General features: G+C 56.3%; 110 protein-coding genes, 9 pseudogenes and 1 other annotated feature (1 of these 120 running past the window's edge). Of the genes and pseudogenes, 77 read left to right on the top strand and 42 right to left on the bottom strand.

Annotation, left to right across the window (positions count from 1 at the left end; genetic code table 11):
* A protein-coding gene (locus tag B5G40_RS06315; RefSeq protein ID WP_087326507.1) for a Cof-type HAD-IIB family hydrolase crosses the window boundary here: on the top strand, positions 1-563 show its 3' portion. Its footprint begins 265 nt before the window's first position; the window shows 563 of its 828 coding nt (coding positions 266-828); the start codon falls outside the window, past its left edge; its stop codon occupies positions 561-563.
* Between the two features lie 50 nt (positions 564-613).
* Here the strand turns inward: B5G40_RS06315 and B5G40_RS06310 are convergent, their stop codons facing one another.
* The gene (locus tag B5G40_RS06310; protein ID WP_242959296.1) at positions 614-1960 is read right to left on the bottom strand and encodes an MATE family efflux transporter; all 1347 of its coding nucleotides are present in this window, start codon (positions 1958-1960) and stop codon (positions 614-616) included.
* 75 nt (positions 1961-2035) lie between these two features.
* Between B5G40_RS06310 and B5G40_RS06305 the strand changes: the two genes are divergently transcribed.
* From B5G40_RS06305 to B5G40_RS17320, 3 genes and pseudogenes are all read left to right on the top strand, one after another.
* The gene (locus B5G40_RS06305; RefSeq protein WP_087399089.1) at positions 2036-2842 is read left to right on the top strand and encodes a MerR family transcriptional regulator; all 807 of its coding nucleotides are present in this window, start codon (positions 2036-2038) and stop codon (positions 2840-2842) included.
* 114 nt (positions 2843-2956) lie between these two features.
* A complete protein-coding gene (locus B5G40_RS06300; protein ID WP_087399088.1) occupies positions 2957-4105 on the top strand; it encodes a transglutaminase domain-containing protein in 1149 nt (382 codons plus the stop codon).
* Positions 4106-4176: 71 nt separating this feature from the next.
* A pseudogene (locus tag B5G40_RS17320) lies at positions 4177-4386 on the top strand (RNA polymerase subunit sigma-70); the annotation flags it as partial.
* On the opposite strand, the gene B5G40_RS06290 reads toward B5G40_RS17320, so the two are convergent.
* The 3 genes from B5G40_RS06290 to B5G40_RS06280 form a co-directional block, all read right to left on the bottom strand.
* The gene (locus B5G40_RS06290; protein WP_242959294.1) at positions 4373-6001 is read right to left on the bottom strand and encodes a recombinase family protein; all 1629 of its coding nucleotides are present in this window, start codon (positions 5999-6001) and stop codon (positions 4373-4375) included. The pseudogene B5G40_RS17320 and the gene B5G40_RS06290 overlap by 14 nt on opposite strands.
* Entirely contained in the window at positions 5988-6176 is a 189-nt protein-coding gene (locus B5G40_RS06285) for a hypothetical protein (RefSeq protein WP_087399087.1), read from the bottom strand. The genes B5G40_RS06290 and B5G40_RS06285 overlap by 14 nt, the downstream gene beginning before the upstream one ends.
* 592 nt (positions 6177-6768) lie before the next feature.
* Positions 6769-7191: a sigma-70 family RNA polymerase sigma factor gene (locus B5G40_RS06280; RefSeq protein WP_087399086.1), complete on the bottom strand. Its 423-nt coding sequence runs from the start codon at positions 7189-7191 to the stop codon at positions 6769-6771.
* 502 nt (positions 7192-7693) lie between these two features.
* Here B5G40_RS06280 and B5G40_RS06275 point away from each other — a divergent pair.
* Positions 7694-7999, top strand: coding sequence for a carboxylate--amine ligase (locus B5G40_RS06275; RefSeq protein WP_087399085.1), 306 nt, complete (start codon positions 7694-7696; stop codon positions 7997-7999).
* Positions 8000-8063: 64 nt separating this feature from the next.
* Here the strand turns inward: B5G40_RS06275 and B5G40_RS06270 are convergent, their stop codons facing one another.
* From B5G40_RS06270 to B5G40_RS17315, 3 genes are read right to left on the bottom strand one after another with little or no spacing between them, the layout of a single operon-like run.
* Positions 8064-11192 carry a type III restriction-modification system endonuclease gene (locus B5G40_RS06270; protein WP_087399084.1) on the bottom strand — a complete coding sequence of 1043 codons (3129 nt, stop codon included), beginning with the start codon at positions 11190-11192 and terminating at the stop codon, positions 8064-8066.
* 6 nt (positions 11193-11198) lie between these two features.
* Complete coding sequence (locus B5G40_RS06265) at positions 11199-11717, bottom strand: hypothetical protein (protein ID WP_009860794.1); 519 nt, start codon at positions 11715-11717, stop codon at positions 11199-11201.
* Positions 11718-11724: 7 nt separating this feature from the next.
* Complete coding sequence (locus tag B5G40_RS17315; RefSeq protein ID WP_072850737.1) at positions 11725-12741, bottom strand: DNA methyltransferase; 1017 nt, start codon at positions 12739-12741, stop codon at positions 11725-11727.
* Positions 12742-12846: 105 nt separating this feature from the next.
* Between B5G40_RS17315 and B5G40_RS06255 the strand changes: the two are divergent.
* From B5G40_RS06255 to B5G40_RS06235, 4 genes and pseudogenes are all read left to right on the top strand, one after another.
* Positions 12847-13248: pseudogene (locus tag B5G40_RS06255) on the top strand (GNAT family N-acetyltransferase); the annotation flags it as partial.
* Positions 13249-13340: 92 nt separating this feature from the next.
* On the top strand, positions 13341-14135 hold the full coding sequence (gene aph(3')-IIIa / locus B5G40_RS06250; RefSeq protein WP_001096887.1) for an aminoglycoside O-phosphotransferase APH(3')-IIIa: 795 nt from the start codon (positions 13341-13343) through the stop codon (positions 14133-14135).
* A 54-nt stretch (positions 14136-14189) separates the two neighbouring features.
* Positions 14190-14300: pseudogene (locus tag B5G40_RS17310) on the top strand (riboflavin biosynthesis protein RibD); the annotation flags it as partial.
* Between the two features lie 323 nt (positions 14301-14623).
* A pseudogene (locus tag B5G40_RS06235) lies at positions 14624-15232 on the top strand (aminoglycoside 6-adenylyltransferase); the annotation flags it as partial.
* A 45-nt stretch (positions 15233-15277) separates the two neighbouring features.
* Here B5G40_RS06235 and B5G40_RS06230 read toward each other — a convergent pair.
* From B5G40_RS06230 to B5G40_RS06220, 3 genes are all read right to left on the bottom strand, one after another.
* The gene (locus B5G40_RS06230) at positions 15278-17866 is read right to left on the bottom strand and encodes an SNF2-related protein (RefSeq protein WP_087399083.1); all 2589 of its coding nucleotides are present in this window, start codon (positions 17864-17866) and stop codon (positions 15278-15280) included.
* A 169-nt stretch (positions 17867-18035) separates the two neighbouring features.
* Entirely contained in the window at positions 18036-19577 is a 1542-nt protein-coding gene (locus B5G40_RS06225; protein ID WP_087399082.1) for an endonuclease NucS domain-containing protein, read from the bottom strand.
* A 125-nt stretch (positions 19578-19702) separates the two neighbouring features.
* Positions 19703-20401, bottom strand: a complete 699-nt coding sequence (locus B5G40_RS06220; protein WP_242959292.1) for a hypothetical protein — start codon at positions 20399-20401, stop codon at positions 19703-19705.
* 169 nt (positions 20402-20570) lie between these two features.
* On the opposite strand from B5G40_RS06220, the gene B5G40_RS06215 reads away from it, so the two are divergent.
* A complete protein-coding gene (locus tag B5G40_RS06215; protein WP_087399097.1) occupies positions 20571-20903 on the top strand; it encodes a hypothetical protein in 333 nt (110 codons plus the stop codon).
* A gap of 52 nt (positions 20904-20955) precedes the next feature.
* Here B5G40_RS06215 and B5G40_RS06210 read toward each other — a convergent pair whose 3' ends face one another.
* Positions 20956-21417, bottom strand: a complete 462-nt coding sequence (locus tag B5G40_RS06210; protein WP_087399080.1) for an SLOG family protein — start codon at positions 21415-21417, stop codon at positions 20956-20958.
* A gap of 98 nt (positions 21418-21515) precedes the next feature.
* Between B5G40_RS06210 and B5G40_RS06205 the strand changes: the two genes are divergently transcribed.
* Complete coding sequence (locus B5G40_RS06205) at positions 21516-21728, top strand: helix-turn-helix domain-containing protein (RefSeq protein WP_087399079.1); 213 nt, start codon at positions 21516-21518, stop codon at positions 21726-21728.
* Positions 21729-21770: 42 nt separating this feature from the next.
* Here the strand turns inward: B5G40_RS06205 and B5G40_RS06200 are convergent, their stop codons facing one another.
* From B5G40_RS06200 to B5G40_RS06180, 5 genes are read right to left on the bottom strand one after another with little or no spacing between them, the layout of a single operon-like run.
* Complete coding sequence (locus B5G40_RS06200) at positions 21771-21980, bottom strand: hypothetical protein (protein ID WP_087399078.1); 210 nt, start codon at positions 21978-21980, stop codon at positions 21771-21773.
* On the bottom strand, positions 21980-24232 hold the full coding sequence (locus B5G40_RS17305) for an NlpC/P60 family protein (protein WP_242959290.1): 2253 nt from the start codon (positions 24230-24232) through the stop codon (positions 21980-21982). The genes B5G40_RS06200 and B5G40_RS17305 overlap by 1 nt, the downstream gene beginning before the upstream one ends.
* Before the next feature lie 4 nt (positions 24233-24236).
* On the bottom strand, positions 24237-26591 hold the full coding sequence (locus B5G40_RS06190) for a VirB4-like conjugal transfer ATPase, CD1110 family (RefSeq protein WP_087399077.1): 2355 nt from the start codon (positions 26589-26591) through the stop codon (positions 24237-24239).
* Complete coding sequence (locus B5G40_RS06185) at positions 26588-26929, bottom strand: PrgI family protein (RefSeq protein ID WP_087399076.1); 342 nt, start codon at positions 26927-26929, stop codon at positions 26588-26590. The genes B5G40_RS06190 and B5G40_RS06185 overlap by 4 nt, the downstream gene beginning before the upstream one ends.
* 3 nt (positions 26930-26932) lie before the next feature.
* Positions 26933-27772: a hypothetical protein gene (locus B5G40_RS06180; RefSeq protein ID WP_087399075.1), complete on the bottom strand. Its 840-nt coding sequence runs from the start codon at positions 27770-27772 to the stop codon at positions 26933-26935.
* Between the two features lie 107 nt (positions 27773-27879).
* On the opposite strand from B5G40_RS06180, the gene B5G40_RS06175 reads away from it, so the two are divergent.
* Both B5G40_RS06175 and B5G40_RS06170 read left to right on the top strand, forming a co-directional pair.
* Positions 27880-28149 carry a type II toxin-antitoxin system Phd/YefM family antitoxin gene (locus B5G40_RS06175; RefSeq protein ID WP_087399074.1) on the top strand — a complete coding sequence of 90 codons (270 nt, stop codon included), beginning with the start codon at positions 27880-27882 and terminating at the stop codon, positions 28147-28149.
* The gene (locus B5G40_RS06170; protein ID WP_087399073.1) at positions 28130-28444 is read left to right on the top strand and encodes a type II toxin-antitoxin system RelE/ParE family toxin; all 315 of its coding nucleotides are present in this window, start codon (positions 28130-28132) and stop codon (positions 28442-28444) included. Before B5G40_RS06175 ends, B5G40_RS06170 begins: the two co-directional genes overlap by 20 nt.
* Before the next feature lie 44 nt (positions 28445-28488).
* On the opposite strand, the gene B5G40_RS06165 is transcribed toward B5G40_RS06170, so the two are convergent.
* The 8 genes from B5G40_RS06165 to B5G40_RS06130 form a co-directional block, all read right to left on the bottom strand.
* Positions 28489-28833, bottom strand: a complete 345-nt coding sequence (locus B5G40_RS06165) for a TrbC/VirB2 family protein (protein WP_242959288.1) — start codon at positions 28831-28833, stop codon at positions 28489-28491.
* Positions 28808-30598 carry a VirD4-like conjugal transfer protein, CD1115 family gene (locus B5G40_RS06160; RefSeq protein WP_242959287.1) on the bottom strand — a complete coding sequence of 597 codons (1791 nt, stop codon included), beginning with the start codon at positions 30596-30598 and terminating at the stop codon, positions 28808-28810. Before B5G40_RS06160 ends, B5G40_RS06165 begins: the two co-directional genes overlap by 26 nt.
* A gap of 3 nt (positions 30599-30601) precedes the next feature.
* Positions 30602-36604 carry a SpaA isopeptide-forming pilin-related protein gene (locus tag B5G40_RS06155; protein WP_143383378.1) on the bottom strand — a complete coding sequence of 2001 codons (6003 nt, stop codon included), beginning with the start codon at positions 36602-36604 and terminating at the stop codon, positions 30602-30604.
* Between the two features lie 77 nt (positions 36605-36681).
* Entirely contained in the window at positions 36682-37533 is an 852-nt protein-coding gene (locus B5G40_RS06150; protein WP_087399071.1) for a stalk domain-containing protein, read from the bottom strand.
* Between the two features lie 74 nt (positions 37534-37607).
* Positions 37608-38408, bottom strand: a complete 801-nt coding sequence (locus B5G40_RS06145) for a class D sortase (RefSeq protein WP_087399070.1) — start codon at positions 38406-38408, stop codon at positions 37608-37610.
* A 2-nt stretch (positions 38409-38410) separates the two neighbouring features.
* The gene (locus B5G40_RS06140; protein WP_087399069.1) at positions 38411-39433 is read right to left on the bottom strand and encodes a hypothetical protein; all 1023 of its coding nucleotides are present in this window, start codon (positions 39431-39433) and stop codon (positions 38411-38413) included.
* Positions 39430-40071 (bottom strand): PcfB family protein, encoded by a 642-nt coding sequence (locus B5G40_RS06135; RefSeq protein ID WP_087399068.1) that lies wholly within the window; start codon positions 40069-40071, stop codon positions 39430-39432. Before B5G40_RS06135 ends, B5G40_RS06140 begins: the two co-directional genes overlap by 4 nt.
* Positions 40046-41293, bottom strand: coding sequence for a relaxase/mobilization nuclease domain-containing protein (locus tag B5G40_RS06130; RefSeq protein WP_087399067.1), 1248 nt, complete (start codon positions 41291-41293; stop codon positions 40046-40048). Before B5G40_RS06130 ends, B5G40_RS06135 begins: the two co-directional genes overlap by 26 nt.
* Positions 41294-41581: 288 nt before the next feature.
* On the opposite strand from B5G40_RS06130, the pseudogene B5G40_RS06125 reads away from it, so the two are divergent.
* The 23 genes and pseudogenes from B5G40_RS06125 to hisE all read left to right on the top strand — a co-directional run.
* Positions 41582-42067, top strand: a pseudogene (locus B5G40_RS06125) (sigma-70 family RNA polymerase sigma factor); the annotation flags it as partial.
* A gap of 135 nt (positions 42068-42202) precedes the next feature.
* A complete protein-coding gene (locus B5G40_RS06120; protein ID WP_087330531.1) occupies positions 42203-42784 on the top strand; it encodes an RNA polymerase sigma factor in 582 nt (193 codons plus the stop codon).
* The gene (locus B5G40_RS06115) at positions 42781-44028 is read left to right on the top strand and encodes an anti-sigma-I factor RsgI family protein (protein WP_087399066.1); all 1248 of its coding nucleotides are present in this window, start codon (positions 42781-42783) and stop codon (positions 44026-44028) included. The genes B5G40_RS06120 and B5G40_RS06115 overlap by 4 nt, the downstream gene beginning before the upstream one ends.
* 143 nt (positions 44029-44171) lie before the next feature.
* Positions 44172-46040, top strand: a complete 1869-nt coding sequence (locus B5G40_RS06110; protein WP_087399065.1) for a heavy metal translocating P-type ATPase — start codon at positions 44172-44174, stop codon at positions 46038-46040.
* 180 nt (positions 46041-46220) lie between these two features.
* Complete coding sequence (gene pyrH / locus B5G40_RS06105; protein ID WP_087187991.1) at positions 46221-46943, top strand: UMP kinase; 723 nt, start codon at positions 46221-46223, stop codon at positions 46941-46943.
* Position 46944: 1 nt separating this feature from the next.
* Positions 46945-47499, top strand: a complete 555-nt coding sequence (gene frr / locus B5G40_RS06100; protein ID WP_087187992.1) for a ribosome recycling factor — start codon at positions 46945-46947, stop codon at positions 47497-47499.
* 71 nt (positions 47500-47570) lie between these two features.
* Positions 47571-48314 carry an isoprenyl transferase gene (locus B5G40_RS06095; RefSeq protein WP_087399064.1) on the top strand — a complete coding sequence of 248 codons (744 nt, stop codon included), beginning with the start codon at positions 47571-47573 and terminating at the stop codon, positions 48312-48314.
* Positions 48315-49139: a phosphatidate cytidylyltransferase gene (locus tag B5G40_RS06090; RefSeq protein WP_242959281.1), complete on the top strand. Its 825-nt coding sequence runs from the start codon at positions 48315-48317 to the stop codon at positions 49137-49139.
* 4 nt (positions 49140-49143) lie between these two features.
* A complete protein-coding gene (locus tag B5G40_RS06085; RefSeq protein WP_087399063.1) occupies positions 49144-50283 on the top strand; it encodes a 1-deoxy-D-xylulose-5-phosphate reductoisomerase in 1140 nt (379 codons plus the stop codon).
* A gap of 18 nt (positions 50284-50301) precedes the next feature.
* Entirely contained in the window at positions 50302-51375 is a 1074-nt protein-coding gene (locus B5G40_RS06080; RefSeq protein ID WP_087399062.1) for a M50 family metallopeptidase, read from the top strand.
* A 14-nt stretch (positions 51376-51389) separates the two neighbouring features.
* Positions 51390-52427 (top strand): flavodoxin-dependent (E)-4-hydroxy-3-methylbut-2-enyl-diphosphate synthase, encoded by a 1038-nt coding sequence (gene ispG, locus B5G40_RS06075; protein WP_087399061.1) that lies wholly within the window; start codon positions 51390-51392, stop codon positions 52425-52427.
* Between the two features lie 16 nt (positions 52428-52443).
* Positions 52444-56628: a PolC-type DNA polymerase III gene (locus B5G40_RS06070; protein WP_087399060.1), complete on the top strand. Its 4185-nt coding sequence runs from the start codon at positions 52444-52446 to the stop codon at positions 56626-56628.
* Between the two features lie 93 nt (positions 56629-56721).
* The gene (locus B5G40_RS06065) at positions 56722-57234 is read left to right on the top strand and encodes a ferritin (RefSeq protein ID WP_087266525.1); all 513 of its coding nucleotides are present in this window, start codon (positions 56722-56724) and stop codon (positions 57232-57234) included.
* Between the two features lie 119 nt (positions 57235-57353).
* The gene (gene hisZ, locus B5G40_RS06060) at positions 57354-58523 is read left to right on the top strand and encodes an ATP phosphoribosyltransferase regulatory subunit (RefSeq protein WP_087187999.1); all 1170 of its coding nucleotides are present in this window, start codon (positions 57354-57356) and stop codon (positions 58521-58523) included.
* A complete protein-coding gene (hisG, locus tag B5G40_RS06055) occupies positions 58520-59161 on the top strand; it encodes an ATP phosphoribosyltransferase (RefSeq protein ID WP_087399059.1) in 642 nt (213 codons plus the stop codon). Before hisZ ends, hisG begins: the two co-directional genes overlap by 4 nt.
* Complete coding sequence (gene hisD / locus B5G40_RS06050; protein WP_087399058.1) at positions 59158-60432, top strand: histidinol dehydrogenase; 1275 nt, start codon at positions 59158-59160, stop codon at positions 60430-60432. Before hisG ends, hisD begins: the two co-directional genes overlap by 4 nt.
* Before the next feature lie 12 nt (positions 60433-60444).
* On the top strand, positions 60445-61020 hold the full coding sequence (gene hisB / locus B5G40_RS06045; RefSeq protein ID WP_087266523.1) for an imidazoleglycerol-phosphate dehydratase HisB: 576 nt from the start codon (positions 60445-60447) through the stop codon (positions 61018-61020).
* The gene (gene hisH, locus B5G40_RS06040) at positions 61020-61628 is read left to right on the top strand and encodes an imidazole glycerol phosphate synthase subunit HisH (protein ID WP_087330512.1); all 609 of its coding nucleotides are present in this window, start codon (positions 61020-61022) and stop codon (positions 61626-61628) included. The genes hisB and hisH overlap by 1 nt, the downstream gene beginning before the upstream one ends.
* A complete protein-coding gene (gene hisA / locus B5G40_RS06035) occupies positions 61625-62347 on the top strand; it encodes a 1-(5-phosphoribosyl)-5-[(5-phosphoribosylamino)methylideneamino]imidazole-4-carboxamide isomerase (RefSeq protein ID WP_087330510.1) in 723 nt (240 codons plus the stop codon). Before hisH ends, hisA begins: the two co-directional genes overlap by 4 nt.
* Positions 62341-63096, top strand: coding sequence for an imidazole glycerol phosphate synthase subunit HisF (gene hisF, locus B5G40_RS06030; protein WP_087188005.1), 756 nt, complete (start codon positions 62341-62343; stop codon positions 63094-63096). The genes hisA and hisF overlap by 7 nt, the downstream gene beginning before the upstream one ends.
* A 22-nt stretch (positions 63097-63118) precedes the next feature.
* Entirely contained in the window at positions 63119-63361 is a 243-nt protein-coding gene (locus B5G40_RS06025) for a hypothetical protein (protein ID WP_087330508.1), read from the top strand.
* A 9-nt stretch (positions 63362-63370) separates the two neighbouring features.
* Positions 63371-63700 (top strand): phosphoribosyl-AMP cyclohydrolase, encoded by a 330-nt coding sequence (hisI, locus tag B5G40_RS06020; RefSeq protein WP_087330507.1) that lies wholly within the window; start codon positions 63371-63373, stop codon positions 63698-63700.
* Positions 63697-64026, top strand: coding sequence for a phosphoribosyl-ATP diphosphatase (gene hisE, locus B5G40_RS06015; protein ID WP_087188008.1), 330 nt, complete (start codon positions 63697-63699; stop codon positions 64024-64026). Before hisI ends, hisE begins: the two co-directional genes overlap by 4 nt.
* A gap of 73 nt (positions 64027-64099) precedes the next feature.
* On the opposite strand, the gene B5G40_RS06010 is transcribed toward hisE, so the two are convergent.
* The 3 genes from B5G40_RS06010 to B5G40_RS06000 are packed head-to-tail and all read right to left on the bottom strand — an operon-like array spanning position 64100 to position 66252.
* Positions 64100-64633 (bottom strand): peptidoglycan-binding domain-containing protein, encoded by a 534-nt coding sequence (locus B5G40_RS06010; protein WP_242959279.1) that lies wholly within the window; start codon positions 64631-64633, stop codon positions 64100-64102.
* On the bottom strand, positions 64630-65850 hold the full coding sequence (locus B5G40_RS06005; RefSeq protein WP_087330505.1) for a peptidoglycan-binding protein: 1221 nt from the start codon (positions 65848-65850) through the stop codon (positions 64630-64632). Before B5G40_RS06005 ends, B5G40_RS06010 begins: the two co-directional genes overlap by 4 nt.
* A gap of 12 nt (positions 65851-65862) precedes the next feature.
* The gene (locus B5G40_RS06000) at positions 65863-66252 is read right to left on the bottom strand and encodes a spore cortex-lytic protein (RefSeq protein WP_087330503.1); all 390 of its coding nucleotides are present in this window, start codon (positions 66250-66252) and stop codon (positions 65863-65865) included.
* A 128-nt stretch (positions 66253-66380) separates the two neighbouring features.
* On the opposite strand from B5G40_RS06000, the gene B5G40_RS05995 reads away from it, so the two are divergent.
* Positions 66381-67013 carry a redox-sensing transcriptional repressor Rex gene (locus tag B5G40_RS05995; RefSeq protein WP_087188013.1) on the top strand — a complete coding sequence of 211 codons (633 nt, stop codon included), beginning with the start codon at positions 66381-66383 and terminating at the stop codon, positions 67011-67013.
* Positions 67010-68122 carry an S-layer homology domain-containing protein gene (locus tag B5G40_RS05990; RefSeq protein ID WP_087399057.1) on the top strand — a complete coding sequence of 371 codons (1113 nt, stop codon included), beginning with the start codon at positions 67010-67012 and terminating at the stop codon, positions 68120-68122. The genes B5G40_RS05995 and B5G40_RS05990 overlap by 4 nt, the downstream gene beginning before the upstream one ends.
* A gap of 44 nt (positions 68123-68166) precedes the next feature.
* On the opposite strand, the gene B5G40_RS05985 is transcribed toward B5G40_RS05990, so the two are convergent.
* The 3 genes from B5G40_RS05985 to B5G40_RS05975 are packed head-to-tail and all read right to left on the bottom strand — an operon-like array spanning position 68167 to position 70645.
* Complete coding sequence (locus tag B5G40_RS05985; RefSeq protein ID WP_087399056.1) at positions 68167-70017, bottom strand: heavy metal translocating P-type ATPase; 1851 nt, start codon at positions 70015-70017, stop codon at positions 68167-68169.
* A 33-nt stretch (positions 70018-70050) separates the two neighbouring features.
* On the bottom strand, positions 70051-70269 hold the full coding sequence (locus B5G40_RS05980; protein ID WP_087390245.1) for a cation transporter: 219 nt from the start codon (positions 70267-70269) through the stop codon (positions 70051-70053).
* A 13-nt stretch (positions 70270-70282) separates the two neighbouring features.
* Positions 70283-70645, bottom strand: a complete 363-nt coding sequence (locus tag B5G40_RS05975) for an ArsR/SmtB family transcription factor (RefSeq protein ID WP_087266504.1) — start codon at positions 70643-70645, stop codon at positions 70283-70285.
* A gap of 164 nt (positions 70646-70809) precedes the next feature.
* Between B5G40_RS05975 and B5G40_RS05970 the strand changes: the two genes are divergently transcribed.
* Positions 70810-71265, top strand: a complete 456-nt coding sequence (locus tag B5G40_RS05970) for a pyridoxamine 5'-phosphate oxidase family protein (protein WP_087266502.1) — start codon at positions 70810-70812, stop codon at positions 71263-71265.
* A gap of 48 nt (positions 71266-71313) precedes the next feature.
* On the opposite strand, the gene B5G40_RS05965 is transcribed toward B5G40_RS05970, so the two are convergent.
* From B5G40_RS05965 to pyrE, 7 genes are all read right to left on the bottom strand, one after another.
* Positions 71314-72258 (bottom strand): 3-hydroxyacyl-CoA dehydrogenase, encoded by a 945-nt coding sequence (locus tag B5G40_RS05965; protein WP_087328972.1) that lies wholly within the window; start codon positions 72256-72258, stop codon positions 71314-71316.
* A 189-nt stretch (positions 72259-72447) separates the two neighbouring features.
* Positions 72448-75273, bottom strand: coding sequence for an excinuclease ABC subunit UvrA (gene uvrA, locus B5G40_RS05960; RefSeq protein WP_087399055.1), 2826 nt, complete (start codon positions 75271-75273; stop codon positions 72448-72450).
* 29 nt (positions 75274-75302) lie between these two features.
* Positions 75303-76316, bottom strand: a complete 1014-nt coding sequence (locus B5G40_RS05955) for an aldo/keto reductase (protein WP_087399054.1) — start codon at positions 76314-76316, stop codon at positions 75303-75305.
* A 30-nt stretch (positions 76317-76346) separates the two neighbouring features.
* The gene (locus B5G40_RS05950) at positions 76347-77102 is read right to left on the bottom strand and encodes a hypothetical protein (protein WP_087399053.1); all 756 of its coding nucleotides are present in this window, start codon (positions 77100-77102) and stop codon (positions 76347-76349) included.
* A 24-nt stretch (positions 77103-77126) separates the two neighbouring features.
* Positions 77127-79088 carry an excinuclease ABC subunit UvrB gene (gene uvrB, locus B5G40_RS05945; RefSeq protein ID WP_087399052.1) on the bottom strand — a complete coding sequence of 654 codons (1962 nt, stop codon included), beginning with the start codon at positions 79086-79088 and terminating at the stop codon, positions 77127-77129.
* Between the two features lie 69 nt (positions 79089-79157).
* Positions 79158-79832: a JAB domain-containing protein gene (radC, locus tag B5G40_RS05940; RefSeq protein ID WP_087399051.1), complete on the bottom strand. Its 675-nt coding sequence runs from the start codon at positions 79830-79832 to the stop codon at positions 79158-79160.
* Between the two features lie 23 nt (positions 79833-79855).
* Positions 79856-80530 carry an orotate phosphoribosyltransferase gene (gene pyrE / locus B5G40_RS05935; RefSeq protein ID WP_087188024.1) on the bottom strand — a complete coding sequence of 225 codons (675 nt, stop codon included), beginning with the start codon at positions 80528-80530 and terminating at the stop codon, positions 79856-79858.
* 167 nt (positions 80531-80697) lie between these two features.
* On the opposite strand from pyrE, the gene B5G40_RS05930 reads away from it, so the two are divergent.
* The 3 genes from B5G40_RS05930 to B5G40_RS05920 all read left to right on the top strand — a co-directional run bounded on the left by B5G40_RS05930 (position 80698) and on the right by B5G40_RS05920 (position 83841).
* Complete coding sequence (locus B5G40_RS05930; protein ID WP_343212801.1) at positions 80698-81189, top strand: COG2426 family protein; 492 nt, start codon at positions 80698-80700, stop codon at positions 81187-81189.
* Between the two features lie 46 nt (positions 81190-81235).
* Complete coding sequence (locus B5G40_RS05925) at positions 81236-81571, top strand: hypothetical protein (protein ID WP_087188025.1); 336 nt, start codon at positions 81236-81238, stop codon at positions 81569-81571.
* A 62-nt stretch (positions 81572-81633) separates the two neighbouring features.
* Positions 81634-83841 carry an SF1B family DNA helicase RecD2 gene (locus tag B5G40_RS05920; RefSeq protein ID WP_087399050.1) on the top strand — a complete coding sequence of 736 codons (2208 nt, stop codon included), beginning with the start codon at positions 81634-81636 and terminating at the stop codon, positions 83839-83841.
* A gap of 50 nt (positions 83842-83891) precedes the next feature.
* Here the strand turns inward: B5G40_RS05920 and upp are convergent, their stop codons facing one another.
* Genes upp through tsaE form a run of 3 tightly spaced genes read right to left on the bottom strand, consistent with a single transcriptional unit; the run spans position 83892 to position 85667 of the window.
* Entirely contained in the window at positions 83892-84521 is a 630-nt protein-coding gene (gene upp, locus B5G40_RS05915) for a uracil phosphoribosyltransferase (protein WP_087188067.1), read from the bottom strand.
* Between the two features lie 10 nt (positions 84522-84531).
* Positions 84532-85242 carry a tRNA (adenosine(37)-N6)-threonylcarbamoyltransferase complex dimerization subunit type 1 TsaB gene (gene tsaB / locus B5G40_RS05910; protein ID WP_087399049.1) on the bottom strand — a complete coding sequence of 237 codons (711 nt, stop codon included), beginning with the start codon at positions 85240-85242 and terminating at the stop codon, positions 84532-84534.
* Positions 85239-85667, bottom strand: coding sequence for a tRNA (adenosine(37)-N6)-threonylcarbamoyltransferase complex ATPase subunit type 1 TsaE (gene tsaE, locus B5G40_RS05905; RefSeq protein ID WP_087266478.1), 429 nt, complete (start codon positions 85665-85667; stop codon positions 85239-85241). The genes tsaB and tsaE overlap by 4 nt, the downstream gene beginning before the upstream one ends.
* 130 nt (positions 85668-85797) lie before the next feature.
* Here tsaE and B5G40_RS05900 point away from each other — a divergent pair, with 130 nt between their 5' ends.
* The 29 genes and pseudogenes from B5G40_RS05900 to B5G40_RS05760 form a co-directional block, all read left to right on the top strand.
* Positions 85798-86988 (top strand): FtsW/RodA/SpoVE family cell cycle protein, encoded by a 1191-nt coding sequence (locus B5G40_RS05900; protein ID WP_087399048.1) that lies wholly within the window; start codon positions 85798-85800, stop codon positions 86986-86988.
* A 64-nt stretch (positions 86989-87052) separates the two neighbouring features.
* Positions 87053-88324, top strand: a complete 1272-nt coding sequence (locus B5G40_RS05895; RefSeq protein WP_087266475.1) for an EF-P 5-aminopentanol modification-associated protein YfmF — start codon at positions 87053-87055, stop codon at positions 88322-88324.
* A gap of 4 nt (positions 88325-88328) precedes the next feature.
* Positions 88329-89609, top strand: coding sequence for an EF-P 5-aminopentanol modification-associated protein YfmH (locus B5G40_RS05890; RefSeq protein ID WP_087399047.1), 1281 nt, complete (start codon positions 88329-88331; stop codon positions 89607-89609).
* Positions 89609-90676, top strand: coding sequence for a prolipoprotein diacylglyceryl transferase (gene lgt / locus B5G40_RS05885; RefSeq protein ID WP_087399046.1), 1068 nt, complete (start codon positions 89609-89611; stop codon positions 90674-90676). The genes B5G40_RS05890 and lgt overlap by 1 nt, the downstream gene beginning before the upstream one ends.
* A gap of 110 nt (positions 90677-90786) precedes the next feature.
* Positions 90787-91698 carry a stage III sporulation protein AB gene (locus tag B5G40_RS05880; protein WP_087399045.1) on the top strand — a complete coding sequence of 304 codons (912 nt, stop codon included), beginning with the start codon at positions 90787-90789 and terminating at the stop codon, positions 91696-91698.
* Positions 91695-92207 (top strand): stage III sporulation protein AB, encoded by a 513-nt coding sequence (locus tag B5G40_RS05875; RefSeq protein WP_087399044.1) that lies wholly within the window; start codon positions 91695-91697, stop codon positions 92205-92207. The genes B5G40_RS05880 and B5G40_RS05875 overlap by 4 nt, the downstream gene beginning before the upstream one ends.
* A 13-nt stretch (positions 92208-92220) precedes the next feature.
* Positions 92221-92415, top strand: coding sequence for a stage III sporulation protein AC (spoIIIAC, locus tag B5G40_RS05870; RefSeq protein ID WP_087188035.1), 195 nt, complete (start codon positions 92221-92223; stop codon positions 92413-92415).
* A gap of 2 nt (positions 92416-92417) precedes the next feature.
* The gene (locus B5G40_RS05865; protein ID WP_087399043.1) at positions 92418-92804 is read left to right on the top strand and encodes a SpoIIIAC/SpoIIIAD family protein; all 387 of its coding nucleotides are present in this window, start codon (positions 92418-92420) and stop codon (positions 92802-92804) included.
* Between the two features lie 30 nt (positions 92805-92834).
* Entirely contained in the window at positions 92835-93926 is a 1092-nt protein-coding gene (locus B5G40_RS05860) for a stage III sporulation protein AE (protein ID WP_087399042.1), read from the top strand.
* 4 nt (positions 93927-93930) lie between these two features.
* Positions 93931-94422, top strand: a complete 492-nt coding sequence (locus B5G40_RS05855) for a stage III sporulation protein AF (protein ID WP_087266461.1) — start codon at positions 93931-93933, stop codon at positions 94420-94422.
* Entirely contained in the window at positions 94419-94964 is a 546-nt protein-coding gene (locus B5G40_RS17460) for a hypothetical protein (protein WP_087399041.1), read from the top strand. Before B5G40_RS05855 ends, B5G40_RS17460 begins: the two co-directional genes overlap by 4 nt.
* A gap of 12 nt (positions 94965-94976) precedes the next feature.
* A complete protein-coding gene (locus B5G40_RS05845; protein WP_087399040.1) occupies positions 94977-95561 on the top strand; it encodes a SpoIIIAH-like family protein in 585 nt (194 codons plus the stop codon).
* Positions 95562-95648: 87 nt separating this feature from the next.
* Positions 95649-96029, top strand: coding sequence for an Asp23/Gls24 family envelope stress response protein (locus B5G40_RS05840; protein ID WP_087188041.1), 381 nt, complete (start codon positions 95649-95651; stop codon positions 96027-96029).
* A gap of 197 nt (positions 96030-96226) precedes the next feature.
* Positions 96227-96715: a transcription antitermination factor NusB gene (nusB, locus tag B5G40_RS05835; protein WP_087329012.1), complete on the top strand. Its 489-nt coding sequence runs from the start codon at positions 96227-96229 to the stop codon at positions 96713-96715.
* Positions 96715-97647: a DNA-binding protein gene (locus B5G40_RS05830; RefSeq protein WP_087329014.1), complete on the top strand. Its 933-nt coding sequence runs from the start codon at positions 96715-96717 to the stop codon at positions 97645-97647. The genes nusB and B5G40_RS05830 overlap by 1 nt, the downstream gene beginning before the upstream one ends.
* On the top strand, positions 97644-98831 hold the full coding sequence (gene xseA / locus B5G40_RS05825; RefSeq protein ID WP_087399039.1) for an exodeoxyribonuclease VII large subunit: 1188 nt from the start codon (positions 97644-97646) through the stop codon (positions 98829-98831). Before B5G40_RS05830 ends, xseA begins: the two co-directional genes overlap by 4 nt.
* 30 nt (positions 98832-98861) lie before the next feature.
* Entirely contained in the window at positions 98862-99098 is a 237-nt protein-coding gene (gene xseB, locus B5G40_RS05820; RefSeq protein ID WP_087329018.1) for an exodeoxyribonuclease VII small subunit, read from the top strand.
* On the top strand, positions 99095-99976 hold the full coding sequence (locus tag B5G40_RS05815) for a polyprenyl synthetase family protein (protein ID WP_087329020.1): 882 nt from the start codon (positions 99095-99097) through the stop codon (positions 99974-99976). Before xseB ends, B5G40_RS05815 begins: the two co-directional genes overlap by 4 nt.
* 8 nt (positions 99977-99984) lie before the next feature.
* Positions 99985-100446 (top strand): divergent PAP2 family protein, encoded by a 462-nt coding sequence (locus B5G40_RS05810; protein ID WP_087329022.1) that lies wholly within the window; start codon positions 99985-99987, stop codon positions 100444-100446.
* A gap of 56 nt (positions 100447-100502) precedes the next feature.
* Positions 100503-102347: a 1-deoxy-D-xylulose-5-phosphate synthase gene (dxs, locus tag B5G40_RS05805; RefSeq protein WP_087399038.1), complete on the top strand. Its 1845-nt coding sequence runs from the start codon at positions 100503-100505 to the stop codon at positions 102345-102347.
* Positions 102334-103155: a TlyA family RNA methyltransferase gene (locus tag B5G40_RS05800; RefSeq protein ID WP_087399037.1), complete on the top strand. Its 822-nt coding sequence runs from the start codon at positions 102334-102336 to the stop codon at positions 103153-103155. Before dxs ends, B5G40_RS05800 begins: the two co-directional genes overlap by 14 nt.
* Positions 103152-104015, top strand: a complete 864-nt coding sequence (locus tag B5G40_RS05795) for an NAD(+)/NADH kinase (protein ID WP_087399036.1) — start codon at positions 103152-103154, stop codon at positions 104013-104015. The genes B5G40_RS05800 and B5G40_RS05795 overlap by 4 nt, the downstream gene beginning before the upstream one ends.
* A 3-nt stretch (positions 104016-104018) precedes the next feature.
* On the top strand, positions 104019-104471 hold the full coding sequence (locus tag B5G40_RS05790; RefSeq protein WP_087188051.1) for an arginine repressor: 453 nt from the start codon (positions 104019-104021) through the stop codon (positions 104469-104471).
* Between the two features lie 227 nt (positions 104472-104698).
* On the top strand, positions 104699-106396 hold the full coding sequence (gene recN, locus B5G40_RS05785; protein ID WP_087329028.1) for a DNA repair protein RecN: 1698 nt from the start codon (positions 104699-104701) through the stop codon (positions 106394-106396).
* A gap of 66 nt (positions 106397-106462) precedes the next feature.
* Positions 106463-106705, top strand: a binding site (T-box leader).
* A gap of 372 nt (positions 106706-107077) precedes the next feature.
* Positions 107078-108307: a tyrosine--tRNA ligase gene (gene tyrS, locus B5G40_RS05780; protein WP_087266440.1), complete on the top strand. Its 1230-nt coding sequence runs from the start codon at positions 107078-107080 to the stop codon at positions 108305-108307.
* A gap of 149 nt (positions 108308-108456) precedes the next feature.
* Positions 108457-109650, top strand: coding sequence for an AI-2E family transporter (locus tag B5G40_RS05775; protein ID WP_242958856.1), 1194 nt, complete (start codon positions 108457-108459; stop codon positions 109648-109650).
* Positions 109651-109862: 212 nt separating this feature from the next.
* Positions 109863-110051, top strand: a pseudogene (locus B5G40_RS05770) (hypothetical protein); the annotation flags it as partial.
* A gap of 125 nt (positions 110052-110176) precedes the next feature.
* Positions 110177-110353, top strand: a pseudogene (locus tag B5G40_RS17535) (conjugal transfer protein); the annotation flags it as partial.
* 126 nt (positions 110354-110479) lie between these two features.
* Positions 110480-110986, top strand: a pseudogene (locus tag B5G40_RS05760) (antirestriction protein); the annotation flags it as partial.
* Here B5G40_RS05760 and B5G40_RS17295 read toward each other — a convergent pair.
* Positions 110985-111158, bottom strand: a pseudogene (locus tag B5G40_RS17295) (plasmid mobilization relaxosome protein MobC); the annotation flags it as partial. The pseudogenes B5G40_RS05760 and B5G40_RS17295 overlap by 2 nt on opposite strands.
* A 201-nt stretch (positions 111159-111359) precedes the next feature.
* The gene (locus B5G40_RS05750) at positions 111360-111716 is read right to left on the bottom strand and encodes a helix-turn-helix transcriptional regulator (protein WP_002584957.1); all 357 of its coding nucleotides are present in this window, start codon (positions 111714-111716) and stop codon (positions 111360-111362) included.
* A gap of 398 nt (positions 111717-112114) precedes the next feature.
* Here B5G40_RS05750 and B5G40_RS05745 point away from each other — a divergent pair, with 398 nt between their 5' ends.
* The 6 genes from B5G40_RS05745 (at position 112115) to B5G40_RS17455 (ending at position 115292) form a co-directional block, all read left to right on the top strand.
* Positions 112115-112300, top strand: coding sequence for a cysteine-rich KTR domain-containing protein (locus tag B5G40_RS05745; protein ID WP_003431289.1), 186 nt, complete (start codon positions 112115-112117; stop codon positions 112298-112300).
* A gap of 16 nt (positions 112301-112316) precedes the next feature.
* The gene (rlmN, locus tag B5G40_RS05740; protein WP_002584956.1) at positions 112317-113300 is read left to right on the top strand and encodes a 23S rRNA (adenine(2503)-C(2))-methyltransferase RlmN; all 984 of its coding nucleotides are present in this window, start codon (positions 112317-112319) and stop codon (positions 113298-113300) included.
* 473 nt (positions 113301-113773) lie between these two features.
* A complete protein-coding gene (locus tag B5G40_RS05735) occupies positions 113774-114211 on the top strand; it encodes a sigma-70 family RNA polymerase sigma factor (protein WP_002604474.1) in 438 nt (145 codons plus the stop codon).
* A complete protein-coding gene (locus tag B5G40_RS05730; RefSeq protein WP_002604473.1) occupies positions 114195-114437 on the top strand; it encodes a helix-turn-helix domain-containing protein in 243 nt (80 codons plus the stop codon). The genes B5G40_RS05735 and B5G40_RS05730 overlap by 17 nt, the downstream gene beginning before the upstream one ends.
* Positions 114438-114896: 459 nt before the next feature.
* The gene (locus tag B5G40_RS05720) at positions 114897-115070 is read left to right on the top strand and encodes a transposon-encoded TnpW family protein (protein ID WP_021639554.1); all 174 of its coding nucleotides are present in this window, start codon (positions 114897-114899) and stop codon (positions 115068-115070) included.
* Between the two features lie 93 nt (positions 115071-115163).
* A complete protein-coding gene (locus tag B5G40_RS17455; RefSeq protein WP_275533058.1) occupies positions 115164-115292 on the top strand; it encodes a hypothetical protein in 129 nt (42 codons plus the stop codon).
* Positions 115293-115343: the final 51 nt, after the last annotated feature.

Genomic DNA, 115343 nt, shown 5'->3' with positions numbered 1-115343 from the left:
CAAACGCCCGCCGTACCATTCTCACCCTGCTGTTGGACTGGGGCCTGCCCTTTGAGGTCTACTGCGAGGGGGAGAACTATATCCAGGCCGACCGCACCGAGCAGGTGGTGGGCAGCGCCTTGTCTCCGGAGTTTGCCCAAGTGCTGCGGACCTGCTCCCACTTTCCGGAGGACCTGAACGCCGCCCTGGAGGGCAAGGCGGTGGAGAAGATCCACATCTTCCATGTGCCTCCGGAGCGCCGGCAGGAGCTGCTGGACGCGGTGGAGGCCTGCGGCCCTCTGGCGGTGACCACCTCCTTTGGGGAGAACATGGAACTCACCGCCCCAGGCGTCAATAAAGGCTCGGCGGTTCAGGCCCTGTGTGCCCGGCTGGGGCTGGGGCCGGATCAGGTCATGGCCTTCGGTGATGCAGGCAACGACCTGGAGCTGCTGAGCTGGGCAAGCTGGTCCTTTGCCATGGCCAATGCCAGCGATGAGGCCAAGGCCGCCGCGCGCTATATCACCGGCACCAACCGGGAGGGCGGTGTCGGTATGGCTGTGGAACAGTATCTGCTGAATACATAATCAAACGGCGCATGACCATTGTCATGCGCCGTTTTTCCTCATAGTTGATTTTAGCGGGCGACGGAAGAGAAGTCGGGCTGCTGTTCCGGTTCGGTCTGACGGATTTTATGAAGGTATCGCAGCAGGAAGAACAGGGTGATAACCAGGCAGATTCCCTCGGAGAACAGGGGAGAGAGCCAGATGCCCGTATCGCCCAGCACTTTGGACAGGACCACCAGGCAGCCGGAGATGAGCACCAGGCCTCGGCCAAAGGAAATAGTGAGAGCAGGGAAGGGGTGCTCTATGGCGGTAAAGAAGCCGGAGATCAAGACGTTAAAGCCCATAAGCAGGAAGGCGGGAGCATAGAGCCGGAGCGCATTGACGGTGTATCCGAAGAGCGGATCGGCCGGCTCCAGAAAGAGGCCTACAATGGGACCGGCCAGCAGCTGGCAGATGATGAAGAAGCCTACTCCTGCCACTGCCACCAGCTTGATGCCGTAAGACAGGAATTTGTGGCACAGGGGCCGCTGTCCCGCGCCAAGATAGAAGCTGGACAGAGGCTGGACCCCGTGGGCAGTGCCGATCATGGTCATGAGCACCAGAGTGTTGACATAGCTGATGATGGTGTACGAGGTGAGGGCGGCCTCGCCGGACACCTGCAGGATAGTCTGATTGAACAGAAAAATGACCAGGCCGTTGGAGAACTCGCTGAGTCCGTCGGAGGTACCCAAGGGGATGATCCGGCGGTAAGCTCCAAAGTCGGGCTTGAAACGGCCAAAGCGCAGAGGGTTGGGGTGGCGCACGAAGTAGATGACAAAGATCACAGTGGAGGTGACCTGAGACAAGCCGGTGGCCAGAGCCGCACCCCACACGCCCCAGTGGAAGTGCATCACAAACACATAGTCCAGCACCACATTCATAATGGCACAGGACAGTACGCCGATGGTGCTGACGTGAGGGGCGCCGTCTGCCTTCACCTGAACCTCAAGGTTGTAAGACACGGTAAAAAAGACGGAGAAGCAGGCGATAATACCTACATATTCCTTTACCAGCGGCAGCAAATCCCCGGTGGCGCCCAGGAACAGGGCCACGCGCTCCAGGTTCAGCAGCACGACTGCCGTCAGGACCAGAGACAGAACAATGACCACTGCCAGGTTCTGATTAAAGTAGTTGCGGGCTTTCTCCTCGTCCCCTTGGCCCAGAGACAGGGACAGGACGGTGGAGGTGCCGGTGGCCAGCAGGATGCCGATGGTGAAGATGAGCGACACGAATGGCATGGACAGATTCACTGCCCCCAGAGCGTGGCTGCCCACGCCGTGAGCAACGAAAATGCCGTCCACCATGGTGTACAGGGAGAAGATCCACATGGAGACGATGGATGGAACGGTAAACTTGAAAAACTTAGCAACCAGATTCACAGGTAAAACCTCCTCTTACTGGGGATATCATAAACCCTCGTACCATCCGAAAGTCAAGAGCGGGAGGCAAAAAAGTTGAAAGAATTTTATCAGATCCATGAGTTGGCCAAATTGTTCGACCTGTGTCCCGATACTCTGCGCTATTATGAGGAGAAGGGACTGCTTCACCCGGTGCGGGGAGAGAACCGCTACCGGATGTACGGCATTCAAGATGTGTGTACTCTGAATATCATTCGCTCACTGCGGGAGCTGGATCTGCCCACCCGGGAGATCGGCGCTTATCTGAAGCGGCGGAGCGTGGGGGAGACCCTGGAGCTGCTGGACCGGGAGGAGGCGCTGCTCAAGCGCCGGATGGAGGAATTGGAGTCCGCCCGGAAGGAAGCGGCAGAACGTCGGGCACGGCTGGAGCACTACCGCACGGTAGAGGCCGAATGCGTAGAGTTGGTCCGGGAACCGGAGCGGCCCTACGTCTTTCTGGAGAAGGATTTTATCTTGGAGAAGGAAGTGGACTTCCAGCTCAAGCGGCTGGAACAGCGGCACCAGGACTACATCCAGGTCATTGGCAGCCAGTGTATGGGGGCCCAGGTGGATGAGGAAAGTCTGAAAAATGGGATCTTCAATCACTTTTCCCGGGTCTTTTTCCTCACCAGCTCTGGACTGCCCTACGATGATATACTGCCCGGAGGTGAATATGCCCGGCTGTACTATCGGGGCGAATATGACCGGATGGAAGAGCATCTGGGAACGCTGCTGACGGGAATCCAGGCGGCCGGGCGGATACCAGAGGGGGCGCCACTGGAACTCTACCGCATCGACGCCCACGACACCAACCGTCCGGAGGAGTACGTCACCGAACTTCAGGTGAGGGTCTGTGCCCTGTGACCCTGGATTTGATATGGTGCCTCAAGGCAGGACAAGAAACTTTTTACAGCAGCAGCACGTCTATGACATGACGGGACTCCCGTCAGATGCAGCGTTTGGCAGGAGGAGATACACATGAAAAGAATTGGTACGACTGCTGTTGTTCTGACGCTTTTATCTGCAATGTGCCTGAGCGGCTGTTCACAGGCTCAGTCCAATGCCGTGGATACCAACAGTCCCAGCATTGAGACACCATCCCCCACTCCGTTGCAAAGTGAAGTGCCAGCCTCGCCGGAGCCAATGGATGAGATCTATCCCGTGAGTACCCAGGAGGAGGCAGCTCAGATCCTGGAGCGGGCATATGAAGGATTTGTGCAGGAAGTGACCTTCCGCTTTACGCAGGAAGACCTGCCCTTTCAGGAGCGTTCCATTCTGCTCCAGAACGCGTCCAATGAGGGGTTGAGCGCCCGGCCGGAGCTGAAATATGCCTACGCCCTGGAATGTACGGAAGGAGTGGAGGGGACGGTCTGTAAGATTTCGTATATGCCGTATAAGCTGGGGTATCCGAACGGCGAACCGGAGGGAGCCGTGGAAATCAATACCCTTGTGGAATTGGTGAAGGCGGCGGACGCCGCTCTTAGTGAGGAAGAGATTCCTATTGTGATCCGGAACCCGGAACTGCTGGTAGATGATATGCAGCGTGCTCTGCAGTTGGCGGGGTATGGCTATATATTGTATACGCTCAACAGCGACGCCACGGCAATCCAAGCTTTTCCAAGCGATTCTGAAACGATTGAGCAGAGTGTTGGGAAGATACAGGAGATCCAGAGCATCGCAAAAGAGACTGCGGCGACAATCCTGACCGATACCATGGATGATGAGGAAAAGCTTAAGGCTATTTATCGCTTTATTGTGGAAAATACCACGTATGACTACCGATATTATCAGAGCCCGGACACGCTGCCCTATGAATCCAGGACAGCTTTTGGACCATTGCAGAACGGAACGGCCATCTGCGGCGGGTTTTCCTGGGCATTTCGTGTGCTTTGTGAAGAGGCCGGCATCCCCTGCTGGAACGTCACAGGTACCGGAGCAGGGGAGGAGCATATGTGGAATTGCGCTCTGCTGGATGGTGAATACCGCTACTTTGATACGACCTGGGACGCGGGACGCCCGGATGAGAGCCAGTGGAGGTATTTTGGACGAACGGAAGAGGAAATCTCCCAGGATCATTTCTGGGGAATCGGCCAGAAGGAGTTGATACAGGGGCTGACCCAATCATAAGATTGGGACAAGGCTTTGCTGTATAGGGACAAACATTGTCGGAATACAGTGGGACCATGGAGGTGTGACAAATGATTCCTGCATGGATCCTGCTGCTACTCAATCAGGTTTTCTTTACGCTTCGCCTGTCCGGCGGGGGAAACGGCTCCTTTCCCCGACCGTTGAAAGCGGAAGAGGAACGCCGGTATCTGGAACAGGCTGCTCAGGGCGATCTGGAGGCCCGCAACAAATTGATCGAGCACAATCTGCGCTTGGTGGCCCACATTGTTAAGAAGGACTATTGCAAACGACTAATTCGCCCCGTTGAAAATGGACTGAAGCCTGCTGCCCCAGTCTCAGATAGATCTCTAAATGGATTTGCTTGTCATTGCTTTGCTCCAGCACCACAATATGATCCAGAATCGTTGCCACAACTTCAGAGTGAATCCCGTTTGTAAAATCCAGTTCCTCCCAGAGTGCTTTTTCCAGCGCTTCGGCGTTTATCTCCGTTCCTTTTTGGACTTGCTCCTGCTGTTGCAGGGTCGCCTTTTGTTCCTCCAGGGCGGAGATCTGGCGGTTGAATCGGTCATTACGCACCTTGAACTCTGAAAGGGTAATGGCATCCGCCATACTCAGCTCCAGCAGCTTATCTTTCTTCTCCTCAATCTGACTGATCTGCACCTCGATTCGCCCGATCTGCGCAGAGTAGTCCACGCTGTTGTTGGTTTCCCCGATACTGTTCAGCACCAGCCGGATAATCTGTGCTTTCTCTGTTACCACTTTTTGAAACAGGTCTGCCAAAACGAGATCCACTTCATCGCTGCGAACAGACGGCAGGCTGCAGGCATCCTTCCCCTTTTGGCGGTACATTTTGCATCTCCAGAACTCCCGCACACCCTTTTGGGTTTTGAAGGACTGTCGTTGGAGGCTGGTGCCATGGATACCGCAGACGATTTTTCCACTATAAGCATAGCGGTTATGATAGCTGGTGGATTTTGTCCGAACCTCTCTGCTGCGCTGCTTGAAGATGGCATTGGCCCGATCCCACAATTCTTCTGACACAATGGCCGGGATATTGGGGTCTGGATACATGACCCATTCGCTTTCCTCCAAAAAGGCTTTCTTCTTGGTACGATAGTCCAGCGTCTGGGTTTTGTTCCCACAGTACCACCCCTTGTATTTGGGGTTGGTCAGCATGTGTTTGATGGTCAGCTGATTGAACTCATTGCCCAACAGACTGGTGTGTCCCCGCCGGGTCAGCTCCTGGGCGATTTTTCGGATTCCATACTTGCCGGTGGCATAAAGTTCAAAAACGAGCTTCACTGCCTCGGCCTGTTCCGGGATGATGGTCAGTTTGCAGTCCTTCTTGTCATAGCCCCACAGTCGGTTGTTGCCCAGCACATGGCCGTTCTTGATGGACTGCCGAAAGCCAAATTTCAGGCGTTCAGACAGCTTCCGCACCTCATCCTGGGCCACGCCTGCCATGACCACCAAACGAAACTCGCTGTCGGTATCCAGGGTGTTGATGTTGTCGTTCTGAAAGAGGACACCCACATTGGCATCCAGCAGCTCCTGTGTATACTGGATGCTGTCCAGCGTGCTTCTGGAAAAACGGGAAATCTCTTTGGTGATGATGAAGTCAAACAGCCCCCTGTGGGCATCGTCAATCATACGCAGAAAGCTCTCCCGCTTATAGGTACTGGTGCCGGAAATACCTTCATCCACATAGCCTTGCACGAACGTCCAGTTTGGGTTTTTCTGAATGAACTCCGTATAATACTGAACCTGGTTTTCCAGGCTTCCTTGCTGTTCCACCTTTTCCGTGGATACACGGGCATAATATGTAACCCGCAGGGGCAGGTCATAGATTGACCTGCCCATTCGCATTTGCTCTCGCAGCTTTCTAATAGTCATCATGCCGCTGATCCTCCTTTGGGTTTTGTAAAGGTTTATCCTCAGCATAATGGGTAAAATGCTTTCTGTCAAAAAACCGAGAGCAGCTGGCAGAGAGATAGAGATCCTCTGAGATCATATTCCGCTGCCACAATCGTTTCAAAAGAATCAGCCCAACCTCACGGTCAATCTCATTCATGGCCAAACCTCCTCTCGTTACCTTATGCAATCCGGGCAAACGCTATGATGTAATTGCTTTCAAAGTCACATGAACGCACTGGCAACTTGCGCTGCCAGTGCGTGGTATCTGACTTTGAATATGATTGTCATACTCGTCGCCACATTTATCGAACCCCTGGCGAAGTGGGAACATGGCAGGTTGTCCGTGGCGAGGACGATTCATAACTCCACAGCGTCGGTCGTACCGTGCGCCGCAGGGTTCCCCCTCTTACGTGGGAGGCCACCGTTTGGAAGTACCATTATATCTGTGCTGCACTCCTCCTGAATGTGCCATAGTCATCCAGGCGTATCGCTTATAGATCGCTCTTATCGGCATATCCGATGGTCATGGCGGTAAACGAAAGATTGCATTGGCACAGTGACGTACCTGCTCATGCTGCCGATATTCCATTATCAAGGTTCACCGAGAAGTAAAAACCCCTCTACTAACAAGGACATCTGGAGACCAAAAGTACACCCAAAACAGAAAAATTTCTCAATAAAATTTTCGACAAATTACGCACATTCGGCATTCTGTTTGACCGTAATGAAGTAATCTCATTGAGTGAATGTTAATCCTGCAACAGGATTTCTTTCAGCTTTTGTTTTCCAAGCATGATGCTTTTGCGAACCGCCGATTTATAAACCCCTTCTGCCTCGGCAATCTCGTCCAAAGTCATATCCATGAAGTAGTAAGCGTAAATCCGCTCTGCCTGCTTTCTGGGGATAGAGCGCAGGGCCTTATAAAGCGCCTCATTCTGAATGTGCTTTATCGTTTCATCCTCCGGCCCAGGCTGATGATCTGCGATATGCGCTTCGATACCAGGATCAGAATCCAAGGACACTACGTCCCCGTTACGAGTTCTGCGCTTTTCCAGCGCCTGCTCTGCCAATCGGTACTCCTCAAACACAGCGTCAATCTTATAGGAAACAGGATATTCGGAATATGTAGAATCCAGATGGGGATATTCTTTTCTCAAATCAATAAATTTCATAGTAGCAACTCCTTTGAAATGTTTTGGAAAATTCAAAGGAGCCGCTACGGATAAGCGGCTATGGAGGGATGCCAGTGCGATGTGAACCAATCAAATTGCGAATAAAAAAAGGCATATCGAATCTCATCGTTTTTACGACAAAATTCGATATGCCTGACACAGACAAGTTCCTGAGAGCCCGGTCTGTCAAATAAAAAAAGAAAAGAGGATTTTCTATTCCGTTTTGGGAGACGGCTTAGAAAATCCTTTTTACCATACCGCTGGTTATGCAGTTGTTTTACTTTAACAAGAACAGCGCACTGGCATCACTCTTTCTGTAAACTTTTAGTATATCATATAGTTGCGGTCGAAAGAATGATAACACAGTCGGAAGGTCGAAATTTGCTGATAAATGGAAAGAAAATGGTATTTTTACTGAAATTAGGTTTAATTCATATTGCGTTTCCTGCGCTCCCACGCTAAAATGGTGGCAGACAGAACAACAGGAGGAGGTTTGAGCGACATGAAATATCTTCTGTACCGATCCCCTGGAAGCATAGAGAAGGATGTGACAAAACACGAGCTGGTGGCCGTGGAATTTGGCACGGACATCTACGAAGTCACGGAGGTGCTGATTAAAGCAGCGGCCCAAGACCTGGCAGGAATGCCGGAATACGAAGGGTGCCAGACTGCTGCCTATGCTCCCGAACCGTTAAAGCCGTTCCGTAAGGTCAAACGCTACGACTACGAGATGATGGGTATTGTCTATCCTACTCATGGGGATGAAAATATCTTGATCGACTATGGAGTTGCAGAAAGACCTGAATAAAACGCAAAAAGGGAAACCCGGATTCAGTCCAGGTTTCCCTTTTGCATTGTGTCATAATTTCTATTTATAGCCGCCCTCGCAGCTCCGTCCAGCTGGTGGCAGTCTCCAGCTCCACACCGGCGTTAAGTGCTTTGAAATGCTCCTTGCCGCAGTGGATTTTCAACTGCTCGCTGGTTTTCAGGTGCATAAAGCTGGTGTCGCCCTTGGTTTCCAGGACAAAGTACAGCTTTTCCTCGCCGTTCTTGTTGAGATATACCGCCCAGTCGGGATTGTAGGTGCCGATGGGGGTTTCAATTTTGAAGCGGCTGGGAATCTTGAAGAACATCTTCACATCCGGGTCATTGTCTAGGGCCACGGCAACCGGCTTCTCCACTGTGGAGCTGTCGTAAACCACATAGTCATAGACGCTGTGTTCTACCTTGACTGCATTCCGATCCAGGTTGGCAAGCATCTCGGCGGTGTCGAAGATCTCTTGCACATAGTATTCCTGCCCGTCCAGCTTCACATATCGAATGCCATCAATGGCCAAAGCATGACGGTGGTTACGGATCAATTCTACAGCTTGCTCCAAAAATGCCTCCGGGTTGTTAAGAAAGTCACCGCACCGGCCACTTTCCACCAGAATCCGATTGACGGTAGCCGGGGTCAGCAGCGTCTCATCACTGATGGCGGTAATAATGTCCGGCAAGGTCTGATAGTCATTGGCAATATCCATCGTCCGCATTTCCCGTTCCATGTGACTGACACCGGACTGCTGGATGTGAATATCGGCAGTTTGGGACACCAGGCGGGTTTTGGGAATAAGGGGCATTTCCTGGAAGGCTTTGACGCAGTTTGTCACCAGCAGCTCCGTGTCAATGCTCACCCGGTAGGCCGTTTTCTGCTTGATCTTGCTCCACAGCTCCAGGAACTCCGGGGAGAGCATAACCTGTTTGTTGAGCCGTACCACCACATCACGGGAAGCATCCCGCACCGGGGGCTTCCGGTCAGCGTTGGCGATAATCTGCTCAAACCGCTCTCTGGCGGCTTCATATTTTTTCGGCAGGTCAAGAGTTCCGTTCTTCAAAGCGTTCTTCATGGTATCTTTGACCTTGCCGGTGCTGGTGATATATCCCTTCTGCTCAAAATGCTCCAACAGCTCCGTGGCTTCCTCGTGGGTGACGGTGTGTTCCTCTACCACGGTTTCCGTATAAGTGGTTCCGGCCAGGGATTCCACCGCCACCGGCTGAGCCTTTTCGATGATGTCCTGCACCACTTCCTTGATGGGTTCCAGGGCCTTGGGCAGTTCAATTTCTTTCGGCTTGACCACAGTTGCCACCTGACCGGCCTCGTTGACCACTCCAGCGGTTTTCAGGGCCTCCACCACCGCCTGGGCCTGTTCCGTCGTGACCTGCTTCTCCACGTCCCGACGGGCCTCATAGACCATGCCGGAAAACAGACTGAGCTGAAGCACACCAAACTTGACGCCAGTTTCGTCCTCAATCTCTTTCTGGAGGGTGGAAGCAAACTCGGAAAAGCTCTCGTTGGCCATGACGTGAAGGACGTTGATATTCTTGTCCTCGATGCGTTCGCCGTCCTGGTTGACGCACAGTCGCAGGCCACGGCCCACCTTCTGACGGCAGGTAAAGGTGGACTTCTGCTCGATCAGGGTGCAGACCTGAAACACGTTGGGGTTGTCCCAGCCTTCCCGCAGCGCCGAGTGGGAGAAAATAAACCGCAGCGGACACTCAAAGCTGAGAAGCCACTCCTTGTCCCGCATGATGGTGTTGTAGGTGTCATCGTCGGCCTGGGTGTCGCCCTTGGTGTCCTTCAGGCGTCCTTTCTTGTCCTGAGAGAAGTAGCCGTTATGTACCTTGCTCACATCTGTGGTGAATCGCTCTCGGAGGAGCGCATACTTGGGCTTTGCGATCAGCTCCTGATAGCACTCCTCAAACATAGTGGCGTAGATGCCGGGTGTGCCGTCCTCGTGGCGGTACTTGTCCACCTTATCGATGAAGAACAGGGACAGTACCTTGATCCCCTTGTCCAGATACCGCAGCTCTTTGTCAAGGTGGGTTTCGATGGTGCGCCGGATTTGCGCCTTCTTGACGATGTTCTCGTCCACGTCTCCAATGGCCTTGCCCAGCTTGACCTCCTGGGTATTGCCAAACTCGATATGTTCAAAATCGGGAGTGCAGTCAATTCCGGTAACGGTGTAGCCTTCGTACAGTTCCCGCCCGCCGGACAGCAGGAATAAATCGTCGCCCGGCTTGACAGTCATGGCCTTGCGGGTCACGGCTCCGGTCTTGCCCTTCACATCCAGTTCCACTCTGGCCTTAAAGCCCTTGTCGTTGCTGACGGAAAGCAGCCGCACATAGGCTTGATTGAAGCCACCGGCAACCTGATTGGAGGATACGGCGATCTGCTTGACCAGCCCCATCTGGTAGGCGTCTACCGGAGTCAGGCGGTAAAGCAGATTGATTTTTTCTCGGTGGGTGGCGGAGTACCGCAGCACACACAGGGGATTGAGCGTGGCAATGGCTTCCTTGGCCTTGGGGGTGTTGTCCACGCTCTGGGGTTCATCGATGATAACGATAGGGTGTGTGTTCTGAATAAAGCCCATAGCCGTTTCACCGTTGAGCCGATCCTGCGCTTGATTGATGATGTTCTCCGCTTTCTTGAAAGCGTCGATGTTAATAATCATCACTTCGATATTGGAACTGGTGGCAAATTGCCGCACGTCGGACAGCTTGGCAGAGTTGTAGATGAAGTACCGGCATGGCACGTTGTCGTATTGCAGGCCGAAATGCTCCTGCGTGACCTGAAAGGATTTGTAGACGCCCTCCCGGATGGCCACCGACGGCACCACGATAACAAACTTGGTGAATCCGTACTTGCGGTTCAGCTCAAAGATGGTCTTGGTGTAGACGTAGGTCTTGCCGGTGCCAGTTTCCATCTCAATACAGAACTGGCAGCCTTCCGCTGTGGGGGTCAGGGGCAGGTTATTCCGCTTCTGGACGGTGTGCATATTGGCGGTCAATGTTTCCTGGTCAATGTAGAGAGCATTGCCCTGGCCCAGCTCATTTAAGAAATTGGTCTGGGCTTCCTCCATGACGGAGAAGGTGCTCCGTGTTTTCTCCTGGCCGGCAAACAAATCCACCACAGCGTTGACTGCATCCATTTGGAAGGCTTGATTCTTGAATTTCAGTTTCATGCCTGTTCACCTCTTAAATAACCGCAGGAACAGGGTATAGTTCCATAAGAGATTATCTGCTTCAATGGAGTGCTGAATATTGATAATCTCATATTTGATTCCAACAATATTTTTGCTGTCCATGTAGAGCTTGAGATTTTTATAGCTCTGCACAACATCAAGTTGATTTAGTATCCCATTGTCAAGCACCTGATCTATTTTTGAAGTTAAGTTCCGATATATGTCTTGATTTCCTGTTTCACAATACAGGGCTGCTCGTTCGTAGGCGGTTTTTAGTGCTAATAGTGCATCTTTGCGTATGTCAATCTGCATTTTTCGCACACCAACAATAATTACTTCGTATATCGTAAAGCAAAAAGCAATCCGCTCAATCCAAAGCCACAAAGTATTACCGCTGGAGATAGGGGAAATGAATGTAGAAAGACAAGCAAGTAAAAATGGAATACCAATGTATTCGATTGTTCCAAGTAAGCAATGTACAATGGTTTTTGTGATTACATGAAACCATTTTAGAGTGTTATTCATATCTTTCTCACACCAGTTTCAGCTCAATCCCATGATCCCGCAGGATATAGTAGGCATTAGCCATAGCGGTATCGTCAGCAAAGCTGTCACGGGAGATGATGATTTTTGCCGGGGCATATTCGGTCATCTGCTCCACGTCCTCGGGCTGCACATCCTCGGCCAGACAGACCAGCAGCAGGCAGTCATCGCCCACGCCATAGACAGTCTTGTTATTGATGGAGAACGGTGTCACGGAGTAGGTCAGCGGCACACCCAGTTTGAGCATGATTTCATAAATCATATCCAGGTCGGTGCGCTCCGGCTTCACCCGATGAATCATGCTGTTCATCCGCCGATACAGCAGGTCGAGCTGCTCGTCCTCAATGGGGGTGGCGTCCCAGGTTTCCAGATTGGAGGTGTCCAGCTTGAAAACACGGAAGCCCACATCCAGTTTTGCTGCCATTTCTTTTTTTGCATTGATTACCTCTGGACTTTCTTCCCACTCCGCATAAGCAAATCCTTCAAGTGAATCATGCTGATCTTGATGGCGTTTCATTGCACGAACAAACAAACCGGAACTTTCAAGCGCATCTTTTAGCATTTTACCAGCCCGCCGGATTCGCTCCTTACCGATCTCGCAGATATTCTTGTACCCGGTCTTGTATGCCTCGCTCTTTTCGTCGCACAGTTCGGGAAGCTGTACCAGAATAAAGCGCCGATTTCCACCGTCCTCAGCGTTGAGCTGCATCACTGCATGGGCGGTAGTAGCAGAACCGGAGAAGAAGTCAAGGATGATGTCATCCGTGTTAGACACTTGGGAAACTAATTGCTTAATAACCTCGACTGGCTTTGGAAAATCAAATAAATACTTATTAAACAATCCTCCAATTTCCTTGGTTGCAGTATTTGTATAAACGCCAGTGCTGAAAACAGATGAAAAACCAGGAAGATTGTCTGACAGCTCGTTCAAAAATGATTTTTTGCGCGGCCGCCCATCTGGGTTGTCGGGCCAAATAATCCTGCCCTCTTGAATGAGCCGATTCATGGTATTTCGATCATATCGCCAGCCTTTTTCGGGGCATCCGTAGTTTCTTCCATCTGCCGGATTGATTAAATCATAGTGCAAATTTGGACGAGCATCGGCAGTAGCAAGTCCTACCAAGACGAAGAGGATGAAGAGGATGAGGAGGCAGATTGCCTTGAATATATTGACAATACTGATAAGATAATATATCTTTACTACCAAGACGATAAATGCGTCGGAAAAGTTAAACTGCGAAAAAATTGGAACCGGTACGCTTATATAGAAGATATCGCCGTATGTAAGGATTTCAGGGGGCAAGGCATAGGCAGCGCGCTTATCAATATATCTATAGAATGGGCAAAGCATAAAAACTTGCATGGACTAATGCTTGAAACCCAGGACAATAACCTTATAGCTTGTAAATTCTATCATAATTGTGGTTTCAAAATCGGCTCCGTCGATACTATGTTATACGCCAACTTTGAAAACAACTTTGAAAAAGCTGTTTTCTGGTATTTAAGGTTTTAGAATGCAAGGAACAGTGAATTGGAGTTCGTCTTGTTATAATTAGCTTCTTGGGGTATCTTTAAATACTGTAGAAAAGAGGAAGGAAATAATAAATGGCTAAAATGAGAATATCACCGGAATTGAAAAAACTGATCGAAAAATACCGCTGCGTAAAAGATACGGAAGGAATGTCTCCTGCTAAGGTATATAAGCTGGTGGGAGAAAATGAAAACCTATATTTAAAAATGACGGACAGCCGGTATAAAGGGACCACCTATGATGTGGAACGGGAAAAGGACATGATGCTATGGCTGGAAGGAAAGCTGCCTGTTCCAAAGGTCCTGCACTTTGAACGGCATGATGGCTGGAGCAATCTGCTCATGAGTGAGGCCGATGGCGTCCTTTGCTCGGAAGAGTATGAAGATGAACAAAGCCCTGAAAAGATTATCGAGCTGTATGCGGAGTGCATCAGGCTCTTTCACTCCATCGACATATCGGATTGTCCCTATACGAATAGCTTAGACAGCCGCTTAGCCGAATTGGATTACTTACTGAATAACGATCTGGCCGATGTGGATTGCGAAAACTGGGAAGAAGACACTCCATTTAAAGATCCGCGCGAGCTGTATGATTTTTTAAAGACGGAAAAGCCCGAAGAGGAACTTGTCTTTTCCCACGGCGACCTGGGAGACAGCAACATCTTTGTGAAAGATGGCAAAGTAAGTGGCTTTATTGATCTTGGGAGAAGCGGCAGGGCGGACAAGTGGTATGACATTGCCTTCTGCGTCCGGTCGATCAGGGAGGATATCGGGGAAGAACAGTATGTCGAGCTATTTTTTGACTTACTGGGGATCAAGCCTGATTGGGAGAAAATAAAATATTATATTTTACTGGATGAATTGTTTTAGTACCTAGATTTAGATGTCTAAAAAGCTTTAACTACAAGCTTTTTAGACATCTAACTATTTGATAACCTTCTGTTATCTGAAAAAGTTAATTTGGAATTGCAGGGAACAGAGAATGCAGAACATGGCTGTCTGTCATTGCGCTATGCTGTGAAAAATAAGGATTAGTGCAGCATACTTTAAAAAGTGTCTGTTGGGACAGTGTCCTAAAGGAAGCATAAGCTCATGGCTAGCGGCGGTGTTAAAGTAACGGCACTCGGCCCCAATATATAGTTGATATGCCCCTAAGCCTTTGAGGGCAAGGCGGTCAACCGCGCCTTTTCCGGTCCGCATACAGTCGTTCAATGAGGGTATCAAGCTCGGCAATGCGGCGGTGCTTCTCGGTGGTTCGTTTCTTCGCCGCCGTTTTCGGCTAATTCTAATTGATCCGAACTGTAAGGATAAGCAATTATCCGGGGCTAGTTAAGTATCTTAGAGAGGAAGATAAAGATACCTTATTGCCCTTGGAAGAGTTAGATAATTACCTAAAGGGCGATAAATTAATAAAGGTTCTAATTGATAAAGATTGTAGAATTAAAAGGGACATAGTTCCGACTGATATAGATTATCATGTAAGAAAGCCAAGCGCAAGGGAGTATGATGATTGCTGCAATGAATTTTGGAATGTAACACCTTATGTTATTAAAGGATTGTGCCGTAAGGAAATTTTATTTGCTATTGATCATTTTAATCAGATTGTTCGCCATGAGCTGCTGAGAATGATATCATGGAAGGTCGGCATCGAAACAGGCTTTAAATTAAGTGTAGGCAAGAACTATAAGTTTATTGAAAGGTATATATCCGAGGATTTGTGGGAGAAACTTTTGTCCACCTACCGGATGGATTCCTATGAAAACATATGGGAAGCATTATTTCTATGCCATCAATTGTTCAGGGCGGTATCCGGTGAGGTGGCGGAAAGGCTTCATTATGCCTATCCGGAGTATGATACCATGTTAGCACTTGTCCAAGGGCCACGGGGGTCATTGTCAGGATTCTTATATTGTTCTGTTTTTCTGTCGGTTCCACGGAATACCCGGTGTCCGAATTGCTTTGTATAACACACTACATACTCGTGGTCTATTGAAACACCGGTAATGTTTCGATTATCTTTTCATTTTTTCTTCCAGCTCCATATCCAGCCGCATGGCGTCAAAGAACTGGCTCTCCTGGTGCTTCATATATTCCTGCCGAAGCTGGTTGATTTTCTTCTGTGCAGCCAGACGTTTCAGCCGGTCGCCGGTGACGGCCTCCAGCTCCGCTTGCGCCTGCTGTACCTGGCTGTCCAGGGTGTTCAGTTCTCGGCTCAATGCCGCCTTATCAGCGGACACTTGCTGCTTCATCCGCTCCATTTCCTCGGCCTGGGCAGGCGAAAGGCGCTCCAGTTGCTCCGCCATCATCTTATCACTCGGCACCAGCCGATCCAGCGGGTGGGGGCGGCTGGTTCCTTTTAACCAGTGGGGGGATCTCCGCTCATCCTCCGTGCTGCTCTCCACCGGCAAGTCAAAGATGCTGCGGCAAGCTGCATCGTCCAGGGCCTTGCCGCTATCCGTCAAACCGCACAGTACGGCGTGTTCTGTGCGGCTGGAGCCTGAAACCAGGGTGACAGTATAAAGGGCTATCTGGCACGGCGCCTGCACCGTCGGGATGGTCAGCACTCCCTCGTTGGCACACTCCAGCTCGTGGAGAATCCCACGGCCTATGATACTGGACAGGGTAATCTGTCCGGCCTTGGGTTTGAAGTCTTTTGCCATGCCGTACATCTTCTGGCTGCGATAGGGCCGGTTCCGGCTCCCCGTCCAGTAGTAGAACAGCACCGGCAGTTCCCGGTACTCCGTGGCCGTGATCGTACGGTTGAATTCGTCAATCACAAAACGGCAATCATCGTTCTTTTCATTATAACGAGTAAAAAACCATTTGGTAATTTCCCAGAGGTCGTTGTTCAGCTCCTGTCCACGGCGATTCACATACTTGGGATTGATCTTCACCTTGTCGGCCAGTTCCTTGGTGAAGGTGGTAAACAGAATATCCTCCGCTGCGGAGACGGTCTGCCGGTTATCTTCCTCGTGGGTACTCAGGGTCTGGCGGTATGCCTGCTCAATCTGTGCCCTGGGCCGCAACCGCTGGGCAATGACCGGAAAGGCTGCTTTTACATCATCTGTAAAACCGCCCAGCACGTCATCGGTAATACCAAAGACACCGTCTGTCACCAACATCCGCTTGTTGACCAGCTCCAGCTTGCGAACATCGGCAAAGTTGTTCTTGTCGATGAAGGCCACTGACAGCACATCGTTTTCCTGACCCAGCCGGTGGCAGCGGTCGATACGCTGCTCCAGCTTTAAGGTGTTGTACGGCAGGTCGTAGTGGATGATGAAAGCAGCCTCCTCCAGATTGAAGCCCTTGGCACCGTTATCGGTGGAAATCAGCACCTCGCCATCCTCCTTGAACTGGCGGATCACGGAGTAATCGGCGCTGCCGTTGTAGGCCAGAGTGCGGTACCGGTCAGAAAGAAGATTCTGGAGCATCTTCTGGGTTTCCACGCTCTCGGTGAAGATAACCGCTTTCTGTTTGGCTCCCGTTTTCTTCATCAGGGAAAATCCCTGTTTGAGAACGGTCAGCAGCTCACCGGCCTTGGCATCCTGGGGAATGCTTTCGGCTGCGGTTTGAATCTCTTGCCATTGGCTTAGTTCGTCCGCTGCGTTTTCCAGCCCCTGGAGCCGCTTGACGATACCTTTGATGGTTTGCAAAATTGCCGCCGTAGAGGAACCCAACAGGCCCAGCAGCCGCAGAGCCAGGTCATATTGGTTCATTTCGGGAAAGGCTCGCTTTTCCGGCTGGTTGATGTAGGCGTACAGCAGCTCATAGAGCTGCCGCTCTGCCTTGCCGGGGGTGTACTCCACGGTCAGCAGCACACGTTCCGTCACCTTGGCGTAGTGCTTGGCCTGGGAACGGAGGGTACGGAAACAATAGCGGCTGACCTGTTCGCTGAGTTCCGGGTAGTTCTCTGGTCGGCGCAGATACCGGGCCAGAAACTCTTTTTCTCCCGGCAGCAGCGTTTCGTCGATGAACCAGATCAGACCGTATAAGTCCATGATGTTCTTTTCAATGGGAGTGCCGGTCAGCAGCAGCTTGAAGGAGTCTCCGGCGATCCGCTTGAGGGCCTTGGCCTGCTTGTTGTCCTCCCGGTAGACTGGAGAGAGGGCATTGGCTTCTTCAAATACCGTCAAGTCCCAGTTGACCACCTTTGCGGCCTCCTCGTTGTCGGCGGCAAAGTCATAGGTCGTGATGACAATGGCATCCTGGATAAAGGCATTAGGATGATCGGGAGCACTCAGGGCCTGCCATTCTTTGCGGCTGGTCAGCACCACATAGGGGACAGTATAGAATCGCTCCAGCATTTCCGTCCACTGGTGCAGCAAGTCGGCATTGGGAATGACCAGCAGAATCCGGCTGCATCCCTCCAGCCACTTTTGATTGATGACCAGCATGGCCTCGTGGCTCTTGCCCATACCAGCTTCATCACACAGGACAGCGCCCTTTTGATAGGGGGAGCGCAGGGCAAAGCTGGCCGCTGCAATCTGGAACGGATAGATTTCAATATCCGATGATGCAAAGACCGGGATGAACCGCTCATCCTCCGGTAGCTGCTCCAACAATCGAGCCTTGTAATAGGCATGAAACGGTGTTTGCAGCATGGCATTATCCCCTCCTTTGTCCCTGCATTCTTTTTGTCTATTATGTCAGATTTTAGGGGAAAAGGCAATGTATGAAACAGATAAACGGGAGCTGCCCAATAAGCAGCTCCCGTTTATCTGGGCAGTGCTATTCAGTGAAAAACTATGCGAAAAGAGGAGCTTTTAAGTTTCAAATTTCAGTATAGGAAATGCTATACTCAAAAAGACGCATTTGCGAATCCTGTTTGACTTTTCTTTTAAGTTCAGAAGTAGGACTGTTCAAACATATAAGGCCGTAAACGTGTTGTCCGGACTTTGCAATATCCGCTTCAACCCATTCGATATATGTTTTGGTTTGCGCATAAGCATCATCATAACCGGAATCTTTTTTTAGCTCAATCACATAAAGGTCGTTATTATTATCCGTTGCTAAAATATCAAGTCTACCTGTACGAAGAATAAATTGCCTGCCGTACACGCCCCTTTTTTGATAGACCTTTAGTGGAAGGCCAAAAACCGGAATGCCCTGTTCCATTCTCTGAATTAGTTCATCTTCAAGAAGTTTTTCACTGGTAAATTGATGCTTTTTTATTCCTATGTTGATCGTGGAAGTGTCTACTGTGCTATCTTGAGAATCTGTATCGACATCACACTTTTTTGTTGCCAGGGGACGTTCAATCCGAGCAATAAGTTGTTTTGACACTTTGTATCCGCTTTTCTGAACGAATTCTTTTGCCTTGTCTGGTTGAACTAATGCCAAATAAGTACGAACGAGATTGTTTGCTGCAAAGCGTATATCTCTTTTCTCAGATAAGCATTTACAAAATACATCTTCAGCATCATGGTATTTCTTCTGCTTAAACAGACAATAGCCCAGGTTATTCAAGGCGTTTTCTGCCCCTGGAAAAACTTCTAATGTTTTCCTGTAATATGCTTCTTCTAACTGATAGTTGCGCTTTTTCCCATAGCACCAAGCCATCCAAAAGTAAATGTTATCTGTATAGAATATTCCTACACGATCTTCTACGTCCTCATATTGTTCTAAATACGATAGAGCGTTGCTCCACATTTGCATATTGTAATAAGTGTATCCCAATAATTCTTTTGCCAAATATATATCGCTGTTAGTTTGCAACACTCGTAATAACGCATCTGCAATATCTTCATTTTTTGCCCCGTAATAAACGCTTTCCAATGCCTCACACATTTCTGGAATACCTATACATACGCCGGGTCTATCGAGCAGTTCTCGCAAATAACTCCACATTCCAGGAATGCCTTCTTTTAGCGGTAAGACCAGACAATAAATAAAGTCTGAGCATGACATTTCTTCATCTTCAGCCAAATAACGCTTTATCTTTGCAGGAACATACTGTGCGAGCCTTTCGTTAATTGCTCCAGATTTTCCGGTAAGTAAGTCAATTACTGCAAAATATATTTGCTTGATGGGATCACCATTCGATAATCTCATAACAGAATTTCGGTATTCGATAAAGCAGGGATCTTTCAGAACATCGTATTTCATTAGTTCTGAATATCTGAGATACCCCATTGTCAAGCTATCTAAAAGCAAGTCACAATATTTACTCTGCAAATCGTCATGTAATACAGGGGGGGCAGATATTATAACATTTCGGCATTTTTGAAAATTGGGTTCCTTAGAAAAATCAAGTTGGTCATATACCCGGAAAAGCTCGTTTTGATAATGAATAAGTTCCATAGAATCTGCCATATTTAAGTTCCTCCTGACAGCATTGTTGACTTTTATATTATAGCATATCATGTAGCTTTCAGGTGGGAAAATGTGAATATAGACCCCACGGAAATATAATTCCGTAGGGCCTAGTGAAGTAATACTTATTTTTTAAATGAAACATATCCAAAATGATATTGGGAATCTGAAATCGTTTGTTTCAAACTACGTCCCGTACTTGTTATTTTTAGCATTTCGGCGGTGATCTGCGTTTCAGGTTGAATGTGGGAGAGTTTTAACCAAATTCTTGCAAGTTCTCCGTGAAATTCATCAGGGTAGTTTGTACTATCTGGGCAGGACACAGGGGCCTTAGCTGAAAAAATCTCCTCAATATTTGCTGAAAAAGCAATGTCGTTGTCGTAATTTTCATTATTGATCGCAAAAAGAATTCGAACAGGTTTCCCGGATTTAATCTTATCGTTATACTGTTTTACTCGAGCATCACTCATCCCAAAAAAGAGAGATTGCGTAGAAAACCATGTATAACCTCGCTTCGCTTCATCTTGGATATACACCGCTATCGTTTCTTCACCATCTAGGAGATTTCCGCTAGATGAGGAGAGTCCCAATTTCATGAAGATAAAATCAGTATCGTTAATCTGGAGATCATCACGATCAGCAATCATAGTTTTCACCTCTTCTACATGAAGATATTTTTTCTTCAATTTTAGATAAAGATCCTCATCTTTTGCCAACATATACATTTCTAGGACATCGTTGAGAGCCGCAGTTTTAGTAATGCCCTTTTCTGCAACAAATTCACTAAAAATATCTTGGACGGTATCAGATACTGTGATTGTCATATAATTCTGTCTACCCATTAACATCCCCCTCATTTGTACCATATAGCCGATAGAGTATCTTATAAGGAGAATGTACCATATTCCCGGTAGAGTGTCAAGGGAGGAATTCGTACACTTATTGAAACAGGGGTCTTTATGTGATATATTGATTAAAAGGCAGGTGATTTACATGTCCGATACCGAAAAGAAAAGAGTGCGCCGGACAACCGAGGAGCGCATTGCTGAGGTCAATGCAAAAATCGAAGAACTCAACGGGCAAATCCAGAGTCTTGAGGAAAAAAAGCAAGAAGCTGTTACAGCCTACAATGATCGCATTGCCAAGGTGATGGACAGGATCAAGGGACTGGAAAAGCAGAAAGCGGCGATCCTGGCCCCTAAGCCCCCTCGCAAGCCGAGAAAGACCAAGAAGGAGAAAATCCAGGACTTAATGAAGCAGGCACAAAGGGCCGGTCTGAAGCCGGAGGAGATTGCTGAGCGCCTGGGACTTACCATCCAAGAGTAGTAAAAAATGGAGCCTGTTGCAGTTTGACCGCAACAGGCTCCATTTTACATTTTTATATTTTTATCAGCCGGACTTCCTTGCCGAGCGTATGTGCCTCACGCATGGTGAACAGTGTCCCTCCACGCTCCCGGCCATCATAGACAGCAATTACTCTATGGGCCTGCCCCGCCATATAACGGTTCCGCTGCATGAAGCAGGAAGGTATATAAGTCTGACATACCACCTTGATACCATCGCAGGCTCGTAGCAATTCATGGAATCTCGTGTCTCTGGTTTTCAGTCTGCCTGCATACGGGATTGCAGCTTCCAGGCTCAGCTCTGGATGGCGCTTCTTTTCTTCGGCTACAATCGCCGCAAATATTAAGTCAGTGCCATCGGCAAAGCCGGAAATAAAACGGGTATATCCATCGTCAATCGCCGTCTGGACTTCCCGCCGGAGTTCTTGCTCCACATAGGAAATACAAGCCGCAGAAATAATTCGGTGGCCCGTCACACAGCAAGTCTTTTCGGCCATAATATCCGCTCCTTTTTATTTTGATAACCGATTTTGGTTAATATGATTATACACCAGATTCGGTTAATATTCAAATAAGGAAGGAGGGCTTGTGCATTGTGATTTCCTATGATAGATTGTGGTTGACTATGAAGGAGCGTGGCGTCACGCAGTATTCGCTCATAAAAAACTTTGGCATAAGCCCAGCACAAATTACACGCTTAAAGCGGAATGAAAGTGTAAGTACACACACGATAGAAGTGTTTTGCAGAATTCTTGACTGCAATGTTGAGGATATTATGCAATATGTTAAGGAAAACGAACAAGAATAAAGCAGGGGCATTATGGCAGATCACCATAATGCCTCTGTTCGTTTATCCAATCAAAAGCCGCCGTGCCTGCTCGCCGCTCCTGCATCGGCGGTGCAGAAGATACCAGGCGGCTTCTTTCCACTCCCGCTCTGGATATGTGGAAAGGTCAACCGATTTCAAGTACGGAAAATGCAGCTGACTTTTCTGAAGGAACTTCAAATCAGAAATGTAGGTGCATTGCTTTTGTTTTGCCAGCAGCTCCAAAAGTTCCATTATTCACCTCCATAGTACGTTGGCCTGCCAATGGCAGTAAAACCTTCCTGGCCTGTAATGACAACATTGTTGTAGCCACTGGCACAGTGCAGGATCAGGATATTACCGCTCTCGTCCCAGCCGCACACAATTCCAACATGGGTATCCTCCGGGTAAAAGACCAGATCACCGATCTGCGCCTCGGCCCAGGTGATGCTGGTGCAGTAGCCATGCTGGGACATGGCTCCACCGCCGTGGCCGATGATGTACTCACCGCCTGTGGCATTGTAAAACACCCAGTCCACAAAGCCAGAACAATCCAGGCCGTAGGGTCGGTAGGTGCCGGTGGTGCTGCTGCCTGCCGCTGTGACCTCTGTGAGCCGTCCCCAGCGGCTGTCCCAGCCCAGGACAAGGCTTTTGCCACCCCAGAAGTAATTCACCTTACCTACCAAAGAACAGGCCGCACGGATGACTGCCTCACGCTCTGGAGACAAATCTTCCGGCAGGTTCAAAAGAACGTCCTTTGCATCGGCGGTCACATCCATCAGACTGCCGATCAAGTCCTCCAGCATTTCTCGCTCCTCCAGCAGTTCCTGAAGCATTTCGAGCTGCTGGTCTGTGAAGCCATATTCTGCCGCCATTTCCTCGGCGGTTTTGCCGGTGATGGTGATGTGCAGCACTCGCTCCGTGTACCCATCGTCAGCTCCTTCGCTGCTTTCCGGGTGTTCGGTTTCCTCTACCTCGTGGGAGATCGTGGTCATATCCCAAAAGACAGCTTCCAGGCGGTCAATACGGTTCTCATCCAGTGTGACCACATCCGTGGCATCTACCTCATTGCTGCCGGCAACCTTTACGGCAAAGACGGCAAGCACCTCTACCCAGTCCGCCCCGGCTCCTTCGATGACAACATCATCGTAAGTGTCGCCCGATTGCAGTTCCTCCAGGGTTGCGTTGTAAGCGTAGTTGACCTGGGCCACGGCAACAGACACCGGCACCCCCTCCTCGCTTCCACCACCCGCAAAGAAAATACCAAACGGGGATGCGGCAATGGCAGCGACGAGTATTAGACAAAGCATTACAATAAGAAGAACAATGCCGCCGCCAGCAGCTAGGATGCCTTGCACCGCTGCCGCCGCAGCTCGTCCAACGGCCATTGCAAACCGCATGGTAAGTTTTCCGGCCTTTTCCGCTGCCACCTTTGTCTGCTGGGCCGCTTTCCTGGCCATGGCCTTTTGCGCTTTCTGTCGGGCTTTCTTTTGGGCAAGGGCCTTGGCCCGTTGTGCCGGAGACACCTGCTTCTGGGCAACCTTACCGCCCTTGGCCATTGTTTTCCTCTTTTGAAGGACTGTCCCCGTTTTGGGCCGATTGCCGTCTGCTTTTACTGGGCGAATGGACTTGCTGCCGGTTTTCTTGCCCAGAACCCTGGAACTGCTTTCTTTGGCGGCTGGTAGATCGGGTACTGCTCCACCTCTGCGGCCCTGAGAAATCTGCGCTTCACCTCGCAAGGACTTTATCGTACCGCCTTTGCCGCCATCCACACCAGCAGAGGGCGCTTTGCCGTTCACACTGCCGTTTTGTTGGGCAGATTCTATCAAGTGCACCTGATCCCGTGTAAGGAACTTCTGCTGCTGCACCTGCTGTTCCTTCGTCTTTTTGGCATCCTGTATGGCCTTCTGCTTTCCTAACGCCTTTCCACGTTCCCCTGTATGTTGTGTTTCTGCATGGTTGTTTGCCCTATCGGTTGTGGAAAATCTGGTGGATTCTGTGGATGAATTTTGCCCATAGTATTGTGAGGGGGCTGCGGATTCACCCTGACTTTCGGGGATGACGGTATGCCCACTCCCACCGCCATCCACAGGCGATGCGTTGGATGAGTTGGGCGGGACAATTTGCTCAGCCGCTTCATTCGGTGCCGGTGCGCTGGATTCTGCCGGGGTAGTCTGCTCAGCAGGCGGGAACTGCGGTTCGTTTTGCGGCTGCGGCTCGTTTTGCGGTGGAGTATCTTTCTGTTCGGCTTTTTTGCGCTGCCGCTGCTTGATAAAATCTTGTTTGGCCTTCTGTTTGATGGCATCACCAGCAGTTCTCGCCACACGCTTGCCGCCGCCCTCTACTTTGTCAGTAGCATAACGCACCGGGTCTTTCTGGCCCGGTGCGTTGCGTTCTTTTTGCTCTTGGTATTTCTCCTTGATGACGGATGTGGCCTCCTTCGGAACAAAGCCGGAAGTTTTCACTTTCGGTTTTTCCAGGGAGCCTTTTTTCTTAATATCGGCCATGGCGTTATCCCTCGCCCGGACGGGTACTCATTAGACGGTACAGCTCCGTGTCCTTGGGAAAATCGTTGATGAAAGGAACGATGGCCCCGCCCACTTTAATCAACCCATGACCGGCAGGGGCATTGTTGACATGATCCATCTGCGTATCGGAAGTACCCAGCAGCTTTGCCAGCTCTATTCGGTCGGTCGCTGCCTGGTTGAACATCAGCAGAAACTCACTGTTTGCAAACATGAGCTTTGCCGTATCGGATCGCAGACATTCCTCCACATTCTGGGTGATTCCAGTCAACATAGCGCCATACTTCCTGAACCGTTTCCAACACTTATAGAGAAACTCGCCGCTGTACTGGTTGATATTGCTTTGCCCACTGCCGGAGCCGCTGGCAAAGAACAGATAGATTTCGTCAATGTAGACGTGGGTGTACCGGCCCCGCTGCCGATTGCGGATAACACGGTTGAAGATGGCATCCAGCATAACCAGCAGGCCGATGGGTTTCAAATTCTCGCCCAAGTCTTGAATATCGAAGCAGAGGAGCCGATTGTCCGAGTTGATGTTGGTCTGGTGGGAGAACACGTTGAGGGTGCCGGTAGTAAACAGCTCCAGCGCCAATGCGATGTCATGGGCTGCTGGCTCCTTCTGCATCATCAGGTCATGGTGCAAATCTTTCAGCGTAGGGGGCTGTCCCTTGAAGTCCTTGATGTATTCCCGGTAGATGTTGGCCGTACAGCGGTCAATAATGGACTTTTCCTTGGCTCCGATCTGCTGGTTACCCATGAGCTGCTCACACAGAGACATGATAAACTCGCTTTTCAGCACCAGCGGATTCTTACCGTCGCCATACTCTGCCGACAAATCCAGGGCATTGATGAAGCTGCACTGGTCACTGGAGGCCGAGATGGTAATAACCTCTCCGCCCAATGCACGGACAAGGGGGCCATACTCCCGTTCCGGGTCTACGACGATAATATCGTGGTCGGTTGCCAGGGCCAAAGAGGTCAACTCCTGCTTTGCTGCCATGGACTTACCAGAACCGGAAACACCGAGGATAAAGCCATTGCCATTGAGCAAATTCGCCCGATTACAGATGATGAGGTTATGAGACACAGCGTTGACGCCATAATAGACGCCGCCCTTGTCCTGAATCTCCTGGGCCTTGAACGGCATGAGAACTGCCGTGCTTTCAGTAGTCAGACTGCGCATAGCTTCCACACGCTGGAGGCCATAGGGCAGCACCGTGTTAAGGCCGTCCTCCTGCTGGTATTTGAGGGTGGAGATCTGGCACCCACGGCCCTGGCCGATGGAAACCAAGGTTTCCGTGTCCTGATCCAGCTGCTCCAGCGTGTCGGCAAGATGGGTGATGGTCACCTGCCCCAGCATCAGGCCCTGGTCACGGGTGGTCACATCGTCCATCAGCTCACGGGTCTGAAGGCGGCTCTGCTCCAGTTGGTACGGGATGGTGGCGTTAAAGTTGTTGAGGGAGTTCTGCCGCTGGGTAAACCGGCCCACATCCGATTCAATGGCCATGATGCGCCTCTGAATCTCCTTCACCACCTCGTCGGTGGGGATGGGCAGGAGATTGATGGAGATCATCATATTTCTGGGAAGATCACTCAGCTCCGTAATCATCTCATCCTTGATGAAGCTGGCATAATCCCGGAGGAACAGTACACGGCCCACCTGGTCGCCTACTTCATAGTGGTCTTTGTAGAAAGTCATACAGTCAGGTGCAATGGCATCCCGGAAGTCGTGGCCGCTGCGGACAATGCGGTTCAAATCGAACTGGAAGTCCGTATCATGGGGCCGGAAGAAGTCGTGGAACAGCCGCATACGCTCCACAATGTTGGTATCCCGAACGGTAACATCCATACGGGAGAGGTAAGTGCCGAGTTCTGTGCCCACACGGTTAAAAAAGGCACGGGCCTCCTCGATGTTCTTTCGCTCCACAGAAATGGTGATATACTTCTCCTGCGTGAGGTTATTGCTGTTTGCGGCATTGTTTGTCAGGTTGTCATTGTACTCTGCCCGAAGCCGGTTCCGGCCATCCTCCGCCATCTGCATCAGCAGATTGCGGCTAAACTCCCTCTGATTCATGGTACGGTTAAACAGGGTGATTTTTACTAAGGCCCGTACCGGCAGGGAGTTAAGAAAAGCACAATAACTGAGAAACAGTGCCTCTTTCTTTTCCGGCCCAGCAACGGCATAATTGACATCAAAAAAACGCCAGGTTTTGGAGTAAAAACCGGCGACTTCAAAAATGCCATCCTTATGCACTTTTTTGATGGGGATGGACTGCTGGACGCTGCGGGGAATAAAAAACTTCTCGTGGTTGGGGTTTTTCCCCTTAAAGGGTTTAATCATTTCTTCTTTCCCTCCTGTTTCATAGGTTTCGGGATATAGCTGTTTTCGGACTTCCAGACACGGTGATTGGACAGCAAAAAGCAGGATTTGAACCACACCCAGGCGAACTTTTCCAGCTTCATGCCGTTATACTGGAAAAAACCGGACACGGCAAAGGGAGCAGCGCCCAGAATACAAATCCAGCTCACCGATTCCCGGCCCATAAATCTGCTGAGCAAGGCATACAATCCAACCGCCGTGCCTACGGCCAATGCAGAGCAGACGAACTGCCGCATGGTCAAGCCAAAAAAAATGGTTTCCTGATAGGTCAGGATTTCTTTGTTGATCTTAATTTCCATGCGTCACACTCCAAACATTTCTTTTGCAATTCGGTCGGCAGCTTTTACCAAACCAACCAGCACCAAAAGATTAAAGATGGTTTCGCCCAGATAGCCCCAGACTTGCGTGATGACTGCTGCTTCGGCGTCGATCACAGGTGTACCGCTGGAGGCATAGGCGGTAAAGATGATGCAGGCCAGCACCACCACAGCCCCCTCCATGCAGACACCGATATAACTTTTGAGAAAGGACTTGCCGATAAAAGATGTGCTTTCTCCTGCAAAGGAGGATAGGGCTATGGGGGAAAGGGCCGCATACATATAGAGCTTAAAAAAGCGTCCATAAACTGTGAGAATCATAATAAAGGCCAGCACCGTTATAAAGAGACCGCCCAGCAGCGTGACAAGCCACAGCGGAATGCTCTCCAGGAAACCCAGGCTATTGATGGCATCTATCATTTCCGTTGGCATAGTAATGGATGCTCCATCGGCACCGCCGACGCTGCCTGCTGCGGTCGCCACAATACCGTTGCACACCGCAAAGATTTTCGTCAGAAAATCCATGCCGTAAGTAATGGCCACCTTTGCCAATACAAATTGGATCAGGTGGCGCACCACATATTCCGGTCGCTGAAAATCCCGGAAGCTGGCAGCACTCCGAAAGAGGCTAATGGCGAAAAATAGCACCAGCAAGCCATAGCCGATGGCCTGCATCCCGCCGTTGATGGTGACAATGGTACTCCAGATTGTGCCGCCTTTGAAGGTTTCCGGGGATTGTGTCAGCAAGCCCCATAGTTCCTCCATTTTGGTGTTCCATGTGGTAAAAGCGTTTTGAAGGTTGTCTACAACCCAGTTGTTGTCCAAATTGATTCACCTCCAGGTGAGTTTTAGGTGGGATCAGGTTATCCGCCGTCTTGATAAAATGGCGTAATTATGATAAAATATAGCCATATTAGAAAGGGGGCTTTTCTATGTTGGATATTCGTCCGGTTTCCGATCTACGCAACAAATTCAGCGAGATTGAGGAAACGGTCAAGGGTGGTCAGCCGGTTTATTTGACCAAAAATGGCTACGGCTCCATGGTGGTACTCAGTCTGGAACAGTATGCTGCTTTGACCGATGAAGTGGAGCTGCGCTTGGATGAAGCTGACCGGGCTGCGGCAGCAGATACCGTCCGCTATACAGAGGAAGAAGTGTTTGGCAGAGTGAGGAGTCGGCTGCATGAACGGAAAGCACTATAAGCTGCGATTCTTGCCGCTATTTGAAGAAGATTTGTCAGGCATTGTGGATTATATTGCCTATCGCCTGAAGAATCCCATAGCGGCTGACCAGTTGGTGGATGCCGTCCAGGAGGCCATTCGGGAGCGAACTACCTGTGCGGAAGCCTTTGAACCATACCACTCCGCCAAAGAACGCCAGTATCCGTACTATCGGATTTATGTGAAGAATTATGTGATTTTCTACGTTGTAATTGGCGATGTCATGGAAGTGCGCCGCATCCTCTACAATCGTCGGAATATCCCGGAGCATATCTAAAGGAGCAGCCGGTCTGTCGGATGGCAGACCGGCTGCTTTTTCTGTTAGACAGCGCCGATGGTGGTGAGAATCTCCTTGGCAAAGGCGATCATCAGCCCACCGAACAGGCAGAGGAAGCCCTGGGTACGCTGGCTGGCGTCATGGGACTGGATGCTCATGCCCACCTGGACAACACCCCAGCCCAGGATGATGACACCAATGGCCTTGATGATGTTGAAAATGAAGTCGGACAGGCTGTTGACAATGGTCAGAGGGTCAGAACCAGCGGCCATAGCAGGCACCGTGCAAAGGGTCATAGTCAGCATCGTCAAGGCTCCGGCGAAATAGTGCCGTCTAGCTCGGCGGTTCAGGGTGTTGGACTGTTCATTCTTCTTCATCAGCTTTTTCATGTTCGGATTCCTCCATTGTTTCAAATTGATAATCGTCCAGAGAACGAAAATCGTAGGGCAGATCGGATACCTCAAATTTGGTGGGCAGGCTCTTATGGACATAGGGCGCTGCGCCGCCGTCCTCCGTCAGCTTGATATTGGGGTGCTTCATGAGGTCGTATTTCTTGTCCAGCACAGGGCGCTCACCACGGATGAGCAGAATGGAATCGTTGGTATCCATTAAACGAATTTCCTCTTGCATCATCAGCTCACGGCCTGCCTGCTGATAGTTGGTAGAGCTGGAGCCGCTGTGTCCACGGGTCAGGCCACGGGTGCGGGTATCCAGTGTTTCTTTGCCCAGCAGCTTGCTCATAAACTCCAGGGAGGTCGGCTCATTGCCGCCACCTAAAAACAGGAGGGTATCACAGTTGCCGATGATACTCTCCCATTCCTTCTCGTAGATGTTTTTGATCTGAGCGATATTCTGGACAATGATGTTGAGACTGATATTGTAGCTGCGGCAGGTAGCCAGGATTTTAGGGTAGCTGTCCGGCTGGGCAACATTGGCCCATTCATCCTGAATGACACGCACCGGAATCGGCAGCTTACCTTTATACTTCTCATCCGCCACCCGGTACAGCTCCTGAAAGCATTGGGTATAGAGCATACCCACCAGGTAGTTCATGCTGCCATCCGCCACAGGGATGACACAAAAAATAGCCCTCTTGCGTTCGCCAAGAGAGCCGAAGTCCATATCATCCCGGAAGGTCATAGCTGCAAATTGGGGCATTGCCAGTGCCGCCAGACGAACAGCAGCAGAGACAAGGATGGTCTTTGCGGTCTTGCCTGCGGCCTGCTTGAAAATTTTGTACTGGTGGACTGCAATGTGGTCTGGTTTGTCATATTCCAGCTGCAAAAAGAGCCGGTCTAAGGGACTTTGGTATTCCTCGTCCTCCTCTCTTACCTGAGCGCAGGTCAGCAAATAGGTAATCATTTCAAGGTTTTGCTCATACGGCGGAGCCTCGTGGAGCAGGTAGAGCATCAGGGCAGAATCCAGTGCAATTTCCGCTTTTTCCCAGAACGGGTCAGAATTATTGGCGTTCTTGGGCGTGGTGTTGCGGATCAGATTGTCCATCAATTTCAGCACATCGGCCTCGTTGCGGATATAGGCAAAGGGGTTATAGCCGTCCGATTGGCTGGGGTCAATCAGATTAAACACCACGATTTCATACCCCATTTCTTTGAGTAGATTCCCAGAGGAACGCAGCAGCTCCCCCTTCGGATCAGTAATGATATAGGAACAATTTGCACTGTAAAGCCAGGGTTTTGCCACAAACCGGGTCTTACCGGAGCCGGAGCCACCCACCACAACAATATTGAGATTACGGCGGTGCTTGTAGCTGTTGAAGCTGATACTGACATTCTGCGTCAGGATGACATTAGATAAGGGGTCTTTTGCATCGGAGTACTTTTTGCAAAGGGCCTTGGGGTCGCCCCATTTGGCAGAGCCATACTCCTCCCCCGGTCTGCGGTTTTCCCTGGAGGTGTAATAGAGGCCAATACCACAGCCATAGCACACCAGACAGATCAGCACAACCTTCATGGAGTGCGGCTTCCAGTGGATGGAGAACGGATGGGCGAACTGCCCAGAAAGTCGTTCCGTCAGGGCAAACAGGTTCATGCCATCTTCATAGGCGGTGGCAATCAGTAAAGCGGCCCAAACCACCAGAATGGACAGTGCCGCCCACAAAGGGGCGGCACTGCGGAAATTCTGATTGCGCTTCACGGCTTAATACCCAGTCTTGGGCAGGGTCGTGATGGTCTTGGCGTAAACCTTGGTCACCCAACGGCTGACGGCCTGAATCCACTGACCATTATAGACACCGCCCACATCAGCCACATTGACGATGTTGGAGCCATTGGCAAGGCCACCCACCACGTTTCCGTGGATATAGGCGGTTTCCACCTGACCAAAGCCGCCCTTGACGGTGCCGAACACGAAAATAATCTCGGTGACACGCTCGTTAGAGGCAAGGCCCAGGGCCGCAGGGCTGGCTTCCAGAACATAGTTCTTTGTGGTGGAGAGGCTGTCAGCCAACGTCTGATAGCTGTCCTTCAGATTGGTCTTGTAGACGATCTTATAGGACAACTGCTGGTTATAGGTTCCAGTGACTACCTTGGACAGCGATACCTGACCGGGCAGCGTGTCCCGCCAATAGAAGGAGGACAGCGGCACAGTAGAGGTGTTGCCGATGCCGGTGATGGTGTACTGGATGGGCTGGTTGGGCATGACCTCGGCATAGCCAGTCTTTTTGATGGCTACGCCGGTGGATACGCTGTTGTCCTCCACTTCAAAGGTCACGATCTGGCCCTCGTAGTCCAGGTATGCGGTCAGGACAGTGGGGTTGATGGCGTAGTAATCGGGGGCCTGTACCTCACGGATGGTATAGCGGCCCAGAGGCAGGAGCTTGGATATCGCTCTGCCGTTGTAATCGGACACGATGGTGTCTACGACATTACCGGCCTTGTCGTAGATTTCAAATACGGCCCCTTCCAGCAAAGTTCCCGCAGGCAGGGCGTTGATGGGATTATCGTCCGCAGACTTCTTGATGATCTGGATCTGTCCCATGATGGGGGTGTTCTCCCACTCCACCTGGGTTGTCTCACCGGATTTTACATAGACCGTTTTGCGCTGCGTATCCAGGATGTAGCCCTCGTTTTCCAGCTCACGGAGATAGTATCGTCCGGTTTCCAGATTCTCGATGTAGACGTAACCCTGGTCATCGCTGGTGTACTGGCCTACGGGGTTGTTGCTGGCGTCATACAGCAGGAAGGTCACGCCGTAAATGCCCTTGCCGGTGCTGCTGTCGGTCTTGTGAATGAGAATACCGGAGAAGGCTTTATTGGTGACGGTCAGCTTGCTGGTCTTACCCTCCTTTACCTCGAAGTAATGGGGAGTGTCATCCAGCTTATAGCCCTCCGGGGCCTCGATCTCCACCGCATAATAGGCCCCATCCTCCAAAGAGAGGAACACACGGCCATTCTTGTCTGTGGTCACAGTGCCCACCAGAGCATCATCCATTTTGCGGATTTCAAAGGTGGCATTGGCTAGACGCTTGGTTTTGTCTGCCTCATCCACCTTGATGATCTCCACACCGCCCACCGGGTCATTGTAGAAAGTCAGTTCCTGCGTATCGTTGGGGTTGATAACCACGGTCTGGGTACGGGTTTCTTCGTGGATGGTATAGCCCTCAATGGTCTTGGTTTCCGTTACCACGATAGTGCCGGTCAGCCCAGAAAGGATAATCTGGCCGTTTTCATCGGTGGTATACAAGCCCTTGCTGGACAGAGTACCGCCCTCGGCATCCACATAGGAGCCGTCCGAGTAGGTCAGCTTAAACTCTACGCCCTCCAGAGGGGCCTTGGTTACAGAGTCCAGCTTGTTGATAATCAGATTACCCTTGGGCTGGTTGAAAAACTCCAATGTGTAGGTCTGATGATCCTTGATTTCAATGGTTTTGGGAGTGTTGTCCAGTAGATAGCCGTCCTTGGTTTTGACCTCCTGCACCACATAGCCACCCGGCTCCAGGTCGGGGATGGTGATATAACCATTTTCATCGGTGCGGAACTCACCGTTGGACGTGCCGACTACGGCCCCGTCCGTAGTGGTCACTTTGAAGATTACCTCGCTGAGAGGTTCTTTGGTTACGCTGTCCATCTTCTTGATGACCAGCCCACCCAGCGGCTCATTGGCGATGGTGACTTCCTTGCAGCTGCCGCTTTCCACCTTAACGGTCTGAGCGGTGTCGTTGAGCAGATAGCCCTCTGCGGCCTTGGTTTCGGTGATGGAGTAGCAGCCAGCGGGGATATTGCTCAACTTGATTTGGCCGTTGGCGTCGGTGGTATAGGTGCCTGCGGGATACTCACAGCCATTGCACCCAGCGATTTTGAACTGCACACCGGACAGAGGCTTACGAGTTACGCTGTCCACCTTGGTAATGAGGAGACAGCCCTGGGGAGTATTACGGAACTCCAGCGTAACGGTCTGCCCTGCTTTGATGGTGGCCGTCTGGGGAGTATCGTCCAGCTCATAGCCGGTCTTAGCCCTGGTTTCTTTCACCACCAGAGTAGTGCCGGGGTCGATACCTTCAATGAGAATCGTACCGGCGCTGTCGGTGACAAATTTGCCGTTGGCGTCGCCCACCACCGTGCCGTCTGCGGTTGTAACCATGAACTCTACATCGCTAAGCGGCTCATGGGTTTCGCTGTCAATTTTCTTAATCAGCAGGCTACCCTTGGGGCTGTTTCCAAAATAGAGCTGCACCACATCCTGTTCCTTGCCGGAGATAAAAACGGTCTGGGGTGCGGTGTCAATGACGTGGCCATTCGGACTGGCCAGCTCCTCCACAACGTAGGTGCCTGCCTCCAGGCCCGTGACGGTAAAACTGCCATTGGCGCTGGTCTTATAGGTACCGATGACGGTGCCACCGCTGCCGGAGGTGCCGCCCAGGTAGCGCACCTGGAACACAGCGCCCTCCAGGGCCTCGCCAGTGACGGAATCGTATTTCCAGACTACCAGAGCGGACAATGGGGTGTTCTCAAAGATCAGCTGCACACCTTTATCATTGTCCACATAGATGATCTGCTCGGAGGGGTCACGGAGGGCATATCCGGTAGGCGGGTCAACTTCCACTACCTTGTACCAGCCGGTATCCAGCTTGTCCAGATAGATCTCGCCGTTCTCATCGGTGTAGTAGTAATTCTGATCCAGCTTTTGGAACGTGCCGTCCTCGGTGTTGTCCTTGGATACCCAAAGCTCAAACTTTGCCCCCTTCAGAGGGTTGCCGGTGACAGAATCAATTTTCTTGATGGTCAGTCCAGGCTTCTTTTCGTTTTCAATGGTGATTTCTGTAGTCTTACCGGGCCGCAGATAAACCTCATGGGGCGTGGAGTCCAGGATATAACCGTCCGGGGCCTGGATTTCGGTGACGATGTAGTAGCCTTCATCCAGATGGATGTTTTCTACGGTAATGGAACCGTCCGGTCCAACAGGAAAGTCCCCAATCTTCACGCCTGCCTTGGTCTTGACCTCAAAGATGGCTCCTGTGAGGGCGTTGCCGTTGATGTCCACTTTGTGGATGGTCAGCGTGGGGCGCTTGTAGTTCTGGAACTGCACCGTGGCATCCCGGTTCGGCTCCAACGTCACCTGTTGGGGGGTGGTGTCCAGGATATATCCCTCCGGTACACTCTGCTCAGTGACGGTGTAGACACCGGGCAGCAGGTTCTCGATGGTCACGGTGCCGTCCTCGCCGGTGGGTTCGGTGGTGATGGTGGGGCCGTCGGCATAGTTCAGCGTAAAGATCACGCCGGGGATGGGTTCGCCGGTGTCCTTGTCTGTTTTGCGGATGGTCAGATTGGGCCGCTTATCGTTCTGGATGGTAATGGTAGAGGTCTGTCCAGGGAACAGCTCTACATGGTATTCGGTAGGGTCTAAGATGTGGTCGGACACGGTGGCGGTTTCCTTGACGGAGTACACACCCAGCTCCAGATCGGCAATCAGGATTTCGCCCTGGGCATTGGTGGTGCGGTCAAGGTAGTGGCTCCCATCTTCGATTTTAGCAATGCGGAAAGTAACGCCAGCCAGCCGGGAGCCATCTGCGCTGAGCTTAATCAGCTGGAAAGACGGCTTGATGGAGTTGGTGAACACGAACTGAGCATCCTCGTTGGGGTCAAGCTGGATAATCCGCTGGGCCTCGTCAATGATGTAGCCGGGGCAGGATTTTTCTGTCACCACATAGGCACCGGCAGGAAGATGGGACAGGTCGATTTCACCGTTTTCGTCAGTGGTAAACTCCTCCGGGCCGTAGTCACCCGCCACAGATTTGATTTCAAATACTGCATTGGGAATGACCTTGGAAGGGTCGGCAGAATCTACCTTAATGAGCTTCATGCCGGGTTTCATGTCATTAAAGAAGGTCAGCTCCTTAATGCCGTCACCGGCTTCCAGTTCCACCGACTGGGGGGTGGTGTCCAGGATATAGCCATCATCGCCGGTATCCACCTCAACGGCACGGTAGGTTCCAGGCTCCAGGTTGGTCAGGAGAATCTCGCCAAACTCATCCGTGCGAAACGTACCCAGGCTTTCCTCGTCCTTCCACACTTCAAAGGTTACTCCAGGCATAGCCACATAGTTCTTGCGGTCGTACTTGATAATCCGCAGGCCGGGTAGTTCTTTGTTGATGATGGGGAATGTGGTGGTTTCACCGGCGACTACGGTTGTGGTATAGATGGTATCATCCAGTTCCCAGCCAACAGGGGCCGACGTTTCCTGAACCCGATAGGCTCCAGGCTTGATTTCGGTGAAAATGGCACAGCCAGCGGAGTTTGTTGTGGCTGTATAGGTCTGGCCGCTCTCAATGTGTTCGATGGTAATAACGGCTCCCGGCAGGTTCATACCCGTGTCAGACTTTTTCTCAATCCGCAGACTGCCGTAGGGGTCATTGAAAAATGTGACCTCCGCCACCTCATCATAGACCACAGTGACATTCTGGGCAGGCTGCTCGCTGATGAGATAGTGCTGGGGAGCCTGACGCTCAATCACGGTATAGTTGCCGGTATGAAGCAGGGGAATGTAGATTTCACCATTGCCATCTGTGGCAAAGGTTCCAATAGTGTCACCCTCCGGCCCTATGACCTCGAACAGCGCACCAGCAAGGGGCAGCTCGGTTCCGGTTTCATATTTCAGAATCCGCAGGCCGGTGCCTTCAGGATCATCGTTAGGATCGTCGGTGTAGTTACTGTACGCAGACAAATCCATAGTAACGGTGGGGTCGGTATCTACCACATAGTTCTGCAAATTGCCGTAGGTATCTTTCTCTTGGCAAATGGCATAGAATACAGCATATTTGTAAACATCAGTGCTAAAAGAGAGCTGTACGCTGCCGGTTTCACCCTGGATGCTCTCGACAGGATACAGCACCTTAAACTGACCGGCATAGCCATCGCCGGTACCTTCGGTGGTAATGGTGGTAATATCCTGGTTGTTGAGGTCAACGATTCGAGTGCCTTCGGGAACAGAGGCGGGATCGGTGAAAGCTACCTGAACACTGTAATCACAAACCCAGGTTTCGCTCCAGAAGGTAAAAATCTGCTGCTTATACTGCTTGCCGTCTACGGTGACAGCGTATGCAGTGTCACGATCCGGGGTACAGGTAACATTGGGCGAAAGAATTTCAGTCCAGCTTGTACCTCTGGCATAAATGTCCTTTGCCGCAGCAAGGATTTTCTGCCCTCGCTGAAGTTCTTCGCCGGTCAGAGAGGGATTGATCTTGACGTTGTTGATATTCCAATTACTGAGCAGATAACACCACAGGGCAATTTTGGTGGCGTAGTATCCCTGATATTTATTTTCCAGGCCCAGTTCACCCAGGCTGCGGGTCGGATAGCCATTTGCAATAATACCCATGATTTTGGGGTCGCTGGTCTTTTCTTCTGCAAGATATTGGATGCTCTCGCCAACTCCAACAGTCTGTGGAACGCCATAGATATTTGGGTTCACACAGTATGCCGGAATTTCTTTTGTCTGACCTTTGCTGTTGACGTAGTTGTAATAGGTGTAGATCAGGGTTTGCACTCTGCCATTAACGGATAGGTAGGACAATTTCGTGCCGCCGTTATAAATATCGACTTCGCCCAAGGCTTCTTCTTCGGTGTTGGCAGCAGAGGCAAAGCCGGTACAGAGGCTAAGAATGGTAGCGATGCACAACAAAAGTGCAATCAGTCTCCGTGTCATGGTATGACCTCCTTTTGAATAGCAAAGACGCCCGATGCAATCGCATTGGGCGTCTTTTGGGTGTGGATATGAAGTTGTTAAATTGCGTGTTTGATGTTGTACTCTGTGCGTTGGAAAATGCCGTTTTTATACACGTCCCACGCTTCCATATAATAGGTTCCAGGAGGACAGGAGTTAAAAAGATTGATAATTTCAGAAGCTCTCCAGGGCCAGAAGGTTTGCGGATTGATTTCATCGGGAATGGTAAGGGAAATCTTTACCTTGTCGTTTCCGCTGGGGTGTAGAACCGGCTTTCCATCCTTCCAGGTTTCTGGATTGTCCCCAATGGCATTGTAGAGTGTATAAAGCATCCGGCGGGTTTCATAGACATTGCGTACAAAGAGGTAGTCTTGACCTGCACTGTTAAACCTGCGAACCTCCGGGGTCGGGAGTTCCACCTGGGGCATGAGGCTCCAGTCACAGGTGGCCGTGGGCAGTTCGGGGAGAGGGCCGTCCTGGAACATATTCTTATCCCAGCGGCTCACATCCGTAATCGTGTAGGTAGAACCGTCATCACAGAGAATCTGGTCGCCCACTTTGGGCTGGTATCTGGAGCCGGTCGCTGCCGCTGCGTGATACGGATCAGTAGCAGTAGTAGTGGATTGCTCGCCATTTTGCCCGGTAGGTTCTGTGGTAATCACCACGGTGCGGGTGTCGTTGTCCCAGCTCACGCCAAAGCCCAGCTTGTCGCCAATATCCCTGAGCTGGAAATAGTTGTTGCCGTTAATCAGATAGCCGGTCAGCTCGATTTCCTGACCGTCCAGTGTGATTCGCTGGTCAGTGTCGGTGGTGGGCGTTGCAAGGATGCCAGCAGCATAGGCTACGCTGCCGCCGAACAGGGCGGCTCCGCAGAACAGACCTGCAAGGAACATGGGGATATTCTTTTTCATCTTGGTTACCTCCCTTGTCAGTATGGTATCTGCTGACATCATAGCAAGGATTCTGGGGACTGTCAAAAAATCAATTACACCATCTTTGCCTGTACGCACCAGCGGTACTCCGGCTGATCCATGACGCAGGTCACAAGTGTGATGATATTGTCATGGCTGGCATCCAGCACGGATACCTGAGTGCTGAGAATCTTCTGCACTGAGTAGACCTCATAAGTGCGGGTTCCCAGCTTGGTGGTCAGGGTAATCTTATCACCTCCAGACAAAGTATGGATTTTGCCAAAGTGGTTATTTACACCTCTGTTATGGCCTGCGATTGCCACATTGCCATTCCAGATGCTGGTGTTTTCAAAATGCCCTGCGCCGGTGGCCAGGGCGGTGGCGTCGGTTCCCTCATATACCTTGACATTCAGCCCAATGGACGGGATGGACAGGGTAGCCAGGTGGCCCCCGCTGTAATAGAGGGCATCCGTAACCGGCGTATAGGCCGTCACGCTGCCGCTGGTGTCCACGCTGGGCAAGGTGGGCGTAACCGTGGTGTTGGGGATGGTGGGTGTGCCGCTGCCCGCTGAGACGTTGTTTCCGGGGCCGGTATAAATCTGCCCATCCCGGATCAGATTCGGGGTCAGCAGCTCGCCGCTGCCCAGGACGTAGGAGGTGGGCGAGCCAAAGGCAGGCGGGATCAGGGCAGCGTTCTTGCTGCGGTCGGTGTTGGCCGGTGCATCGGTAGTCACATAGATGGTGTCATCCGAGGTGGGCCTGCCGAACAGAGGGTTGTCCGGTGCATCAAAGGAATACTCCAGCGCACTGGCAGGCAGCAGGGTGGCTCCCGTCAGGCAACAGGTGGCAAGCAGCATGGCAAGCAGTTTCTTCATGGTTATTCGTACCCCCGTTTCTTATTGATGTAGTGCTTATAGCCTTTCTGTCCAAAATAACCGGCACAGCCCAAAGCGCCCAGGCCCAGAGGAATCAGAAGCCACTTCCAATCAAAGGTGAAGGAACTGCTTTCCTGGGTAGGCTGCGGCGTTTCGGTCGGCGTGTCGGTTGTTTCTTCGGCGGGTGCCGGGTCGGTGCTGGAAAATACGGCGGTATAGGTAATCACGTCCGTGCTGATCCGGGTTACCTCGCCCACATAATTTGCGGTGACTACATAGCCGGTGGCGTATTTGCTGGTGGCTGTGCCGGTATAGGTGGCATTGGCGGTATAGCGAAGGGCCATGTCATATCCATCAGTCTGAGTGGTGGCTGCTTCCTGCCATTGCACATCGGCCAGCGTCAGCGTCCGGCCACTGTCCGTAATGGTTTTAGGGATCAGGGACACATCCGCCCCAGACAGGTTGGGATAGGTACGGGTGGCCGATACGGTACGGCTGCTGGTCTGATAGCCAGCGGCCTCCACGGTGATGGTGGTATGATCCAGAGACAGAACACCGTGATAGCCGTCCTCGGTCTGTACCTCCAGTTCCGGCTCCAGCATGGCAAGAATTTTTTCCATGTCCTGCGTGTCGGAATCCAGGGTTACTACCTCCACATAGTCCTGGGTGTCGCTCTCGATCTGGGCCTGCTTCAACACATCCAGCAGCGTGTAGGTCTTGCCCTCACGCTCAAAGTCCTCTGTGGGAATGTTAGCCGGGTCATCCTGGGAGGAAAGATAATAAATCTTCTCAATGCGGGTAATCCCGTTTTCCTCGCTCTGCTTCACTTCGGCGGGATAGAGCGGTACCGGGTCAGGCTCAGGAATGGGCAAGGTGGGCAAATCCTCGGTAGAGGGAGCCGGGGTGCTGTCCTCGCTTTCTGCCGTCTGAGCAGACGGCGAAGGGGCTGCTGCGGCCAATGCGGTAGGCATTGCTCCGAAAAGCAGCAGCGTCATGGCACACATGGCGCAAACGAAACGCTTCATCGTTCCAGTCCTCCTTTTTGTTTTTTGCCGCCCCTGGATCGGTGGAAAACAGGAGCGCCTTTCTCACGCTGGGGCTGTCCCTTCTCACGCTGTGCCTCCTGCGCTTTGATGGCCTCCATCTTTTTTCGTACAGAGGGGCGCTGCTTGGGGTCATTGGTCATACTCTGAGTGGCAGCCGCTCTCGTATCTGTCCCGCATTCCCTGGATTTTTCGCCGGATGGAACACGGGACGGCTCTTTTTTTGCGCCCTCATCCTCCTGCCGAACAGGAACATCAATGCCCATACGCTCCAGGATGCGGTTGATCTGTCGTGCATCCTTGGCCTTTGCCATAATCTCCACTGTGCCGGTCTTTTCCGCCTTATTGATGATCGGATAGTACAGGACACCGTACTGAGTGCTTTCCTTTTTGAACGCAGCCAAGTCCTGCTCCTTGATGGAGAAAATCGTGAGTTCCTCCCGATCCTGAATCAGCCGCTTCAACGTGGTTTTACCGGCGACTTTCTGGTTGTCGTTGGCAAGGGCAATCAGCAGCGCCGCCAGATTCTTGGCTCCCAGTCCAGCGAGCTTTAAGGCGCTCTCGGTAATCTGAATCCCTTCCCGCACCATCAGATCAGCGGTTTCTCCGCTGGTACTCATGTTTCATAACCTCCTTTTGTTTTGATGTTCTTTTTGCCTCAAACTCCCGTAAGTTCTGCTGAATGCCGGGAACCTGATTTGCGATCTGCTTACAGAGTTTTCGCTCTTTCCGAAGTTCCCGCAAGGCGGTGGTCTGCTGGTCAATCTCACGGGTGAGCATTTCCTTGATTTCCTCATTGGGTTCATACCTCCTTTTTGTATAGAGCGGTTGCCTGCGTTCCGTCCGCTGCTGAATCTCCTGCTCGATTTGTGCTTGCCGCATTGCAAGCTGTTCCGTGGTAGAAATGCCATGCTCATGGAGATATAAAAATTGCGCCTGATAGCGTTCCAGACGGATCACTTCACGACGCATTTCATAAGAGATTCTTTTTCGGGTTGGACGTTTATACCGGCGCAGCAAATAGACGTACCTGAGATACAGAGCATAAAAGCCGGTGATCTTTTTTTTGCGGGTATGCTGCCACGAACCGGCAAGACGATAGTGCCGAACTGGAAGCGGCTGATAAGCAGAAATACGGCCTTCCAAAATGGCTCGCTGCTGCTCCTGGATTCGCCGCTTGATGTCCTCCACGGTGTACCCTTCGCCCAGCCGATCCAGACGAAAATTCCGCTTCGCTCCTGGTGGCCGTACCGTCAGGTATTTGCGGTTAGGATTCCGGGAAACTGCGTATCCCTTTTTCTCCAACAGATTGAGAAAATCGGGAAAATCAAAACAATCACGAATGACTAAATCTATCTCATCCCGCAGCATCTGAGAGAGCGTAGGTTTCCCGGCCTTTTCCGCTTTCCACACGGCATAGTGTTTCCCGTGGTCTTTCGGATCAATGACTTTCAAATGATATTCCGCACAAAGCTCATCCGATACTTTTCGGATTTCACGGTAGTAGTGTTGATAAGACGAGTGATATTTTTTGCCGTCTATGTGGGAAACCGAGTTTACAATGATGTGATTGTGCAGATGCGATTTATCCAAGTGCGTTCCAATCACAGCTTCAAAGCGGTCGCCCAAAAGCCGCTTGCAAAACTCCTGTCCAATGCTGTGAGCCTGCTCCGGTGTTACCTCGCCGGGAGCGAAAGACTGGATGATATGAAAGCCCTGCACTCCACTTGTTTTTCCGAAGCGGATTTTGGTGTTCATCATTTCATCGAATGCGGATTCGGCGGTCAAACAGTTGATAGCAGAGACAAAGAAACTTTGCTCCGTTTTCTCTGGATTGGTGATATAGGAATGCGGTAAAACGAGAACTGCTCCGCTTCATAACCGTAATAATAGGAAAGCTCCACAGCCAAACTATCACCTCCCTGGGACAGATGAAGCCCGGAAGTCCTTCTCCTAAATGACTTCCGGGCCTTATTCTTCCTTAAAATTATCTGGATACCAGAATTTTGGCATCATAGAGGATGTCCAAATGCCGGTTATACCCGTCCACCCGCACGGAGCCTGACAACAGCTTGGGTGCGCCGTTTTCCTCAAATTGGTCGTTTGCTTTAGCCGTTAAAGAAGTACTATACCCCCAATGGGGATCAGGACGACTTGATTTCTATTGGTACCATCGGACTGATCAAAGGAATTGGTACCTTTAAACCGGATAAAAAGGTACGGCTGGCCACCTATGCGTCCCGCTGCATTGAAAATGAGATCCTCATGCACTTTCGTGCCCAGCGTAAGACCCAGGGAGAGGTATCTCTGTCGGATGCTATTGATGGAGACGGGGACGGGAATTCGCTTTCCCTGATGGATACCATCAGCGTGGATGACGATATGTTGGAGGAACTGGATGCCAGAGACGCGTGTATTCAGGTACGGGAGTGTGTAAAGAAGTGCCTGGATGCTCGGGAGGCCGCTATCATTACCCTCCGTTACGGGCTCAACGATCGTAAGCCCCTGACCCAGCGGGAGGTGGCTGCCCAATGCGGCATTTCGCGGTCCTATGTATCCCGCATTGAAAAAAAGGCGCTGAAAAAACTGGAGACAGCCATGGGGACCCAGCGGTAGGACTTTACGCGGCGGTGATTGTTGGGTTATAATAACAATAACTGTCTTGCCTTCGTGCGGACGGCAAAATTATTTTGATTTGAGTGCAATAAAATGCCTGTGTTTTGCATTCCACCAATGAGAGGAGAGAAAACTATGCTGATCCTGCTGGAGACCATGGCGGAGGAGAGCCGCCGGGTGACCGCTCCAGATATTCTGGAGCCGCTGCTGGTCAGGATGCAGGCTGGAGAACAGGAGGCACTGGCGGAACTCTATCATCATGCCCGGACTGCTGTATACGGCCTTGCTCTCTCCTATCTCAAGAATACCCATGATGCGGAGGATGTGACGCAAGATACTTTTGTGCGTGTTTGGGAAAATGTCCATCAATACCAGTCCCGTGGTACACCGCTGGCGTGGGTACTCACTGTTGCCCGCAATCTGGCCCTGATGAAGCTGCGGGAGCGGGGCAAGACGGAGGAATTGGAACCGGAATCCTGGGAACGGCTGGCAGCGGACAGTCCTCTGGTAACGGTGGAGGACCGTCAGGTACTGCGGGCTGCGCTGGAAGGTCTGACCGATGAAGAGCGCCAGGTGGTTACCCTCCACGCAGTCACCGGCTGGAAACATAAGGAGATCGCGCACCTGCTGGATCTGCCGCTGTCTACGGTGCTGTCCAAGTACCGCCGGGCGCTGCAGAAGCTGCGGACCATACTGGAAGGGGGTGAGAAACCGTGAATGATCAGGAATTGGAGCGTAAACTCCATGCGGCACTGGAGCACGCCGCGCCTGACGATGTGGAGGCGGTGCTTGCTCGCCTGGGGCCCCAGAATGGGGAGATTATTCCGATTTCCGCACCCAAACGGCGAAAGCGCATCCTGCCCTGGATCGCGGCTGCCTGCTTGGCGCTTGCCATTGGCGGCGGTGTGGCCGGAGTGCGGTATCAGCAGGCCAACGCGGTGGCGTCTGTGGTCTCCCTCGACGTGAATCCCTGTGTCCGGCTGGAGGTAAACCGGGAAGAAAAGGTTCTTTCCGCCACCCCGGTCAACGATGATGCCAATCAGATTTTGGACGGCATGGATCTGACCGGTACGGATTTGGAGGTGGCAGTCAATGCCATTATTGGTTCTCTGCTGAAGCATGGATATGTGGATGAACTGGCCAATTCTGTGCTGATTTCGGTGGAGGATGACGATTTGACCCGGGGCGCTGCGTTGGAAGAGAAGCTGACAGGGGAGATCTCCCAGGTGCTGGAGTCGGCTTCTATCAATGGAGCCATCCTTTCCCAGAGCTTTGCCACAGATGATGCCTTGCAGCAGAAGGCGGAAGAATACGGGATCTCCCAGGGTAAGGCCGCATTGATCCAGACATTGGTGGACAGCAGTTCCCACCTGACCTTTGAGTCCCTGGTAGGCTTGTCCATCAACGAACTGAATCTGTTGGCCAATTCGGAGGCTGCAGCCGACCTGACAGGCCAGAACGGTGAGCAGGAAAGCATCCGTTCTACCGGTACTGCAAGCCAGAGCGGCTATGTGGGTGTGGATGCCGCCACCCAGACGGCGCTGACCCATGCCGGTGTTCAGCAGTCCCAGCTGGACTACCTGGAAGCTGACTATGACTATGAAGATGGCCGGATGGTTTACGAGGTTGAATTTGGCGTCAGCGGTGTGGAGTATGAATACGACATCGACGCGGCCACCGGTGCTATTATCAAGGCGGAGCAGGAGGGACAGACCATCCAGACACCGGCTCCGGGCCAGACCCAACAGCCTCAGGGTGGTTCCAGCGGCACCATCAGCAGCCAGGAGGCCAGAGATATTGCTTTGTCCAACGCCGGAGTGGCCCTTTCGGATACACGGGAGTTGGAAGTGGAAGCGGATGATGGCTGCTACAAGGTGGAGTTTAAGTCAGGCCAATATGAATATGAGTATGAAATCAGCGTTGCCGATGGCAGGATTCTAAGTGCCGAGCGGGACGACTGAACAGATTGTTTCCGAAAATCGGGCAGCCATATGGCTGCCCGATTTTTTGTAGAACAAGGGAATCACACTTCCCCTTGACAACCTATACCCCCATGGGTATAATGATGGCGAGATACCCATAGGGGTATAGGGGGGCGGATGATATGAAAAAATTGGAGGCCATACTGGAGTGGGGCGGTGTCCGCAAGGATATCATACTGCTTGTTCTTTCAGGGCTGGCTCTGGTGGTCAGCATTCTGTGGGGGACTCATCTGCCGGTAGACCCGGCCTGGGTGGCCATTGTGCTGTGCGGTCTGCCCATTATTTTGGAGGCGTTCATTGGGCTGATCACTGCCTTTGACATCAAGGCGGATGTGCTGGTATCCATTGCTTTGGTGGCTTCGGTGATCATCGGCGAGGACTTTGCCGCCGGTGAGGTGGCCTTTATCATGCAGCTGGGCGCCCTACTGGAGGATCTGACGGTGGCCCGAGCCAGAGCGGGCATTGAAAAGCTGGTGAAACTGACGCCTCGCACCGCTCGCCGGCTGACTGGCGACGGGGAAGAGGTGGTGCCCGCGGAGATGGTACAGGTGGGGGAACTGCTGCGGGTGCTGCCCGGTGAGACTATTCCTGTGGATGGGATCATATGGGACGGGCGCACCTCTGTGGACCAATCGGTCATGACAGGAGAGTCCTTGCCGGTGGACAAGGCCCCAGGAGACCAGGTGTCCAGCGGAACGGTCAACCAATATGGGGCCTTCACCATGGAGGCCACCCGGGTGGGGGAGGACAGCTCCATCCAGCGGATGGTACGGCTGGTCCAGTCGGCGGACGCAGGTAAAGCGAAAATTGTGGGACTGGCCGACCGGTGGGCCACCTGGATCGTGGTGATTGCCCTGTCTGCTGCTGCCATCACCGGCTTTGTTACCGGGGAGCTGATCCGGGCGGTGACTATTTTGGTGGTGTTCTGCCCCTGTGCCCTGGTGCTGGCTACCCCTACCGCCATTATGGCGGCCATTGGCAACGCCACCCGCCACGGATTCTTGGTGAGGGAGGGAGACGCGCTGGAGCGGCTGGCTGGGGTCCAGTGTGTGGCTTTTGACAAGACGGGCACTCTTACATTAGGAAAGCTGCAGGTAACTGCGGTGCTTCCCCTGAATGGCCGGACGGAGGAACAGGTGTGGACAGGGGCTGTGGGCCTGGAGTCCTGGTCGGAGCACCCTCTGGGTAAGGCTGTTACCGCGGGTGGACGGGAGCGCTTTCCTGATCTGGTGCTGAAGGGGGAGAGCGTGGAGGTGCTGCCCGGCCTGGGCCTGAAGGGTATCACGGAGGGCAGAGACCTGTGGGCAGGCAATCTGGCGCTGATGGAGCAGCTGGGTGTGCCCATGCCCCAGGAGGCGGAGGGCTTTGTTCAGGCTCGGCTGGACGAGGGGTGTACCCTTATCTATCTGGCAGAGGAGGGAACATTGATCGGGGTGATGGCTCTGGCCGATACCCTGCGGCCCGACGCGGCAGAGACCATTTTGGCAGTGAAGGGTGCCGGAGTGCAGCCGGTGCTGCTGACGGGGGATCACCCAAGCGCCGCCGGGCATATCGCGGCACTGCTGAATATCCGGGAGGTGAAGGCTGGATGCCTGCCGGAGGACAAGCTGAACTGGATTGCCCGGGCTCAGGAAGAGGGCAGACCGGTGTGCATGATCGGCGACGGCATCAACGATGCCCCCGCACTGAAACGGGCCATGGTGGGTATTGCCATGGGCGGTGTGGGCAGCGATATCGCTGTGGATGCCGCCGATATGGCCCTGGTGGGGGACGATCTACGGCAGCTGCCCCATCTGCTGCGGCTGGCCCGGCGGATGATGGTCACCATCAAATGCAATCTGACCTTCTCCATGGCGCTGAACTTTGCGGCCATTGCCTTGGCCATTACCGGCATTCTGAATCCTGTGGTGGGGGCGCTGGTCCACAACGCGGGCTCGGTGATGGTCATTGTCAATTCTGCCCTGCTGCTGCGCTGGCACAAAAGGGCGTAAAAGGGGAAACCGGGCTCTGTTCCCGCTTTTTTGAAGACGGGAACAGAGCCCTTGACAATTTTTACAGGAAGGGAAGGAGAGAATACGAATAATTTGAAAAACTTTAGCCTAACCTCTATGCAAAAATGGAAAACTATATTAAAATAAGATAGCATGATTTTCCGAAAAGGGGTTGAACATATGAGTGAACCGCAGTTCAAGCGGATTCTTCTGAAGCTCAGCGGCGAGGCCCTCGCCGGCGAGGCCAGCCGGGGTCTGGATTTCGATGTCATCGGCAGCGTTTGCGACGTAATCAAGAAGTGCGTGGCAGCCGGTGTCCAGGTGGGCATCGTGGTTGGCGGCGGCAATTTCTGGCGCGGCCTGAAGGATGGCGGCGACCGGATGGAGCGTACCCGTGCCGACCACATGGGAATGCTGGCTACCACCATCAATGCACTGGCAGTGGCCGACGTGCTGGAGCAGAAGGGTGTGGACGTGCGGGTGCAGACCGCCATTGAAATGCGGTCCATCGCCGAGCCCTACATCCGTTCCAAGGCCATCCGGCATATGGAGAAGGGCAGAGTGGTCATTTTCGGCTGCGGCACCGGCAATCCCTTCTTCTCCACCGATACGGCGGCTGTGCTGCGGGCGGCGGAGATCGACGCCGACGCCATTCTGCTGGCCAAGAACATTGACGGCGTGTATTCCGCCGATCCTCGCAAGGACCCCAACGCGGTGAAGTATGATACCATCACCTATGACGATGTGCTGGCTCAGCACCTGGAGGTGATGGATTCCACCGCCACGTCCCTGTCCATGGACAACAAGATCCCGGTGATCCTGTTCGCACTCAAGGACCCTGAGAACATTCTGCGTGTGGTCATGGGTGAAAAAATCGGAACCATCGTCAAGGAGGAACCGTGAAATGAAAGAGCTCAATAAAGAATTCGACGCCAAGATGAAAAAGACCATCGACGTAGTGATGAGTGATTTCGCCAGTGTCCGTGCCGGACGGGCCAACGCCGCCGTGCTGGATAAGATTACGGTGGACTACTACGGCGCCCCCACCCCTCTGAATCAGGTGGCCGCCATTTCCTCTCCCGATCCTCGTTCCCTGATGATCCAGCCCTGGGACGGTACTCTGCTGAAGGCCATCGAGAAGGCCATCCAGTGTTCTGATCTGGGCATCAACCCCCAGAACGACGGTCGTGTGATCCGCCTGTCCTTCCCTCAGCTCACCGAGGAGCGCCGTAAGGAACTGACCAAGCAGGTGAAGAAGTACGGTGAGAACGGTAAGGTGGCCATCCGCAACATCCGCCGGGACGCCATGGAGAAGTTCAAGGCTCTGGAGAAAAAGGGCGAGATGACCGAGGACGACCGCAAGGACTATGAGAAGGAGCTCCAGGATCTCACCGACAAGCGGTGCAAGGAGATCGATGAGCTGACCGTCAAAAAAGAAGCGGAACTGATGGCGGTATAACATCAAACAAGAGACACATGGTGCGGGATGCGAAGAGTGTCCCGCACTGGTGTCGTATAGGCGGGTTGAACATGGCATTATTCAAACCGAAGGCGGCGCAGGCCCAGGTGGATTTCAACCACCTGCCCCGTCATGTGGCAATCATCATGGACGGCAACGGCCGCTGGGCCAAGCGTCGGGGGCTGCCCCGTACGGCAGGACACGCCGCTGGCGCGGAGACCTTCCGTACCATCGCCACATACTGTCAGAAGATCGGAATTGAGTATCTGACGGTATACGCCTTCTCCACGGAGAATTGGAAGCGGCCTCTGGAGGAGGTCTCCGCCATCATCGGACTGCTGAAGAAGTATCTTCTGGAGTCCATTGAGAAGATGGAGCGGGACAAGATCAGACTCCACTTTTTCGGAGATCTGGAGGCACTTCCTCCGGAGTTGAGAGAATTGACGGTGCGTACCGACGATATCTCCACACACTATGATGGTATGCAGGTCAACGTATGCTTCAACTATGGCGGACGGGACGAGATTGTCCGTGCGGCCCGGGCTTTTGCGGCGGAGTGTGCGGCGGGGAAGAAGGACCCCGCTCAGCTGACAGAGGCGGATTTTTCCGGTTACCTCTATTCTGCCGGGGTACCCGACCCGGACCTGGTGATCCGGCCCAGCGGTGAGCTGCGGATCTCCAACTTCTTGCTGTGGCAGTCGGCCTACGCGGAATTCTATTATACCGACGTGCTGTGGCCTGACTTCAGCAAGGAAGAGCTGAACAAGGCGCTGGCGGCTTATCAGGGCCGTTCCCGCCGCTATGGAGGTGTCTGAGTGGTCAAGCGAATCATGGTGGCGGTGGTCTGTATCCCGCTGCTGGCGGCAGCGGTATACGGTGTCTCGCCGGTCTATCCGGTCATCCTGCCCATTCTGGTGGCCGGATTGTCTATGATCGCGGTGCATGAGGTACTGTGGTCCACCGGATTTCTCAAGCATACCCGTATTTCCGGCTATTCCATAGTTTTGGCAGGCCTCATTCCGTTCTGGGTCTACTATAACGGCAAGCTGATGCCCGCCCTGGCTGGAATGTTCCTCTATGTGGTGCTTCTCTTTGCCGAGGCCATTGGCAGCCATAAGCGCATTACCCTGGAGAAAATGGGAGGCGCTTTCTTCCTCAGTGTAGTCATTCCCTTTTTCCTGTCCTCGCTGCTGCGGATCCGGCTCATGGAGCACTGGATGGCCCTCATCGTGCTGCCCTTTGAGGTGGCTTTCCTCAGCGATGCCTTTGCCCTCTTTGCAGGCATGGCCTTTGGCAAGCATAAGCTGGCGCCTGAGCTCTCCCCCAAAAAGACGGTGGAGGGCGCTGTGGGCGGCTTTGCAGGTGCCATTATCTGCACGGTGATCTATGGCGCTGTCCTCCAGTTTGGCTTCTCCATGCAGGTCAATTACCTGTATCTTGTGATTTACGGCGCTCTGGGCAGCATTGTATCCCAGCTGGGCGACCTGTCTTTTTCCTATATCAAGCGGGAGTATGGCATCAAGGATTTCGGCAACATTTTCCCCGGCCACGGCGGCGTGCTGGACCGTTTCGACAGTGTGATCTTCTGCGCGCCCCTGATCGAGCTGCTGATCCAATTCCTGCCCGCTGTGGGAGGCTAAACACATGAGCAACTGCATTTCTTTGCTGGGTTCTACCGGCTCCATCGGGCGGCAGTCACTGGAAGTGATTGCCGCCTGTGGCATGACTGTGGCTTCCTTGACCGCCAACCGGGACGTGGAGCGGATGGAGGCCCAATGCCGCCAGTTCCGGCCCCGACTGGCGGTCATGATGGACCCTGCCGCTGCCGCTGATCTGCAAACCAGGCTGGGGGATACGACCATCCGGGTGGCCTCCGGTCCTGAGGGACTGGTGGAGGCCGCCACTCTGGAGGAGGCGGACACTGTGCTCACCGCTGTGGTGGGTATGGTGGGCCTGGTTCCTACTCTGGCAGCGGTCCGTCAGGGCAAGCGCATTGCCCTGGCCAATAAGGAGACCCTGGTGTGTGCCGGGGAGCTGGTGATGAATGGGGCTGATCAGTACGGCGCGGAGATCGTACCGGTGGACTCGGAGCACTCAGCTATTTTCCAGTGTCTCCAGGGCAGCCGGGACAGGGGAGAGGTGAAACGCCTTATCCTCACCGCCTCCGGCGGGCCCTTCTGGGGCTGGGATAAAGAGGCGATTGCCTCTGCTACGGTGGAGCAGGCCCTGAAGCACCCCAACTGGTCTATGGGCGCCAAGATCACGGTGGACTCCGCTACGCTGATGAACAAAGGCCTGGAGTTTATCGAGGCTATGCGGCTCTATCGGATGCCGCCGGAAAAAATCTCCATTGTGGTCCACAGGGAGAGCATCATCCACTCCCTGGTGGAATACTGTGATAACGCGGTGCTGGCCCAGTTGGGGGTACCAGATATGCGTCTGCCTATCCAGTACGCATTGACCTGGCCCGCCCGTACCCAGGCGGTGGCAAAGCCGCTGGACCTGCTGACCTGTCCGCCCCTGACCTTCCATGCTCCGGATTATGAGGCGTTTCCCTGCCTCTCTCTGGCGCTGGAGGCCGCCAAAACCGGCGGCACCGCTACCGCTATCCTCAACGGTGCAAACGAGGCGGCGGTGGGCCTCTTCCTGGCGGGGCAGATCTCCTTTGGCGAGATTGCCAAGCGGGTGGAGCGGGCACTGGCCCAGGTGCCTGTGGTCCACTCTCCCACACTGGAGGACGTATTGGAAGCAGACAAAGCGGCCCGCCAGGCAGCGGGCAAGTAATCTGAGTTTGAGGTGTCTATGAACGTACTTTCCATTGTGCTTATCATCCTGTTTTTTGGACTGCTGATTGCCATCCATGAATTCGGCCACTTTATTGCCGCCAAGCTGATGGGTGTGAAGGTGAACGAGTTTGCTATCGGCATGGGTCCCAAGCTGTTTTCAAGGGAGAAAGGGGAGACGCTTTACAGCTTGCGCGCCTTTCCCATCGGCGGCTTCTGTGCCATGGAGGGAGAGGGGGAGTCCTCTGACGATCCCCGTGCCTTTGGCAACAAGGCGGGCTGGAAGCGGCTTATCATTCTGGTGGCCGGTGCGTTCATGAATTTCATTACCGGTGTGGTGCTTATCCTCATCATCATGGCTCTGGCGGGCAGTCCGTCCATGCCGGTGGTCACCGGCTTTATGCCCGGGGCAGAGGATATCGCCCAGACTGGGCTACAGCCGGGAGATCAGTTTTATTCCATTGATGGCCACCGCATTTACTTCAACAACGACGCCTTTATCTTCCTGGAGCGAGCAGGGGAGCAGGTTGATGTGGTGGTGCTGCGGGACGGTGAGAAGGTGGATCTGGGCACCATTGACCTGCCCTATCGACAGCTCACCGATGAAAACGGCAATCAGGTCATGAAGCGGGGAATTTATCTGGGCGAGTTCCAGGAGGATACCCCCCTGACCTTGCTGCGGAACACCTGGTATCAGGCGGTGGACTACGTCCGTATGGTATGGATGGGCCTTGGCGACCTGATTACCGGTGCGGTGGGCCTGAACGATATGTCAGGTGTCATCGGCATTGTAGCCGTGGCAGGCGATGTGGGCCAGGCAGGCGCCGCAGCGGCCGGTTTGTTCGGCCTGTTCATCAACATTCTGGACTTTACTGCTCTGATTGCCATTAACCTGGCGGTGATGAATCTGCTGCCCATCCCGGCTTTGGACGGCGGACAGATCCTGTTTGTGTTTGTGGGCGGGATCTACCGGCTCATTACCAAAAAGAAGATGAATGAAAAGTATCTGGGCTATGTGAATGCCGTGGGCTTTTTCTGCCTCATCGCCTTAATGGTGGTGGTGGCAGTCAACGACGTGATCAAGCTGTTTTAGCGGGAGGTATACCAATGACCAGACAGATTCTTGTGGGCGGCGTCCCGGTGGGGGGCGGCGCTCCGGTCACCATTCAATCCATGACCAATACCCGCACCGAGGATGTGACAGCCACGGTGAATCAGATCCTCCGTCTGGAGGAGGCAGGCTGCCAGATCATCCGGGTAGCGGTACCCGATATGGCGGCGGCCAAGGCTGTGGGGGCTATCAAAGCCCGTATTCATATCCCGCTGGTGGTGGATATTCACTTTGACTACAAGCTGGCTCTGGCCTGTGTGGAGGAGGGGTGCGACGCGGTGCGCATCAATCCCGGCAACATTGGCGGGGAAGACCGGGTGAAAGCGGTAGCGGAAGCCTGTAAAGCAAGACACATTCCCATCCGCATTGGCGTCAACGGCGGTTCTCTGGAGAAGCCCCTGCTAGCCAAGTACGGCGGAGTCACCCCGGAGGCCCTGGTGGAGTCCGCCTTTGGCCATATCGCTCTGTTGGAGCAGTATGATTTCCACGACATCTGTGTGTCGCTTAAGTCTTCATCGGTAGTTACCACGATGGCGGCCTACAAGCTGATGAGCGGGAAAAGTGATTATCCTTTACACCTTGGCGTTACCGAGACGGGCACCACCCGTATGGGTACCATCAAGTCCGCCATCGGCATCGGGGGTCTGCTGGCCCTGGGTATCGGCGACACCCTGCGGGTGTCTCTATCCGCCGACCCGGTGGAGGAGGTGTACGCCGCCAAGGATATCCTAAAGGCCCTGGGTATGGCAGCCAACGAGCCCAATCTGGTGTCCTGTCCCACCTGCGGCCGTACCCGCATTGATCTGATTGACCTGGCCCACCAGGTGGAGGATCGGCTGAAGGAAGTCCACAAGCCCATTACCGTGGCAGTGATGGGCTGCGTGGTCAACGGCCCCGGCGAAGCCGCCGCCGCCGATGTAGGTATTGCCGGTGGACAGGGGGAGGGCCTTCTGTTCCGCAAGGGCGAGATTGTGAAGAAGGTCCCCCAGGAGCAGCTGGTGGACGAGCTGTTTACCCTGATCGACCAACTGTAAAGCAGGAGCGTGTCCTATGCCTCAAGCACAAAAGATCCCATTTTTAAAACTGTTTTCCGCCTGGCGGCCCGGCCCGGAGCTGACGGCGATGGTCCAGGGCTACCTAGTGACCCGGGCGGTCATCGATAAACATACCCGGTCCATCAAGGCCCAGGTGGAGTGCACTGCGCTCCCGGCAGAGAAGCTGCGTCACCAAATCGAGCGCAGCATTGCCTTGGCCTACCGGGTGGAACAGGTGTCGCTGGAGATGACTGTCCCGGCTGGGGATGAGTCTGCTCCTGCGCCCGAAGCGCCCCGGAAGCCTGCGGCAGCCGTCCCGGTTCCGGAGCAGCCTGCTCCCGTCCAGCAGCCCCAAAAGCCGCCGGTGGAGGATGATGCCGCCGCGGCCTTCCGCCGTACCGAGGAGATCCGCCGCAAGGCTCTGGAGAGCCTGAAGGTGGCCCGTCCCGCAGAGAAAAAGACCCCTAAAGAGGGGAAAGGGAAATTGCTTTACGGACGCCATGAGATCAAGAAGGAACCTATCCCAATGGGTACCCTGGATCTGGATATGGGTACCGTCATTGTGGAGGGCGATGTGTTCGCGGTAGACCACCGGGAGTTGAAGCGGCGGGAGGCCTGGGTGGTGTCCTTCGACGTGACCGACTATACCGGCTCCGTGCGGGTCAACAAGTTTTTCCCCGGCGATGAGGGCAAGCCCTTGGTAGAGGGTGTGAAGAAAGGTCAGCATCTCTTTATCCAGGGTAAGCTGAATATCGACCGCTTTACCGGTGACATGGTGCTGGAGCCCTTCGCGGTGATGGAGGGCAAAAAAGAGCCCAAGATGGACAACGCCCCCGAGAAACGGGTGGAGCTCCACCTCCATACCAATATGTCGGCCATGGATGCCCTTACCGCTGTGGGCTCCAAGATGGACTCTCCCATCGGCGTGGACAAGAACGTGGTGAAGCGGGCGGAGCGGTGGGGCCACCGGGCCATCGCCATCACCGACCACGGAGTGGCCCATTCCTTCCCCAACGCCTGGCACTCGGCCAAGAACATCAAGATCCTCTACGGTGTGGAGGCCTACTTCATCAACGACGTGGATGACCGGGTGGTCATCCACGGTGACAAGGATCAGGACTTTACACAAGATATCGTCTGCTTTGATATTGAGACCACCGGCCTGGACAAGCGCACCGAGGCCATCACTGAGATCGGCGCCGTGGTGCTGCGGAACGGGGAAGTGGTGGAGCAGTTCTCCACCTTCGCCGACCCGGGCCGGCCCCTGACCCGGGAGATCACCCAGCTCACCGGCATCACGGATGAGATGCTGAAGGGGGCCCCCTCCCAGGAGGAGGCGGTCAATGCGTTCCTGGACTTCGTGGGGGACCGGCCTCTGGCCGCCCACAACGCGGAGTTCGATATGGGCTTTATTGGGGAGGCCTGCCGCCGCATGGGCCGGCCTTTCGAGAATACCTCTCTGGACAGCCTGATCCTGGCCCAGAACCTGCTGCCCGACCTGGGCAAGTATAAGCTGGATATCGTGGCCAACCACCTGAATCTGCCTGCTTTCAACCATCACCGGGCCTATGACGACGCGGCCACGGTGGGCTATATGCTGGTACCCTTCTTCCGGATGCTGGCCGACCTGGGGGTGCATACCCTCCAGCAGATCAACCCGGCCATGTCCAAGCTCCGCTCCGGCGGCAAGGCCAAGCGGCAGCCCAAGCACCTGATCGTGCTGGCCAAGAATCAGCTGGGCCTGCGGAACATCTATAAGCTGATCTCCGCTTCCTATCTGGACCACTTCAAGCGCTATCCCATCATGCCAAAAAGCCTCATCAACCAGCACCGGGAGGGTCTCATCATCGGCTCTGCCTGCGAGGCCGGCGAGCTGTTCCAGGCCATCGTCAAACGGAAGGAGTGGAACGAGCTCAAGCGCATTGCCTCCTGGTACGACTTCCTGGAGATCCAGCCCCTGTGCAACAACGCCTTTATGCTCCGCAAGGGGATGGTGAAGAGCCAGGAGGAGCTGCGGGACTTCAACCGCACGGTGGTGGCTCTGGGCGAGGCACTGGACAAGCCGGTGTGCGCCACCGGCGACGTCCATTTTCTGGACCCGGAGGATGAGATCTACCGCCATATCCTGCTGGCCTCCAAGGGCTTTGACGACGCCGACTCGCCTCTGCCCCTCTACTTCAAGACTACCCAGGAGATGCTGGATGAGTTTGCCTACCTGGGGAAGGAGAAGGCCTATGAGGTGGTGGTACGCAACACCAATCTGGTGGCCGACTGGTGCGAGGACGTGGTGCCCCTGCCCAAGGGCCTGTTTGCCCCCAAGATTGAAAACTCCGCCGAGGAGCTGACCCGGCTGGTATGGGATAAGGCGAAAGCACTTTACGGTGAGGAACCGCCTCAGATTGTGGTGGACCGGATCAACGCCGAGCTGGGGGATATCATCAAGTGTAAGTATGACGTGATTTATATGTCGGCCCAGAAGCTGGTGCAGGACTCCCTGGACCACGGCTATCTGGTGGGTTCCCGTGGTTCGGTAGGCTCCTCTCTGGTGGCCTTCATGTCGGGCATCACCGAGGTAAACTCACTGCCCCCCCACTACCGCTGTCCCAAGTGCAAGCACTCTGACTTTGAGGCGGCCAAGGAACTGGGCATCGGCTGCGGCGCCGATATGCCGGATGCCAACTGTCCGGTGTGCGGCACCCCCTATGACAAGGACGGCTTCAACATCCCCTTTGAGACCTTCCTGGGCTTCGGCGGCGACAAGGTGCCTGATATCGACCTGAACTTCTCCGGCGAATATCAGTCCAGCGCCCACCGCTATACCTTTGAACTGTTTGGACAGACCCATGTGTTCCGGGCGGGCACCATTGGTACGGTGAAGGACAAAATTGCCTTCGGCTATGTGAAGCACTACCTGGATGACCACGGTCTCCATGGCACTCGTGCGGAGGAGAACCGTTTGTCCCTGGGATGCAGCGGCGTTAAGCGCACCACCGGCCAGCACCCCGGCGGCATGGTGGTCATCCCCCAGAACCGTGAGATCTACGACTTCTGTCCGGTGCAGCACCCCGCCGACGACCCGGACAGCGACATTATCACCACCCACTTTGAATATCACTCCATGGAGTCCAACCTGCTGAAGCTGGATATGCTGGGCCACGATGATCCCACTATGATTCGTATGCTTCAGGACCTGACAGGGGTGGACCCCCAGAAGATCCCTTTGGACGACAAGGACACCATGAGTATCTTCACCTCCTCCAAGGTGCTGGGCTTTGAGGACGACCCCATTCTGGGCCCCACCGGCGCTGTGGCCATTCCTGAGTTCAACACCAAGTTTACCCGGGGAATGCTCATGGACACCCAGCCCCACCAGTTTGATATCCTGCTGCGCCTGTCCGGCTTCTCCCACGGCACCGACGTGTGGCTGGGCAATGCCCGGGACCTGATCGTGGATCAGGGTATCCCTGTTGGCCAGGCCATCGGCTGTCGTGACGATATCATGATCTTCCTGATCTCCTGCGGTATGCCGGAGAAGCGCTCCTTCAAGATCATGGAGGCGGTGCGAAAGGGAAGAGGCCTGCCTGAGGGAGCAGAGGAGGAGATGAAGGCCGCCGGTGTGCCCGACTGGTATATCGGCTCCTGTAAGAAGATCAAGTACCTGTTCCCCAAGGCCCACGCCGTGGCTTACGTTATGATGGCCTTCCGCATTGCCTGGTTCAAGGTACACCACCCCCTGGCCTTCTACGCCGCTTTCTTCTCCATCCGGGCCAAGGCCTTCGACGCCACCTGTATGTGTATGGGCATGGATGTGTGTAAGGCCAAGATGAAGGAGATTGAGAGTAAGGAGAAGCCTACGCCTGTGGAGGAGGATACCCTGGTCACCCTGGAAGTGGTGTATGAGTTCTATCTTCGGGGCTTCACCTTTGAGCATATGGATCTGTACCGCTCCCACGCAATCAACTTCCTGCCCGATATGGAGAAGGGGACCCTGCTGCCGCCCTTTACCTCCATCCCTGGCCTGGGTGAGACGGCGGCCCTGTCCATTATGGAGCAGCGGCAGGGTAAGCGGTTCATCTCCATCGAGGAATTCTCCGCCGCCTGCCCCAAGGTGTCCAAGACCCACATTGAGCAGCTGAAAGCAGTGGGTGCCCTGGACGGTATGCCCGATACCAGCCAAATCACTTTATTTGACGGATTTTAAGGAAAGGCATACCGTCCCCCTTTGTGGGCTTGTATTTTGACTGGGAAAATGATACCATAAACTCATCCTATTACATAAATGAGGTGTGTGACCATGTTGGATCAAAAGGTTGCTGAGCTGCTGAATGTACAGGTGAATAAGGAATTCTATTCCGCCTACCTCTATCTGGACTTTTCCATCTACTATGACGAGATTGGACTGGACGGCTTCTCCAACTGGTACAAGGTACAGGCCCAGGAGGAGCGGGATCACGCCATGCTCTTCCTCCAATACCTGCAGAACAACGGCTGCAAGGTCACTCTGGATACCATCCAGAAGCCGGATAAGGAGCTCAAGGACAAGCTGGAGGTGCTGGAGTTCGGCCTGGAGCATGAGCGCTATGTTACCGGCCTGATCCACAACATTTATGAGGCTGCTCAGGCCGCCAAGGATTTCCGCACCACGCAGTTCCTGGACTGGTTTGTCAAGGAGCAGGGTGAGGAGGAAAAGAACGCCGAGGACATGATCAAAAAGATGAAGCTCTTTGGAGATGACGCCAAGGGCCTGTATATGCTTAACAGTGAAATGGCTGCCCGGGTCTACAGCGCCCCCAGTCTGGTTCTTTAAGCGATTGCAGCGGGCAGCCCCCAGGGGGCTGCCCGTATTTTATTCGGTTCGCACTTGACAAAATTGGGATGCTATAGTATATTAGCGTGGTAAAGTGATAAAGCAAAGGGCGTGATCCCATGAAATTTAACATCAACACCCCCGAGGGCACCCGGGACCGGCTGTTTGCCGAGTGCCAGGAGCGGCGGCAGGTTCAGGCAAAGCTGACCCGCCTGTTCCGCCAGAGGGGTTTTTTGGAGGTCTCTACCCCGGAGACCGAGTTCTATGATCTCTTTGCCCGGTCGGGCAGCGCTATTCCCCAGGAGCGCATGATCAAAGTAGGGGACCCCAGCGGTAAGTTCTGCGTTATGCGGCCCGACTCTACCACCCCCATTGCACGGGTGGCGGCCACCAAGCTGAAGGCGGTGGCCATGCCTCAGCGGCTGTACTACGATCAGACAGTGTACCGCGCCAACCCCGCCCACAACGGCGGCAGCCGGGAGATTCCCCAGTGCGGGGTGGAGCTCATCGGTGCAAAAGGGAAGAAGGCGGACGTGGAGATCATCGTTACCGCCATTGATGCCCTGCGGTGCTGCGGAGCCCCCAAGTTCCATGTTGAGCTGGGTCACGCCGGGTACTTCCGGGAGCTGGCCGGTCGGCTGGAATTGGAGAATTCCGCCGTGGAGGAGATCCGGGCTCTCATCGAGGGCAAGAACTTCGCGGCCCTGAAGGATTTCCTGGAGCCTTACCGGGGCAACCCGGCCTGCGCCGCTCTGGAACAGCTCAGCCGCCTATTCGGCGGGGTGGAGGTGCTGGGTCAGGCGGAGAAGCTGGCGGGGAAGACCCCGGCGGTGGACTACCTGTCCGAGCTGTATGACGAGCTGTCCGCCGCGGGCTACGGCCCCTATATCCGCTTCGATCTGGGCATGGTCCACCAGATCGACTATTACACCGGCGTAGTCTTCCGGGGCTATGTGGAGGGCGCGGGAGACGCCGTCCTCTCCGGCGGTCGATACGATAACCTGGTGGGTATCTTTGGCCGGGAGGCCCAGGCCACCGGCTTTGCCGTGGACGTGGACGCGGTGGCCCGCACCCTGCCTGAGATGGTGCTGCCGGTGCTGCGCACCGTGGTCCACTATGAGCCGGGCTATCTGGCCCAGGCCCTGGAGGCGGTGGATGGCCGCCCTGCCGGTACCTGCGAGCTGTCCCCCTGCCGGACTTTGGAGTCCAGCCTGAATCTGGCCCGGGACAAGGGCGCGGAGATGGTGCTGGTTTTGGATAAGGACGGAGAAAGGACGGTGCGGGTATGAGTGAGCGGCTGAAGATCGCCATTACCAAGGGGCGGCTGCTGGACAAGAGCATGGAGCTCTTTGAGGGGGCTGGGCTGGACTGTTCCCCCATCAAGGACCCGGGCCGCCGTCTGGTCCACTGTGTGCCCAACTACCCTCTGGACGCGGTGCTGGCCAAGGCGCCCGATGTCATCACCTATGTGGAGCATGGGGTGTGCGACCTGGGCATCGTAGGGAAGGACACCATCCTGGAGAAGGGAGGCTCCTTCTATGAAGTGCTGGACCTGGGGTTCGGCAAATGCCGGTTCGCCCTGGCTGTCAAGGCGGGGAGCGACTTCTATGGTACCTACAAGACCCGGCGCATCGCCTCCAAGTACCCGGAGGTGACCCGTGCCTTCTTTGCAGGCAAGGGTATGGACGTGGATATCATCAAGATCGAGGGCAGCGTGGAGCTGGCCCCCATTCTGGGCCTGGCCGACGCCATCGTGGATATCGTGGAGACGGGAGCTACTCTGAAGGCCAACGGTCTGGTGCCCATCGAGGATGTGGCGCCGGTTTCTGCCCGGCTTATCGTGAATACTGCCAGCATGAAGCTGTACAAGAATCAGATTGAAGACTTTATAGCCCGTTGTGAGGGAGAATTGGAGAAGCGGAAATGATTCAGATCGTAAAAGCAGACGGCGCGGCCGAAAAAGCGGTTATCAGCGCTATGAAGGCCCGAGCGGCCCAGGCAAACCAGGCCATTGACGCGGCGGCAGCCGAGATTATGGAGACGGTCCGGGAGAAGGGTTTTGAAGCGGTGCGGGACTATTCTCTCCGCTTTGATAAGGCTGAACCCCGTGAGATCTCCCAGGCGGAGCTCCAGGCGGCCTATGACCGCTGCCCGGCGGACTTGATTTCCGCCCTGGAGCGGGCGGCGGCCAACATCCGGGATTACAATGAGAAGCTGCTTACCCACACCATGGAGTGGACTTCCCTTGACGGGGGCGTGGTGGGCCGGGTGGTCCGTGGCCTGACCCGGGTGGGCATCTATGTGCCCGGCGGCACGGCAGCCTATCCCAGCAGTGTGATGATGAATGCGGTGCCTGCCAAGGTGGCCGGGGTGGAGGAGATCGTCATGGTGACGCCCCCCACCGAGAACCTGAACGATGCTGTGCTGGCTGCCGCCAAAATCGCTGGGGTGGACCGGGTCATTGCTGTCGGTGGCGCCCAGGCGGTGGCGGCCCTGACCTACGGGGCTGGATTCATCCCCCGGGTGGATAAGCTGGTGGGCCCCGGCAACGCCTTTGTGGCCTCCGCCAAGCGGCAGGCCTACGGCAAGCTGGACATCGACATGGTGGCCGGGCCTTCCGAAATATTGATTATCGCAGATGGCAAGGCCAACCCCAAATTTGTAGCCGCCGACCTGCTCAGCCAGGCGGAGCATGACAAACTGGCCTCAGCCGTGCTGCTCACCGATTCCATGGAACTGGCCCAGGCGGTGGACGCTGAAATCGTCCGCCAGACCGGCTATCTGGACCGTTCTGAGATCATGGAGTGCTCCCTGCGGGACTTTGGCTGCGCCATCGTGTGCGATAGTCTGGCTGACTGCGCCGCCCTGGCCAACGAGGTAGCCCCGGAGCACTTGGAGATCGTCACCGAGGACCCCCGGGCCCTGCTGCCCTCCATCAAGAACGCCGGTGCGGTGTTCCTGGGCGCCTGGTCCCCGGAACCTCTGGGGGACTATCTGGCCGGACCTGACCATGTGCTGCCCACCAGCGGTACCGCCCGGTTCTTCTCGCCCCTCAGCGTGGACAGCTTCCTCAAGACTATGAGTGTCATCCAATATGACCAGGCCAGCTTGGGTCCCATTAAGGAGCAGATCATCACCCTGGCCAATGCGGAGCATCTCACCGCCCACGCCAATTCCATCAGGGTGCGGTTTGAGTAAAGGAGAATGACCATGAGAACAGCCCAACTGACCCGCACCACCAAGGAGACCGATATCCGCCTGACCCTCTCTCTGGAGGGAGGAGGGGTGGACGTCCACACCGGTATCGGCTTTTTCGATCATATGCTGACGGCTTTCGCCTTCTATGGTGGGCTGGGCCTGGAGCTCTATGTCCAGGGCGATCTGGAGGTGGACGGGCACCACACCGTGGAAGATATAGGCATCGTGCTGGGCCAGGCCATGAAGGAGGCACTGGGGGACCGGAAGGGCATCCGGCGGTTTGCCTCTGCCTTCATCCCCATGGATGAGGCCCTATGCTTTACCGCCCTGGATTTCTCCAACCGGCCCTTTCTGGTGTTTGACGCCGAGATGCCTCAACCCATGATCGGGGCCTATGATTCCTGCCTTACCGAGGAGTTTATGAGGGCCTTCGCGGTGAATAGTGGATTAACTTTACATATGAAGTGCCACTACGGAAAGAACGCCCACCACATTACTGAGGCCCTGTTCAAGTCCCTGGGTGTGGCGGTCAAGGAGGCCGTGCAGATTACCGGTACCGGGGTCACCTCCACCAAGGGGGTGCTGTGATGGGTTATACCGCTATCGTGGACTACGGCGTGGGCAATTTGAAGAGCGTGACCAACGCCATGGACTACCTGGGCCTGAAAACCTGTATCACCAGCGCCCCCGGGGAGCTGGAACGGGCTGACGCCATCATCCTGCCCGGCGTAGGGGCCTTCCCCGACGCGGCGGACAAGCTGCGGGGGACCGGTCTGGACCAGGTGCTGGTGGCCCAGGCAGAACGCAAACCCATCCTGGGCATCTGCCTGGGAATGCAGCTGCTCTTCGACCGGGGCGAAGAGGTGCGGGAGTGTAAAGGACTTGGACTTGTACCTGGCTGTGTCCGTAAGATTGAGACCAATCTTAAGCTGCCCCACATCGGCTGGAACAGCCTGAGCTACCCCAACCCGTCTCCGCTGTTTGCTGGGGTGGAGGAGGGTAGCTACGTCTACTTTGTCCACTCCTTCTGTGGCGTGGCCGCTGACCCGGCCACCGTTATCGCCCAGACCGACTACGGTATCCCGGTGGTGGCGGCGGTGCAGAAGGGCAACGTGTACGGCTGCCAGTTCCACCCGGAGAAGAGTGGTGAGGTGGGCTTGCAGATTCTGAAAAACTTCGGAGGGCTGAACAGATGATCTTATTTCCCGCCATTGATTTGAAAGATGGTAAGGCTGTCCGCCTTTACAAAGGAGATTTCGCAACGGCTCACCAGGTGGCGGATGATCCGCTGGCGACTGCAAAGGCCTTTTATGACGCCGGGGCCCGCCATATCCACATGGTGGACCTGGACGGAGCCCGCAGTGGAGCCCGGCAGAACGGCGCCATTGTGCAGGCGGTGGCTCAGAGCTCCGGCCTGAAGGTGGAGCTGGGGGGCGGTATCCGCTCTATGGCCGACCTGGAGGAGGTCTTTGCCCTGGGAGTTTGGCGGTGCGTGATCGGCTCCGCCGCCGTCAGCCATCCGGAGTTTGTGAAAGAGGCGGTAGCCAAGTATGGCGAGCGCATTGCCGTGGGCATTGATGCCATGGACGGCATCGTCAAGACCGCCGGATGGGAGCAGTCCTCCGGCCTCAACTACCTGGACTTCGCCAAGTCCATGGAGGCGATAGGTGTAAGGACGATTATCTTTACAGATATCGCTACCGATGGGATGTTGTCCGGCCCTTCTTTTGACCGGCTGGCTGCGCTTCAAGAAGCGGTAAGCTGTCAGATCGTGGCCTCCGGCGGGGTATCCTCCAACGGAGACCTGTCCAAGCTGAACGGCATGGAGTTGTATGGAGCCATCATCGGCAAGGCCTACTACGCCGGAACGGTGGACCTGGCACAAGCGGTAAAGGAGGCGGGGGAGCAGTGTTAGCCAAACGAATCATTCCCTGCCTGGATGTGCGGGACGGCCGTGTGGTGAAGGGGGTCAACTTCGTCAATATCCGAGACGCCGGCGACCCGGTGGAGCTGGCCAAATACTATTCCGATCAGGGAGCTGATGAGATCGTCTTTCTTGACATCACCGCCACCAGTGATGCCCGGGATACCGTGGCCGACGTGGTAGAACGCACCGCCGCTCAGGTCTTTGTCCCACTAACCGTGGGGGGTGGCATCCGTACTCTGGAGGACTTCCAGCGGCTGCTGCGGGCAGGGGCGGACAAGATCTCTGTCAACTCCGCCGCCGTGGCCCGGCCTGAACTGATTTCCGAAGCGGCAGAGCGGTTTGGTTCCCAGTGCGTGGTGCTGGCGGTGGACGCCCGGTCCCGGGGAGACGGCACCTGGGAGGTGGTGGTGGCCGGAGGCCGCAAGCCCACCGGCATGGACCTCATCGAATGGGTGAAGAAGGGCGAGGCCCTGGGAGCGGGAGAGATTTTGCTCACCTCCATGGACGCAGATGGAACCAAGGCTGGTTTTGATCTGGCCATGACAAAAGCGGTCACCAATGCGGTATCCATCCCCGTGATTGCCTCCGGTGGCTGCGGTAGCCTGGCCCATTTTGCGGAGGTATTTGAAGAGACCGGGTGCGACGCGGCCCTGGCAGCCTCTTTATTCCATTTTGGGGAGTTGACAGTGCCCCAGGTAAAGGAGTATCTTGAAACCAGACAGATCCCGGTGCGATAACTCACACAAGGGGGAAGATGATATGCTGGATAACATTTTTGATCTGGTGTCCGATCTGATTGGAGAAGACAATGTCAATCAGTTGACTGGAAAGCGACTGCCGGGCGGGAACCAGATGCGGAAACCGGTGAAACAAAGACCGGCCACCAGCCGGCCGGCGTCTCGCACATCGGCGGAGCAGACCAAGCTGACCGCCCGCCGGGACCGGCGGGGAGGAGAAGATCCCTGGGACTGGAAAGAGGAGAAGCCGCCCTGGGAGTTTTGAGGTGATAGTATGCTGGATCTGGACCTTTTGTTTCAGAAATCCGATTTGATCCCCGTCATCATCCAGGACGCGGATACCAAAGATATTTTGATGCTGGGCTTTACCAACAAAGAGGCGGTAGAGCTGACCTTAAAGACCAAGACCGCCTGGTTCTGGTCCCGCAGCCGCCAGAAACTGTGGAATAAGGGCGAGAGTTCGGGCCACTTCCTCCATGTGAAGAAGATGGTTACCGACTGTGACACCGACACCCTGCTCTATCTCTGCACCCCGGAGGGCCCCACCTGCCATACCGGAGCACGCAGCTGCTTTTTTAACACGATTTGGGAGGAAACACCATGAGCGATACCATTTTACAGGACCTGTACCAGGTGGTGCTGGGCCGCAAGAGCGATCCCCAGGAGGGGTCCTACACCTGCTACCTGTTTGATAAGGGCCTGGACAAAATCCTGAAGAAGGTGGGGGAAGAGTGCTCCGAGACCATCATTGCCGCCAAGAACGGCAAGCAGGAGGAGACGGTGGGAGAGATTTCCGACCTCATCTACCACCTGATGGTGATGATGGCCGACCAGAACATCCCTCTGGACGCGGTGCTGGCCGAATTGGAGCGTCGGAGTCATAAGATCGGCAATCTGAAACAGATGAAGACAGTGGACCACGAGACCTGAGAAAAGAGCGGGGTCGATGCAGAGGAAAACTCTGCATCGACCCTATTTCTTTTACAGAAATAGCTGCAGTAGTCTATTTCTGCCCGTAGGTGACGAACAGCGTATATAGACGGCTGATGGTATTCCAGCTGTCCTGATCCAGTACGCCGGTCTGGGGCCGGCCGTCCAACTGCTGGACCCAGCGGATATTATGCTGAGTGGCGGTGTCGTTCTGGCCGGTGACCGGGGTGGACTGGATGCCATTGAGGAGGCGGGCCAGTGCCCGGAACATGGACTGCACCAGATAGAGGTGGACGCTGTCCTGGTCAGGCTGAACGGAAAAATCACAGTTGGGGTAGCCGCGGCAGGGGAGAGGCCCGGCCAGCCTGGCTCTGGCCTGCAAGAAGAGGGCTACGATGGCCTCCCAGGTGGCCTGGTCCACCCGACCGGTGACCGGCGGGAAGAATTCTCGCTGAAAGAGCATGACGGCCTCCAGGGTGCGCTCCCCAAAGACCCCATCAGGAGTGAGGCGGGGGAGGAAGTCGTAGAGGAAGGACAGCTCCCGCAGCATGGTTTGCAGGCTGCGGACCGGCTGGCCGATCAGTCGGATCTCTTGGGGCACGATCATTGGGTTACTCCTCTCTCATCGGCGGAACCCAGGGTCATGGGCTGGCCGGGATACTGAGTCAGGCCGGTGGCCTGACTTTCGGGCAGGTCGGGGCGGAATTGCTCCGGGATCACGTTGGTATAGGTCTCCACCGTGTCCGCGATACCGGCATAGAGCCGGTAGAGGGCGGCCCAGGTCTGTGGACCCATGATACCGTCCTGGGGCAGGCCGGCCATGCGCTGAACCGCGATGACAGCGTTTTTTGTGGCGGGACCGTAGATGCCGTCGATGGCCACCCGGGGGATATTGCTGTAGAACTCCGACACTACCGACAGCACATATTGTACGGTTCGTACCGAATCGCCTCTGGCGCCCTCGGCCAGCACGTTGGGGAAGGGCTGGCTTCCGCTGCCGGGGTAATAGGTCTGCCCCTGACTGATGAGCTCTGCCAGATCCAGCACCCCTACATAGAGAAACACCATCTTGTACCAGGTGGAGTTGCCCACGATACCGTCGGGGGTCAGGTCAAAGATGGACTGGAATTTCTCTACCGCTGCCTCCGTAGTGGGACCAAAAACCCCGTCCACCGGGTAGACCTTGGGTATGGCTGGGTAGTCCCGGGAGATACGGTTGAGCATGACCTGGATGCGCTGGACCGCCTCGCCTCTGTCTCCCCGGCGGATAGGATAGCCGGGGTAGGAGTAGCGGATGCCCTGGACCGGGGCGTTGGTCACCAGCTCAATGTTATCGCCGTAGTAGGAGCGCAGGATGGTCATATAGTCCGCCCCCTGTTCCGCCATGGCCTGGCTGCCCCACTGGGACAGCCCGTCGCAGGTGACGGTGGTGCCGTTGCAGAATTTGGCGGCCAGAGGCTCTACAAAGCCGATGCGCCGTATGTAGGAGTTGAACATCTCATCCACCAGCTGGCTGATATTTTCAAAGATGTTACGGCCCTTGATAAATTTCTGGTCGTAGGCGGTGGAGGAGGTGATATTGAAGGGGTAGCCCCGGCTGGGATAGAACTCGGTGTATACCCGGTTAAGTGCGAAAGAGATGATGGCCAGGATGTTGGCCTGGAGGGCGGCGGGCTCCCAGGTGGGGTAGATCTCGCTGGAGGCCACGTTTTTCACATACTCCGGAAAGGATACCGTCACATTCTCCGCGCTGGAGCCCGGCGGGCCCAGATGGACGGTGATGTATTGCGGCACATAGGGGGTAATGGGCAGCGATTCTGGCATGGTATCCCTCCTTTACAGATTCTGAGGCGGTACGTTGACCGGGTCCTCCGGCAGCAGAATGGCAGACTGCTCCGGCAGAGGGATGAGCTCCAGCTCCTGCAAGGTCTGGGTGCCGGCAAAGATCTGGACGTTCTCCACCACCAGCAGTTCATAGCCCGGGGTCTCAGCCCAGATATCACACACGGCAAAGGGAGTGACGGTGCCGGGAGACTCGCTGGCTGAGGCGTCAGGCGTTTCTACCTGAACCGGTGTGGTGCGGCCATTGGCGTCGGTGACCCGCAGGGCCAGCAGGGTGTGGCGTCCTTCGGTGCCCCGCTGGGTAAAAGCTACGGTGGCGCCTGCCACCGGGATCTGGGCCCGGGACGTAAATACCCGGGTCAGAATGGTTCCTGTTGCGGCCAAGTTGCATTCCTCCTTTTCTTTCCACTCTATGCCGTCAACGGAGGAATTGCCCGTGAGGCGTTGACATCGGGGCCGGTTTTGAGTAAACTGAATAGGAAAGATATCCTCTGGAACGAGTGTGATGGCGCATGAGAAAGCAAAAGGTGTCCAGTGCGGTGATTCGGCGGCTGCCCCGGTATTACCGCCATTTGACGGACCTGCATACGGCCGGTGTGGAGCGTATTTCATCCAGTGCTCTGGGCCGCTCCATGGGATTGACAGCCTCCCAGATCCGGCAGGATCTGTCCTGCTTTGGGGAATTTGGCCAGCAGGGATATGGTTATAACGTGGAGAAACTGCGGGATGAGATCTCTGATATCCTGGGTATGAACCGGGGACATACGGCGGTTATTCTGGGCGCGGGCAATCTGGGCCGGGCCCTGATGGAGAACTTCCACTTTGAGCGCTCGGGTGTGGCGCTGGCCGCGGCCTTTGACGTGGCCCCGGAGATCGTGGGCCAGACTCGCTCTGGCGTGCCCATTTATCATGTGGATCGGCTGGAGGAGTATCTGGTGGAGCATCCGGCCAGCATCGGTGTATTGACCGTGCCCCGGAGCGTTGCCAATACCACCGCCAGTCGACTGGTGCGAGCCGGTGTACGGGGTATCTGGAATTTTACTAACAGCGAGCTGACGGTGGAGGCGCCGGGCGTGGTCATTGAAGATGTTCACTTTGCGGACAGCCTGTTGGCCCTCAGCTATATGATCTCGGAGGACGCATGAAAAAAGCAGCGGCAATCTTGCTTGCCGGGGTGATCCTGGTGAGCTGCGGGGCGGTGGTAGCCGCCGACCAGTCTTTGGTGAGCAAAAGTTATGTAAATGGTACGTTTACCGATGAGGCCCTGAAGCAGGCGGAGCAGCGGGTGGAGGAATTGACGGCACCTGTCTATCATCAGGCGCTGAACCAACTCAACAGCGAGCATTCCGCATATTTGGCCCAAGCAGGCGGAACGTCCGGACTCAATGACCTGCGCTTTAAAAAGGGCGATGTGCTGACCCTTACCTCCGGCTCCGGTGTGATGCTGCTGGCAGGAAGTGCTACGGCCTCCGGTGGCGTGCTGGTGGATACAACGGCAGGCAATACGGTGGCCTCCGGCAGTGGCCTGACTGCCCGCCACCGCTGTCTGGCAGGGGAGAGCGCCGCTGTGGCGGTGACTGTGACCTCTGATACTGCAGTCCTCTGTCTGGAGGGAAGCTATACCCTCTCCGCCAGCGGAAACGTAGATTATAACGCGATGGCTGACGGTCTGACTAAGATGGGTCTTCTGAAGGGCACCGGCGCCACCTACGGCTCCGGCTATGAGCTGGAGCGCCAGCCGGTCCGGGTGGAGGGCCTGGTCATGTTCATTCGCCTGTTGGGGGAGGAACAGGCCGCCCTGTCCAGTACGGCAACCAATCCCTTTGTGGACAGCCCCAGTTGGGCCGACCGCTATCTGGCCTATGCCTATGAAAAGGGCTACACTACCGGCATTGGTACCAACGCCGCCGGTCAGCTGGTCTTTGCCCCCAACAACACCATTACGGCAGGGGAGTATATGACCTTTGTGCTCCGGGCGCTGGGTTATTCCGAGACTGGCACCAATCCTGACTTTACCTGGCAGACTGCCATGGAGGCGGGGGTAACGCTGGGTGCCATCCGTCAGAGTGAACGCACCATGCTGGAGAGCGGCACCTTCCTGCGGGCCCAGGTAGTCTATCTGTCGGTGTGCGCCCTCTCTGCTCCCACCAAGGACGGCGGAATCCTGCTGGACCGCACTGCCTCCAACGGCGGGTATGACAAGGCCACCATGCAGACCGTGCTGAACGAGGTTTCCGCCCTGCGTCTGAGTTAAATGCACAACACAAAAAACGCGAGCCGTAAGGCTCGCGTTTTTTATTACATCTTGGCGGTGCGCATGGCCCGCATGGCGTTGAGAATGGCGATAACAGAGACTCCAACATCTGCAAAGACGGCCTCCCACAGATTGGCCAGACCCAGAGCACTGAGCACCAGCACAAGCAGTTTTACCCCCAGAGCAAACACGATGTTCTGACGGACAATAGCCAGAGTGCGGCGGGCGATGGCAATGGCCTGAGCCAGCTTGGAGGGCTTGTCATCCATGAGGACGATGTCTGCCGCCTCGATGGCAGCGTCGGAACCCAGGGCGCCCATGGCAATGCCCACATCCGCCCGGGAAAGGACGGGGGCGTCGTTGATGCCGTCTCCCACGAAGGCCAGGGCCCCCTTGGGGGATACCTCTTTCAGCAGTCCCTCTACCCGGTCTACCTTGTCAGTGGGGAGGAGCTGGGTGTGGACCTCATCCAGCCCCAGCTGGGCGGCTACCGCCTTGCCAACCTGCTTGGCATCGCCGGTGAGCATCACAGTTTTGCGTACTCCTGCCGCTTTCAGTGCGGTGATGGCCTGTTGGGCGTCCGGCTTTACCTGGTCGGAGATGACGATGTGCCCCAGATAGACCCCGTCGGCGGCCACATGGACCGTGGTGCCCACATGGTGGCAGGGGTGCCAGGTGACGCCGATCTCATCCATCAGCTTGTCGTTGCCGGCGCAGATCACCTTGCCGTCCACCATGGCGCGGACGCCCCGGCCGGACAGCTCTTCCGCCTGAGTGACCCGGCTGCGGTCGGGCAGCTGGCCCCAGGCCTCCAGCAGAGAGCGGGAGATGGGATGATCAGAGGAGACCTCCGCCAGGGCGGCCAGCTCCAGCAGCTGGCTCTGGTCACAGTGATCGGGATGAATGGCGGTGACGTTAAAGACTCCTTGGGTCAGGGTGCCGGTCTTGTCAAAGACCACGATCTCCGTTTTGGCCAGCACCTCCAGGTAGTTGCCTCCTTTGACCAGAATACCGGCCCGGGAGGCCCCGCCGATGCCGCCGAAGAAGGAGAGCGGCACCGAGATCACCAGGGCGCAGGGGCAGGATACTACCAGGAAATTGAGCGCCCGCTGAATGGAATCCAGCCAGCTCACCTGGGTGAAGAGGGGAGGCAGGAGGGCCAGAGCCACGGCAGCCAGCACCACAATGGGGGTATAGTACCGGGCAAACCGGGTGATGAAGTGCTCTGCCTTGGCCTTTTTGCTGCTGGCATTCTCCACCAGGTCCAGGATCTTGGATACAGTGGACTCCTCAAAAGCCTTGGTGACCTGAACCTTCAGCAGGCCGGACAGGTTGACACAGCCGGAGACCACATCGTCGCCGGGCTGGACCCGGCGGGGGAGGGACTCGCCGGTGAGGGCGGCGGTGTCCAGGGTGGAGGTTCCCTCCAACACCACGCCGTCCAGGGGAATCCGCTCCCCAGCCTTGATTACAATGGCGTCTCCCACAGATACTTCCTCAGGGTCCACCTGCTGCAGCTGGCCGTCCACCTCGATGTTGGCGTAGTCAGGCCGGATATCCATCAGAGCGGCGATGGAGGTGCGAGACCGGTTGACCGCATAGCTCTGGAACCACTCTCCAACCTGATAGAACAGCATAACAAAGACGGCCTCCGGGTATTCGCCGATGGCAAGTGCGCCGATGGTGGCCAGGGCCATAAGGAAGTTCTCGTCAAATACCTGCCCGTGGGCGATGTTGCGCACCGCCCGCCACAGCACATCCCAGCCGATGACGGCGTAGGGGACCAGAAAGACCGCCAGTTCCGCCCAGCCGGACAGGGGAAGCAGTACAGCCCCAACAAACAGCACCCCGCTGGCCAGAATGCGGATGAGCATCCGCTTTTGCTTTTTGGTCATGATCCATCTCTCCTTTGCACACAGATGACAGGATCAGAACACAATGGTGCAGTCGGGCTCCACCTTTTTGCAGACCTTGGCGGCCTGCTGGAGGATCTCGTCGAACCGGGCGTCGTCGGCGTCCAGGGTCAGTTTCTGGGTCATAAAGCTGACGGTGGCGCTGTTCACCCCGTCCAGCTTGCGAATGGCGTCCTCCATCTTGGCGGCGCAGTTGGCGCAGTCCAGATCTCTCAGCTTGAATGACTTTCTCATCGTAAAACTCCTCTCATTCCGCAATGTGTTCCATGCCCTGGCCCAGAATGGTGCGGACATGGCCGTCCGCCAGGGAGTAAAACACGGTCTTGCCCTCCCGGCGGTATTTCACCAGTTTGCTCTGCTTCAAAGCCCGCAGCTGATGGGAGATGGCGGACTGGGTCATGCCCAGCAGCTTGGCGATGTCGCACACGCACATCTCCGACTCAAAAAGCACATACAGGATCTTGATGCGGGTAGAATCCCCAAAGATCTTAAACAGCTCTGCCAGATCGTAGAGGATCTCATCTTCCGGCATGGTGCGCTCCACTTTATCCACGATCTCCTGGTGGACGTGGCTGTAATCGCACCGTTCCACGCCGTTGCTGTCTGTCATGGCGACCATCCTTTCTAATAACGTATGAGCTATTGTTCATGTGTTATTATATACTTGCTCGGCAGGATGTCAAGAGGGAATGGAAGTTTTTCTTGCGATGGGGCTCGGGCGGGGGTATGATGGGGGAGAGAACAGGCCCTTGGGGCCGGAAGGGACGGATAGATATGAAGCGAGATGATGGACGGGATGTGGGCCTGGAGGCCCTGGACCGGTGCGAATATATGGTGTTGGCGGTAAACGACGTTGAGGGGCTGCCCTATTGTATGCCGCTTAACGGCGTTCGGGTGGGGGAGGCGGTCTATTTTCACTCCAGGCTGGGGGGAGAAAAGCTGGACTGCCTGAGACTCCACCCCCAGGTCTGCCTGACGGCTGTAGGCCATCAGCGGGTGGTACAGGCGGCCTACGAGACGGAGTTCACCAGCGCCGTAGCCCGTGGGACCGCCCATGAGGTGACCGACCCGGAGGAGCAGAAGGCAGCTCTGCGGGCCATCTGCAAAAAATATGCCCCCGACTGCCCGGAACGGGTGGAGGAGGTCATTGAGAAGCACCTGCCCCGCACCGCGGTGTGGCGGATTGATTTGGAGCAGGTCAGTGGACGGGAACGACTTTGTAAGGAATGAAAAAAGGGGCGCCGCGAGATACGCGGCGCCCCTTTTGTGTACGAATGCTTATTTATACTTGTAGAATCCCTCACCGGCGTTGATGCCCAGCTTACCGGTGTCAATGTACTCTTCTTTCAGCCGCTTGGCCATTTTGCCGTAGGTGGTATTGGGGTCGGCGGCAGCAGGGTTGTTGGTGAGGATATTGTAGGCCGTGGTGATACCCACGATGTCCAGGATGCGGAAGGGGCCCATGGGGGCGCCGGTAGCCAGCACCCAGGTCTTGTCGATGGTCTCGAAGTCGGCGATATCCTCCGCCCACAGGCTCTGGGCTGCCATCAGGAAGGGGACCAGCATGGAGTTGAGCAGGTAGCCGTTTTTTTCCTTCTTCAGACGCAGGGGCACCATGCTGATATCCGCGGCAAACTGGGCAACTTCTTCGTAAGCGGCCGGGTCGGTGCCGGGGTGGCCCATGACCTCCGCGGTGTTCTGCTTCCAGATGTTGTTGGCAAAGTGGAGCGCCAGGTACTTCTCCGGCCGGCCGGTATACTGGGCCAGGGAAGAGGGGAGCAGGGTGGAGGTATTGGTGGCCAGGATGGTTTTTTCCGGCAGCAGAGGAGCCAGTTTCTGATAGAATTCGATCTTTTCCTGGGGAACCTCTGCCAGGGCCTCAATGACCAGGTCGGCGTCCTTCACCGCCCCGGCCAGGTCGGTGGTCAGGGTCAGGCCGGTCAAAGCTGCGTCCGCCTGGGCGATCAGCCCGTCGATCTCCTCCGGAGTGTAGGTGCGGCTGTTGTCCAGCAGACCGGGACTATAGGGGCCAGGGGTGGACTTGGCGGCAGTGAGTTCCGCCACATAGATGTCGTGAAGCCTCTGCAGCTTGGGCTGGGCCCGGCCGATGGAGGCATCGCTCCTCAGCCAGATGGTGACGTGAAAGCCTTTGTAGGCGGTCTGGTAGGCAATTTGACTGCCCAGCACGCCGCCGCCGATGAGAACCACATTCTGAATGCTCATTGCGCTGCCTCCTGTTAAAAAATTCACGTTTATATAATGAACTAAATAGTTTAGCTAATGATAGTATAATACAATAACGGTGTTTTGTCAACGCTGTTCCGCTCAAAAGGCAAAAAAACAGGCAAACTGACGCCTATAGCAGTGCGCCTGTTTTTTATTCATCACAATGGGCTGTCAGCTCTCCTGAGGTCACTCCAGCATCCGCTTCAGATACTGCCCGGTGTAGGAGGCGGGGCACTGGGCCACCGCCTCGGGGGTACCGGTCGCAACAATAGTACCGCCGCCGGAGCCGCCCTCGGGGCCCAGATCAATGACGTGGTCGGCAGTCTTGATCACGTCCAGATTGTGCTCGATGACCACCACGGTGTTGCCCGCGTCCACCAGCTTCTGAAGTACCTCGATCAGCTTATGCACATCGGCGGTGTGAAGGCCGGTGGTGGGCTCATCCAGGATATAGATGGTCTTGCCGGTGGAGCGCTTGGCCAGCTCAGTGGCCAGCTTGACACGCTGGGCCTCGCCTCCGGACAGCTCGGTGGAGGGCTGGCCCAGCTTTACATAGCTGAGACCCACCTCGTAGAGGGTCTGGAGCTTGTTGTACAGCCGGGGCAGGTGCTCGAAGAAGGGGAGGGCCTCCTCCACCGTCATATCCAGCACCTCATAGATGTTCTTGCCCTTGTAGCGTACCTCCAGGGTTTCCCGGTTGTACCGCTTTCCCTTACATACCTCGCAGGGGACGTAGATATCAGGAAGGAAGTGCATCTCGATCTTGATGAGACCGTCGCCCTGGCAGGCCTCGCACCGTCCGCCCCGGACATTGAAGGAGAACCGGCCGGGGCCGTAACCTCTGGCCTTGGCGTCGGGGGTGGAGGCGAACAGGTCCCGGATGTCGTTGAAGAGGCCGGTGTAGGTGGCCGGATTGGACCGGGGGGTGCGGCCGATGGGGGACTGGTCGATGGCAATGATTTTGTCCAGATATTCCTCGCCTTCGATGGACTGGTGCTTGCCGGGGCGGGTTTTGGCCCGGTTCAGGTCGGCGGCCAGCCGCTTATAGAGGATCTCGTTGACCAGGGAGGATTTGCCGGAGCCGGACACGCCGGTGACACAGGTGAAGGTACCCAGAGGAATGGACACATCCACATTTTGCAGGTTGTTCTCCGCCGCGCCCTTGACCGTGAGGAAGTGGCCGTTACCGGTCCGCCGCTCCGCCGGAACGGGGATTTTCTTCCGGCCGGACAGGTAGTCACCGGTGATGGAGCCGGGGGTATTCATCACCTCTTCGGCGGTGCCGCAGGCCACCACCTGGCCGCCATGGACGCCTGCGCCGGGGCCAATATCCACGATATAGTCGGCCTGACGCATGGTATCCTCGTCGTGTTCCACCACAAGCAGGGTGTTGCCCAGGTCACGCAGGTGCTTGAGTGTGGCCAGCAGCTTGTCGTTGTCCCGCTGGTGCAGGCCGATGGAGGGCTCGTCCAGGATGTAGAGCACCCCCATCAGGGAGGAGCCGATCTGAGTGGCCAGGCGGATACGCTGGCTCTCACCGCCGGACAGAGTGGCTGCGGCCCGGCTCAGGGTCAGATATTGCAGGCCCACGCTCTGGAGGAAACCCAGACGATTCTTAATCTCCTTCAGGATGCGGTCGGCGATGAGCATTTTCTGATCGGAGAGCTCCAGGTGGTCCACAAAGTCCAGTGCTTCGGTCACAGACTTGCGGCAGAAGGTGTCGATGTTGATGCCCCCCACGGTGACAGCCAGAGCCTCCTTCCGCAGGCGCTTGCCGCCGCAGTCGGGGCAGGGGCGTTCGCCCATGCAGTCCTCCAGATCCCGGCGCATGGCGTCGGACTGGGTCTCCTTATAACGGCGTTCCAGGTTGTTGATGATGCCCTCAAAGGGCTGCATCAGGGTGCCGTGGCCGTTTTCCCGCTCATAGGTCAGCTTCAGCTTTTCCCCCCTGGTGCCGTAGAGAATGATATCCATGATCTCTGCCGACAGGTCTTTGATAGGGGTGGTCAGCTTGAAGTTGTACTTCTTGGACAGAGCCTCAAAATACATCCGGGAGATGGAGTCCCCCTTGATGTTGTTCCAGCCGGAGGCGGTGATGGCCCCCTCCAGAATGGACAGTTCTTTGTTGGGGATGATGAGGTCCGGGTCCACCTTCAGCTGAGAGCCCAGGCCGGTACAGGTGGGGCAGGCGCCGAAGGGGTTGTTGAAGGAGAACATACGGGGGGACAGCTCCTCGATGGAGATGCCGCAGTCCTCACAGGCGTAATTCTGGGAGAACATGATATCCCGGTCCTCGCCTACGATGTTGATGACAACCAGACCGCCGGCCAGGTTAGAGGCCACCTCCACCGAGTCAGTGAGCCGGCGGGCGATATCCTCTTTGATGACCAGCCGGTCCACCACAATCTCGATGTTGTGCTTCTTGTTCTTGTCCAGCTCGATCTCTTCCGTCAGGTCGTACAGGGAGCCGTCCACCCGGCAGCGGACGTAGCCCGACTTGCGGGCGTCCTCCAGCAGCTTCTGGTGGGTGCCCTTCTTGCCGCGGACCACCGGGGCCATGACCTGAATGCGGGTGGCCTCGGGCAGCTCCAGCACCTGGTCAATGATCTGGTCGATGGTCTGCTGCTTAATCTCCTTGCCGCACTTGGGGCAGTGGGGGGTGCCTACCCGGGCCCACAGCAGACGGAGGTAGTCATAAATTTCGGTGACGGTGCCCACGGTGGACCGGGGGTTTTTGGAGGTGGTCTTCTGGTCGATGGAGATGGCGGGGGAGAGACCGTCGATGTAATCCACGTCAGGCTTCTCCATCTGCCCCAGAAACATCCGGGCATAGGAGGACAGGGACTCCACATAGCGGCGCTGTCCCTCGGCATAGATGGTGTCAAAGGCCAGAGAGGACTTGCCCGAGCCGGACAGGCCGGTGAGCACCACCAGCTTGTCACGGGGGATGTCCACATCGATGTTTTTCAGATTATTGGCGCGAGCGCCTTTGACGGAAATATGGTCGAGCATGGTTCAGGTACTCCTTTGGAGGGAAAAGATCAATAGCCGAACAGATCGGCCACCTTGGTCAGCATATCACGGATAGGCAGGTTGTAGGGGCAGCGCTTCTCGCAGGCGCCGCACTGGACGCAGGAGCCGGCGTGGTACTGCATGGCGTCGTACCGGGCCTTGGCCCAGTCGGCCAGGCCGTATTTGCGGGCATAGTTGGCCATCAGGAAGCAGTTGGGGATGCTGATGCCGTTGGGGCAGGGGGCGCAGTAGTTGCAGCGGCGGCAGAACTCGTTGCCCAGCTCCTTGCGGATGCGGTCGCACTCGGCCAGCTCCTCCTGGGTGAGAGGGGAGAAGTGCCCGGCGGCCTCGGCGTTGCGGTCGGCCTCCTCAGGGGAGCCCATACCGGGGATGGAAATATCAATGACGCCCGAGGCGGCAATGAACCGCAGAGCCAGGTTCCAGTCGTCCAGATTGCCGCCGGCCATGGGCTTCATGGCAATGGTGCCGATATCCATCTCCTTGGCCTTCTTCAATACCTCATGGCCGTGGATCTCCACGATGTTGTAGGGGAACATGATGGTTTCAATCTTGTCGCCGTGGAGCTCGATCATCTTCTTCAACGCATCCACGTTGTGGGCGGTGACGCCAAGGTGACCGATCTTACCGGCGGCCTTGGCCTCCTCCAGCGCCTCCCAGGCACCGCCTTCGCCAAACACCTTGTCAATCTCGGCCTCGGGCAGGTTGTGGATCTGATATACATCGATGTAGTCGGTGCGCAGGTTTTTCAGGCTGATGTCGATATCCTTGGCCATGGACTCTTTGTCACGGGCCATGGATTTGGTAGCCAGGATGAACTTGTCCCGGCGGCCCTCCAGGGCGGCGCCCAGATACTCTTCGGACACGGTGTAGCCACGGGCGGTGTCGATGTAGTTCATGCCGTACTGCTCCAGCTTGTCCACTACCGCCTTAGTATTGGCGGCGTCGGAGCGCTGGATGGGAATGCCGCCGAAGGAAACCTGGGCGGCTTTAAGTCCAGTTTTACCAAGTGTGACGTAATTCATGACAAAAACCTCACTTTGTATGATGTTTGGTCAGTTAATGATAACGAGTCCCGCGATAAACAGGCCGAGGGAGAGAAGTGTAAATGCGATCCAGCTGAAGATACGGGAAAAAATCTCCCAGTCAGAGGGCTCGGCATACTCCGGGTTCCGGATGCGGAAGGATAGGTCCCACCGGAACAGGGTGTCGTCGAACCTGATGAGCAGAGCGGCAATTCCAGCCGTCAAAAGCCCAAAGAACCAGTACATCAGGCTGCCCCGGTGGGTGTCCGCTTGGGGTAGCTGGGAGAATCGGATGAGGGTGGACAGGCTGGGCCGGTGTGGGTCCACCACATTGCCGTCTGCGTCGTGTTCGACACCGTTCACCGAGTAGGTGACATGAAAGAGGTCGGAATCAGGCTCGCCGTCCTCCCGTATAAACAGAAACAGATCTTCGGTGTATCCGCCCCGAAAAAGAATGCTGTCCTCCTCCCGGATCTCTACACCGATCAGGTCCAGGGACTCCCACTCTCCGCCTGGGGCGGCAGTGGGGTCTTCACGGACGGTATAGGGGCCGTAGACCGTGTCCCCCCAGTGGTAAGTGACGGTGTTTCCTTCTACCGTGAAGGAGGCACTCTGACCGTCCACTTTGGCGGAGTACACTGTGGCGCCGCGCTCGGAGTTGAGGAAGTAGAGGGCGTCCTGGTACTCCACGCCGTACCGGCGGCCAATAAAAAAATAGAGGACGGAAAAGACAGCGACAATAACGATCAAAACAATGGGCAGGATCTTTTTCAGCCGGTCGTACATGATAACAGCCCTCCTTGTAAGAGGTCACCCCTGGCCCCGCAGCTCGATGATACGGTCCCGGAGGATGGCGGCGTACTCGAATTCCAATCTCTTGGAAGCTTCTTTCATCTCCTTCTCCAGCTTGGCGATGGCGGCCTCCTTCTCCTTCTTGGACAGAGCCTTCTTGGAGTGGGGCAGCTCGCCTTTGTCCTCGGACAGGTCGATGACGTCCCGCACCGACTTGATGACAGTCTTGGGCACGATGCCGTGGGCCTGGTTGAAGGCGTCCTGCTTGGCCCGGCGGCGCTCGGTCTCGTCCATGGCACGGCGCATGGAGGGGGTGATGGAGTCGGCGTACATGACCACCAGACCCTGGGCGTTTCGGGCGGCACGGCCGATGGTCTGGATGAGGGAGGTCTCGGAGCGGAGGAAGCCCTCCTTGTCGGCGTCCAGAATGGCCACCAGAGAGACCTCCGGCAGGTCCAGACCTTCGCGCAGCAGGTTGATGCCCACCAGCACGTCGAAGGTGCCCAGCCGCAGGTCCCGGATGATCTCCATCCGCTCGATGGTGTCGATATCGTGGTGCATATACCGCACCTTGATGCCGGCATTGGTGAGATAGGCGGTGAGATCCTCCGCCATCTTCTTGGTGAGGGTGGTGACCAGCACCCGCTCCTTCCGGGCGGTGCGGTCGTTGATCTCCCCAATGAGGTCGTCGATCTGGCCCTCCACCGGGCGCACCTCGATCCTGGGGTCCAGCAGGCCGGTGGGACGGATGACCTGCTCCACGATCTGGCCTGACCGCTCCCGCTCGTACTCGCCGGGGGTGGCGGACACATAGACCACCTGATTGAGGCGTTTCTGGAACTCCTCAAACTTCAGAGGCCGGTTGTCAAAGGCGCAGGGGAGACGGAAGCCGTAGTCCACCAGGGAGGTCTTTCGGGCGCGGTCACCGTTGTACATGGCCCGCACCTGGGGGAGGGTCACGTGGCTCTCGTCGATGAAGAGGACAAAATCCTTGGGGAAGTAGTCCAGCAGGGTGTGGGGGGGCGACCCGGCGGGGCGGCCCTCAATGACCCGGCTGTAGTTCTCGATACCGGTGCAGTAGCCCAGCTCCTGCATCATCTCCACGTCGTACATGGTGCGCTGCTTGATGCGCTGGGCCTCGATAAGCTTGCCCTCCCGCTCGAAGAAGGCCACACGCTCCTCCAGTTCCTTATAGATCTCCTGAATGGCGGCGTCCATTTTTTCCTTGGGGGTGACGTAGTGGGTGGCAGGCCAGATGGGGATGGTGTTGAGCCGCCGGATGGGGGAGCCGGTGACCACGTTGATCTCGCTGATGCGGTCGATCTCGTCGCCAAAAAACTCCACCCGGATGGCGGAGTCCTTCCAGTAGGCGGGGAAGATCTCCACCGTGTCCCCGCGGACCCGGAACATATTGCGCTCAAAGGCGATGTCGTTGCGCTCATAGCGGATGGCCACCAGCTTTTTCAGCAGCTCGTCCCGCTCCATCTGAGCGCCCACCCGGAGGGAGACCATCATTTTGGCGAAGTCCTCCGGCTCGCCCAGGCCGTAGATACAGGACACCGAGGACACCACGATCACGTCCCGCCGCTCCATCAGGGAGGCGGTGGCCGCCAGCCGCAGCCGGTCAATCTCCTCGTTCACCGCAGAGTCCTTTTCAATAAAGGTATCGGTATGGGGGATATAGGCCTCGGGCTGGTAGTAGTCGTAGTAGGACACGAAATACTCCACCGCGTTGTTGGGGAAGAACTCCTTGAACTCGGCGCACAGCTGGGCGGCCAGGGTCTTGTTGTGGGCCAGCACCAGGGTGGGCCGCTGGACCGCCTCGATGACCTTGGCCATGGTGAAGGTCTTGCCCGAACCGGTGACGCCCAGCAGGGTTTGCTCATCCAACCCGTTTTCGATGCCTGCCGCCAGGGCGGCAATGGCCTCGGGCTGATCGCCTGCCGGCTGATATTCGCTGACCACTTCAAATTTAGGCATACCATCACCTCTCAGACACATTGTATCAGAACATCAGTTCCATTGCAACGATGAATCGAAAGAATGTTCTTATGGCCGGTAGAAGCCGCTGTCCCGGAGGGACACCATATCGTCGTCCACGAAAATCAGGTGGTCCACCAACTCCACACCCATCCGGGCCAGGAAGGGGGCCAGACTTTCCGTGGTGGCGATATCGTCGCCGGAGGGGAAGGCAATCCCGGAGACGTGATTGTGAGCCAGCACCACCGCCGCGGCATTGAGGGAGAGGGCGGCCTCAGCGATGAGCCGGGTGGTAATGTTGACGGCGTTTACATTGCCCTCGCCCAGCTTGCGGATACCCAGCACCTTGCCCTTACCGTCCATGCACAGCAGGCAGAGCTGCTCGTTGCGGGCGCCGAAGAAGTAGGGCTGGAGCAGGGCAAAATAGTCTCTGGTGTTCCGGGCAATGTCGTCCATCTGGGTGCGGGCGGTGAGATAGCGGCCGGACAATTCCTTGGCGGCTTTGAACAGAACGGCGGCGTGTTCGCCAATACCTTTGACCTTTTGCAGCTCCTCTGGTGTTGCGTCCAGTACCCCAGCCAGAGAGCCGAAATGATTCAGAAGCTCATGGGCCAGGGGATTGGTATCGCTGCGGGGATTGGCGTAGAACAGGAGCAATTCCAGCAGCTTGTGGTCGGGAAAGGAGTCCGGCCGGGCCAGAAATTCAGTTTTTAACCGCTGACGGTGGCCGTCATGGGTTCCCATGGCCGGACTCCTCCTTTATATGTTTAGGCCTTGGCGCCGTACTGAGCCAGATAGGCTTCCATTTTGCTCTTCATCTCGTCGTCAATGTAGACCTTGCCGTCGATCTCCTTATTGTGGAGGAAGGAAATGATCTCCTTGACGGTGACGATGGGGTAGACGGCGATGCCGTAGTCCTCCCGCAGCTCGTCCAGGGTAGAGCAGTCCTTGGTGCCACGCTCCATGCGGTCCACGGACACGATGAGGGCCTTCATGTTCACGTTGGCCACGTGTTTGAAGAGCTCAATGGTCTCACGCACGGCGGTACCGGCGGTAACCACGTCCTCCACGATGACCACGTCGTCTCCGTCCTGAGGCTTGTAGCCCACCATGGAGCCGCCCTCGCCGTGGTCCTTGGCCTCCTTGCGGTTGAAGCAGTAGGGCAGGTCCCGCTCATAGTTGCGGTACAGGGAGGCAGCGGCGGTGACAGCCAGAGGGATGCCCTTGTAGGCGGGGCCAAACAGGCAGGTCACGCCCTCGGGCAGGTTCTCCTGGATGCAGGCGGCGTAGTAGTCGCCCAGCTTGGCAGCCTGAGCGCCGGTCTTGTAGTTGCCGGTGTTGATGAAATAGGGGGTCTTGCGGCCGGACTTGGTGGTGAAGTCGCCGAAGGTGAGCACGCCGGAGCGCACCATGAAGGTGATGAATTCTTCTTTGTAGGTCATGTGAAAAACCTCTCTTCTCAAAATAGTCAAAATATTATACCACTGATGAAGGAACTGGACAAGGGCCTGCGCCGTCCAAAGAAAAGATGGTTTTAGGAAATTTTAATTGTTCTTTTTCCCGCCAATATGATACAATACAGAAACTGACGCAAGCGAGGTGTTCTCTTTTGGAATTGCTGCAATGGCTGACGTCCACCAATCTGGGCGAAATGTTTTTTACCATGCTGGTGTCCATGGTGCCTATCATTGAGCTGCGGGGCGGCGTGCCCTTCGGTACCGCTCTGGGCCTGCCTCCGGGACAGGCGCTGGTGGCCTCGATTATTGGCAATATGATCCCCATCCCCTTTATTATCGTTTATATCCGGCGGATTTTTCTATGGATGCGCCGGAAATCCCCCAAGCTCAATTCCCTGGTGGACAAGCTGGAAAAAAAGGCCCACCTGAAGGGGCAGAAGGTGACCAAATATAAATATATCGGTCTGTGGATATTTGTGGCTATCCCCCTGCCGGGCACCGGCGCCTGGACCGGCGCCCTGGCGGCCGCCTTCCTGGATATGCCTTTGCGGAAAGCGCTGCCCTCCATTTTCCTGGGTGTGGTCACCGCCGGGCTGATCATGACCTTTGCCACCGGCATTGTGGTCTCCACCGTAGGGAGCTGAGTCCCTTCTTCCGCCCCGTGCATAGGATGGGGCGGAGGTGAAGGGTTTGGACGGAATCTTACAGGCCGTATTGGCCCTGCTGGCGGCCATCGGCCTTCTGGCCCTGGGCTGGGTGCTGTTTGGATGGCTGCTTGCTCCGGCGGAAGGGGCCGGCCCGGTCTACGCCGTAGTCCCGGCGGCGGGGGAGGGCGCTCATCTGGAGCAGGATGTAAAGCGGCTGCTGTGGCTGCGGGGGCGGCAGAAAAAGGGGTTTACCATCGTGATCGCCGACGGCGGACTGGACCCGGCGGGAAAGGCGGTGGCTGCCGCCCTGCTCACCGGCGCCACTGGCGTGGTGGTCTGTCCTGCCGGGCGGCTGAGCGAGTACATCACAGAGAAATAGCATTCGACAAATCCGCCTGCGGATGGTATCATATTCTCCAAGCGACACAAGGAGGGGCAGCCATGCAGGAGGAGTCACAGGATTATATGCAGGGCACCGTGTCGGCCGTGATCTACCAGAACGAGGAGAACGGCTACACGGTGCTTCGTCTTGACGTCGGGGATGGTGCTCTGGTCACGGTGGTGGGCTGTATGCCGGGGGTGGCCCCTGGAGAGAGTATCTCGGTCCAGGGCAGTTGGACCCGCCACGCCTCCTACGGCGAGCAGTTCAAGGCTGAGACAGTGGAGCGGCGTCTGCCCGCCGGGGCCAAGGCCATCTTCGACTACCTGTCCTCGGGGGCGGTGCGGGGCATCGGCGCCGCTACCGCCCGGCGGATGATCGAGGAGTTTGGGGAGGACGCCCTCACCGTGCTGGAGGAGCACCCGGAGCAGCTTACCCGCATCAAGGGTATCACCCGCAAGAAGGCCCTGACCATCGGGGAGCACTTCCGGCTTCAGATGGGGATGCGGCGGCTGCTGGCCTTTCTGGGAGAGCATGAGGTGCCCCTCCAGCTGGCCATGCCGCTGTACCGCCGGTACGGGGACCGGGCCCTGGAGGTCATCCGGGGCAATCCCTATCTGATGGTGGACGAGAAGCTGGGGGTGGACTTCTCCACAGCCGACGCCCTGGCCCTGTCCATGGGTATGGAGGGGGACGATCCTCAACGCATTGAGGCCGCCCTTCTTTTTGAACTAACCTATAATCTGGATAACGGCCATGCCTTTTTGCCCCGGCGCAAGCTGCTCCTGGCCACCGGCCAGCTCATCGGCGTGGAGGGGGAGAGCCTGGAGGATGCCTTGGAGACCCTGCTGGAGCGGGGCGAGGTGATCCAGGAGCCGGTGGCAGGGGAGGAGGCCGTCTACCTCCAGGCCCTGTGCGAGGCCGAGCAGTATGTGGCCTGGCGGCTCACAGAGATGTCCCGGGGTGAGCTCACCGCCCCCCACGGCCTGGATGAACTCATCGACCGTATCCAGGACGGCCAGGGCATCGTGTACGCACCCCAGCAGCGGGAGGCGGTGGCCCTGGCGGCCACCAGCCAGGTGATGCTCCTCACCGGCGGCCCCGGCACCGGCAAGACCACCTCCCTGCGGGGGGTTTTGGCCCTCTTTGACCAGCTGGGGCTGGAGACCGCCCTGGCCGCCCCCACCGGCCGGGCCGCCAAGCGGCTGGGAGAGCTGTGCGGGGCGGAGGGATATACCATCCACCGGCTGCTGGAGACCCAGTACGACCCCCGCTCCGGCAAGCTGATCTTCGCCCACGACGAGAGCGATCCCCTGAAGGCGGACGCCGTCATCGTGGACGAGACCTCCATGGTGGACATCGTGCTGATGCAGGGGCTGCTGGCCGCCCTGCGGGACGACTGCCGCCTGATCCTGGTGGGGGACCCGGACCAGCTGCCCAGCGTGGGCCCCGGCAATCTGTTTTCCGATCTGATCCGCAGCGGAGCCATCCCTATGGTGCGGCTCACCGAGATTTTCCGGCAGGCCGCCGAGAGTGCCATCGTCCGCAACGCCCACGGAGTAAACCGGGGCCAGCTGCCCGACCTGAAGGACCGGGAGCATGACTTCTTCTTCCTGCGCCGGAAGGACCCGGCCCGGGCGGCTGAGACCATTGTGGAGCTGATCCAGACCCGGCTGCCCAACAATATGGGCATTCCCGCCGATCAAATCCAGGTGCTCTCTCCCACCCGCAAGCGGGTCACCGGCACTGCCTCTCTCAACCGGGCCATTCAGGAGGCGGTGAATCCCGCCCAGCCAGACAAGCCGGAGAAGCGGTTCGGGGAGTATGTGTTCCGCCAGGGTGACCGGGTCATGCAGGTACGCAACAACTACGATGTGATCTGGCACGACGGTTCCGACAGCGGCATGGGCATTTTTAACGGAGATATCGGCACCATTACCCGGGTGGACAACCGGGAGGGCACCCTCACTGTAGATTTTGAGGGCAGGGTGGTGGAGTACACCCAGGATATGCTGGTAGAACTGGAGCCCGCTTATGCCATTACCGTACACAAGGCCCAGGGCAGCGAGTACCGGGCGGTGATCCTGGCGGTGAGCGAGGGGGCCCCCATGCTGCTCACCAGGGGAGTGCTGTACACCGCCATCACCCGGGCCCGGGAACTGCTCATCCTGGTGGGGGATGAGGAAGTGGTGGCCACCATGACCGCCAACGACCGCCAGCAGCGGCGGTACTCCGGCCTGCGATGGCGGCTGGTGCAGATGAAAGAATAATAAAAAAGGTCCTCTTCCCAGTGGGGAAGAGGACCTTTTTGCAATATAATTTACTTGGTGCCAAAGATGCGGTCGCCGGCATCGCCCAGACCGGGAACGATGTAGCCGTGCTCGTTCAGCTTCTCATCCAGAGCGGCGCAGTAGATGTCCACATCGGGATGATCGTGATGGACCCGCTCGATGCCCTCGGGGGCGGCGATGATGTTCATCAGCTTGATGTGCTTGACCTCATAGTTCTTGATGAACTGGATAGCAGCGGAGGCGGAGCCGCCGGTGGCCAGCATGGGATCCAGAATGATAACCTCGCGCTCGGCGATGTCGTTGGGCATCTTGCAGTAATACTCCACAGGCTCCAGAGTATCGGGGTCACGGTACAGACCGATGTGGCCCACCTTGGCGGAGGGGATCAGGGTCAGGATGCCGTCCACCATACCCAGGCCGGCCCGCAGAACAGGAACGATGGCCAGCTTCTTGCCGGCGATGGTCTTGAACTTGCCGGTGGTGATGGGGGTCTTGATCTCTACCTCCTCCATGGGCAGGTCGCGGGTGGCCTCATAGCACATGAGGGTGGCGATCTCAGAGACGACCTGACGGAAGTCCCTGACGCCGGTGGTCTCATCCCGGAGGATAGACAGCTTGTGCTGCAGGAGAGGATGATCGAGAATGTGTACTTTTTCCATATCCATGGCGCTATTCCCCTTTGTTTTGTTCTTTTGCCAGCCGCTCCCGTTCAGCCTGGGAGAGCCGGTGATAGTCGGGCGCCAGACCCGCCGCGTCGGTGAGCAGGCCCTGCCGGGCAAGCTCCAGACCGCACCGGGCCACGCCCCACGCGCTCTGGAATTGCAGATGGGGGGGCGCCAGGCGGACGTCCAGCCCCAGCCCTTTGAGGGTAGTATAGCATAAAACCGCGCCGTCTCCAACCAGTAATTGCGTTTTTCCGCTGTTTTTTAATTCCGCCCCCAGCTCCTCCAGGGAAATGGCACGGTCGGGAGTCAGGCGCTCCAGCGTTTCACCGTTACTGGCAAAGCGGGCGTTGTACACCTGATGCCGCCGGGCGTCCATGACGGCGCAGATCTCCAGCCCGGTGTGGGCCAGGTTCCAGGCCATGGATTCCAGGGTGGAGCAGGCGGCGCAGGGCTTGCTGCCTGGCCAGGCCAGGCCCTTGGCGGCGGCTACGCCGATGCGCAGGCCGGTAAAGGAGCCGGGGCCCGCCGCTACGGCGATGACGTCCACATCCTCCAGAGTAAGGCCGCACCCGGAGAGCAGGGAAGTGGTCATGGGCATCAGGGTGACCGAATGGGTCAGGCCGTTGTTCTGATAGGATTGGGCAATGAGCTTTTCATCCTCGCACAGCGCCGCCGAGCAGGCGGTGGCGGAGGATTCCAGAGCCAGTATTTTCATGGTTGGGGACCTCCCGTAATGGTGATGATGCGCTGGTCGTCGTGCTCGCCCCGGCGGATGTCCACCCGGATGGTATCCTCCTCCAGCGCATCGGCGATGTTTTCGCTCCACTCCACGGCGCATACGCCGCCCCGGGCCAGGTAGTCCTCCCAGCCGATGTCGAAGAGCTCGTCTGAAGAGCCCAGCCGGTACATATCAAAGTGGAACAGGGGCAGACGCCCGCCCTCGTACTCATTGACAATGGTAAAGGTGGGGCTGGTCACCCGCTCCTCCACCCCAAGGCCGCGGGCAAGACCTCGGGTAAAGGCGGTCTTGCCCGCCCCCAGATCGCCGGTAAAGGCGATGACGCTCCCCGGATTCAGCCGGGCGGCCAGAGCAGCGCCTGCGGCCTCGGTCTCAGCAGGGGAGTTGGTTATAATTTCCATATAGCACCTCTTCAAAATGTGAAGATTCTGACAAGATTATAACACACCTGTTTACCAAACGCAAAAAAGATGGTAAACTAATTTGACGTACGTCCGAACCCGCGGACGAAATAGGTAAGGAGGCGAGCCGGTGTCCTGGCTGAGAGATTCCTTTCGTTCCTTCTGGCAGCAGGGTGACCGGCTGCTGCTGACCCTGTGCCTGCTGGCCAGTGGGTATGGTCTGGTGCTCATCTTCAGCGCCACCCGCTACCTGGGCGAGGCGGACGCCATGCGCTGCATGATCGTGCAGGCCGTGGCGATTGTTATGGGTGTTGTGATCTATATGCTCATGTCCTCGGTGGACATCGAGCTGTTCGTGGATAAATCCTGGAAGTGGCTGCTGCTCTTTAACGTGGTCATCAACGCGCTGGTCCGCACCCCTCTGGGTGTGGAGGTCAACGGCAACCGCAGCTGGCTTCACATTCCTGGGTTTCCCGTCAACCTTCAGCCCGCCGAGCTGGCCAAGCTGACCTTTGTACTGCTGCTGGCCTGGCAGATGAGCCGGCTGCGGGACAAGGGCATCAGCAAGCCCTCCTCGGTGTTCCAGATCGCGGGGCACACCCTGTTCATGTTCGGTGTGGTGGCGGTGACCTCCGGCGACTTCGGCATGGGCCTGACTTATCTGATCATTTTTGTCATTATGGCTTGGTGCGCCGGGGTCAAGAAACGCTGGTTCCTGCTGGCCGTGGTGGTATGCGTGGTGGGTGTGGTGCTGATTTGGCCCCACGTCAAAGATATGTATTATATGAAGCGGTTCACCGTGGTCATCGACCACATTTTGGGCAACCCCGATACCATTTGGGAGCAGACCCAGGGTAAGGGCTGGCAGCAGAGTCGCAGCATCATGGCCATCGGCAGCGGCGGCCTCACCGGCATGGGTTACCTCCAGGGTATCCAGACCCAGAGTCAGTACAAGCAGTCTCTGCCCGCCCGGGAGACCGACGAGATCTTTGCCGTCTGCGGCGAGGAGTTTGGCCTGATCGGCTGTCTGCTGCTGCTGGTTTTGCTGGTGGCCATCATCCTGCGGTGCGTGTGGGTGGCCCGGCGGGCCTGCTCTCCCCAGAGCGCCTTTATTGCTATGGGCTACGCCGGTATGCTGCTGGCTCAGGTGGGCGTCAATGTGGGGATGTGCCTCTATGTATTCCCGGTGGTAGGCCTGACCCTGCCCTTTATCAGCTATGGCGGCTCCTCCATCGTCACCATGTATGCCGCCATGGGCGTGGTTTCCAGCATCAAAATGCGCTCTTTGCCCAGCTGGCTGCGGGACCGCAGCAGGCTGTAGATGGATAGAGCCTGTCCAATGGGGCAGGCTATGGAGGTAAACAAGAAAGGACGGTTCTTAGCACATGAAGGTCACAAGGATCGAATTGCAGCCCGGCGTCTGGCTGACGGCGGTACAGACCAAAAAATTTAAATCCAGTGTATTGGGGGCCCAGTTTCTCACCCCGCTGACGGCGGAAAAGGCCTCTCTCAATGCCCTGGCTCCCATGGTGCTCCGCCGGGGAACGGCGGCTCATCCTGATATGGAATCCCTGTCCGCTGCCCTGGACGAGCTGTACGGCGGTTCTCTGGAGCCCATGGTGCGGAAGAAAGGCGAGACCCAGTGCGTGGGCTTTGTGGGCAGCTTTCTGGATGACGCCTACACCCTGAACAAGGAGCAGGTGCTGGAGCCGGCCGCCGCCCTGCTGGCGGAGCTGATCGGCGCCCCCTATACCCAGGACGGGGCCTTCTGCCCCGACTATACCGGGCAGGAGAAGGCCAATCTGGCCGACCGCATCAAGGCCCAGGTCAATGATAAGCGGCAGTACGCCCAGATCCGGGTGGTGGCCGAGATGTGCGCCGGGGAGAGCTTCGGCGTGGATAAGCTGGGCAGCCTGGAGGCGGTGGAGGCCATCACTCCCCAGTCGCTTTGGGCGGGCTATCAGGCCCTGCTGAAGGAGGCCCGGGTGGAACTCTACTACTGCGGCTCGGCGGACGCCCAGCGGGTACAGGCGGCCTTCGGGCCTCTGCTGGCGGTGCTGCCGGAGGGGGAGCGGGCCGGTCTGGTCCGCCCCGCCAAGGGAAAGGCGCCCAAGCAGGCCAAACGGGTAGAGGAATCCCTGGATGTGACCCAGGGCAAGCTGGCTATGGGCTTCCGTACCAACTGCGACGCCTGGGATCAGAACTATCCGGCCCTCACCCTGGTCAACGCCATCTATGGCGGCACCACTACCTCCAAGCTGTTTATGAACGTGCGGGAGAAGCTGAGCCTGTGCTACTACGCCAGCTCCGGCCTGATGAAATACAAGGACGTGATGCTGGTCTCCTCCGGTGTGGAGTTTGACAAGGTGGGCCAGGCGGAGGCCGAGATCCTCTCCCAGCTCTACAAGTGCCAGACCGGGGACTTCTCCGACGATGAGCTGGAGTGGGCCCGCCGGTCGGTGGTGAGCACCCTGCGCACCACCCTGGACACCCAGGCCCGGCTGGAGGACTACTGGCTGGGCCAGTCCGCAGCCGGTCTCACCGACGGCCCCGACGACATGGCCGCCCGGGTGGAGGCCGTTACACGGGCCCAGGTGGTGGAGGCCGCCCAGGATCTGACCCTGGACACCGTATATTTCCTGAAAGGCAGGGAGTGATTCTATGGTAAGCAAGCAGTACCCCCGTCTGGGGGAGACCGTATTTCATGAGATCCTGGAGAACGGACTCCACATCTATGTGGACCGCCGCCGGGACTTCCAGAAGAGCTACGCCTTCTTTGCCACCAACTACGGCGGCATGGATATGCGTTTTCACCAGGACGGTCGGTGGAAGGATACCCCGGCGGGGGTGGCCCACTTCCTGGAACACAAAATGTTTGACACCGAGGACGGCAACGCCCTCCAGGATCTGGCGGCCAACGGAGCCTCTCCCAACGCATTCACAAGCTCTGCCATCACCGGCTATTACTTTGAGAGCACCGAGAAGTTCTTCGACAACCTGAAGATCCTGCTCTCCTTTGTGTCCATCCCTTACTTTACCCAGGAGAGCGTGGACAAGGAGCAGGGCATCATCGGTCAGGAGATCCGCATGGTGGAGGACGACCCGGAGAACCAGGTGTTCTACGCCCTGATGGAGTGCCTGTACGATCACCATCCCATCCGGGTGCCCATCGCCGGTACCCAGGAGTCCATCTCCCACATTACCGCCGGTACCCTCTATGCCTGCCACAAGGCCTTCTATAACCCGGCCAACATGGTGCTCACCGTGGCGGGCGACGTGGACCCGGAGCAGGTGTGCGCCATTGCCAAGGAGATCCTGCCCAAGGATTCTCTGGGCCAGATGGAGCGGGACTACGGCGGGGAGGAGGCCCCCCAGGCCGCCTGCTTCGAGAAGGAACTGACTATGGAGGTGTCCACCCCCATCTTCATGCTGGGTTTCAAGTGCGATCCTGCCCAGAAGGGGGAGCAGTGGATGCGTCGGGAGCTGGCGGGCGAGCTGGCCTGCGAGGCTCTGCTGGGCAACTCCACACCCCTGTACGCCAAGCTGTACAGCCAGGGGCTCATCAACAAGAATTTCAGCTACGGCTTTGAGCTCTATCCCGGCTGCGCCATGATGGTGGCCGGCGGCGAGAGCCGGGACCCCAAGAAGGTGCGGGACGCGGTGCTGGCCGAAGGGGAGCGTCTGGCCCGGGAGGGCATTGACCCCGGCCTGTTCCAGCGGCTGAAGAAGGGGGTCTACGGCGCCAAGGTCCGGGGCCTCAACTCCTTTGAGTTTACCTGCATCTCCATGGCCCAGTCCCACTTTACCGGGGTGGACTACTTCAAGTTCCCGGAGATTTTCGACTCCATTGACCAGGCCTGCGTGGAGGACTGCATCCGCAGCTGGGTGACCGCTGAGCGGTGCGGTCTGGCCGTGGTGCGCCCGGGGGAGGGTGAGGCGTAATGGGTACCGTATCCTTTCCCGGCCTGGGGCTGGAGCTGACCATGAACCCCATTGCCTTCCGGGTCTTTGGATGGCCCGTCCACTGGTACGGCATGATCATCGCCGCCGGCTTCCTGCTGGCGGTGGTGTATTGCTCCCGGAAGGCCCCCCAGTTCGGCATCCGTCAGGATGACATCATCGATATGCTCTTTTTTGCCGTGCCCCTGTCCATCATCGGGGCCCGGCTGTACTACATCATTTTCTACCTGGATCTGTACCGCAGACCGGACGGCTCCCTGGACTTTGGGGCCATGGTAAGCATCTGGGACGGCGGCCTGGCCATCTACGGCGGCGTCATTGCCGCGGTCATTACCCTGCTGGTGTTCTGCAAGGTGCGGAAGATCAAATTCCTGGCCTTTGCCGACCTGGGCGCCTACGGAATGCTCATCGGCCAGCTGGTAGGCCGGTGGGGCAACTTTGTCAACATCGAGGCCTACGGCGGTCCTACCGATCTGCCCTGGCGCATGGGTATCTACGAGTATGTAAACGGATCTCTGCAATATGTAGAGGTCCATCCCACCTTCCTGTATGAGTCCCTGTGGAACCTGGTGGGGCTGGTGCTGCTCATCGTCATCGCCAAGAAGTGGCGGAAGTTTGACGGCCAGATCTTTTTGAGCTACTTTGCCTGGTACGGGGTGGGCCGGGGCTTCATCGAGGGCCTGCGGACCGACAGCCTGTACTTCTTCAACACCCCCATCCGGGTGTCCCAGGTGTTCGGCTTCGCCACTGCCGCCGTCGCCATCGTGGCGCTGGTCTACCTGCTGGCCTTCCGCAAGCACGACCCGGACAAGCTGTGGGTCAACCAGATGAAGGCCCATCCCAGGCTGGTGGCTCTGGTCTACCCTGAGGGACAGGGGGGCAAGTGGCTTGCCAAACAGAAAAAGCGCCTGGAGCAGGATTTTGCCAAGGTCGAGGAGTATGCGCTCCCCGCGGGCGCAACCGCCGAGGACAAGGCGGAGATGATCTCCGCCCTGAAGGCACGGACCGACCTGAAAGAGGTTCTGGTGATGGAAGAAAAGAAGAAATAAGTACGTTTTGCTTTAGCGCCTGCCGCATTTGCGGCAGGCGCTTTTTGTGGTCATAAAGGGGGACGGGCCCTCATAGGTATGTTGCAGACACCAAAGAAGGATGTGACGCTATGCGGGAACAAGGGGATGTAACGCGGTATTTACAGGCGGCGGCCCTGCTGCCGCCCCATATGCGGCGGCAGGCGGAGGGGTTGGACAAGTCCAGTCAGGCGGTGGCCGAGGAGCTGCGGCTGCGGGCGGGCAGGCCCATGTCGGTAGTGTGCCCCACGGGGGAGAGGCCCCTGCCCGGTGATGAGCTGGTGAGTCCGGCGGACCTGGGTTTGGTGGTGGAGATCGCCACCCGGGCCTCCGCCCACACTGCCATGGAGCGGATGAGAAGCGGCTTTTTTACCGTGCCGGGCGGCCACCGCATCGGTATCTGCGGCAGCGCGGTGGTAAAGGAAGGGGCGGTGTTCAACCTGCGGCAGCTGTCCTCGTTGGCCATCCGTATTGCCCGGCAGGTGCCGGGAGCCGCCGCCGCTGTGGCGGACAGGCTGTGGGAGGGGGATCGCTTTCAGAGCACCCTCATCCTGTCCCCGCCGGGAGGCGGCAAGACCACCCTGCTGCGGGATCTGATCCGAAGGCTCTCCGACGGAACGGGCCACCCGCCCCTGCGGGTGGGAGTGGCCGACGAGCGGGGGGAGCTGGCGGCCATGTACAACGGTCTGCCCCAGTTTGACATAGGACGGCAGACCGACGTGATGGACGGCTGCCCCAAGGCGGATGGCCTGATGATGCTGCTGCGGGGGATGAATCCCCAGGTGCTGGCAGCCGATGAGATCACCGCGCCACAGGACTGCGCCGCTCTGCTGCTGGCGGCCAACTGCGGGGTGCATCTTCTCTGTACCGCCCACGCCGCCGACCTGGAGGACCTGAAGACCCGGCCTCTGTACCGGCCTTTGTTGGAAAACCACTGCTTTCAGAAGCTGGCGGTGCTTTCCCGGCGGCCGGAAGGCCGGAGCTGTCAGGTATACCAGCTGTGATCCGGCTGATGGGCGCCCTGCTGACGGTAGGAGGCGGGGCTTTTCTGGGCTTTGACGCTCACCGGCGGCTGAAGCGGCGGGCCATGGTGCTGCGGCAGCTGGCCGGGGCGCTGGAGCAGATGGACCGGGAGATCTCCTTCCGCCTCACGCCTATGCCCCAGCTGATGGAAGAATTGGCTGCCGGCTATCCGCCGCCGGTGGGGGATCTGTTCGCCAATTGCCGGAAGGGCATGGAGGAACTGGGGGAACGTTCCCTGGCGGAGATCTGGCGGCAGGCTCTGGCGGATACCCCGCTGGACCTGGAGGGCCGGGCCGCCGGGATTCTGGACGAGCTGGGGGAGGTGCTGGGCCGGTTTGAGGAGTCTGGCCTGCGCTCTGCTCTGGCCCGGGCAGGAGCGGAACTGACCCGGGAGGCGGAACTGGCCCGGGAGGACGGGGAAAAGCGGGGCAGGATGTATCAGGTGCTGGGTTTGACCTGCGGCGGGCTGCTGGTCATTCTGCTGCTGTGAAGGAGTTAAAGACATGGATGTGGATCTGATTTTTAAAATTGCCGCCATCGGGATTCTGGTGTCGGTGCTCAATCAGGTGCTCTCACGGTCGGGCCGGGACGAGCAGGCCACCATGACCACCCTGGCGGGACTGGTGGTAGTACTTATGATGGTGGTCCAGCAGATCAGCGGGCTGTTTGATCTGGTCAAGGACCTGTTTGGTCTGTAGCTATGGAGACCATGCTGAAGGTGGGGGCGGTGGCCGTCCTGGGTGCCCTGTGTGCCGTGATGGTGAAGGGCACCGCCCGGCAGCTGGCTCTGGTGCTCTCCATTGCCGCCGCCGCTGTGGTGCTTGGCCTGGCCCTGGGGGCGGTGGAGGACGTGGTGGCCATGGCGGAGGAGCTGCAGGATATGGCGGGTCTGTCTCCTGCGGTGGTGGCCCCCGTTATCAAGACGGTGGGCATCGCCATTCTTACCCACATCGCTGCCCAGGTATGCAAGGACGCGGGGGAGGGGGGGATTGCCGCAGTCACTGAAACGGCCGGTTCCGCCATGGCCCTGTGCACCGCACTGCCCCTGCTGCGGGCGGTACTGGACACGGTGGCCCAGCTGCTGTGAGAAGTTGGTACAAAAGAGGAGGGAAGGACCATGATACGGCGTTTGTCGGTGCTGGTGGTACTGCTGACGGTGCTGACGGGGACGGCCTGGGCCAGTCAGAGCGTGATGGACGCCCAGTCTGCCACCCTGGACCTGGAGGAGCTGGAGAACGCCGGTGCGGAGTGGATGCCCGATGCCGATCTGTCCGCCGGGCTGGACCTGGACGGCAGCATCGATCAGATCCTGGACACCGGCAGCGCGGAGCTGGGGGGCGTGATCCGCAAGGCTTTGCGCAGCGGGGCCTTACTGCTGGCGGTGGTGCTCTTCTGCTCTCTTGCCGAGGGCATGGGAGCGGGCCAGGGCCCGGTAAACGGGGTGGCTCTGGTAGGAGCCCTGGCAGTGACCGCCATTGCGACGGCCGACGCCAACTCCCTTATCGGCATGGGTCGGGAGGCCATCGAGCACATGGACAGCTTCTCCAAGCTGCTGCTGCCGGCGGTGACGGCGGCGGCCTCCGCCGCCGGGTCCCCGAGCGGGGCGGTGGCCCGGCAGCTGGCCACCATGCTCTTTTCCGACCTGCTCATTACCTTGATCAATCGGGTGCTGCTGCCCCTGGTTTATACTTACATCGCGGCCTGCGTGGCCTGGGCGGCGGTGGGCAACGAGGGCCTCAAGCGGGTGGCGGCCACCCTCAAATGGGCGGTGACCACGGTGCTCACTGGCACCCTTATCCTCTTTGTCACCTACCTCACCATCAGCGGAGTCATAGCGGGTACCACCGACGCTTTAACGGTAAAGGCCGCCAAGTTCACCATGTCCAGCATGGTGCCGGTGGTAGGCGGCATCCTGTCCGATGCGGCGGAGACCGTGCTGGCGGGGGCGGGAGTGCTGAAAAATACGGTGGGTGTGTTCGGGATGTTGGTGGTCATCGGTATCTGTCTGGTGCCTTTCCTCCAGTTGGGTTTCCACTATCTGACCTATAAGGTGTCCTCCGCCCTCAGCGCCGCCCTGTCGGGCAGCCGGGTGGCCGCCCTCATCGACCAGATCGGCGGGGCCTTTGGACTGATCCTGGGGATGACCGGGGCCTGCGCCCTGCTGCTGCTCATCTCCATGATCTCCGCCGTGTCGCTGGCAGGGGGGTGAGACCATGGTAGAATTTTTGGGAAAATGGCTGATGGGGGTGACCTGCGCCGCCATGATCCTGGCCCTGGCGGAGGGCCTGTCCCCGGCAGGGGGGCCAAAACGGGCCGCCCGGCTGGCGGGTGGGCTGCTTCTGCTGCTGGCCGTGGTGAAGCCCTTGATAAGCCTGGACGGCTCGGCCCTCACCCGGGCCATGACGGAATACCGCCTGGACGCGGAATACTCTGCTCAGGCGCTGGAGGAGGAGAATAAAACCCTGATGATGGACATCATAGAAGCCCAGTCCGCCGCATATATTCAGGACAAGGCGGCAGCGTTGGGCATCACCTGCACGGTGCAGGTGGAGGCCGACGAGGCGGCGGAATACCCCATCCCAAAGGTGGTCACCATCACCGGGGAGCTGTCCCGGGAGGAGCGGGAGGCCCTCACCGAGCAGATTGAGGCCGACTTTGCCATCCCGGCAGACCGGCAGTATTACGAAAGCGGGGGAGCGGAATGAACCGGCATCAACCGGAGAAGGGCAACGGGCTGGCCCTGTACAAGGGACGGCTCATGGAGCTGTTCCAGCGGTATAAATACGCGCTGCTGGTGGTGGCGGTGGGGGTGGTCATGATGGCGCTGCCCACTCTGAGCGGAGGGGGAGAGACCACCCGGACCCGGCAGCAGAGCGCCCAGGAGGTGGAATTTGGAACGGAGGAGCTGGAGGGCCGACTGGAGGAGGCCCTGTCTCAGATGGACGGGGTGGGGCAGGCAGAGGTGGTGCTCACTCTGCGGTCCGGACCGGGACAGGTGCTGGCCAAGGATACCCAGCACTCGGTGCGGGCGGAGGAGAGCGAAGCCTCCCAGTCCACGGTGATACTCTCCAAAGGCTCCGGTTACGAGGAGCCGGTGATCCTCCAACAGCTTTCGCCTCAATACCAGGGGGCTCTTGTGGTATGCTCCGGCGGGGACGACCCCGCAGTACGCCTGAAGGTGGTGGAGGCGGTATCCGCCCTCACCGGGCTGGGGGCCAATCAGATCGCAGTATCAAAAGGAAAGTGAGGCAGTAACAGTATGAACGTATGGAAACGAAACGCGGTGGTGGCCGCAGTGGTGCTCTTTGTATGCGGCGCGGTGTACCTCAACTGGTCCTATCAGAAGGGGCAGAGCGAGGAAGCGGGAAAGACTCTGGGCGAGGCGGAGCTGGTGTCTATGCAGAGCGCCGACCCGCTGCTCAAAACAAGTCCCGCCCCCTCGGCGGCCCCCTCCGCCTCGCCGGCGCCTGCCGCCACAGACAAGAAAAGCGGTTACTTTGACACCGCCCGGCTCAACCGCCAGCAGGCCAGGGACAGCGCCCTGGCCATCCTTCAGGAGGCCGCCGCCGACACCAATGCCACCGAGACTATGAAGGCCGAGACCGGCCAGGCTATCCAGACTCTGGCCGACTATACCGTGTCCGAGGCCCAGATCGAAAATCTGGTCACTGCCAAGGGGTACGCCGACTGCGTGGCCTTCATCAGCGACGGAAGCGTCAGTGTGGTGGTGTCCGCCACCGAGGAGGGACTCACCGATGCCGATGTGGCCCGCATCACCGAGATCGTCACCGAAGAGACCGGCCTGGAGGCCAGCGCCATCACCATCATCGAAGCCCAGCCCTGAGCCCCAGGGTCCCCGCCAAAAATCAGTTGTATTTTTTCTGATTTGTGGTAAAATGGTCCCATAGTACACAAAAGGAGCGTGACCGGTATGGGCGATGGAAAGGAATATATCTCCCGGCCTGACGAACTGGGTAACATCCATATCTCCGAGGATGTGCTGGCTGTGATCGCGGCGGCCGCCGCCACGGAAGTGGAGGGCGTGGGCAGTCTGTCCACCAATCTGAGCAGCGATATCGCGGAGCTGCTGGGCGCAAAGAAGAATCTGTCCAAGGGCATCCGCATTACTATGGTGGGGGAGAGCGTCCGGGTAGACGTGTCCCTGCTGGTCAAATACGGCTATACCATCGTTGACGTGGCCAAAGAGGTGCAGAGCGCCGTCTTTAACGCCATTGAAAATACCAGCGGCCTGACCGTGGAACACGTCAATGTCCATGTGGCCGGTATCGTATTTGAAAAGGAACACAAGTAAATCAAGCCACACCAAGGGCCTGTTGCAGAGCAAGCAACAGGCCCTTTTGTGTGTTTTGGCCGGTCTGCCCCAGGAAAAGGGGCTGGAATCTGGAGTCTAATTTTGAAATATCTCTTTCCTTTTTGCATACAGTTGATGTATAATCATAATAACTGTGAATATCACCGGCTCATCATGCCGGAATGGAGGAACCCATCATGACCAGAACCGCCGCCCGAGAGATCGCCGTCCACCTGACCTTTGAACTGGGCTTCACCGGGCAGACCGCCCGGGAGCTGCTGGACGAGGCCCTCAACCGCAAGACCTTCGCCCTCATCGGGGAGGAGGAACCCCTGTATGCCGAATTCCCCAACGAAACCCAACGGGCCTATATTACCCGTCTGGTGGAGGGCGTATACGACCACGCTCCCGAGCTGGACGAGTATATCTCCAAATACGCCATCGGCTGGAAGTTTTCCCGTATGAACCGGGTGGCCGTGGCCATTATGCGTGTGGCGATGTATGAGATCCTGTATATGCAGGACATCCCCAATGCCGCCGCCATCAACGAGGCCCTGGAGCTGGTGAAGCACTATGAGGAGCCCGAGGTGGTCTCCTTTGTCAACGGCATTCTTGGCTCCTTCGTCCGGGGGGAGCACATCCCTGACCCGGTAGGCCTGAAGGAGCAGCCGGAGGCGGAGGGCTGATGCGTACTCTGGGCATCGACACCAGCAACTACACCACCTCCGCCGCCGTCTTTGACGGCGAGGGGGGCGAGAATGCCGGCCGCCTGCTGGAAGTGCGCCCCGGCGAGCTGGGCCTGCGGCAGAGCGACGCCCTGTTCCAGCACGTCAAGGCCCTGCCTGACCGCTTTGCCCAGCTGAGAGAGGGCGGCTGGCTGGACGGCATCGTTGCCGTAGGCGCTTCCACCCGGCCCCGGGCGGTGGAAGGGTCCTATATGCCCTGTTTCCTGGCGGGGGAGAGCCAAGGCCGTACCCTGGCTGCCGCGTTGAACGTACCTTTCTTTGCCTGTTCTCACCAGCAGGGCCATATTGCCGCCGCCGCCTGGTCGGCGGGCCGGATGGATCTGCTGGACAGGCCTATGCTGGCCTGGCACCTGTCCGGCGGCACCACCGAACTGCTCCATGTGGAGCCGGAGGGAGTCAATGTGAAAGCCACTCTGCTGGGTGGCACCAGCGACATCTCCGCCGGACAGCTCATTGACCGCACCGGCGTGCTGCTGGGCCTGCCATTCCCGGCGGGCAAGGCAGTGGACCAGCTGGCTCAGGCGGGGCAGGCCAAGAAATTTACTGTGAAGCTAAATGACTTTACGTTTTCACTCTCCGGTATGGAGAATAAGGTGAAGGCTATGGCGGAGCAGGGGGCGGAGAAGGCAGATATCGCCCGCTTTGCTCTGCTGACGGTGGCCGACGTGGTGCGACGCACCACCCTGGCCGCCCTGAAGCAGTATCCCGGCCTGCCGGTGCTGTGCTCCGGCGGCGTGGCTTCCAACTCCCTGCTGCGGCAGGTGATGGAGCCTCTGGGAGCGGTGTTTGCCCAGCCACGGTTCTCCACCGACAACGCCATGGGTACCGCCATTCTCACCTGGCGGGCTGTAAAGGCAGGCGAGTTGACATGAGCCATATCTACACGGTTTCTCAGGTCAACCAGTATATCAAATCCCTGCTGGACCGGGACCGGGAGCTGACGGCTCTGTATGTCCGGGGAGAGATCTCCAACTACAAGGCCTATCCCTCGGGCCACCATTATTTTTCCCTGAAGGACGGGGAGGGGACCATCCGCTGCGTCATGTTCAAGCGGGAGGCCATGTCCCTCCGGTTCCGGCCGGAAAACGGCATGAAGGTCATCGCCTTCGGCCGGGTGGCGGTTTTTCCCCGGGATGGACAGTACCAGCTGTACTGCACCTCCCTGACCCCGGAGGGAGTGGGGGACCTGCATCTGGCCTTTGAACAGCTCAAGCAGAAGCTGTATGCGGAGGGACTTTTTGATCCCTCCCACAAAAAGCCCATCCCCAAATTCCCCAAGCGCATCGCTCTCATCACCTCCTCCGCCGGCGCGGCAGTGCGGGATATGCTGCGTATCCTGGGGGCCCGGTGGCCCATGGCGGAGGTCTTTCTTCTGCCGGTGCGGGTCCAGGGGGCGGAGGCCCCCGGGGAGATCTGCGCCGCCATTGCCTGGGCCAACCGGCATCAGGTGGCCGACCTTATCATCACTGGCCGGGGCGGCGGGTCTATGGAGGATCTGTGGGCCTTCAATGATGAAAACGTGGCCCGCACCATCTATCACTCGGCCATTCCGGTGATCTCTGCGGTGGGGCATGAACCTGACGTGACCATTGCCGACTTTGTGGCTGACCTGCGGGCGGCCACCCCCTCCAACGCCGCCGAACTGGCAGTGCCCGACCAGAACGAGGTAGCGGTGTGGCTGCGGCAGATGGAGGGGCGGTTGGCCCAGGCCATGGGCCGCAAGCTGGAGTCTGCCCGGAAGGATCTGGACCGGGCGGCCCGGTGCCGGGCCCTCCAGGACCCCATGAACTATGTGGACGACAAGCGGATGGTGCTGGACTACCAGCGGGAGAAGCTGGCGGCAGGACTGAACGCCGCTCTCAACCGGGAGCGGCAGCGCTTTGGACAGCTGGCCTCCAAGCTGGATGCCCTCAGCCCCCTGAAGGTACTGGGCCGGGGCTACGCCATTCCCCGAAAGGCGGACGGCGGTGTGGTCCGGTCTGTGGCCGATGTGGCCCCCGGCGACCCTTTGAAGCTGCGGGTGGCCGATGGCGAGATATCCTGTCAAGTGGTTTAACTTGACTGCTTTTGGAAAGGACTTAAGGACATGGCGGAAGAAAAACTGACCTTTGAGCAGGCTATGGGCCGGCTGGAGGAGATCGTAAAGCGGCTGGAGCGGGGAGACGCCCCATTGGAGGAGTCTCTGTCCCTCTTTGAGGAGGGGACCCGGCTGCTGGGCGGCTGTTCCGCCCAACTGGACAGTGCCGAACAGAAGGTGCGCAAGCTGCTGGCAGGGCCGGATGGTCAGCCGGCAGAGGAGCCGTTTGAGGAGGGACAGGTATGACGGAACAGGAGAGACTGGACGGCCACAGGGCTCAGGCGGAGGAATGGCTGCGCCACTGCTTCCAGGGCCGGGCGCCCCGTGGGGATCTCTACGACGCCATGTACTACAGTCTGCTGGCAGGCGGCAAGCGGATCCGGCCGGTGCTGCTGCTGGAGAGCTGCCGGTTGTGCGGCGGCGATCCGGGGAAAGCGCTGCCTTTTGCCGGGGCCATTGAGATGATCCATACTTATTCGCTGATCCACGACGATCTGCCCTGCATGGACGACGACGACCTGCGCCGGGGCCGGCCCACCAACCACAAGGTATATGGCGAGGCTACCGCGGTACTGGCGGGAGATGCGCTGCTGACCGCGGCCTTTGAGTGGATGCTGGACCCGTCTGTGACCCTGCCGCCGGAGCGGACGCTGGAGGCGGCCAGGGTGCTGGCCCAGGCCGCCGGCGCCCAGGGCATGGTGGGCGGTCAGGTACTGGATATGGCGGGGGAGGGCCACGCCATGGGCCTTACCGAGGTGGAGGAATTGCAGCGTCTCAAGACCGGGGCGCTTATCCGTGCCGCCGCCGAGATGGGGTGTGTGCTGGCCGGCGGCAGTGAGGAGCAGCGGAAGGCCGTGTGCCGCTATGCGGAGCGGATCGGACTTGCCTTCCAGATCCAGGACGACATCCTGGATGTGGTAGGTGACGAGGCCACTCTGGGCAAGCCGGTGGGCTCCGACGCCAAGAGCGAGAAAAACACCTTCGTGACCCTGAAAGGGCTGGAGGAGTGCCGCCATCTGGTGGAGAAACTGACCGAGGAGGCCGTGGAAGCCCTGTCCATCTTTGGGGATGAGGGCGACAGCCTGTGCTGGCTGGCCCGCTCCCTGGCAAGCCGTGAGAAGTGAGGCGCATCATGGGAAACGTAGTAAACTTTTTCACCGGCAATCTGATCCTCAACCTGGCTATCCTGGCCTGGGCCATTGCCCAGGGGTTGAAGATCATCATTACCTTCTGCACAAAAAAGAAGCTGGACTGGCACTATCTGGTGGCCAGCGGCGGGATGCCCAGCTCCCACTCCGCCTTCGTATGCGCCTGCGCTTCGTCGGTGGGCTATATGTACGGCTGGGGATCGCCTATGTTCGGTATTGCGGCAGTTTTGGCTATCGTGGTCATGTATGACGCCGCCAACGTCCGCAAGGCGGCGGGGGAACAGGCCAAGATCCTCAACTATATCATGGACCACTGGACCGAAATGAAGCCGGCCCTCTTTGGCAAGGAACTGAAGGAACTGCTGGGCCACACGCCCTTCCAGGTCCTGATGGGCGGCGTGCTGGGCGTTGCAGTGGGCTTGTTCGGCGCCTGGCAGTGGAGTTGACAGCCCCACTGATTTGTTGATTTGATCCTTCACCGGGAGGTGTTACCATTCTTAGTCTGGAGCAATGTTCCAACGATCTCAGCGCCCTGACCGACAGTGAGGCGGCTGCTCTCTGCGGTCTGCTGCGGGCCCGCATCCTGGATGTGGTCTCCCGCACCGGCGGCCATCTGGCCTCCAGTCTGGGGGCGGTAGAGCTGATTGTTGCCATTCATCGCGTATTTGATACCGGCCGGGACCGGCTGGTGTTTGACGTGGGCCACCAGTGTTATGCCCATAAGATCCTCACCGGCCGCAACGCCGCCATGGAGACTCTGCGCTCCTTCGGTGGCCTGGCCGGTTATCCCAAACCCACCGAGAGCGACACCGACGCATTCATCGCAGGTCACGCCTCCAACTCGGTGTCGGTGGCCCTTGGAATGGCAAGGGTAAGAACTTTACAGCATAAAGACTACAGTGTGTTGGCCCTGATTGGTGACGGCGCCCTCACCGGCGGCCTGGCCTATGAGGGACTGTCTGACGCAGGGGACAGCAAGGAGCCCCTTATCGTCATTCTCAACGACAACGGGATGTCCATCACCAAGAGCGTGGGCGGCGTGGCCGACCATCTGGCCCGCCAGCGGCTCAAGCCTCAGTATCTCCGCTTCAAGCGGGGCTACCGGAAGGTGATGGGGGCAACTGCTCTGGGGCGTGGGATCTACAAAGTGACCCATAAGGTCAAGACCGCCATCAAGGAGACCCTGCTGCCTTGCAGTCTCTTTGAGGATATGGGCTTTACCTACCTGGGGCCGGTGGACGGCCATGATGTGAAGCGGCTGACCCGGCTGCTCAAGTATGCCCGAGACCTGAAAGGCCCTGTGCTGCTCCACGTCAGAACTGTAAAGGGGAAAGGCTATACACCTGCTGAGCGCAACCCGGATCAATTTCATGGTGTGGGCCGCTTTTGTGTAGAGACCGGCGAGGTGCTGAAGGGCGGCGGTACCAATTTCTCCGCTGTCTTTGGACAGACCCTTTGCAAGATGGCGGAGGAGGACCCCAGGCTGTGTGCCATTACCGCCGCCATGCAGGGAGGAACAGGACTCAACACCTTTGCCACCCGATTCCCGGACCGGTTCTTTGATGTGGGCATTGCCGAAGGCCATGCGGTGGCAATGTCCGCCGGTATGGCCAAGCAGGGCATGATCCCGGTTTTTGCGGTGTATTCCTCCTTCCTTCAGCGGGCCTATGATATGCTAATCCATGATGTGGCCCTTCAGGGCCTTCATGTGGTCTTTGCCATTGATCGGGCCGGGCTGGTGGGAGAGGACGGTGAGACCCACCACGGTGTCTTTGACCCTGCCTTTCTGGATACGGTGCCCGGCATGACAGTGCTGTGCCCCTCCAGCTATGCTGAGCTGGAGTCGATGCTTCGATATGCCATCTATGAGGTAAAGGGGCCGGTGGCGGTCCGCTATCCCCGGGGTGGCCAGGGGGACTATCAGGAGGATTCCGGATTGGTCAGCACCGCAGTGCTGCGTGCTGGCAAGGATATTACCTTGACAGGATACGGTATCACAGTCAATGCGCTGCTGGACTGTGCCCGGCGGCTGGAGGCCGACGGTATCCAGGCCCAGGTACTCAAGCTCAATAGCATCACGCCCCTGGACTGGGCGCCGGTGGCAGCCTCGGCGGCGGAAACCGGGCGGCTGCTGGTGGCAGAGGAAGCTGCCCCAGGCAACTGTGTGGGGCAGCGGCTGGCTGCAAAGCTGCTGGAGCGGGGTGTTGCTGCAAAGGTGGCCATTGTCAACACCGGGCCCGGCTTTGTCACCCACGGGCCTGTGTCCCAGCTGAGAACCCTGTGCGGCCTGGATGGGGCGTCCCTGTATAAAACAGCGTTGGAGGTCTGCGGACATGGCAATTGTTAAAAAAAGACTGGACGTGCTGTTGGTGGAGCGGGGGCTGGCGGAGAGCCGTCAGCGGGCCCAGGCCATCATTATGAGCGGCCAGGTCTATGTAAAAGAGCAGAAGGTGGACAAGGCCGGGGCTCAGATCCCAGAGGATGCACCTGTGGAGGTGCGTGGGCAGACCCTGGCCTATGTGAGCCGGGGCGGACTGAAGCTGGAGAAGGCTATGAAAACCTTTGAGGGCATCCATCTGGCCGGGGCGGTGTGCGGCGATATCGGCGCCTCCACCGGCGGCTTTACCGACTGTATGCTCCAAAATGGAGCGGTCAAGGTATACGCTGTGGACGTGGGCTACGGCCAGTTGGCCTGGTCCCTCCGCAGCGATGAGCGAGTGATATGCCTGGAGCGCACCAATGCCCGCTATCTGACCCATGAGCAGATCCCTGATGAGCTGGACTTTGCCAGCGTGGACGTGTCCTTCATCTCCCTGAAGCTGATTCTGCCTGCCCTCCGTGGCCTGCTCAAGCCGGACGGCCAGGCGGTGTGCCTGGTGAAGCCTCAGTTTGAGGCCGGCCGGGAAAAGGTGGGTAAGAAGGGCGTGGTGCGGGACCCCGCCGTCCACCTGGAAGTGATCCGGCAATTTCTCAAGAATGCCGCTGATGCGGATTTTACTGTAAAGGATATGACCTTTTCACCAATCAGAGGACCCGAGGGCAACATTGAGTACCTGGGACACCTGTTGGCCGGGGGAGGCGGAGCCTCCTGGACCGGCGATCCGGCAGCCCTGGTAGAGGCATCCCACGCGGCCCTGGAAGGAGCCGGACAATGAAAGTAGTGTTGAGCCCCAACCCCTATCGGGACCGGGGATTGAAGGCCGCCCAGGCGGCGGAGAAGATTCTGAAAGCCGCCGGGGTGGAGACCGCCATCTGCCTGCCCTTTGCGGTGGAGGGGGGAAACATCGAATTTCCCAAGCACATCCAGTTCAAGCAGACCGAGGAGGAGCTGAAGGACGCGGATATTCTGGTGTGCTTCGGCGGAGACGGCACCATTCTCCATGCCGCCAAGGATGCCAACCAGCACCATGTGCCCATTCTGGGCGTCAACCTGGGCAGCGTGGGCTTTATGGCGGAGCTGGAACTGGGGGAACTGTCCATGCTCTCCAAGCTGCCCGCCGGAAAGTATGCTGTAGAGGACCGCATGATGCTGGATGTGACGGTGCGGCGGGACGGCAAGGTGATCTATTCTGACATCGCCCTCAACGACGCCGCCCTCACCAAGGGGGCGGTGGCCCGGGTGGTGGATCTGGAGGTGCTGGGGGATAAGACCACCATCACCAGGATGTCTGCCGACGGTGTGGTCATCAGCACTCCCACCGGATCTACCGCATATTCCATGTCGGCAGGCGGCCCCATCGTGGAGCCTACGGCGGAAAACATCATCGTTACGCCCATCTGTCCTCACGCCCTGTCTGCCCGGTCCTTTGTGCTGGGCCATGAGCGGACGGTGTCCATCAAGCTGGGCCGGATGGCCCGCAAGACCGCCTTTTTGTCGGTGGATGGAGGGAAAGCCTTCAAACTCAATGGCGGCGATGTGGTGGAGACCAAGATGTCCAAATCCAAAACCAGACTGGTTCGGGTGACCGGCCGGACATTCTATGAGATTTTGAATCATAAATTGGGAGGTGCGTAAGCCATGAAAGCGAAACGGCAGCAGGAGATTTTGCGGATCATTGCGGAGCAGGATATTGATACCCAGGATCAGCTTCTGACAGAGCTGCGGGCCAGGGGGGTGCAGTCCACCCAGGCCACCATTTCCCGGGACATCAAGGAACTCCACCTCATTAAGGAACTGACCGGATACGGGACCTATCGTTACGCCGTTTCGGAGCGGAAGGCCTCCCTGAATATCGCGGGACGGCTGCGTACCATCTTCAAGGAGGGTGTTACCTCCTTTGATGTGGCTCAGAATATCGTGGTTTTGAAAACCATGCCCGGTCTGGCCTCTGCGGCCTGCGCCGCCATTGACGGCATGGATATTTCCAGCCTGGTGGGCAGCCTGGCGGGAGACGATACCGCCATCCTTATTATGCGCACCAATGAGGACGCTGCCTCCTTCTGCAACGAGATCCATGCCATGCTGAAATGAGACTTCAAAAAAGTGACAAAGTCACTTTTTTGAGCAGGATGCAGCCCGCTACGCGCAGAATTTGTCCATCTTTGATGGATAAATTCCACACTTGCGGTCTGAGAAGTGTTTTTGGCTACGCGCATGTCGCAGCCAAAAACGGTTTTCGATTTTATTGCGCCGCCTGCGGGCGGCGCAACTCTGCGAGGCTTTTTTAATCAACGTGCCTTTCTAGGGTGGTGGCCTATATGCTTTCTTTGCTGCACATTGAAAATATTGCGGTGATCCAGACGGCGGACATCCAGTTTGACAAGGGATTTAACGTCCTCACCGGCGAGACCGGCGCGGGCAAGTCCATTGTGGTGGATGCCATCGGGGCCATCATCGGGGAGCGCACCAGCCGGGATCTGATCCGTACCGGGGCAAAGTCCTCCCTGGTCAACGCGGTGTTTACCGGCCTGCCAGAGCTGGACTGGTTCCGGGAGAACGGCGTAGGCCCCGACGAGGAGGGCAATCTGCTCATCCAGCGGGAGATCCAGCCCGACGGGAAGAACATCTGCCGCATCAATGGCCGGCTCATCACCGTCTCCCAGCTGCGGCAGCTGGGCCGCTTACTGCTCAATATCCACGGCCAGCACGACGGCCAGCAGCTGCTGGACGAGCGGTGTCACCTGGATTATCTGGATGGCTTTGGCGCCACCGGGGAAGAACTGGCGGCCTACCGGATCTGTTATGACAAACTGGCCGCCATCCGCCGGGAGATCTCATCCCTCCGGATGGACGAGGCGGAGAAGGCCCGGCGCATTGACAGCCTGGAGTTTCAGATCGGCGAACTGGAGCGGGCTGAACTGCGGAGCGGGGAAGAGGAGGAGCTGACGGAGCGGCGGGATTTGCTGCGCAATGCCGGTAAGCTGATGGAGAGCGTGGAAGGGGCTCATCTGGCCCTGTCCGGTGATGATGAACGGGAAGGAGCCGCCGCCCTGCTGGGGGAGGCGGAGCAGTCCCTTCATGCCGCCGGCCGCATTAGCACCCAGGCCGCCGAGCTGTTGGAAAAGCTGGTGGAACTCCGCTGCGCTGCCGACGACATCGCTGAGCAGATCCGGGATCTGCGGGACGCCTTTGACTTTGAACCGGGGGAGCTGGACCAGATCGAGAGCCGGTTGGACGTACTCCACCGGCTGAAGAAGAAGTACGGCGATTCGGTGGACGAGATGCTGGACTATCTGGACCGCTGCAAAAAGGAACTGGACGAGATCCAGTTCTCTACCGATACCATTGCCCGGCTGGAGAAGGAGCAGTCCAAGGCCCTGGCCGACGCCAGAAAGGCGGCGGAGACCCTCAGCCAGAGTAGAAAGAAGGCGGCCAAGGCGCTGGAACAGCGGATTCAGAGTGAATTGGCCCAGCTGGATATGCCCAAGGTCCGGTTCCAGGTGGAGTTTGGACCAAAGCCGGGGGAGTTCGCTATGGATGACACCGGCATGGACGAGGTGCAGTTCCTTATGTCCGCCAATGTAGGCGAGGACCTGAAGCCCATCCAGAAGATTGCCTCCGGCGGTGAGCTGGCCCGCATCATGCTGGCCCTGAAAAATGTGCTGGCGGAAAACGATCAGGTGGGCACCATGGTCTTTGACGAGGTGGATACCGGTGTATCCGGCCGGGCGGCCCAGAAGGTGGCGGAAAAGCTGGCCGATGTGGCCCACGCCAAGCAGGTACTGTGTGTTACCCATCTGCCTCAGCTGGCCGCCATGGCCGACGTCCACTTCTCCGTGGAGAAGGGGGAGCGGGGCGGTCGGACCTATACCCAGGTGGAGCGGCTGACCCGTCAGCGCCGGTGCGAGGAGCTGGCCCGGCTTACCTCCGGCGAGCACATCACCGACGCCACCCTTGGCGCCGCCGGGGAGCTGCTGGACAGTGCGGAGGCCTACAAGAAACTACACAAAAGCTAGATTTTGTTGAGTACCCCTTTTCTGCTTGACAAACGGAACAAGAGCGATTATAATCCTCATCAATATGACACTGCGATGACAGGGAGAAGTACCAACCCCCGTCCCGCCCAGAGAACCCCCGGTTTGGTGAGAGGGGGAGGGGACAGGCTGGGAAATACACTCTGGAGCAGCCGCCTGAACAGGGGAGACCCCCAGTAGGGCCGTGTCGGGTGCGCCCGTTATCGCGCCGCCGTGTGTTGGCACGGCATGAGGCCGTTTTTGCGAGAAAACGGCGAACCAGAGGTGGTACCGCGTTTTTACGCCCTCTGTCCGAACGGACAGAGGGCTTTTTGCATGAAAGGGGGATTTTGTGGATCGGAATGTCTGTACCCGCTGCGGCGGGGAGATGGCTTGCATTGGACAGCATTTTCTGAAAAAAGGTGTGCCGGGCTGGCATTTGAGAGGGAATCTTGAGCGGAACGGGATGGAAGATTTAATGCCTGTGGAGCTATGGTGTTGCCAGAGCTGCCAACACCTAGATTTTTATCTGTCGGGAAGCATCTCTCAGGATGAGGGATCGGGCATTGCTCAGGTCCCCTGCCCCCACTGCGGAATCCTCCACGACATGGATGACGCCAAGTGTCCCCACTGCGGAAAGCGGTTATACTGATGACTACACCATTGAGATAAAGGAGAATGAACATGACTTGTTACGAAGAACTGAAGGCCCGTGGCCTCATTGCCCAGGTCACCAACGAGGAGGAGATCTCCAAGATGATCAACGAGGGCAAGGCCGTCTTTTACATCGGCTTTGACCCTACCGCCGACTCCCTCCATGTGGGTCACTTCATGGCTCTGTGCCTGATGAAGCGGCTCCAGATGGCGGGCAACCGTCCTATCGCCCTCATCGGCGGCGGCACCGGCTACATCGGTGACCCCTCCGGCCGTACCGATATGCGCAACATGATGACCCCGGAGACCATCCAGCACAACTGTGACTGCTTTAAGAAGCAGATGGAGCGTTTCATCGAGTTCGGCGAGGGCAAGGCCCAGATGGTGAACAACGCCGAGTGGCTCCTCAAGCTCAACTACATTGAGCTGCTCCGTGAGGTGGGCGCCTGCTTCTCCGTCAACAATATGCTGCGGGCTGAGTGCTACAAGCAGCGCATGGAGAAGGGCCTCTCCTTCCTGGAGTTCAACTACATGATCATGCAGTCCTACGACTTCTACCATCTGTTCCAGCACTACGGCTGCAATATGCAGTTCGGCGGCGACGACCAGTGGTCCAATATGCTGGGCGGCACCGAGCTGATCCGCCGCAAGCTGGGCAAGGACGCCCACGCCATGACCATCACGCTGCTGCTCAACTCCGAGGGCAAGAAGATGGGCAAGACCGCCAAGGGCGCCGTGTGGCTGGACCCCAACAAGACCAGCCCCTATGAGTTCTACCAGTACTGGCGCAACGTGGGCGACGGCGATGTGCTCAAGTGCCTGCGGATGCTCACCTTCCTGCCTCTGGAACAGATCGACGAGATGGACAAGTGGGAGGGCAGCCAGCTCAACACCGCCAAGGAGATCCTGGCCTTTGAGCTGACCAAGCTGGTTCACGGCGAGGAGGAGGCCCAAAAGGCCCAGGATGCTGCCAAGGCCCTGTTTGTGGGCGGCGGCGATATGAGCAACGTGCCCTCCACCGCCCTGGAGGCTGGTGCGCTCACCGACGGCGCCATCGGTATTCTGGATCTGATGCTGGCCTGTAAGCTGGCGCCCTCCAAGAAGGAGGCCCGCCGCCTCATCGAGCAGGGCGGCGTGGAGCTGGACGGCCAGAAGGTAACGGACGTATACACTGCCGTGACTGCCGAGCAGCTCTCCGGCGACGGTGTCATGATCAAGAAGGGAAAGAAGGTCTTCCACCGGGCCTCTCTGCAGGGCTGAGTGTTCAGGGGCTGCCGTCAGTGGGGCAGCCCCTTTCTTAATTTTACCTGACTTTGGTTGCAGGCGACAAACAGGCATGATACAATAAACCTGTTGGAAGGCTTACCGCCCCGGCAATGTGTGTGGCGGCTGCAAAGGAGGAAGGCACTGTGCCGGAAAAAGAGGACCCGAAGAACAAGAAGAAATGGTACATCCTGGATGGCAGCCATGTGCAGCTGCTCATTGTGCTCATCGTTGCCATCCTGTTCTATGTGGGATTGAACCATTTCAGCGTAGTAACTGTCCGAATCAACCAGTTTATGGGGGTGTTGTCCCCGTTTATCGTGGGCTTTGCCATTGCCTATCTGCTCAATACCCCCATGTGCTTTTTTGAGCGAAAACTCTTTCCCAACCACCGGTTTAAGCGTGCGTTGTCCATTTTGCTGGTCTATGTGCTGGCCTTTGCGGTGGTGGCCATTCTGCTGGGGCTCATCGTGCCTCAGGTGGTACAGAGCGTCAAGGACCTGGCGGGCAATATGCAGACCTACCTGACCAGCCTGGATCAGCTGGTGCAGGATCTGACCGAGCAATTTGATCTGGATGCCGACGCCATCAACGATATGTTCGGTAACTTCCAAAACATGATCAGCAACATGACCGCAAAAGCGGCGGAGGCCCTGCCCCAGCTGCTGGATGTGGGCTTTGCCATCGGCAGCGGCGTGATTGCGGGCATCACCGCTCTGATTTCCTCCATCTATATGCTGGCGGGGAAGGACCGGCTGGTACCCCAGCTGAAAAAGCTCCTCTACGCCACCGTGTCCAAGCGCCGGTCCGACTGGCTGCTGGGGGTATGCGGTCAGGCCAACCGGGTGTTCGTGGGCTTTATCAACGGCAAGATCATCGATTCCGCCATCATCGGCGTGCTCTGTTTCATCCTGTGCGCCATTTTCCGGATCCCCTACCCCATGCTGGTCAGCGTCACCGTGGGCGTCACCAATGTGATCCCCTTCTTTGGCCCCATCATCGGCGCCATTCCCTGTCTGTTTATTCTGGTGATCGTGGACCCCTGGGCCGCCCTGCGGTTCTTTGCCCTGGTCATCGGATTGCAGCAGTTTGACGGCAACATCCTGGGGCCCAAGATCCTGGGCGACAGCACCGGCCTGTCCGCCATCTGGGTGCTCATCTCCATTGTCACCTGCGGCGGCCTGTTTGGCTTCCCTGGCATGATCCTGGGCGTGCCTACCTTCGCTGTGCTCTATGCTTTGGTGCGGGAGTGGGTCAACAAGCGTCTCAAGGCAAAAAAAATCGACGGCAACGGTAAGCCCCTGGAGGAGCAGCCCCAAACGCCGCCGGACAAAGAATGAAAAAAGACCGCCCATTAAGCGCGGTGAGATAAGAAAACAAGCAAAAGCCCTTAAATCATCGCGTTTATGGACAGCGGGCAAACAGGTTACAAGTGAATAACCAAGCAAAAGGGACGTTATCGAGAGATAGCGTCCCTTTCTGCATACCACGCCACAGCTTGAAATAAGTTGTGGCGTTTTTTTATGCTCGCAGGAAAGGAGGCGCAGCCGGAATGTATTTCACAGAGGGCAAGCAGCGGGCGTTTGAACTGCTCATGCAGCAGAAGCCGGGATTTGACCGCTATCAATCCGGCTGTGCCGGAGGTGATGAAGATTGCGGCACTTGCCGTTTCTACCGCCCACAATGGAAATATGAGTTTTGCGTTTTCAAAGAGTGTCCCTACTGCCCCGGCAAGAGGACGCGGAAAACGCCCGCCAGCATGGACAAATAGACGGGTAAAAAGCCTTACGCCATGCGGCTTTGCAGACGCGAAAACGGCAAAGGGCATATTGCAATACCAAAACAGCCGAAAACGGCTTTCTAAGCGAGCAGATCACCCGCAGCGGGGAAACCGATTTGAAGCGTTGCGCGGTATGCGGCAGCACGTTTGCGGCGGGCAGCAACCGGGCGAAATACTGCCCCGATTGCGCGGCAAAGATACGCCGCAGACAGAAAGCGGAAAGTGAGAGAAACAGGCGTTTACGGATAAAAACAACTACATAGCAAGCACAGCAAACGAGTACCCGTTTGCGAGAAATGCCCGCGCTGCTCTATGGGAAGCGCGGGCATTTTGCTTGTTGGGATAGTCCCAAACCCTTATATGACCGAGAAAGGACGTGATGAAACAATATGCCGTACACTTCATACGACCATGACAAATTAGAAGCCGCCGAAACCATGCGGATAGAACGCCGGATATATTTTGAAGCAAAGGACGGGGATATTGCCCCTTATTCTTCCTTGCCGATTGCGCAGCTACTTTCCATGCGCAGCGAAAGCGCGGCGGCAGAACAGACGATTTTTGACGACCTCAAAGAACGCGCCGCCGCATGGGAAGAACAGGCGGGAAGAACGCTTTTGCTGGATAAAGCACTTGAATATGTGAGAACGCCGCACGTCCAGCACACCGCTAATGAGTGGCAGAAAAATGAATATGACCGATATACCCGCAGCAACCGGGTATATCAGATGAATTACTACATTTACGAAAATACCCGCTACAACCAAGAAGCGCAGAAATCTATCCCGTATTCATGGACGCTTACATGGAGCGTGCGAACCAACAGCCCAAGCAGAACCCAAGCGAAGATTGCCGGACAGGACAGAAAGGTTTTCACCGATAAGGCGGCTATGGATATGCTTTTGTGTCGCTTCGGTCAACGACAAGAATATACCCGTCTATCGCCATTTTACGGAAGTATGCCCCATACTGCTTTATGGGAAGCTGCTTCATCTTCTCGTCGATCAGCCGCTTTTCTTCTTCCGTAACGTAAAACTTCATCTGTATATTTCTCTTTCGGTTTTCCATTTCCGCACCGCCTTTCGGTATAAGGGTTTGGGATTATCCCAACAAGCATTTTCCGCAAACGGGTACTCGTTTGCTGTGCTTGCTATCTACTCCATACCCCCACCGAAAGGCGGTATTTGTTGCGCGTTCCTTTGATTTTGGACGCAAAAAAAGATTGCAGCCGCCATGCGCTGCAATCTCCCGATTTCTCATATTGTGAGGTTAATCCTCTGCTTTTTCGACTTCCGTTATCTCCCTTGCTGTTGCGGTTACAATCCGTATGCCTTTATCGCTCATACCGTCCAGCAGCGCGTCAAGCTGCCGCCGCCCGGTGGATTTCTCCGCATTGCTGTTCGGGAAGAAAAATTGATCTACCGAAATATGATACCGGGTTACAAGGTCATAGAATACCTGTAAACTCGGCTGTTGTCCCTTGTTCTCGATATTCGCAAGGTAGCGCGGGGAAATATATAACTCGTCGCTTACCTTTTTGCGGCTCTCGCCGTATTCATTTCTCGCGGCTTTTATAGCTGCCCCGAAAGCCTTAAAGTCGTACAATGGTACGGGTCTTTTTGCCATTTTCATTCACCCTGTTACATTTTACAGTTCACCTTTCTTTTTGGATATGTCCACACAATTCATATCATTAGGTTAAATACTTCCTGTTGTGTATTGACAGTAGACTGATTTTCTGATAAAATAAAATTTATGTAAAAGGAGGCGGCGTTTATGTTGCATAGTATGCGTATTAGATAAGCATTGAAAAAAAGGATTTTCCCATTTTCAACATGGGCTTTTTTGTCATGCTTATTTTGCGGATGCTATACAAAAAACTAACGACGTATAGATATAGTATAGACATAGTGCAAGCTATGCCTTAGTTTTGTTGTACTGCTCTGTGCATTATAAATGCAGGTCAATGCTCATGTTGAGGATTGACCTGCATTTTTTTGTGTAAAAAGGACGAGTGAAATATAATGCTTAAAAAATATTGGATAAAATGTCCGATTTGTAACGGAAAGACGAGAGTTCAAGTATTTCATAATACTGTATTAAAAGATTTTCCTCTTTTCTGCCCTAAATGCAAATTGACGCATATCATTGATGTAGAAAAATTAGAGATTGTAATCAAAAATACAGAAAAACAAACTTTTATTATTTAGAAGAAAGGATATAAAAATGAAACGTTTACCTAAATATACGCCTGCGGAAGTACGGAATGATCCATACGGATTTACTTACAAAGAAATGTCGGAAGTTATTGGCGAGAATGAAGCAAAAGCCTTATATGAAGAATTATATAAGCAATTACCACGCAAAAAAAATCTATCAATGTTGGTAAAAAATATTTGCAAAAGCAGTGATACTGAAAAGTATGTTTACGAACTGAAAGACAACAAATACATTGAAACGGTTTTTATCAAGCGGCGAGATGGTGGAACTGTTTGCGTGAGCACACAAGTCGGTTGTCCTGTTGGTTGTATTTTTTGTGAGTCCGGGCGAAATGGCTTTGTTCGTAATCTAACATCGTCAGAAATCGTACAACAGATTATATTGTTGCGTCGAAAAGTAAACCGTATCGTTTTTATGGGTATGGGAGAGCCTTTATTCAATTATGACAACTTGATAAAAGCAATCCATATTCTCCGAGATAGATATGGGCTCAACTTTCCAACCGACGGCATTACCATATCAACAGTTGGTCCGGTCGATCAATTAAAAAAATTGCGCGAGGAACATCTTAAAATTCAGTTGACAATATCTTTACACGCAGCAACACAATCTGCAAGAAATCGTATTATTCCTCACATGCGCATATATGCTATTGAAGATGTTGTTAAGCAAGCCTTATCCTATTCTGAAAGGCATAATCGCAAAATTGTCTTTGCGTATTTGCTTTTACCGGGTATAAATGACCGGCCCTCAGATGTAAGACAACTTGCAAAATGGTTTCGGGGCAAAAAAGTTATGATTAACGTGTTACAATACAACCCAACAAGCAATTCAAGAATTAAAGCACCACAGAAACGGGAAATAGTTGCATTCAAACATCAATTAGAGCAAGCAGGACTTGAAGTTACTATGAGAGTTTCTCATGGCAGAGAGATTAACGCGGCTTGTGGACAGTTAGCTAACACATATAATAAATTCAAAAAAAAATGATTAAAAGTGCCAGACGCATAGACGCAGAGCCGATAACGCATTAGGTCAAAAAACCTATGTGTTATCGGCTTTTTTATTTAATATTGCGCAAAAGCCGCTGTTCCCTATTATAGAATGGATTGCGGGTAGTGTATTAAAGTCGCCCTTTTTTAAGGATACGGCGGTATCGGGGAGGTATCGCCGTGTCCATTTTTATTTACTGTAACCCGCCTAATGCTTTGCGGTCAAAAAAAGCTATGCTCCGCAAGCGGGATATTCCGGCTATGAATGTGAACTGTCAATACATTTAGCTACTGCTTACATTTCCTTTGCGCCCGTCCGCGTCTTGCGGACGGGCGCATTTTGCTTTTTTCAACTTTTTTCTGAAAAGCGCACTCAAGAGCCATCTCCCGAACGGGTACGGAGCGAAAGGGGCAGAGAGGACAAGCCCTTAACTCCCGTCCTCTACTCCACGCGGGAAGGAGGTGAACTCTATGGAGCTATCTTCTTCCGACAAGGAAAGAATACAACATCAGTACGACGCATTAGCAAAGAAAACTTTGGTCGGCGAAGCGAAAAGCCACCGCCGCACTCTTGCGAAACGCGCAGCACGCGAAGTTACTTTTTCGGATTTGAGCGAAAGCGAACTCGCGCAGCTTTTCACAACGGACGAATACGAAAGCGATTATTTCCGTTTTCAAGTGTCCGGCTTTGATGTACTCGTCAAAAATGAACTGCTTGCCGAAGCCCTTAACGCTTTGCCCGAAAGGAAACGCGACATTATCCTTTTGTCCTACTTCTTGGATATGAGCGACGCGGAAATTGGCGAACTGCTGAATGTTGTACGCACGACGGTTTTCCGGCACAGGAAATCCGCGCTTGCGAAAATCAAACAGTATTTGGAGGGAAAAGCAGATGATGAATACCGTTAGGAAATCTGAAAATCTGTTGCCGTTCCCTGTCATTTCCGCAGCGGCAAACGGCGACACAACCGCCATGTGCGCGATCTTGAAGCATTACGAGGGTTACATAGCGAAACTTTGTACCCGCACGCTGAAAGACGACGCGGGCAATACCTATTCCTATGTGGACGAGGAAATGCGTAACAGGCTGCAAGTGCGCCTTATTACCCGCACCCTTGCTTTTCATGTAGGATAATCTTTTAGCCCATGCGGGGAGCGTGTCCCCTTTCCACGATTCCCGTTATGGGCTATTTGTCGTTCCGCAAAAGCATATCCGCTGTTGATGTGCTTTTGCAGGCCGACAAAGCCTATTGTAACTTGACAAAGAAAGCGACCTTTGGTGCGCAGCATAACAGGCAAACGGGTACATTCCGTCTGTACCGAGCCGGGCGGCGGGTACGCCATGACGCTTTTCCCCTACGGGGAAAAGCCGAGCGAGAACTACTGAGCCGCAAAACAAGTTTAGCAGCTTGTGGGCGACGACATACAAGGCGGCACAATGATACTCCCGCGTTGAACACCCTCAAAGTATTGCGCGGCGCACCCATAAGCATGGGCCGGGGTGAAACTCCCGTGAGGTTGCAGCTAACAACCGCCCGTTTTGCCTTTTCAGTTTATATTCTCTTTCTATCCCACGAAAGGGGGATTTTCTACTATGGAACAAACAAATAAGCAAGAAGCAAAATCCCCGATTGTACGCGAATACAAGATCGGGGATATAACCTATATCGTCAAAGCCGTTGTAAAAGACGGTGTAAGAGAGGACGCCGCGACAAAGGTACGCCGCCTAATCCACAATGACCTAAAACAAGAAAAAAGCCCGGTATAATGCCGAAATTACTCTCCTATTGCAGACGGGCGGCGGGTTTTGTGGTATAATATATATGAACCTGTTTGTCCGGCTGTCGGAATAGGAGGTAACATGAAACAGCCGGATAAATTGACCGCATACTATTTTCGTGCGGCACTTCAAACAGATACTTTGTACCTTGCTACGAAAATAAGTAGCGAGGGCGTGAACCTTGACAAACAGGCTTTCAACGCCTCATGAAAAACCATCGCAGCACAAAAAGCGGCAGGCCAAAACCTGTCGCCGGCCGAA

The organism is Flavonifractor sp. An9 (genome assembly GCF_002161245.1).
Lineage (GTDB): Bacteria > Bacillota > Clostridia > Oscillospirales > Oscillospiraceae > Flavonifractor > Flavonifractor avicola.
The sequence above is the reverse complement of the archived record's forward strand: the minus strand, read 5'-3'. Positions and strand labels throughout refer to the sequence as shown.

Coding starts and splice junctions, on each gene's coding strand:
- xseA (WP_087399039.1), top strand. CDS start 97,644: ATGAGCCATATCTACACGGTTTCTCAGGTCAACCAGTATATCAAATCC.
- B5G40_RS05865 (WP_087399043.1), top strand. CDS start 92,418: ATGGAGACCATGCTGAAGGTGGGGGCGGTGGCCGTCCTGGGTGCCCTG.
- B5G40_RS06025 (WP_087330508.1), top strand. CDS start 63,119: ATGCTGGATAACATTTTTGATCTGGTGTCCGATCTGATTGGAGAAGAC.
- B5G40_RS06110 (WP_087399065.1), top strand. CDS start 44,172: ATGAAAAAATTGGAGGCCATACTGGAGTGGGGCGGTGTCCGCAAGGAT.
- B5G40_RS06285 (WP_087399087.1), bottom strand. CDS start 6,176: ATGAATGAGATTGACCGTGAGGTTGGGCTGATTCTTTTGAAACGATTG.
- B5G40_RS06215 (WP_087399097.1), top strand. CDS start 20,571: ATGTCCGATACCGAAAAGAAAAGAGTGCGCCGGACAACCGAGGAGCGC.
- B5G40_RS17305 (WP_242959290.1), bottom strand. CDS start 24,232: ATGGCCGATATTAAGAAAAAAGGCTCCCTGGAAAAACCGAAAGTGAAA.
- B5G40_RS05970 (WP_087266502.1), top strand. CDS start 70,810: ATGAAGCGAGATGATGGACGGGATGTGGGCCTGGAGGCCCTGGACCGG.
- hisE (WP_087188008.1), top strand. CDS start 63,697: ATGAGCGATACCATTTTACAGGACCTGTACCAGGTGGTGCTGGGCCGC.
- B5G40_RS06190 (WP_087399077.1), bottom strand. CDS start 26,591: ATGATTAAACCCTTTAAGGGGAAAAACCCCAACCACGAGAAGTTTTTT.
- B5G40_RS06175 (WP_087399074.1), top strand. CDS start 27,880: ATGTTGGATATTCGTCCGGTTTCCGATCTACGCAACAAATTCAGCGAG.
- lgt (WP_087399046.1), top strand. CDS start 89,609: ATGGGTACCGTATCCTTTCCCGGCCTGGGGCTGGAGCTGACCATGAAC.
- tsaB (WP_087399049.1), bottom strand. CDS start 85,242: ATGAAAATACTGGCTCTGGAATCCTCCGCCACCGCCTGCTCGGCGGCG.
- B5G40_RS05965 (WP_087328972.1), bottom strand. CDS start 72,258: ATGAGCATTCAGAATGTGGTTCTCATCGGCGGCGGCGTGCTGGGCAGT.
- ispG (WP_087399061.1), top strand. CDS start 51,390: ATGACCAGACAGATTCTTGTGGGCGGCGTCCCGGTGGGGGGCGGCGCT.
- B5G40_RS06095 (WP_087399064.1), top strand. CDS start 47,571: ATGGCATTATTCAAACCGAAGGCGGCGCAGGCCCAGGTGGATTTCAAC.
- spoIIIAC (WP_087188035.1), top strand. CDS start 92,221: ATGGATGTGGATCTGATTTTTAAAATTGCCGCCATCGGGATTCTGGTG.
- hisB (WP_087266523.1), top strand. CDS start 60,445: ATGAGAACAGCCCAACTGACCCGCACCACCAAGGAGACCGATATCCGC.
- pyrH (WP_087187991.1), top strand. CDS start 46,221: ATGAGTGAACCGCAGTTCAAGCGGATTCTTCTGAAGCTCAGCGGCGAG.
- B5G40_RS05985 (WP_087399056.1), bottom strand. CDS start 70,017: ATGACCAAAAAGCAAAAGCGGATGCTCATCCGCATTCTGGCCAGCGGG.
- uvrB (WP_087399052.1), bottom strand. CDS start 79,088: ATGCCTAAATTTGAAGTGGTCAGCGAATATCAGCCGGCAGGCGATCAG.
- B5G40_RS06070 (WP_087399060.1), top strand. CDS start 52,444: ATGCCTCAAGCACAAAAGATCCCATTTTTAAAACTGTTTTCCGCCTGG.
- B5G40_RS06280 (WP_087399086.1), bottom strand. CDS start 7,191: ATGAAATTTATTGATTTGAGAAAAGAATATCCCCATCTGGATTCTACA.
- B5G40_RS06210 (WP_087399080.1), bottom strand. CDS start 21,417: ATGGCCGAAAAGACTTGCTGTGTGACGGGCCACCGAATTATTTCTGCG.
- uvrA (WP_087399055.1), bottom strand. CDS start 75,273: ATGCTCGACCATATTTCCGTCAAAGGCGCTCGCGCCAATAATCTGAAA.
- B5G40_RS05830 (WP_087329014.1), top strand. CDS start 96,715: ATGCGTACTCTGGGCATCGACACCAGCAACTACACCACCTCCGCCGCC.
- upp (WP_087188067.1), bottom strand. CDS start 84,521: ATGGAAAAAGTACACATTCTCGATCATCCTCTCCTGCAGCACAAGCTG.
- B5G40_RS06275 (WP_087399085.1), top strand. CDS start 7,694: ATGAAATATCTTCTGTACCGATCCCCTGGAAGCATAGAGAAGGATGTG.
- B5G40_RS06150 (WP_087399071.1), bottom strand. CDS start 37,533: ATGAAAAAGAATATCCCCATGTTCCTTGCAGGTCTGTTCTGCGGAGCC.
- B5G40_RS05720 (WP_021639554.1), top strand. CDS start 114,897: ATGGAACAAACAAATAAGCAAGAAGCAAAATCCCCGATTGTACGCGAA.
- B5G40_RS06135 (WP_087399068.1), bottom strand. CDS start 40,071: ATGAGTACCAGCGGAGAAACCGCTGATCTGATGGTGCGGGAAGGGATT.
- B5G40_RS06185 (WP_087399076.1), bottom strand. CDS start 26,929: ATGGAAATTAAGATCAACAAAGAAATCCTGACCTATCAGGAAACCATT.
- B5G40_RS05855 (WP_087266461.1), top strand. CDS start 93,931: ATGGTAGAATTTTTGGGAAAATGGCTGATGGGGGTGACCTGCGCCGCC.
- B5G40_RS05730 (WP_002604473.1), top strand. CDS start 114,195: ATGATGAATACCGTTAGGAAATCTGAAAATCTGTTGCCGTTCCCTGTC.
- tyrS (WP_087266440.1), top strand. CDS start 107,078: ATGACTTGTTACGAAGAACTGAAGGCCCGTGGCCTCATTGCCCAGGTC.
- B5G40_RS05860 (WP_087399042.1), top strand. CDS start 92,835: ATGATACGGCGTTTGTCGGTGCTGGTGGTACTGCTGACGGTGCTGACG.
- B5G40_RS06170 (WP_087399073.1), top strand. CDS start 28,130: ATGAACGGAAAGCACTATAAGCTGCGATTCTTGCCGCTATTTGAAGAA.
- radC (WP_087399051.1), bottom strand. CDS start 79,832: ATGGGAACCCATGACGGCCACCGTCAGCGGTTAAAAACTGAATTTCTG.
- B5G40_RS06200 (WP_087399078.1), bottom strand. CDS start 21,980: ATGGAACTTTTGGAGCTGCTGGCAAAACAAAAGCAATGCACCTACATT.
- B5G40_RS05745 (WP_003431289.1), top strand. CDS start 112,115: ATGCTTAAAAAATATTGGATAAAATGTCCGATTTGTAACGGAAAGACG.
- B5G40_RS05895 (WP_087266475.1), top strand. CDS start 87,053: ATGAAGGTCACAAGGATCGAATTGCAGCCCGGCGTCTGGCTGACGGCG.
- B5G40_RS05845 (WP_087399040.1), top strand. CDS start 94,977: ATGAACGTATGGAAACGAAACGCGGTGGTGGCCGCAGTGGTGCTCTTT.
- B5G40_RS05995 (WP_087188013.1), top strand. CDS start 66,381: ATGAGAAAGCAAAAGGTGTCCAGTGCGGTGATTCGGCGGCTGCCCCGG.
- B5G40_RS06065 (WP_087266525.1), top strand. CDS start 56,722: ATGTTGGATCAAAAGGTTGCTGAGCTGCTGAATGTACAGGTGAATAAG.
- B5G40_RS05840 (WP_087188041.1), top strand. CDS start 95,649: ATGGGCGATGGAAAGGAATATATCTCCCGGCCTGACGAACTGGGTAAC.
- B5G40_RS05950 (WP_087399053.1), bottom strand. CDS start 77,102: ATGTACGACCGGCTGAAAAAGATCCTGCCCATTGTTTTGATCGTTATT.
- frr (WP_087187992.1), top strand. CDS start 46,945: ATGAAAGAGCTCAATAAAGAATTCGACGCCAAGATGAAAAAGACCATC.
- B5G40_RS05990 (WP_087399057.1), top strand. CDS start 67,010: ATGAAAAAAGCAGCGGCAATCTTGCTTGCCGGGGTGATCCTGGTGAGC.
- B5G40_RS05980 (WP_087390245.1), bottom strand. CDS start 70,269: ATGAGAAAGTCATTCAAGCTGAGAGATCTGGACTGCGCCAACTGCGCC.
- B5G40_RS06085 (WP_087399063.1), top strand. CDS start 49,144: ATGAGCAACTGCATTTCTTTGCTGGGTTCTACCGGCTCCATCGGGCGG.
- B5G40_RS05810 (WP_087329022.1), top strand. CDS start 99,985: ATGGGAAACGTAGTAAACTTTTTCACCGGCAATCTGATCCTCAACCTG.
- B5G40_RS05735 (WP_002604474.1), top strand. CDS start 113,774: ATGGAGCTATCTTCTTCCGACAAGGAAAGAATACAACATCAGTACGAC.
- hisA (WP_087330510.1), top strand. CDS start 61,625: ATGATCTTATTTCCCGCCATTGATTTGAAAGATGGTAAGGCTGTCCGC.
- B5G40_RS05790 (WP_087188051.1), top strand. CDS start 104,019: ATGAAAGCGAAACGGCAGCAGGAGATTTTGCGGATCATTGCGGAGCAG.
- tsaE (WP_087266478.1), bottom strand. CDS start 85,667: ATGGAAATTATAACCAACTCCCCTGCTGAGACCGAGGCCGCAGGCGCT.
- B5G40_RS17460 (WP_087399041.1), top strand. CDS start 94,419: ATGAACCGGCATCAACCGGAGAAGGGCAACGGGCTGGCCCTGTACAAG.
- B5G40_RS17315 (WP_072850737.1), bottom strand. CDS start 12,741: ATGAATCGGCTCATTCAAGAGGGCAGGATTATTTGGCCCGACAACCCA.
- B5G40_RS06010 (WP_242959279.1), bottom strand. CDS start 64,633: ATGATCGTGCCCCAAGAGATCCGACTGATCGGCCAGCCGGTCCGCAGC.
- hisI (WP_087330507.1), top strand. CDS start 63,371: ATGCTGGATCTGGACCTTTTGTTTCAGAAATCCGATTTGATCCCCGTC.
- hisD (WP_087399058.1), top strand. CDS start 59,158: ATGATTCAGATCGTAAAAGCAGACGGCGCGGCCGAAAAAGCGGTTATC.
- nusB (WP_087329012.1), top strand. CDS start 96,227: ATGACCAGAACCGCCGCCCGAGAGATCGCCGTCCACCTGACCTTTGAA.
- B5G40_RS06220 (WP_242959292.1), bottom strand. CDS start 20,401: ATGACAATCACAGTATCTGATACCGTCCAAGATATTTTTAGTGAATTT.
- B5G40_RS05975 (WP_087266504.1), bottom strand. CDS start 70,645: ATGACAGACAGCAACGGCGTGGAACGGTGCGATTACAGCCACGTCCAC.
- B5G40_RS06270 (WP_087399084.1), bottom strand. CDS start 11,192: ATGAAACTGAAATTCAAGAATCAAGCCTTCCAAATGGATGCAGTCAAC.
- B5G40_RS06290 (WP_242959294.1), bottom strand. CDS start 6,001: ATGATGACTATTAGAAAGCTGCGAGAGCAAATGCGAATGGGCAGGTCA.
- B5G40_RS06120 (WP_087330531.1), top strand. CDS start 42,203: ATGCTGATCCTGCTGGAGACCATGGCGGAGGAGAGCCGCCGGGTGACC.
- B5G40_RS06145 (WP_087399070.1), bottom strand. CDS start 38,408: ATGAAGAAACTGCTTGCCATGCTGCTTGCCACCTGTTGCCTGACGGGA.
- B5G40_RS06225 (WP_087399082.1), bottom strand. CDS start 19,577: ATGGCAGATTCTATGGAACTTATTCATTATCAAAACGAGCTTTTCCGG.
- B5G40_RS05890 (WP_087399047.1), top strand. CDS start 88,329: ATGGTAAGCAAGCAGTACCCCCGTCTGGGGGAGACCGTATTTCATGAG.
- B5G40_RS05815 (WP_087329020.1), top strand. CDS start 99,095: ATGACGGAACAGGAGAGACTGGACGGCCACAGGGCTCAGGCGGAGGAA.
- rlmN (WP_002584956.1), top strand. CDS start 112,317: ATGAAACGTTTACCTAAATATACGCCTGCGGAAGTACGGAATGATCCA.
- B5G40_RS06300 (WP_087399088.1), top strand. CDS start 2,957: ATGAAAAGAATTGGTACGACTGCTGTTGTTCTGACGCTTTTATCTGCA.
- B5G40_RS05795 (WP_087399036.1), top strand. CDS start 103,152: ATGAAAGTAGTGTTGAGCCCCAACCCCTATCGGGACCGGGGATTGAAG.
- recN (WP_087329028.1), top strand. CDS start 104,699: ATGCTTTCTTTGCTGCACATTGAAAATATTGCGGTGATCCAGACGGCG.
- B5G40_RS06005 (WP_087330505.1), bottom strand. CDS start 65,850: ATGCCAGAATCGCTGCCCATTACCCCCTATGTGCCGCAATACATCACC.
- B5G40_RS06165 (WP_242959288.1), bottom strand. CDS start 28,833: ATGAAAAAGCTGATGAAGAAGAATGAACAGTCCAACACCCTGAACCGC.
- B5G40_RS05920 (WP_087399050.1), top strand. CDS start 81,634: ATGCAGGAGGAGTCACAGGATTATATGCAGGGCACCGTGTCGGCCGTG.
- B5G40_RS06230 (WP_087399083.1), bottom strand. CDS start 17,866: ATGCTGCAAACACCGTTTCATGCCTATTACAAGGCTCGATTGTTGGAG.
- hisZ (WP_087187999.1), top strand. CDS start 57,354: ATGAAATTTAACATCAACACCCCCGAGGGCACCCGGGACCGGCTGTTT.
- pyrE (WP_087188024.1), bottom strand. CDS start 80,530: ATGACCTACAAAGAAGAATTCATCACCTTCATGGTGCGCTCCGGCGTG.
- B5G40_RS05750 (WP_002584957.1), bottom strand. CDS start 111,716: ATGGCAAAAAGACCCGTACCATTGTACGACTTTAAGGCTTTCGGGGCA.
- B5G40_RS05880 (WP_087399045.1), top strand. CDS start 90,787: ATGCGGGAACAAGGGGATGTAACGCGGTATTTACAGGCGGCGGCCCTG.
- xseB (WP_087329018.1), top strand. CDS start 98,862: ATGGCGGAAGAAAAACTGACCTTTGAGCAGGCTATGGGCCGGCTGGAG.
- B5G40_RS05955 (WP_087399054.1), bottom strand. CDS start 76,316: ATGAATTACGTCACACTTGGTAAAACTGGACTTAAAGCCGCCCAGGTT.
- B5G40_RS06155 (WP_143383378.1), bottom strand. CDS start 36,604: ATGACACGGAGACTGATTGCACTTTTGTTGTGCATCGCTACCATTCTT.
- B5G40_RS06140 (WP_087399069.1), bottom strand. CDS start 39,433: ATGAAGCGTTTCGTTTGCGCCATGTGTGCCATGACGCTGCTGCTTTTC.
- B5G40_RS05800 (WP_087399037.1), top strand. CDS start 102,334: ATGGCAATTGTTAAAAAAAGACTGGACGTGCTGTTGGTGGAGCGGGGG.
- B5G40_RS06265 (WP_009860794.1), bottom strand. CDS start 11,717: ATGAATAACACTCTAAAATGGTTTCATGTAATCACAAAAACCATTGTA.
- hisG (WP_087399059.1), top strand. CDS start 58,520: ATGAGTGAGCGGCTGAAGATCGCCATTACCAAGGGGCGGCTGCTGGAC.
- hisH (WP_087330512.1), top strand. CDS start 61,020: ATGGGTTATACCGCTATCGTGGACTACGGCGTGGGCAATTTGAAGAGC.
- B5G40_RS17455 (WP_275533058.1), top strand. CDS start 115,164: ATGAAACAGCCGGATAAATTGACCGCATACTATTTTCGTGCGGCACTT.
- B5G40_RS06080 (WP_087399062.1), top strand. CDS start 50,302: ATGAACGTACTTTCCATTGTGCTTATCATCCTGTTTTTTGGACTGCTG.